Raw genomic sequence first — 115,343 nt, 5'->3', positions numbered from 1 at the left:
AAATCATTTTAAAAAAATCCGCCCAAGATCTGAGTTGGGCACTATATTCAATTTAGTAATAATCGTGGGGAATTTTTATCTGTTTCTTTTTTTTGAGGCTCCATTTTTATACAATGTTCATGGCATAAGCGGTTGAAAATCCATATTTTACTAAAAAAAGAATATGGGGGCAAATACCAATAAAACCATTTTTTCCAGCTATGTCCGAAAAGATGGGCTCTTTGATGAGGTCTTCGGTAACGACGGAAATGTTAAATCGGTGTACAAGAAGCTTTTAGATCTCTATGGATCTAGGTCCATTGAGAACTATGTCACGCTGAACAACAAAGCAAAATCCTCCTTTTTCAACCAGGGGATCACTTTTCAGGTGTATGGTGATAAACAGAGCCAGGAGAAAATTTTTCCCTTTGACCTGTTTCCTAGGATCATCGACACCAAAGAATGGGATGTGATCGAAAAAGGAGCCATCCAACGAAGTCTGGCCCTCAACCATTTTTTATGGGATGTGTACCATGACAAGAAAATTGTCAAGGACAAGGTCGTGCCCATTGAGCTCCTGAGCTCCTCCCCCAACTATTTGCACCAGATGATGGATGTGGACCCGCCGAACAAGATCTACAACCATATTTCGGGAACGGATATCATCAAGCACGCCGATGGCAATTATTACGTGTTGGAGGACAATATCCGCTGCCCATCCGGGGTCAGTTATGTGATCTGTAACCGAACCGCCCTTAAACGAGCACTCTTTGGAGTGTTCAATCATTACCAAACATACACTGTGACTGATTATGCAGAGAATCTGCTCAATTTATTGGAAAGTGTAAAACCACCGGGAGTGGATTCGCCCGTTTGTGTGGTGATCACCCCGGGTATGTTCAATTCCGCTTATTACGAGCATTCCTATCTGGCCAAGGCCATGGGCGTGGAATTGGTGGAAGGCCGGGATCTTTTTGTGGAGAACGATTTTGTCTATATGAAAACTACACAAGGCCCCGTTCGGGTGGATGTGGTGTACCGCCGTATCGATGACCTGTTCATCGACCCCATGGAGTTCAACCCCGATTCCACCTTGGGCGTACCCGGATTGTTCGCCGCTTACCGTAAAGGAAACGTGACCCTTGCCAACGCTCCCGGCACCGGGGTGGCGGACGACAAAGCGATTTACACCTATGTGCCGGACATCATCAAATACTATTTGGATGAGGAGCCCATCTTAAAAAATGTACATACCTATCATTGTAGTAGGCCAGATGAACTGCAATACGTACTGGAACACATTGGTGAACTGGTCATAAAACCTGTGGATGAGGCAGGTGGCTATGGCATTTCCATAGGAAACAAACTCACCAAGGAAGAAATTGAGGAAGTGAAGACCAAAGTAAAGGCCAATCCCAGAAAATTTGTGGCCCAACCGATCATGTCGCTATCAGTGCACCCTACCTACATAGACCAAAATGAATCCTTTGAACAACGACATGTGGACCTCCGAACCTTTACTGTTTTGGGCCAGGACAAACAATTTGTACTGAAAGGCGGTTTGACCAGGGTGGCCCTCAAAGAAGGTAATTTGATCGTAAACTCTTCCCAAGGCGGGGGATCCAAGGACACTTGGGTACTAAAACAATAAGAATATTATGCTAGCAAGAGTGGCCAACAACCTGTTCTGGATGGGCAGGTATATTGAACGGGCGGAACATATTGCCCGGTTTATGAACGTCAATTATTTTTCCTCCTTGGATGCCCCCAACCAGTTGTCGCAATCCAGACAATTTGTATTACGGTCCATGCTGTTCATGGTGGGCGACCCGGTCTATGACGATGCCCTGCAATTGGAAGAAGAGGACGTTCTATTTGATATCGGGCTCAATCCCGAGAAAAACTACTCCATCATAAGCAGCATCAAATATGCGAGGGAGAATGCCAACTGCTCGCGCGATCTGATCTCCACCGAGCTGTATGAGAGCCTCAACAAGTTCTATCACTTTGTGATGAACTATCCCAAAGACCTCTTTGTGAAGACCAATCTCTATGATTTTACCGTAAACGTTACGGAAATGACGGCCGTTCTTCGGGGCAAGATCAGGGGCACCCTATTGCATGATGAGGTGTACGCCATCATCATGCTCGGGGTCAACATAGAAAGGGCCATCCAGATCACGCGCATCATCAACACCAAATCCAACGATGCCATCATGGCCCAAGGCAGCTATGGCGACCCTGTTGGCAACAGTTTTGAATGGACCACGCTACTCAAATGCGCCGAAAGCTATGACATGATGCGCCGTTTGTACAAAAAATCACCGAACAGTACATCCACCCTGGAGTTCTTGATATTGAACGGAAAATGTCCGAGATCGCTTATGAACTGCATCAACCAAGTGTACAAACATATCCAAGAGTTGGACAAGAAAGTGGAGTACGAGAAAAGTTCCACGGCCTTTATGGTAGGAAAAATAAGGGCCGAATTTGAGTTCAAACAGATTGAGGATGTACAAGAGGACATTCAGGGCAATCTGGACCTGATCCTTAATAAAATGTTCAAAATTAGTGAGAACATGGAGAAGGAATTCTTCAACTACTGACTAACTTGGCATGATTGAATTGTCCCACATGTTGTATGAATATGAAATAGATTACGACACCCAGAACTCCTATGAGAAAGGGCTCAGCGAAGCCTTTTGGCAGTTCTTGGTCATCCCAGAGGACAACGACACCCAAGAGGTGAGTTATTGGCATTTTGAAAACAATCTGGGCGAACGGAACAGCGTCTCCGAAAACGGATTGGGCTTCAAAACGGTACAGGTACGATCCAAACGGGAGATAGACCACATCACCTTCAATGCCCATTTCAAACTCACCAAAAAAGAAATCAATCCGTTCGATTTTGAACTCCCCGCCGATTTGGGCGATGAGCTCCGGATATTGAATAGCCTTGACTTTAAGGTGGACCACGAACCCTATCTGCGCAAGACTGAATTGACCACCCTACCCGAAAAACATACAAATATCTTTTTGTTTGATGGAAATAAGTCCATTTTTGAAAACTTGGTCGATTTGAACCAGTGGGCCTTCATGCAATTGTATTTCAAGACCGGTGTCACCGCAGTGGACACTCCTTTGGAGGAAATCATAGACAAACGGCATGGTGTCTGCCAGGATTTCACACATTTGTTCTGTGCCATAGCCAAGCAGAACGGCGTTCCCTGTAGGTACGTTTCCGGCTATCTTCACCAAGGCATTGGTTTTTTTGGCGATTCCCAGATGCATGCATGGGCCGAGGCGTTTGTCCCCAAGGTGGGATGGATCGGGTTTGACCCCACCAACAATCTATTGGTCAACCACAACCATATAAAGGTCTGCCACGGAAAGGATTATACAGATTGTGCCCCATTGAAGGGCGTGGTGTATACCTTGGGCAGTAACGAGACCAAATATTCGGTACTGGTGAAGGCTGCGGAACAACAACAGCAATAGATTATTTTTTGTGCCAAAAGAAACCTATTTTTGTCGAAAATAGATTACATGGTAACTACAGATCAGCAGAAAGATCTTATTGAGCGCCTTGGTGCGTTAAGGAGGTATCTTTGACATCGATGCCAAGCTTATTGAAATAGAGAACGAGGAAGAAAAGACCCTCGCTCCCGGTTTTTGGGACAATCCACAAGAAGCCCAGAAACAGATGCAATCCCTGAAGTTCAAGAAAAAATGGGTGGAGGACTATGAAGAAGCCAAAACCTTGGTCGGTGACCTCGAAGTTTTGTTGGAATTCCAACAGGCAGGCGAAGTTTCTGGGGATGAAGTAGCCCTTCAGTTCAAAAAATCGAAGGAGGCCATCGAGAACCTGGAATTCAAGAACATGCTCTCCGATGAAGGTGACGAGCTCACTGCGGTCCTACAGATAACGGCTGGCGCCGGAGGTACTGAAAGTTGCGACTGGGCATCCATGCTCATGCGGATGTACCTCATGTGGGCCGAGAAAAGTGGCTATACCGTAAAGGAACTGAACTACCAGGAAGGTGATGTGGCAGGCATAAAGACCGTGACCCTAGAGATTGATGGGGAATATGCCTTTGGCTGGCTCAAGGGCGAAAATGGCGTGCACCGATTGGTGCGTATCTCCCCTTTTGACAGCAATGCCAAACGGCACACCTCGTTTGCCTCTGTGTATGTGTATCCGTTGGTGGACGACACCATTGAAATTGAGATCAACCCTTCGGATATCGAGATCACCACGGCACGTTCCAGTGGCGCTGGTGGGCAGAACGTGAACAAGGTGGAGACCAAGGTGCAATTGTTCCACAAACCCACGGGCATACAGATTTCCTGTTCCGACTCCCGTTCGCAGCACGACAACAGGGCAACTGCCCTGAAAATGCTCAAATCCCAGCTCTACGAAATAGAACTGCGGAAAAAGCAAGAGGCCCGGGCGGAAATCGAATCCTCAAAGATGAAGATCGAGTGGGGCTCGCAGATCCGGAACTATGTGATGCACCCTTACAAATTGGTAAAAGATGTGCGGACCGGTGAGGAAACCGGAAACGTGGATGCCGTGATGGATGGTGAAATCAATCCATTTTTAAAGGCCTATCTAATGATGATGGGGCAAAAAGAAGAATAAGAATGTTGAAAATATATCACAACCCTAGATGTGGAAAATCAAGGGAAGGACTTGAAATTTTGGAGAAATCGGGAAAGGATTTTGAGATCGTCAAATATCTGGATGATGTTCCCACGAAAGAAGAGTTGACATCATTAATTGGTTATCTGGGCATTGCCCCCATTGATTTGGTCCGAAAAAATGAAGCCGTTTGGAAAGCAAACTATAAGGGAAAAGAACTGTCGGACGACCAGATCATTCGGGCCATGGTAGAACATCCCAAACTCATTGAACGACCTATTGTGGTAAAGGGCAACAAAGCCGTCATTGGCCGCCCACCGGAAACGATCAAGACTTTACTTTGACCTGATATTCTTTAATTTAACACAAGATGGTCCCAGAAATACGACCAAAATCTTATCTTTAAAATTATGAAACGAATCCAGACCTTATTTTTTCTTGCCTTTCTGTTGGGGCTATTTTCCATAAACGATTTGGTTGCCCAATATGGTTATGGTTCGCCCTATGGGTATGGCAGTAGGTATGGAAGACAACGGAACATGGTTCCACAGGCCGGACCAACAGAGTCCAAAAAAGACGAGACCCCTCCCACGGCGGAGGAAATCGTGGACGATCAAATGCCCTCCATCACCGAGGCGTTAGGTCTTGACCCATTTGAACAGGCAGTGGTCAGGACCTCTTTGGTACAATCCGTACAGCAACGGATAGAACTTCAGATCTTGCAATTGGAGCCTTTGCAAATGAAGGAGGAAATCGAAAAAATCGAGAGAAGACAGAACGAAGAACTAAAGGCCGGATTGCCCGAGGACAAATACAACGCATTCCTGGAACTTCAGGAAAATAGGTTCAACACCAAAAAAGTCAAGAAGAAGAAAAAGAAAAAGGATTAACAAATCTTTAAGGTCATTCGCAGGCCCAAATGCGTTGTTTGGGGACATTAATTTCTTCACCTCTTTTTTTCCAACCACTTTTGCGATCTAAAATCAAACTATGCACAGGATTATTATCCCGTTGTTGCTGTTGGTCTTTCTACCATTTAACGGACAAGCGCAGCAAAACCAGAAATCCATAAAAATTACTGGAAAAATATTGGATTCCGATAGCGGACAGCCCTTGGAGTACGCCACATTTGTACTGCAAAAAGCAGACGACCCCAACCAAGTCACAGGCGGGATCACCGACCCCAGTGGTTCATTTGAGATTGAGACAGCCCCCGGCACATATAATATCCGTGTGGAATACATTTCCTATAAGACTTATGCCCTTAATGGACAGACCTATAATTCGTCCATCGATCTAGGTTCCATAAGGTTGTCACCCGATGTGGCACAGCTACAAGAAGTGGAAGTGATCGGGGAAAAAACCACCGTGGAGGTCCGATTGGACAAAAAAATATATAATATTGGAAAGGACATCACTACCAGTGGTGGCAATGTCAGTGATGCCCTGAACAACATCCCCTCCGTATCTGTGGATGTGGAAGGAGGGATAAGCCTTAGGGGAAATGACAATGTACGAATCTTGATCAATGGGAAACCCTCTGCCCTAGCTGGTTTTGGGTCCACCGATGTCCTACAACAATTGCCCGCGGATGCCATTGAAAAAGTAGAAGTGATCACCAGCCCATCCGCCCGATATGATGCGGAAGGAACGGCAGGTATCCTCAATATCGTTCTTAAAAAGGAAAAGACTTTGGGCATCAACGGTTCTGTCAACGCCACTGTTGGAGTACCTTTCAATGCCAGGACCACCACCAACTTCAATCTAAGGACAGATAAATTCAATATTTTCAACACCTTGGGGTATTTTCGAAGCGAATCTCCAGGAGGTGGCCGTTTTGACAATACCTACCTGAGTGATGCCAGTGAATTTGACAGGATTTTAGAAGATAGGGATATTACTAGAAAGAATGAAGGTTTCAACGTGAACATTGGAATGGAATACTTCCTCACTGAGAAATCATCGGTTACCGGTAGTTTTTTCTATAGATGGTCGGACGAAAACGACCTGACCGAAAACGACAACCAACGTTTTGCTGATGGAAGCCTCAATAGCCGTACGTTCAGGAGTGAGGACCAAAGCGAAAATGACAACAGTTACCAAGTCTCCTTGAACTACACCAACAATTTCAATGACGATGGCCATAAACTGACTGCGGATTTCCAATATTCCTATGATGATGAGTCCGTTTTCACAGAGATCCAAGAAAACAATGTGGTCCCCAATCAAAATTTGTTGGCACTTGAAAATATCAATGAGATCCAGACCCAAGACGATATCCTGGCCCAGATAGATTATGTGTTGCCCATGGGTGAAGCCCAGTTCGAGGCCGGTTATAGAGGAACGTTTGAAAAAGAGATCAACGATTACCAATTGGATACACTGAACCAGGGATCAGGTGAATTTGAGACCAATTTGGACCTCACCAATGTATTTACTTACCATGAAAACGTGAATGCCCTGTACACCCAGTACGGAAACAAATATGGTAAGCTTTCAGTGCTTTTGGGTCTCCGTTTGGAGAACACCCAGATGAAGGGTAGCGTGGATTCCGAAATTGACAGTGAGGCACTGGAAGAAATTTTGGGCGAAGATGTGGATCTGAATTTTGACAAGAACTATCTTGGACTGTTCCCAACAGTGAACCTTATCTATGAAATCTCTGAAACCGCCAATGTTTCCGTTGGCTATAACCGAAGGATCAACAGACCCAGGGGCTGGTTCATCAACCCTTTCCCTTCCCGATCCAGTAGGACCAATGTTTTCCAAGGGAATCCAGATTTGGATCCTGCCTATGCCAATGCATTTGATATTGGATACTTGAAACGATGGAAAGAGCTTACCTTCACGTCATCGGTATATTACCAAAGGGAGACCAATTCCTTCGAGCGTATTCAGGAAGAAACGGGCGAAGTGACCTCTGATGGTATCCAGATCATTCGATCTATACCTATCAACCTCTCCACCAATCAGCGCATCGGTGCGGAAGCAGGTATGATCTATAGCCCTGTAAAATGGTTGCGCTTGAACAGTAGCTTCAACTTTTTCACGTTCAAGACCGACGGATTTTTTAATGGAGTGGATTATGGCACGGAGAATTCCAGCTGGTTTGCCCGATTGAGTTCCAAGTTTACCCTTCCGGCCAAGATAGATTTACAAGCCAATTCTTTCTACATGGGTCCACGTCAGAATGCACAGACCAAGGATAAGGCCATGTTCTCCTTGAACCTCGCCATGAGCAAGGACCTCTTCAAGGATAAGGCCACCCTTTCATTGAATGTAAGTGATGTGTTCAACTCCAGAAAACGCCGATCCTTCACACAAACGCCCACCTTTACTTCGGACAGTGAGTTCCAGTGGAGGCAAAGACAGGTAAACCTTTCCCTGATCTATAGGTTTAACCAAGCCAAGGAACGTAACCGTCAGAATCAAGAGAGACAAGGAGATTTTGAGGAAGGTGAAGGACAGTTCTAAGAAAGAGATCATCCCCAACATAACAAAAAAAGAAGCCAAATTGGCTTCTTTTTTTATTTATTCGATTGGGCCCTTTTGGCCTCTTTCCGTTCTTTATACATTTCCCGTAGGTTGCCTATCAACCAGTAAGGGACCACAAAGGTCAATAAGAAAATCATCAACCAAAAACCGATGGTCAAAATTGTCAAAAAAGCTAAAAAACCTAGATACTGGTCAAATTCAAACATTTTTCTTCCTTTAAGTACAACAAAGATACCTTCTTCTTCCGAAAAAAAACAAATCACAGGTGAAAAAAAAGTGCATTTCCCCCAATCTCCTATCATATAATTGACCTATCCACTACCTTTGTAGTTATAAATTTTATAAAAATGAGTTTTAGGATTGAAAAGGATACGATGGGCGAAGTAAAGGTGCCCGCGGACAAATATTGGGGGGCGCAGACCGAGCGTTCCCGCAACAATTTTAAAATCGGACCATCGGCATCCATGCCCTTGGACATTGTTTACGGCTTTGCCTACCTAAAAAAAGCGGCGGCCTACGCCAACCATGAATTGGGTGTGCTGAACCAAGAAAAAAGGGACCTTATCGCACAAGTATGTGATGAAATCCTTGAGGGCAAGCATAACGATCAATTTCCCCTGGTGATTTGGCAAACGGGCTCGGGTACGCAGAGCAACATGAACGTGAACGAGGTCATCGCCAATAGGGCCCATGAAATTGCGGGCAAAAAAATCGGTGAGGGCGAAAAAACAATCCAGCCCAACGATGATGTGAACAAAAGCCAATCTTCCAACGATACGTTCCCTACTGGCATGCACATTGCAGCCTATAAAAAAATTGTGGAAGTGACCATTCCTGGCGTGGAACAGCTCAAGAATACCTTGGATAAAAAGTCCAAGGAGTTTAAAAATGTGGTGAAAATAGGCCGTACCCACCTTATGGACGCCACTCCCCTGACCTTGGGACAGGAATTTTCGGGCTATGTTTCCCAGCTTGAGCATGGGATAAAGGCACTTAAGAATACCTTGCCGCACTTGGGAGAGCTGGCCCTTGGCGGAACAGCGGTCGGTACTGGCCTGAACACCCCCGAAGGTTATGATGTGCTCGTGGCCAAATATATTGCCGAGTTTACTGGACTTCCTTTTGTCACTGCTGAAAATAAGTTCGAGGCCCTCGCTGCCCATGATGCCATTGTGGAGAGCCATGGCGCCTTGAAACAATTGGCGGTTTCCCTGAACAAAATTGCCAACGATATACGGATGATGGCTTCCGGCCCTAGGTCGGGAATCGGTGAGATCATCATCCCTGCGAATGAACCAGGCAGCTCCATCATGCCCGGAAAAGTGAACCCTACCCAATGCGAGGCCATGACCATGGTCTGTGCACAAGTGATGGGCAACGATGTCGCCATTGCCGTGGGTGGTACACAAGGGCACTATGAACTGAACGTGTTCAAACCCATGATGGCGGCAAATATTCTTCAATCTGCTGAATTATTGGGTGACGCTTCTGTAAGTTTTGATGAGAACTGCGCCGTGGGCATAGAGCCCAACCATGAAGTGATCAAGACCTTATTGAACAACTCTCTGATGTTGGTAACTGCCCTGAACACTAAAATTGGTTATTATAAAGCGGCTGAAATTGCCAATACGGCCCACAAGAACGGGACCACCTTGCGCGAAGAGGCCGTCAACTTGGGATATGTGACCCCAGAAGAATATGACGAATGGGTGCGCCCTGAGGATATGGTGGGCAGCCTGAAATAATTATCCGAAAGTTTTATCCAAGAAAAAGCCCGTCCTAAATTGGACGGGCTTTTTGGCATTTATGGATAGTGTGTAATTATTTCAACTCGAATTTGGAGGTACCCAACAACTTCAATTTGTTGTCATATACATTTACCATATAGTTACCTTTAGGGAACTCATCACCAGGCTTGTTGATGTAATCACATACATCCAAGTTGCTGTTCTCATAGTAGAAATTGGTTCCTTTGCTATAGGTAATGGTAGCACCTTCTTCAGTAGATTTGGTATAGCTATCTCCCAAAACGTTGCCTTGTGGGTCAAGAACCTCAATGTAGAACTCCCTATCTCCAGCTTCGGCAATCACGTTATCAGCTACTGTAAAACAAACTTTGAACTTGTCAGTTGCCCTTGCCCTGGAAGTAGACACCAATTTTCCACTGCTCCTTTCCCTAACTGCATCCACAGAGAAGCTAGATAGGCTAAGTGCTGAACCTCTTTCCACGGCATCGGCCAATTGAGTGTTCTGTACCACTAGGGAATCATTGAAAATAGTCTGTTTTTCAAGTTCGGTGAATGTACTGTCACGCTGCATGGCCAACAAACTGTTGGATTGTGTCAAAGAGTCCACTTGTTTCAACAGTTTTTCCCTTTCGGCCTTTAGGACACTTACTTGTCTTCTGTATCTGGACAAAGAAGCAATGTCAGCCTTCATACTTTGTACTGAGTCAATGTACTTAGCAATGTTGTCACGGGCAGCCACCAATTCCTCGTTGGTTGCGTTGCTCTCCAAAATAGCCTTGTCATACTCAGACTTCAAGTTGTTCAAATCCTCAACAACCAATTCCTTTTCTTGTGTAAGGGCATCGGTAGTCTTCTTTTTATCTTGGTATAGACTCACGGTGTAAATGATAGTTCCCAAAAGAACCACACCCAACAATCCTGCTATTACCTTCAATCCGTTGTTATTCTTTGTTTCAGTCATAACGTTTGTATTAATTGATTTCTCGTTTAAGGTTTTTAATCAATCGTGTTTGGTTTATATACGCTTCAAATTACATTTTGGATTATCAGCTAAAAAAAATGTCAAAAAAATCTTCCTTGTAATCCATATACCTTAACTTTAAAGGAACATCAAGAGCGTAGTACCATGAAGAAAAAAATAATTGTGATGGCCGTCATTCTTGGCCTTGGCTTTGCCTGTAAACAGAATACAACCCAAAAAGATGAATCTGCAGAAATGGAAGCCCCGTTGGAGGTTGAAACAATTCCTGAAGCAAAGATCATCCCTATTGAACACGCCACTGCGGTTTTGGAGTTGGGAGATGTTACCTTATATATAGATCCCGTCGGTGGTAAATCGGTTTTTGAAGGGCAAAAATCCCCTGACCTGATTTTGATCACTGACATCCATGGTGACCATTTTAGTTTGGAAACCCTCCAAGAACTGGATACAAGCGATGTCACTATTGTACTCCCGCAGGCTGTTGCGGACCAAATTCCTGAAGACGCTGGGTTGAACCTAGAAATAATGAGCAATGGCGAGAAAAAAGAATTAGCGGGAATTGGCATAGAGGCCATCCCCATGTACAACCTAAGGGAAGAGGCGTTGGACTTCCATACCAAAGGCAGGGGCAATGGTTATGTAATCAGCTTTGGCGGAGAACGCCTCTATTTTTCTGGGGATACAGAGGATATTCCCGAAATGCGTGCCCTTAAAAATATTGATAAGGCCTTTGTGTGCATGAACCTACCTTATACCATGACTGTGGAAAGTGCGGCCGATGCCGTTCTCGAATTCAAACCCAAAGAGGTATATCCCTATCATTTTAGGGGCAGGCCCGATGTAAGTGATGTCGCAAAGTTCAAAGAGCTCGTCAACCAAGGAAATCCCGACATTAAAGTGGTACAATTGGATTGGTATCCCAACGATGATTTTTGACAGCACGAAATAATCACAACATTTTACCGTTTACATAACAAACTATTAACCAAATCTAATACTTGACCATGGCTCCCAAATCCCGTGTTCTAGTAGCATTGGCCTTCTTTTTGGCCATACAGGCTACTTACCCCAACCAATGTGACAATTTTTATTCCAAGGTGACCTATGCCCTCAACCATTGCAAAAAAGCAATGACGGCCACTAATTTCGAGCATCAGATGTACTATGCCGAAAGGGCCTTGGAAGCATTGGAAAATGCCAAATCCTTTATGGATGAGTGTGATTGTGCCAAAACAGAGGACAAAACCATCGATGCGATGGAAACTCTGGATAAGGCCATTGAGCCTGCTGACTGGGAAGCCGGTCGCTTCTTTACCAAAAAAGGCATGGCCGAAATCAGCGAACTCATCACCTTCATCGATCAGTGTACTTTAGGTGTATCAACCACCACCACAGTTGTTGCGGATGAGTCTAATCCAAGCGTACCGAAAACCGGCAGTGCCAATTCCATGGAGCTCGAAATGATCAAAGTCTTTGAAAAGCACGCGAACGACAAGTTACAATCCGCGGAACAGGCCATTCAAAACCTCGTGGAACTCTCCAAGACCATAGGAACAACCCCCATTGGCGGCAATGACGACCCCAATAGCCTTTCGGCACATCAAAAGGCGTATTTGGAAAAAGCAAAAAAACTATTGGAAACTGGTTTAAAAAACATAGGAGGGGATTAAGCTCCCCTTCCTACCTCGTCAATTTTTTATACTTGATACGCTTGGGCATAATATCCGCGCCTAAGCGTTTCTTTTTGTTTTCCTCATAGTCGGAGAAAGAACCTTCAAAGAAATACACCTGCGAATCTCCTTCAAAGGCAAGGATATGCGTACAGATCCTGTCCAGGAACCACCTATCGTGGGAGATGATCACCGCACAGCCCGCAAAGTTCTCCAGACCTTCTTCCAAAGCCCGAAGGGTGTTCACGTCCAGGTCATTGGTTGGCTCATCCAAAAGCAACACGTTTCCTTCCTCTTTCAAGGTCATCGCCAAATGGAGTCGGTTCCTTTCCCCTCCTGAAAGCATGTTCACCTTCTTGTTCTGCTCACTTCCAGAAAAATTGAAACGGCTGAGATAGGCCCTGGAATTCACCTGTTTCCCTCCCATCATTACCAATTCCTGGCCATCACTGAAATTCTCCCAAATGGATTTCTCCGGATCGATGTTGGAATGGCTCTGGTCCACATAGGCCAACTTGGCAGTATCACCTACAATGAACTCCCCTTTATCAGGTGTTTCCTCGCCCATGATCATCCTAAAAATCGTGGTCTTACCGGCACCGTTCGGACCAATGATCCCTACAATTCCTGCTTGGGGCAGATTAAAGTTCAGGTCTTCATAGAGCAATTTATCACCATACGCTTTGCTTACTCCCTTGGCTTCAATCACATTGGTACCCAATCTTGGTCCATTGGGGATATAGATTTCCAACTTCTCCTCTACCTGTTTTTGGTCTTGGCTGAGCAATTTGTCGTAGTTGCTCAAACGGGCTTTTTGCTTGGCCTGTCTTCCTTTGGCTCCTTGCCGCACCCATTCCAACTCTCTTTCCAAGGTTTTCTGACGTTTGGAAGCTTGCTTGCTCTCTTGGGCCAAACGTTTGGCCTTTTGGTCCAACCATCCCGAATAGTTTCCTTTCCAAGGAATACCTTCTCCCCTGTCCAGTTCCAAGATCCATCCGGCCACATTGTCCAAAAAGTAACGGTCGTGGGTAACAGCGATCACAGTTCCTTTATATTGTGCCAAATGATGCTCCAACCAGTGCACGGATTCCGCATCCAAGTGGTTGGTAGGCTCGTCCAACAGAAGAACATCGGGTTCCTGTAGCAACAAACGGCACAGGGCCACTCTTCTTCTCTCCCCTCCTGACAGAACTCCAATTTTCTTGTCAGATTCGGGCGTACGGAGTGCGTCCATCGCTATTTCCAACTTGGTGTCGAGCTCCCAAGCATTGGAAGCATCGATTTGATCTTGTAACGCGGCCTGCTTGTCCATCAACTTTTGCATCTTGTCCGGATCCTCATAGACCTCGGGCAGACCGAACATATCATTGATCTTATTGTACTCGTCCAAAATGGCGACAGTTTCGGCCACACCTTCCCGGACCACTTCGAGAACGGTCTTTTCCTCATCCAGTTGTGGCTCTTGTTCCAAATAGCCCACAGTATAACCTGGGGAGAAAACCACATCGCCCTGGTAGTTTTTGTCCACTCCGGCGATGATCTTCAGCAAAGTGGACTTACCAGAACCATTGAGACCCAAGATCCCAATTTTGGCTCCGTAGAAAAAGCTCAGATATATATTTTTGAGTACAGGTGTATTGGCCGTTTTATAGGTCTTGGTGACCCCGGACATTGAAAAAATGACCTTTTTATCGTCAGACATTTGGTTGTTTTTTAAATATTATTGAAAAGATGGGATCATACGCGACCCTTGAGGGCATTGAATACCCAAGCAATAGCAAAAAAACCGACACCCACTGCACCAAAACCATATCCAGCTACCTCGTCATATTTGAAGGCACCAAGTGCTATCATTCCCATTCCCACAAAAATCATGATCCATGTGGCCCAAGCGAGCACTGTGTTCTTGTTCATTCCCATTATTAATTGTTCAGAAGAAGCCCAAATATCGTAAAAAATGGAATAATGTAAATACTACTTCCTTGGTTTTATCCTTCAAAAGGAAAGCTTATCCCACATTTCTTACGAATTGTATCAAGCAATTCTGCTATATCCAAGCTGTTTTGATGGGACCATGATCCACTTTCTATGCGTTGCTCCCTAATACATTGGTTCACTTCCATTATTTCATAGAAATAACCTGTGCCACGCACCGGCAGGTCAAACTCCTCTGCCTCTCCATTTTTGACCAATGAAAAACCATTCGTCTCGTGCCATCTTGGGCGAAGGTACACTTCAGCCTCGGTACCAGAAATTTCAGCTTCCATTTTAGATCTTCCCCTAAAACCACTGTACAGTAAAGCTTGGGCTTCGGGATATTGAAAAATCATGGATGTTTGCAGTTCCGTTCCATTCCCATGAAAAGTGGACATGGCTTCAATCCTTTCCGGCATTCCCAAGATGAGATAGGCCAAAAAAACAGGATAGATCCCAATGTCCAACAGTGACCCTGAAGCCAAGTTGGGATTGAGCAAGCGTGAATCCTTGTCCCTGTCCAAGGCATAGAAGGCAAAATCTGCATGCAGATAGGTGATTTGGCCAAGTTCGCCTTCATCCACCAGCTTTTTCACCTGTTGGATGGCAGGATTGAACCTGGACCAAAGAGCCTCCATCATGAACACCTTGTTCTTTTTTGCAGCCTCCACAATCTCGGCCACTTCTTTCCCATTAATACCCAACGGCTTTTCACAGAGCACATGTTTTCCATTTTCCATGGCCCTTATGGCCAATTCTTTGTGAAAATTATGTGGTGTGGCAATGTAGAGCACATCAACTTCACTGGATTGAAACAGTTCTTCATAACTGCCAAAAACATGTGGCACATCAAATTCATCGGCAAACTCCTGTGCTCTTTGTAAACTTCTTGATCCTACGCCTGTGATTATAGCATCTTCAACCAATTGAAGGTCCGACGCAAATTTCCGTGCTATTTTTCCAGGGCCAACTACGCCCCATTTGATCTTGCTTTCCATATAACATCAAAAGTAATGATTATAACTCCTTATCTTTAGCCGACTAAACGAATTTGAGCAATTATGGACATCAACTTCAACAAAAACGAGGACCATAACAAACTGATGCTCTCCGAGCTTAGGCGGCGACTGGCCCAAGTGAAATTGGGGGGAGGCAAAAAACGTATTGAAAGCCATCGTGCCAAAGGCAAGATGACGGCCCGGGAGCGTATCGATTATTTGTTGGACAAAGATGTGTCCGCCATTGAAGTCGGTGCTTTTGCCGGTGAAGGGATGTATGCGGAACACGGTGGCTGTCCATCTGGCGGCGTTGTCGTAAAAATTGGTTATGTACAGGGCAAACAATGCGTGGTAGTGGCCAATGATGCCACAGTAAAAGCCGGGGCATGGTTCCCCATCACAGGAAAGAAAAACCTCAGGGCACAGGAAATTTCCATTGAAAATAGGTTGCCCATTATCTATTTGGTAGACAGTGCAGGGGTTTACCTGCCCATGCAGGATGAAATTTTTCCCGATAAAGAACATTTTGGCCGCATTTTTAGGAACAATGCGGTAATGAGCAGTATGGGCATCACCCAAATTGCTGCAGTCATGGGTAGTTGTGTGGCCGGTGGGGCCTATCTTCCCATTATGAGCGATGAAGCCTTGATTGTGGATAAAACGGGAAGTATTTTCTTGGCAGGGAGTTATTTGGTGAAGGCGGCCATCGGTGAGAGCATTGACAATGAAACATTGGGCGGTGCCACAACACATTCCGAGATCAGTGGTGTTACCGATTACAAGGCCAAGGACGATAAGGATGCCCTGGACAAGATAAAGAACATCGTCGGCAAAATTGGGGATTTTGAAAAGGCCGGCTTCAATCGTGTGGAGGCCAAAAATCCTACGGAAAACCCTGAGGACATTTATGGTATCCTTCCTTCTTCGCGCAGTGACCAATACGACATGTTGGAAATCATCAAGCGACTGGTGGACGATTCCGACTTTGAACAATATAAGGAAGGCTATGGTAAGACCATTTTGACCGGCTACGCCCGCATTGATGGCTGGGCCGTGGGCATTGTGGCCAATCAGCGTAAGGTGGTAAAAACCAAACAAGGTGAAATGCAATTTGGAGGTGTAATCTATTCCGATTCTGCGGACAAGGCCACTCGTTTTATTGCCAATTGCAATCAAAAGAAAATTCCCTTGGTGTTTCTTCAGGATGTCACTGGTTTTATGGTGGGCAGCAAAAGTGAGCACGGAGGCATCATCAAAGATGGCGCAAAAATGGTGAATGCGGTAAGCAATTCCGTAGTACCCAAATTTACCATTGTTATCGGCAACAGTTATGGTGCTGGAAACTATGCCATGTGCGGCAAGGCCTATGACCCCAGATTGATTGTGGCCTGGCCCAGTGCGGAGCTGGCGGTAATGAGCGGTAATTCCGCCGCAAAAGTGCTGATGCAGATAGAGAAGGCCAGCTTGGAGAAAAATGGGGAGCCCTTGGATCCTGAAAAAGAAAAAGCGCTTTTTGACAAGATCAAGCAACGGTATGATGACCAAATCTCACCCTACTATGCCGCTGCCCGATTGTGGACGGATGCCATTATAGATCCTCTGGACACTCGTAAATGGATTTCCATGGGTATTGAGGCTGCCAATCATGCGCCCATTGAGAAGCAATTCAATCTGGGAGTGTTGCAGGTGTGATTCAGCCCTAATTTCCCAGTTGTGGTTTGGGTCGAGGAATCAATAACAACTCGGTCTGTCGTCCATTTACGTAGCGGAACCCTTCCTTACCAAAGAAACCTGCCTCTTCCAACATAATGCGGATGTCACGCTTCCATTCAGGAATGTGTACCGTGGTATTGAGCTCAATGGCATAAACGGTGTTCGGGTTGAGCGGGTAGTTCTCCCCATCGTCCTTCATAACACCCCCTTGCGCATCCCACATACCAATAGTGGTACCCGCGGAATGCCCATAAGTGCCCAACGGATGGGTATAAATAGAAGGTCGAAGCCCTGCATCCTTTGCTTCTTGCAGTGCCCTGGCCAAAATAGCGTTCCCCACCTTGCCTTCTACCATGTTCTGGGTCAAAAAGTCCTGTACCCGGTTGCCATCCTTCAGGGCATCCACTAAAAAAGAAGGGGCTTCTTTTTCACCAGATTTCAACACATAGGCCAACTCTTGGCAATCTGTATTGAGCCGTAGGTAAGTGATTCCAAAATCACAGTGCAATAGGTCCCCTTGTTGGATCACCAAATTGTCCGGTCTCCCAGAAAACGAATAGAGATGGCTGACCAATTCCTCACTTGTCCTTTGGATATCCACTGTGGGATGGAACCAGGTTTCCAAACCCAGGTCGGTTACTTTTTGGCGCATCCACCATTCAACCTCGGTGGTGGTCGTAATCCCGGGCGTAATGACCTTCTCGGAAAACGCTTCCGCAATGATATCGTGGGTAATGTCCACCAATTGGTTATAAATGGTCATTTCCCTTGAAGTTCGGGTCTCGATCCAACGCACTGCCAATTGTTCGGCAGATACCACCTTGGAATGATATTTTTTGGGCAGATTGGCCATGAATTCATCATAATCCGTCTTGTCCAATCCGTCGGCTATATTGTGATCCCTTGAAAAATTGAGGCCTATCTTTTTGGGATTACGTTCCGAAATCAACTGCATCAACCGTTTCCATTGGTCCGGCTCCTTTTCTTTGTCCCAAGCAGAACTAATACTTTCCCCCACATTGTACCGGGCCACAGCCAATTTATCCAAGGTGTTCGTTGCTTTGTTCCGATAAAAAAGAAGGATGGTCCTTCGTCGGGCATTCAGCCAAGTGGCAGGAAGCATGGTCCGTATGACTGGGTCTTCATTGTATTCCCTGGAAATGACGATCCACATATCGATATCCGTCTTGTCCATCAACTCTGGGAGCAAATGGTTGAAACGTTCCTCCAAGATCTCGTCCACTACCTTGGCCCGTTCAGCCTCCGGAAGGATTTGTTGGGATAAAAGAATAGAGGGCAATACTAACAGGATGAATTGGAAAATGCTTCGCATGGTTGATTTTTAGCTGAAAATACAGCTTTTGGCAGAAATAAAAAAAGTGCCCTGAGGCACTTTAGATCATACATTTGCATACTTTTTTATCAACCGTACAATAAGGTCATTGAGCTTTTCAACCTCATACTTGGATGTTGTTGGTTTAAGGTGTGGATTTCCTACGCCACTATCATCTGTCAGAAAAACATAGGTTCCATTGGTTGATATGCTGAAAAATCTCATTAACATTTCAACTGTTTTGTCCGCACCGCTTGCCACTATCGGGATTATTTTAATGCCATCTTTCTGTGCTATCTTAATTTGTTGATGTATGGTTTCAACGTTCTCTTCAGTCAAATGTGGCGGAGCGTCCAAAAGCAAAAACAGCAATCGTGCTCGGGCATTTCCATTCCACGATTTGGACATGGCCATTTTCAGCGCCTTTTCCACGGCTTCTTCATAATCCCCGCCTCCACTGGCATATTGTTTGTTTAAATTGATCTGGGCTTCATTCAAGTTAGAGGTAAAATCAAAATCCTTTACAACATACTCATCACCATGGTCCCTGTAAAAGGTCATCGCAATCCTTTTTTCACCAACAGTATTGTCAATTCTACCAATAATGTCCCTCAGTTCTTCCTTCAGATATTCCATTTCATCTCCCATGGAGCCAGTGGCATCAATGGTGAACATAATGTCCAAATTGTTGTAAGAGGACAAATCCTCTGTTGAGAAGTCTACTTCCTTGACATTGGATTTTATTTTTTTCCCGAATATTTTGTCCTTGTGAATTACTTGGACGTAATAATAATCACTCTTGCCATTGCATTCAACATCTTTGAACAAAACACTTTTACCAAACACATCGGTTTTTGTGGTCATTTCAGGTTTGGTTGCATGTTCATTGGCGGAGTATAGGGAAACCCTTGCATTGTTGATGCCGTCTCCATTTTTGTCCTTCACTGTTATAATCAATTTATTTTCAAGGTGAAAGCCCCAATTCTCCTTGATTATTTGAAATTCTTTATCGCGAATGATATCCTGCCATTCACCAAAATTCTCAATGTCGTTGATTTCCCCGGCCGTCAAAGTTCCCGACCTATAATTTCCATATCCTTTTGGATCCCCTCCTTTTGTAACAGACACACCCGCAACTTTTCCTTCCACCACATCGGCAACTGCATAGCTAAATCCACTTTCACTTTTTTTAGTGCCATAGCCCATGACGACTACTTCTTCCAATACTTCGTGGCTCTCCTCCAATTGAACATTGACTGTTTTGCTATCCCCAATCTTTACTTCCAAGGTTTTGAAACCAATAAAGGAAAAAACCAATATTTGGTCCTTTTGGGCCACAATACTATATTGACCATCAAAATTGGTCTGGGTTCCTTTTGAGGTTCCTTTCACGATCACATTCACTCCGGGAATCGGAGTATTGGTGGCATCCGTCACCACACCTGAAACTAAATTCTCTTGAGCGGTACCCTGTAGGCTAAACACCAGCAGAAAAAGTAAAACTTGATTTTTCATAATTGACACGGTTTTTAGATTTACCACTAACCTATCATGAAAAACCATAAGGGGAAATCCAGAATGAGTTATCCCGAACAATTGTGACGTGAACGCAACTTTTGGGTGAGTTTAGAAAATAATGCTTGCCAGTGTTTTGGAACGATCTATCTTTTTCGTGGATGTTTCAGAAAAAGCGTTTACAACGAAAACTTTCTTGGGCACCTCATATTTGGAAAGGGTTTTCAGGGCTTTGATTTGGTTCAACAGTTGGTCTTCCCCACGGGTTTCAGGTTTGGCTTCCACAACCAGTACCAATTGCCTACCCAAGGTTTCGTCCGGTATGCCGGCAACAAAAAAACGGGTCTTGATGATGGTGGATAACTTTTCCTCAATGGCTTCAGGAACCAGTTTGATACCTCCGGAATTGATGATCGAATCAAATCGTCCCAACCATTTGAACCGGTTCTCTGTGACCAGTTCCACTAAATCATTGGTGATGACTTTCTCCTCGGAAATCTTGGGCGCATTGATCATCAAGCATCCCCTTTCGTCCGTAGTGACACTTATGCCCGGCAGGGTCTCAAAATAATCCTGTGGCTCAGGAGCAATTTCTTTGACAGCGATATGGGTGATGGTCTCCGTCATGCCATAGGTTTCATAGACCTTGGTGGGGAGCAGCCCCAACTGGTTCTTCAGCGTGACATCAACTGGGGCGCCCCCAACAATCAAGGTATTTACCCTGTGCAATTGGTCCAACGATTTTTTGGCCTGCATGGGCACCATCGCCACAAAATCATAATCTTTGCCATTATTGTCCAAAGGTGTGGAAGAGGGTTCCACAACATCCAAATGCAGTCCGAGCACCATGGCACGGACAAGCATCATCTTTCCGGCAATGCCTGTGGAGGGAAGGCATAAAAGGGCCGTCTGTTTCGGACTCAATTGAAAATAAGCCCCTGTGGCCAAGGCCGAATTGACCATCTGTTCCTTTTTGAGAGTGATTTTTTTGGGTTTTCCTGTTGAACCCGAAGTATTGACCTCCAAAGTAGATGTATCCGATGCCCAATCCAACAAAAACTCGCCCAAAGGGGTCTCAAACGGGGCTCCCTCCTTTGTCAAACTATAGCCCAACTCGGAGAGGTCTCCAAAAACCAAAGGAGCTCCGTTGAACTTAAAATTGGGATGGATGTTATGCCAACTTGGATTCTCCATCGGTGAGGGCCACAAATTCTTCTTTGCTCAATACTCTCCCAAAAAGTCTGTCCTTCCAGTTTTTCCATTTGTATACTTTGGAGAAAATCAGCAATAGTATCGGGAAGACAACAAAAACGGGCATGATGGCATCCCAACCCAATGCAGGTTCTGAAACATCCTTGTAAATGGAATTGGTCTGAAATGCGGTCCAATCGGCGGTGACCAAAAGCGCTGTGATCAAATTGTTGGCGGCATGAAAGCCCAGAGCCAGTTCCAATCCCTCGTCCATCAGGGTCAAAATGCCCAAAAAGAATCCCGTGCCAATATAGTAGATGAGCAGGCTGTACCCCAATTTCTCCACTTCTGGATTGGCAATGTGCATCAACCCGAACAAGGTAGAGGTGACCACCAAGGGCAACCATCTGTTCCTGACCGCCAGCCCCAATCCCTGCATCATGTGTCCACGGAACAGGTATTCCTCAAAACTCGTCTGCAATGGAATCAAAAGGATGGCAATGATGGCCAAGGGTATGAATTTCATCAGATCAAAATTCAGTACATAATCCTCAGGGGAAAAATAGATATCGATGCCTGTAAGCACGATCGTGATCACACTCCATAATCCAAAAGCGAAAAAGATCCGCTTCCAGTCAATTCGCTTTCTAGAGGTCGTCAATGAGGTTATCGACTGTTGATGGACCAAGAACGTCCATCCCAAGACCACAAAAAAACCGGCCACCAAAGGTGCCAAAAGGGAAATCAGTACCAAATTTGACCCAAATCGGTCAATGATCTGCTGCATCATCGCCTCAATATCAATGTTGGAATTCACAGTGACAATATAATTGTACACCATAAAACCAATAAAGCCCAGCGGAAGCACCAAGTATTTCCAAAGTCCTTCGTTCCCCTTATACCCTTGTTCTATGTACATATTTCGTTGATTAAATCCATATTCCACTCCTTGGCAGGTCCATACAGCAATTTTCCGCCGGACACCTGCAGGGGGCTTTCTATATTATTCGTATACAAACTCCCCGTTCCCAATCCTTGGGGCATGTTGTTATTTAGGGTGAATGTCCATTGCGCTATAGCATTCAGACCTATATTGCTTTCCAGGGCACTGGTGACCCACCATCCTGTTTGTTGCTTTTCCGCCAGTTGTATCCATTGCTTGCTCCCTGCGAAACCGCCCACCAAACTGGGCTTCAATATAATATATTGTGGCTGTATGGTTTGTAGCAGTTTTTGCTTTTCTGTTACAGAAAAAATACCGATCAATTCCTCATCCAAGGCAATGGGCAAAGGAGTGTTTTCACAAAGTTCTGCCATGGCATCCCACTGTCCTGCCCGTATGGGTTGCTCAATGGAATGGATATCGAACGCTGATAATTTTTCCAACTTCTCCATGGCCTCCTCTACGGAAAAAGCGCCATTGGCATCTACCCTAAGCTCAATTTCATGCGGAGAAAAGTTGTTTCGGATGGATTTCAGGATGGAAACTTCCTTCGAAAATTCAATGGCCCCGATCTTCATTTTGATGCACCGGAACCCATCCTTGAGTTTCTGCTCCAATTGTTGGAGCATGTATGCCTCATCGCCCATCCAAATCAGGCCGTTTATAGAGATAGGCGCCTGTTTTTTGGTAAAATCTGATGGGAAAAGTTCAAAAGGATCGTTGGCCCCCACCGAAAGAAAAGCCTGTTCCAAACCAAATTGGATCGAAGGGTATTCCGTCAATCCGTCCAGCAATGGTTCCAGGCCCAAATGGATGTTCTGGCAGGTCCATGCCAGCTTTTCTTCGTAATCGGGCACATCATCTATACTCAGTCCGCGTAGAATACCACACTCCCCTATCCCGAAACGTCCGTCGTGCCGAAGCACCAAAAACCAGGTTTCCTTTTGGGTCAATACCCCTCTGGAGGTACCGCTGGGGACTTTAAAATGAAGGGTGTACTTCTTGTAGCTTGCTTCCATGGAATGATACCAAATGTAACCATATTTTGAATTTTGGCAGCAATTGTTGAGCCCGTTATTCCTTGAAAAAAGAAAAAGAATTTAACTGAAATTGAACCAGAAACGCACTCCTTCGCTATCCCGGTCAATGTTCAGTTTAGATTGGAGTTGGTTCACCAATCGGTTCATCAAACGGATTCCCATGGAAGAATGTGCCCGCTCCTCAGCATCTTCCGGGAGCCCCACGCCGTTGTCGGTATATTCAAAATAGCCCTGGTCGCCATTCTTTCTTAAATGGATATAGATCTTACCATTGTCGTCATTATCAGGGAAAGCGTATTTGAAGGAATTGGAAACCAACTCGTTCAGGATCAGCCCAAAAGGAATGGCACGATCGATATCCAGCTCGGTGCCCTCTGCATCAATGGTGATACTGATGTTGTGCCCCCCTTTTTTATAGACAGATTGAACGCTGTTGATCAAGCTCTCAATATATCCCTGCATTTCTATCACGGAAAGGTCATCGTTCTGATACAGTTTTTGGTGGATGAGCGCCATGGCCTTCACTCGGCTCTTTCCTTCCTCCAAGGCCTCTATGGCCGCCTTGCTGCGGGTATTCTTGGTCTGGAGGCTCAACAAACTGGAAACCATTTGTAGGTTGTTCTTTACCCTATGGTGGATTTCCTTCAACAAGGAATCCTTCTCCACCAATGCATTCTCGATGATATGCTTTTGCTCGGAGATAAGACGTTGGTTCTTGATACTTTTTAAATAGGCATATACCAATCCAGCAAATCCCAACAATGTGAATATCAATGAAATGAATACCAAATTGATGCGCTCGTCCTTGGCCTTCATCTCACTTCTTGCCAGCTCGTTTATCCGTTTTTGCTCATCAATGAGCCGTTGGGAATTTTGAAGGTCCTCATTGGCCACAATAGTGACCAGCTGCTGTTTGATGAGTGCCGATTGTTTTTGCGCCAACGAATCCTTTATCCTCTCATTGCGCTTGTAGTAGATGGTGGCATTTTTGAAGTTCTCCACCTTGTCATAAAAAGCGGCCAACAAACTATTTCGCTCAATGGTCTGTAGGATGTTGATGTTCTCAAAGTCAATGTCGAGGTATTTTTTTGCCGCATTGAACCGCTCCAATTGAAGATTGGCCTCTGCCAGGTACATCGTGTTGTCGATGACCTCGCTTTTGTGAATGTTCTTTGAAGATGCCTCCAGAGCTTCTATGCTGTCCTCGAGAAGGGGAATGGCGGTTTCATACTCCCCCATCATCACGTGACATTTGGCAATGTTTCCCTCTATTTCGGCTTTGAGGAGTTCACTCTCAAAGATATCCTGTTCACTTTTCTGGGTGGAAATGTCGTTCAGGTACACATCCAAGTAGGCCTTTGCCTTTTTCAGCTCACTGAGCGCCGTTGGGGCCGAATCATCCAATCGCAAGTAGTTGCCCACTTTGCTATGGTATTGGGCCAGTTTGTAGGTTTCGTTGTCCGCAATGGTGGGCTTTACTTCCATGATGTACTGGTCCCTCGCCTTTCTGTACAAGCCCAAGTTGCTGTAGATATCGTAGAAGGATACGTTCTCGGTGATTCCCAGTTCGCGCTTTTCCTTGCGGATCTCTATCTGCTTGTCATACATCTGGAGGTTGGCGTAGTTGTTATCCAGCACATCAAGGATTATTTTGTGCAGGTCCATCTCCAAAGAATCTTTGTCCTCGTGAAGTTCCTTTGCCAAGGCGATACTCTTATCATATTCGCCAAGGTCGTTGTACAACTGGGCCTCCATCACTTTGTAGAGCCTGGCGGCAACCGTGTCATTGGTCTTTTGGGAATTGGCAAGGTATATTTTGACGGTATCCAACCAATCGTAGGCCGAATTTACATTGTACCTATTGACCGAATTGAAGAAAACATTGAACCGTTGCGACGGACTGCTGACATTTTCAAATTCTTTCAGCACACTGCGCTCTCCATCATTGGGACTCTGAGCCGAGGTACTGAAAAGAAAGGCAAAATATATAGCGGTGAATAAAAATCTTACGTAACGTCCCATTAATTTAATTGATACAGTAACCAAAGGATACATCCCATGGCCCGATAATGTTTGTGCCCTTTTTTATCTCTCTTCCCCTTAAAAACCAATGTGATTTCAGAAATGCACTGAGCATAGCCGAAAACTAAGTATGGGGTATATAGAGAACGCTAGTTTAGCTTCAAAATTAAATCCAAACCAAAAGACTTGTCCGGTATTGTTGTGAAATAGCCATTTTCTGTTGTGAAAAGATTCCTTGTGTATGTGAATATGCACTTTACCGATGTTTTGTGCATTTCGTGGAGTTGATCAATGAAATCAATATCTGTAAAATCAAAAAAGGCCCTGCTTTTTACGACAAGACCCTTTTACGAGAACACTATATGAAAATGAAAAAATTACTTTCTTAATTATTACACTGCTAAAGTACGGACGACCTTCCCAAGACCAAAAACATTGTTGTGAACGTCCCAAAAGTTGTGGTCATCTGGTTGAAACGGATAGACGGCATAAAAAAATGCCCCTTTGGGGCATTCCATATGAGTCGTATGTGCTTTGATTGAAAATGGACTAACTGTTCATCGATGAAAGGATGAACTCCTTAAAGTCCTTTGAAATTGGAATCAGGTTATTGTTGATCACCACATCCTTGGAATTGATGGCATCTATGTGGTCCACGTTCACAATATAGGACTTGTGGGCTCTGTAGAACTTGTTTCCGGGCAGTTTTTCCAGATAATCCTTCAATGGGGATCGTACCAGGAATTTTTTGTCAGCCGTATTCACCTCCAGATATACGTTGTCCGCTTTGATGAACTGGATATCACTGAATTGGATCCTATAGTACAGATGCTGTTTTTTCACAAAGATGGAATCCTTTAGGACAGAATTGGAGGTAAAGCTCTCGCCTACATCATCTAGGTCCCTGTTCAAATCCTTCTTGTTGTAGTTGAAATTGGACAACGCTATTTCAATGGAAGTGTAAAGGTCCTGCTGTTCAAAGGGTTTAACCAAATAACCATCCGGTTTCACCGTCTTTGCATTTTCCACTGTGGCCCTATCTGAGTTGGAGGTGACGAATATGAACGGAATGTTGTACGATTCCCTAATGTGTTTGCCTAGATCTATCCCCGTCTTGTCCGATGCCAAGATGATATCGATCAACACCAGATCTACATGGTTGTTCTTTAATACTTCAACCGCCTGTTCATAAACAATTACATTGTCCACGATCTCATAGCCGATTTCCTCAAGCATGGACTGCATGTCATCAGCGATGATGACATTGTCCTCTACGATCAAAATTCTAATTGGATGTTCCAAGTTCCCTAAAGTTTATCTGGTTGTCTATCAAATTTACAAAAAAATATTAATTGCGGAGAAGAAGAGTATAGCAAGTAGAAAAGAACTGAGTGCCAATTTTTTAAGCTCCCCATCAAGCTGTCCTGGATCGTGTGTTTTCAGCACTTTCACAAGGTGTATTAAAATGGGTACAAAGGCCAACATAAAATACCCTTGTTTCCAACTCAATTCCTCAACCAAAACATAGAGAAGAAAGCACACAAAAGAAATCGACATTAGTAGAAAGTGGTATCGCTTTCCATTGTTGAATCCCATCTTCACCACCAAGGTGATCTTTCCATGTTTCTTATCGGATACAACATCCCTGAGGTTGTTCAGGTTGAGCACGCCCACACACAAAAGTCCCAAACCGGTTGCGGGCAGTACCGAATGCCAATCCAACGCTTTAGTGTACAGGAACATACTGCCCAGAACGCCCAACAAGCCAAAAAACAGGAAAACATAGAGGTCTCCCAAGCCCTTGTAACCATAAGGATTGGAGCCCATGGTGTATCTGATGGCGGCCCAAATACTCATGGCTCCCAATATGAAAAAAATGAAGATGTAAACCAGATTTTCCAATCCGAATGCCTTATAAATCAGGATAATGGCCAAAAGCATGGAGGTCGCTATCGAAACAATGATCCCCTTTTTGAGGGCCGTCCTGGAAAGTAGACCACTTTGAAGGACCCTTTGCGGACCTATCCTGTCCTCGTTATCGGTTCCTTTTACTCCATCACCATAGTCATTGGCAAAATTGGAAGTAATCTGAAAACCGACGGTGGTCAATAGGGCGAGCACAAAAATATCGAACTGGAAAAAACCCTGTTTGGCTGCCATTGCAGTACCCACAATAATTCCCGAGAGGGAAAGGGGAAGGGTCCGCAATCTGGCGGCCCGCACCCAAGTCTTCGCTTTTCCCAATATTAAAAAGGTTCTTCTATCTTAATCCTTTTTCCATCTTTGTACGAGGCCACAAATGCATCCTTGAAGCCCATCTGTACCAATTGCGCCCTAAAGGACTGCGCTTCGGAGAGGGTCTCAAAATTCCCAAGGGAATAGGCATAGAAAGGATTGGTCTTCACGAAAAGGGTGTTGGTGAGTGCCTCTGAAGCGAGGGTGACATTGTTGTCCACGAACGATTTCACCTGAACGGAATAGATCTTTTCCTTGTTGAGGAACTCCTTTGCCAAGTAGAACTCCCTCACTAGGCTGAGTTCCTGGTTCTGGACCTTAAGATTGTCTATCCTGTTCTTGATGGCATCCAAACTGTCAATGGACACCAAAAGATTGTTCTGGTTTTCAAAAGACTGCTTGGTGCTCAAGCCTGCCGTAAACGAAGTGATGGCCAATGTACCTATGACGAATAGGCCCACAAAGCCCAAAAGGACGTTCCGTTGCAACTTGAGTTTGCGAAGGTCCTTGTTCTTATATTTTATCTGGTCCAGTAATCTTTCATTGATAATCTGGGCCTTATCTATGTCCTTGTGTAGATCCAACAAATCGCTTTCTTCAATAAAAGGCATATTGTCAAGGGGTTATGAATTATCAGCAAAGCTAATAACGTAGTTGTCAATAAGTTAATTGGTATATCTACAAATGTAAAATTTTTAGGGAAAGAAAAAAACTTAGCGGTATGAAATTAATGTCAAAAAGCGGCAAAAAGAGATAAATGTCAATTTCTTGCCTTTTTATAGCAAGTGGATCCCATCATCCTGAATATTGATCTTGCGTTGTCTGTAGAGAATGCCCACGCCTTTCTTGAATGCCTTTTTACTCAGATGGAGCGTTTTTTGGATCTCTTCTGGTGAGGATTTATCATGAAGTGGCAAAAAACCATTGTTTTCCTGCAACTTGTCATAGATGATCTTTGCAGTGGGTTCCAACATCTTGGCACCGATGGGCTGTAGCGAAACATCTATCTTGTGGTCGTCCCGAACCTTTTTCACAAACCCTTTCAAACGGTCCCCCACTGAAACCGGTTTGAATATATCACTGTCGAAGATGAGCCCCCTGTGTTTGTTGTCCACGATCACTTCCCAACCCAAAGGAGTTTTCCGATACACCAACAGATCTACCTCGGCATTGGTCTCATAATCGGCCCCATCGTTGGTCAAAAACTTTTCTATACGACTGGAACCGGTAAGCCGTATGCTCTCCTCATCCAGATAGCAGTGTACAATATACTTCTTCCCTGCTTCCATTCTTTGGGATTGTTCCCTAAAGGGAACCAGCAAATGCTTCTCCAGCCCCCAATCCATAAAAGCACCATATGCTCCCACTTCCGCAACCTTCAAAAAGGCAAAACCGTCTCGGGTCACGAGGGGTTTCAGTGTAGTGGCCACGGGTCGCTCGCTATTGTCCAAATAGCAGAACACCTCCAATTCCATGTCGATTTCAAAATCCTCGGGGACATATTTGTTCGGTAGAAGGATCTCGGTGCCTTCATCATCTCCCAGAAAAAGGCCCACACTCGTGCTACGGAGCACTTTCAGGGTGTTATGGTTTCCCAATTTTATCATAAGGCAAAGGTAGATGGAATTTGTGGGTATAAAAAAAGCTGCCCATAAAGAGCAGCCAAACTTAAGTTGTTTTGTATCATGCTAATTGTAAGCAGATTGCTTTCCAAAATGCTTCGCCAACATGTAATAGATAACGGCTCGTTGCTTGTTTTTCTCTGATTGGCCGTATGCATCGATTACCTTTTTGATAGCGTCCATGAGGGCCGGACTATCGGCAAGGCCCAATTTCTTGATCAGGAAATTGTTCTTTACGGTTTCCAGCTCCTTGTCATCCGACCCCGAAACCTTGGAAGCATCCAGATTGTATATGGCCGGGCCCAAGCCTACGGTTACCTTGGTCAGCAAATCCATGTCCGGGGTTTCCCCAAATTTGGCCTTGATGTCGTCTGCGTATTTTTCGATGAGTTCGTCTCTTCTGCTCATAATCGATCAGTGTCTTTGTGGATTTATAGTTTATGGTCTAAGATATAAAATCGAAATAGTCGAGCAAAATTTTATTGTTCAGCTCCCGTGGGGTATTGATTTCCAGAATCTTTGGCTTATCGGATTCCCCATACAATTTTTCCAGTCCGCCCAGCAATTGTTTTTTGTCCGAAGCCTGATGGTATTCAAAACCGAACATCTTTGCCAAATGCTCCGCATTGAGTCGGTGCTGGGTTTCAAAAAAGGTGTTGAACTCGTCGGTGTCCTCTTTGCCCGGAAGGATCCTAAAAATGCCCCCTCCCCCATTGTTGACGATAATGATCCTGAAATCGGAACGGATATGGTTGTTCCAAAGGGCATTGCTATCATACAAAAAACTCAAATCCCCAGTGATCAACAAAGTTGGGCTCTCACTGTGAACGGAGGCCCCTACTGCCGTGGACGTACTCCCATCTATGCCACTGGTACCCCTGTTGCAAAACACTTTCAAAGATGGGTGCATGGGGAACAATTGGGCATAACGCACCGTGGAGCTATTGGCCAAATGTACCTGATACCCTTTGGGGATGTGCTTCATTACTTCATCAAAAACCATGAAATCCGAGAAGGGAATCTGTTCCAAATAAGCGGCCCTTCCCTTTTCGTAGGTAGCCTTTGCTTGCTTCCATTTCCTTTTATAGGCACTTTCGGTTTCCGAAGGCGTAAGGATGTGCTTTAGGAAGGTATTGGGTTGTTCCTTCACATGCTGCGTGAGGCAAAAAAACGTATCGTATGCTGTTTTGGGGTCGATATGCCAATGGACCTTGGGCTGGAACTTGCGCAGAAACGCCTTGATCTTTTTGGAAACGATCATCCCACCAAAAGTAAGGAGTACATCGGGCTGAAGTGCTTTGAAAAGTGCCTCCCTGTCCGATGATTTTTCAATCGGGGCGATGATACTGTCAATGCTGGGGAAAAATTCGGGATGGTGCAAGTTGGAGGTCGTTTCGGTGAACACCAACGTATGACCATCCTTTGCCAAAGCTTCCAACACCTCTTGGTCCATGGTATCGGGCTGGTCCACCCCTACCAAGACCATTTTCCGGGCACTGTTGTTCCAAATGGCAGCAAATTTGTCATAATCTTTCACTCCGGAAGCTTCCAACTTGTCTTCTTCAAATACAGAAAGCTGTACTGTAGGCTCTTCCAACAGACCATACAGCGGTTCCTCAAACGGAATATTGATGTGTACTGGCGATTTCTCCACAAATGCTATCCGAAGTGCCTTGGCCAATTCTTTTTCATTGTATGCCTGGACATCTTCCTGTGTATCCGCCAAAAGGTCTTTGCCCAATGTAGAGACCGAACCCGATGCGTGGGAGACATCCTGCTTCAGATTGGCAGCATATCCGATGTGCTTTTCCAGTACATTGGCCTGCCTGATGGTCTGACCGTCCCCGATATCGATCCGGTAACTTGGCCTATCCGCTGTAACAACGACCAAAGGAATATCACTGTAAAAAGCCTCGGCCACCGCCGGATAGTAATTGAGCATGGCACTTCCCGACGTACAGACCACCGCAACGGGTTCCTGCAATTGCTGGGCCATACCAAGGGCAAAAAAGGCGGCACAGCGCTCGTCCACAACACTATAGCACTTAAAAAAAGGGTGCTTGGTGAAACCGATGGTCAACGGTGCGTTCCTTGAGCCTGGGGAAATTACTATATGCTTGATACCCTTGGACTTAAAATACAGGACCAATGTTTGTGCGGCAGGAATATTGGAATACATCATGGAGTACAAAAATACGCTTGAAAATGGGATTCCCCTAAAATCCTGGGCAGCAAATTATAGGATGCCCAGCATGGTCTTGCTTTTGTTCTGGGTCTCAATCCATTCGTCCAACGGATTAGATGCTGAAGTGATGCCCCCGCCCACAAAAATGGTGGCCTTGTCCCCATTCAGTTCCATGCACCTGAGGTTCACGAACAATGAAATATCATTTTGGGCGAAGAGATTGAGTTCTCCCAAAAAACCCGTGTAGAAGGTACGCTCATAATTTTCGTTTCCCATAATGAAATCCATGGCATCTTGGGTGGGGATGCCACACACGGCTGGGGTTGGGTGCAATGTGGTGATCACTTTTTGGATGTCCGTCTCAGGCCTCATCTTTCCCCTCACCTCGGACCTCAAGTGCCAAAGGTTGCCCGCCCTGATGGATTTTGCCTCATCAATTTCCAACCGCTCCATGGAATGGTGCAGTTTTTCACGGATGTAATCGGACACCATGTTCTGTTCCTCAATCTCTTTACTGCCCCATTGCGGGTTTTCATTGCCTTCGTAGGGCAAGGTCGCGGCCAAGGACATGGTCCATAACTCCCCACCTTTGATCTTTACCAAGGTTTCGGGCGTTGCCCCGCACCAAGTGCCCACTTCGGGATGGTGGAACAGGTAGCAAAATGCGTTGGGGTACTGTTGCAAAAGATCATCAAAAATGGCAAGGGGACTTTTGGTCAAAGACACCTCCATTCTTCTGGACAGGACCACTTTTTTCAGGTTTCCTTTTCCAATTTCCTGAATCCCCTTTTCAACTAGCGTCATATGGCCCTTCTTTCCTTCTTCAGAAAGGGCAACTTCCGCTCTGTCCAATTTCTTTAGGAACGAATGGGTCGCCTTTACAGTTTCATCAGGTCGAATCAGGACGGCCCCTTTACTCAGGTCGAACGGAGCAAAAACAAATCCTTTGTCCTTAAAATCGGTAGACCAGAGTTCGTTGTCCGCCTGAAAAACGCCCACAAGTTCTTCCTGTTGCGGTTTTCGATAGATAGCGAACGGAAGGTTTTTTTTCAGCTGGTTTTCGACGTTGTCGAATAGGTGTTGAAGCTCTTTATTTTCTGGGTAATGCAATGGTAGTCAATTTACAGTTGGAAATGAGATCGCCTTCTTCATTGGTGATCTTGATCTCCCAAAGTTGGGTGGTTCGGCCCTTGTGAAGCATGGATGCACGCGCATACACATATCCCTCTTTTACGGATTTCACATGGTTTGCGGCAATCTCTATCCCACGGACAAAAAACTCCTTCCCATCCAAGAAAACATAGGATGCGGCGCTGCCCACGCTCTCGGCCAAGGCCACCGATGCCCCGCCATGCAATACCCCATCGGGCTGGTGCACCCTTGGGGTGACGGGCATACGCGCCAAAAGGAAATTCTCGCCCACATCAATATAGGTGATGTCCAACGTTTCCATCAAAGTTCCCTTGCAGATTGCATTGCAGACGGACAGAATTTTCTCTTTGTGCTCGTTCATCCTCTTATTTTTTGTAAAATTACACAAAGCGATGGCAATATCGAATCAAACCCCTTGATTATGCCCCACAATGAAAAAACGGTCGCCTATACCACGGAAAATTCCTATCTGACCCAAAATACAATCTCCGCCAGCACCAAGAATGTATGGTTGGTGTTCCACGGCATCGGATATCTGAGCCGTTATTTTGTAAAATATTTCAATTCCCTGGACCCAGAGACCAATTACATCATTGTGCCACAGGCCCCTTCCAAATATTATTTGGGGAACGAATACAAATATGTGGGTGCGAGTTGGCTCACCAAAGAAAACACCCGTATGGAAATTGGCAACGTGCTCAACTATATCGATGCGGTGCTAGAGGCGGAAAACCTTCCAAAAGACCTGAATTTTGTCCTCTTTGGTTTCTCACAAGGGGTTTCCATCGCCATACGTTGGCTGGCCCGTAGAAAAATTACCTGCAAAACGGTAGCGCTCTATGCCGGCGGCATTCCCAACGAACTGACCGAGAAAGATTTTGATTTTCTGGATTTCGATGTAACCAACGTCAAGGTCATCTATGGAGATACGGATGAATTTTTGACCCCAGACCGATTGAAGGTCGAAAAAATCAAAATCGATAATCTATTTAGAGGAAAGGCAGAAATCATCACCTTTGTGGGCGGACACGAGATGAAACCTGAGATCATCAAAAGTTTGGTGTAGAACATCAAACCATAGATACTTTGTATCTATCGGTTGACATCAACTTTTTCTGCTTCTTCGGGATAGTATTTGATGACCCTTGTGGTATAGGTGTTGTTCGGGGTCACAATCTGCTTCACCCAGTTTTTGGGTGTATGGCTATCAAATTGAAAAATGTAGTTGCTGATGGATTCCGTTGTCAAGGTCTTGGTGACCACCCGGTCCAACACGCCTTCCTTATAGTGGTATAACTGTTTTTTCTGGGAAACAAATTCCTTCTCTTCCACACTATATAGGAAATCCTCGCTGGTGACCAGTTTCCCTTTGTCATTATACACCTCCTCGGTAGCGCGATTGGGTTCGCCATCGATATACTCCTTGGTGAGCACTGATTTTTGGGTTCCCTTGGGTCCTTTTCGCTGTGAGGTCCTGACCGATTTTTCCAAAATGCCATTGGTGTAGGTGCTCACAGTGACCTCGTCCTTGAAGGGAGTGTATTCAAACGTGGTCTCGTCCACGCCATCTATATTGGAAGAAACCATCTTCTGCAATTTGCCCTCTTCTCCATAGAGATATACCTGTTGTTCCAAGAACTGCTTGTCATAGGATACGATCTTTTCCACCACTTTTCTGTTGGGAACAGTATCTATAGTATAGAAATTGGCCATGGAAGTGGATTCGTCCAAAATGTTGTTCTTATAGCTTTCCATGCGCTTTTCCACCAATTCGCCTTCTTTATACTTATAGTAAGTAATGTCCTGATCCGTATCGTTGTATTGGGTGATGGTCTTGGTCAATGTGCCATTTTTATTGAACTCGAACATTTCCCTGCCATAATCCGTAATGACCAAACACGACTTGACCTTCCCCACAAGATCAAAATCTTCCACGGTGAATATTTGAACATCTTGGGAATGAAGCCCAAAAATATGTAGAAACGAAAAAGATAAAAGGGTGGTGTAGTGCTTGATCATACTACAAAATTACTTCGAATTAAGGCAATTAAAAAATTTATGGCCCATACTCTGCCCAAATTAACCTAAAGAAAATGCGGGTTTTTCTAAAATTTACGATCTGGATCAAAAGGAGCGATGTCCATGGACAGTTTTTGGTCGGAAACCAGTTCGGTGATCAGTTTTCCCGTTGCCGGCCCCAAGCTCCATCCCATCATGGCATGTCCAGTGGCTATGGTGAGGTTATCGAACTTGGTGGGCCGTCCAATGTACGGCAGGCCATCCGGGGTCACGGGGCGCAGACCGCACTGGGCATTGCTCTTGTCCTCTTCGGATATTTGGAGCCCTTTGTAGTAACGCTCCGCTCCTCGGGCAATGGCTTCCACCCGTTCCTTTCTGATGGTATGGTTGATCCCGGAAAATTCCATGGTCCCCGCAAAACGGGTAAAGCCTTCCATAGGGGTCACGGCCATTTTTGCTTCCATCAAGATAGCGGGCATGGTGATGCCGGTCGGGGATTCCACATTGATTCGATATCCCTTGCCTCCTTGTAATGGCAACGGAAGCCCCAATTTCTTTGATAATTGGGAGGTCCATGATCCTGCCGCCAGTACCACTTCATCCGCTTCGTAGCTGGACTGGTTGGTCACCACCTTGGTGATTTCTCTGCCGGATACCGAAATATCCTGTACTTCCTCCCCTTTTTTGATGGTCACTCCACTATGGACCAAATGTTCCAACAACTTTTTCATGATCAATGGAGGTGTGGTATGTCGATCACACTCCCAAAGTATGGCTCCTTCGGCATTAAATTCCACATGAGGTTCAATTTCTCTCAGCTCTTCTTTGGACAAATTTTTGCCAACGAGCCCCATTTCAGCCGCTTTTTCCACAACCTCCATTTCGTGGTCCCTGGCCTGTTCGGTCTGGTACACCATCAGCAGGCCCTTGTCCCCTATCAGAAAATCACCTAGGTCACCAGAAGCCTTCATGCCTTCATACAGTTCCCTGCTCAACAGGTTGATGTCCCTGATGACGGGCATTGCCTTTTCAACCTTGAGCTTGGTGGACGATTTTTTAAAGTACCAGGCCCATTTGATGAACTCCACATCCAACCTGGGCTTCATATAGAATGGGCTGGACGAATTGAACATGTATTTCAATCCCTTGGTGATCATTCCGGGCGAGGCCAGTGGGATGATATGGCTCGGGGTAAGGTACCCCGCATTCACAAAGGAAGCTCCGGAATCAATTTCCGATTTGTCCAAAACGGTCACTTGATGACCTTCTTTCTGTAAAAAATATGCAGTGGAAAGGCCTACGATTCCGCCCCCTACAACAATAACACTTTTACTACTGCCCATATTCCGTGGTTTACGATATATGAAGTTGATATTTTGAGTGCCAAGATAAACAAAGGGCATGAAAAGTTAATCAGCGGTACCCGTTTCTTTCGCCATCTTTTAACTACTTTTGGAAGATTTTGAAAAATAACGAACAAATGAAAAAATTATCCATTTTTGCTCTGGGGCTAGTGTTTGCCTGCAACTCCTCACAAAAGGTAGTATCAGAGCCTGCACAGGTCACAAAAGTGACCGATCCTGTGCCCTATGCGGAATCCATTACCCAAGACGACCTCAAAGAACATCTTTTCACTTACGCTTCCGATGAATTTGAGGGAAGGGAAACAGGACAGCCCGGACAGAAAAAAGCCGTGGAATACCTCAAGGCCCACTACGAATCTTTGGGCATTCCCGCAGCCAAGGCTGATGGCGATTATTTTCAAGAAGTGCCATTGGAAGTATCCAATGTACCGAAAGGGAGTATCTCCATCAACGATACCGTATTTGAATTGGGAGAAAATGTGGTCTCCTTTTCATCTGCCGAAGGGAACTATGACAGTGTGATCTACGCAGGGTACGGCATTGAGGAAGGCGACTATTCTGACTACAAAGACTTGGACGTAACCGGAAAGTTAGTCCTTATCAAGGCCGGAGAACCTATTGATAGTGATGGAAACTACATCATTTCAGGAAGTGCCGAAAAATCCGTTTGGAGCAATATGTCCGAGGGTATGGGGAAAAAAGGCGAACTGGCACAAAGTAAAGGGGCCAAGGGAATATTGTACTATGACTCCCAAAATTACCCAAGGTATAAAGGCTATTTCGGTTTCATGAAGACCAATAACAGCGGAAGGATGCAATTGGCAGAAGACAAATCGGAAACCGTTCTCATCATTCTCGATGAAAATTCCGCTAAGGCCATTTACAGCGACATTGAATCTGAAGATGCACCCAAAACCATTGCAACCGATTTGGCGCTCAACGTTACCAGCACGAACGACAAGATAAGTTCTGAAAATGTGGTCGCCATACTGAAGGGAACTGAAAAACCAGAAGAATATGTGATCATCTCTTCCCATTTGGACCATATTGGGGTAACCGCAGATGGGCAGATCAATAACGGGGCCGATGATGATGGCTCTGGGAGCGTTGCCCTATTGGAGATTGCCCAAGCGTTCAAAAAAGCCGCCGATGCTGGCCATGGACCCAAGCGATCTATTGTGTTCCTGCACGTGACCGGTGAGGAAAAAGGACTTTTGGGATCTCGATACTATACCGATGTGGATCCCATTTTCCCGTTGGATCAAACCGTTGTGGACCTGAACATCGACATGATCGGACGTATTGATCCCAATTACAAAGGGGCCAGAAACTATTTATATTTGATCGGGTCGGACAAATTGAGCACCGAACTCCATAATCTTTCCGAAGAGGTGAACAAAAAGTACACCAATATTGAGTTCGACTACACCTACAACGATGAGAACGACCCCAACCGATTCTACTATAGGAGCGACCATTACAATTTTGCAAAAAACAACATTCCGATCATCTTCTACTTCAACGGTACACATGCGGATTACCACCGCCCCGGCGATACGCCTGACAAGATCAATTATGATCTTTTGGAGAACCGCACAAGGCTTGTTTTCTATACCGCTTGGGAAATAGCCAATAAGGATCAAAGATTGGTGGTTGACAAGGCTCCGTCAGCTACAGAGGAATAAGATTTTACAGCACCAGAAAAGTAAAAGGCCCTTATAAAATAAGGGCCTTTTGTTTACCTTATCAGAACGTATAGCTGTGTCCAAAGGTAAGGGTCAGCTCACTGGTACTTCCCGTGGAAAGGTTCTTGAACAGTTGAATAAGGTTCAGGTGAAAACTATGCCTCTTCTTCAATACATAAGAGGCATTGGCCCTAAGGTTGGTGATCTGGCTCCGTGTCATGTCTGAAGTACTTGTGTTGTACGAGGCCCCAAAATTGGCGTTCAACGTATTGTCCAGAAACTTTTGGTTGATGTTCAAGGTAGGTCCCCATGTGGTAGAATCCTCCACCCCGATGGTGTTCAAAGTGCCATTCAGGGCAGCGGTAAGGTTCATGCCCCTGTTCGGAAGTCCCAACGTGTAGGAAACATTCCCGTTGTGGAACGTGGACGCATTCCCTATCCTCACTACGCCATCCTCTTCGTTGGACACATCGGCCAAGGCATAGTTAAGGTTCAAGTTCTGTTGGACCTGTTCGTTTTTGGAAAACAGGTAATTGATGTTCACGTTGGCATTCCGGGAAAGTTGCCTATAGTTCAATGTCTTGGCTGTATCATCCAACAAATTGTCGTCGTTGATTACCTCAAACTGATCCAATCTGGAATTGGTAAAGGTGGTGAAATTGGAATATGAAGCAGTTATGGCCAATCTTTCCGAGGCATTATAGGCTACGTTCACCGCTCCCACAGTTCTGTTGCTGGCCTGTTGCTTTTGGTTCTCCAGATTATCCTGTTGGTAGCCGATGTTGAAAGCGAGATTCAATGTATTGTCAAACACGGTGGTGCTTCCGTTCAACGTGATGTTCTCAAAGTCGTTGTTGAAAAAATAGGCCCCCAAGGTTTCGTACCCTGGATCGATGCGCTCATAGCCCACCCCAAGACCGGACTTACCAAACGTATAATCCACATCGGTTCGTAGAGCATTATAATATTCGGTGGAAGCCCTGTTCCTGAGAAAGAGGCCGGCAAGGCCACTGCCCGTGTCCAATACATCGGCACGAAGATCCTTGGTAATGGCCGAAGAAGCATATTCCGCCCTTACCTGAAGATCTTCCATGAGCTTGTACGATCCTTCGACGCTTACTACCATATTCTCCTTGGGTGTCACTCCTTTTTCCTCTGGAACTATGGCAATCGAGTTGCTATTGTCCTTGGCGTAAAAAGTGGTCACTGCCATGGCGTATTGTTCTTTTTCGTAACCCAATTTCAGACCATAACCCATACGTTGGAAAGCAGGGACGGTCTGCTCGTTCCCATCATCTTCGGTGGCCTTCAGCAATCGACCTGCCATAAGACTAACCTTCCAAGGCCCGTTGGGGGTAAGTTCCACTCCTCCTCCCGTAAATTGATGTCCGTTCAATGTGTAGGGTGAAAAAGTCATGGCCACATCCCCGATGTGCCCCTGTACCCATTTGTATTTGGGATGCAGGCTCAATCGGTTGAAGTTGAAGGGCAAATTATAGCTCAACTGTTCCCCTTGGTTGGACCAACTGTAGCTGATGGGCATACCGAACTGATAGAACGAAATGTTCAGATTGCCCTGCAAAAAGTACGTGAACGGTTCCCTGCCCGAGGCTTGGCCGGAGCTGTAAAAAACGCCGTTGGAAGAAATGCCGCCGCCCAATTTGAAGGCCTTGCCCTTGCCCAAAGTCTCGAGGTCAACAGTTTGGGCAAATGTGACAGTGACAAAAAAGAGAAAAGACAGCATAAGCCAAGATTTGGCCGCTTTTAAAATTGGCATAAGTAGGTTAGGATTTGGTCTTGATTTTGAATTATGTTTTCATAGTTTTTATTTTTGAGGTTGATGGATTTTTTATTGTCTCTCTTTTAGATATAGGTATGACACTCCGGCAAGCTCAGTGCAGGTACTCGCGTTAGAATAAAGCAATCAATAAAAAAGATATTAGAACAATCATTGATTTATTCTTTAAATTTTTCATTGAGTTCCTTCAGTTTATTGTTGTAAAATCCCCACTCCCATTCGCACTTCTCTTTAATTTTTTCTTCTTCTGAATGGAGGGTCTTCCTGTCAATCTCTACCCATTTGTCCGACCCTGCTTTTTGCTCATATAATATTACTGTATGTGGATAGGTTGGATGATACGAAGTATAAACAACGTCCTTTTCACCTCCTCCTGAAGTCTCTGCCTTCAAATACTTTTTATCAATGTAGAACGCCCATTTGTGATAGTCATTCAACTTTGTTAAATCTTGATTTTTGTACAAATCTTCCACAAACCAATCTTCAGGATAGGTCATCTCGGGGTATTCTTTTTTGGCTTGTTTCATCCACCAATTTCCTCCATTTTTATGTATCATATAAACTCTGGCGTTTCCATAAGGGTTTTCTGAACCATCAGAATAGCCATGATAGCACCTAAAATATACAATGCCGTCACCACTACTTCCTGAGAAACTTAAATCTCCATTATACTCCATAAAATCCATTGGAGCATAGTTTTCTATCTTTTCTTTTGTAGAATGTAAACAAGCATTTGTACAAAAGACAATAAATGATAAAATCAAAACTTTCCTTATCATTTATTACTTTCTTTAATTTTCTCTTCTATGAAATTAATCTCCCATTCTGAAGACAAATAATAGCTTCCTTTCTTATCTCTGGTCTCTACTTCATTTCCATTACTATCGGTATTGTATGTAACGCTATCAATAGCCACCCACTCTGTGTCTCCTGCTTTTTGTTCAAACAGAACTACTGTTATTTCAGAATTCTTTTTTGGGTAATGAGAAGTGAATTCCCCTCCCTCTGCAGATTCCGATTTAGTTTCAAGATATTTTTTATCAATAAAGAATGCCCATTTATTATAATCATTAAGGGCTTTAGAATCTTGAGCAATTATTTGTTTGGCATATCTATTTCTTGAAACAATGCTTTTAGGAAAATTCTTTTTTGCTTGCTCAATCCACCAGTCACCTCCTTTCTTATGGATCAAATAAATATCGGCGTTACCCGTTTTATTGTTTTTTACAGAGTATTCAGCATCCAGATGAATTATTCCCTTAGTATTTGCCGAAATATTACCTGCACTATTTAAAAAATTATTTGGAAGTTTTTTGATTTCAATACTAGCTTTTTTGTTTTGCCCACATGAAGTTAGTACGCCAAAAAAAAATATAATCACTATGTTTTTAATCTTTCTCATTGTTTCTATTTTAATCTACCAAGGGACGAAAGTATCCAATCCATCCTTCATGTCCGTTTAATGTATTACTATTGTATTTATAAGTTGATAATCTTGTGCAATTTTTACAGATATCATCGTTTTTTCCACCACTCCATACTAATGCCTCTAAAATCTCAACATTTCCCGTAACAGAATCAAAAGATTTGACCACACCTGTATGACCTGCTGGTGGATCCCTTTTATTATCACGCCATAAAAAGATGTCTCCAGCTTGAATTTCTTTAAATGTAGGACTGGCACTCCCTTCAACAAATACTAACTTTTCATGAAACTCGTCCTGAAAATCATCTGAAGCCATTTGTCCTGTATGAAAATAAGGCACTTCATCAAACAATCCCAAAGCCTTTAAATAGCGGCTAACAAACTCACTACAGTCCATCTTTGCCAAGGCTTCATCTGTTTCAGCGGTCCTCATATAATCGGGTGGGTTATTGCTTTCCTGTTCATAGGGTATATGGGCCTCGGCAATAATAAGCATTTCATTTAAAGCCAAAGCAATTATATCCTCTTCCTTTTTTAAATTATAATCCCAAGGGTTGGTCACCACATTAATATGGTCCTGGGTTCTATCTTGATCATCACAAACGAGTGCAAAACGTTCTTCAATAAGAAAAGGATTCAACCTCATTTCTTTTTCCTTAATATCATCAATGATGGCTTGTACTTTATCGGGGAAGTAGATTCCAAATTCCGCAAAATGCAGTATGTAGTAAAATTTTCCCGCCGAAATGTTCTCCGTAACTTTTTTGGCACTACGCCCCACATAATTTACCTGCATGGGACGACGTGCATCCAATTTGATCAGGTTTATCCGAACATCGTGCCACGTGGGAGCATCTTGGGCACTTAAAAAAACGGTTTCGGTATTTTCAAGTTTGTGGTAGGCTTCCTCTATGGCAGATGATAATCTCGCGTTGTATTGAGTCTTTAAATCGCCCAACACATCACTTATCATTTTTTCATATTCAATAAATACATCATTGTATTCTTTATCTTTTTGGTCTTTTTGCAATTCTTTCTGTTTAATAATTCCCTGTATGGAATCAATAGACTTGGTATCCCATTTGAGGCTATCTCCCTTTTTTAGGTTTTTAATTTCAGCTTTTAAAACATTTACTTCATTGTTCACACTTTTCCACGCATCCAGCTTCACCTTAAATTCAGCAAATTTTTTCATAGGCGCTTCCAAACTCTTTTCTTTTAATTCCACAAGTTTTTTTAAGTCCAATGCGCTGGATTTATAGAGGGGTATCTCCGCGTCCATCTTTTTTAGGTCCACCCGTACCTTTACCTCTTTGTCGTCCCCGTCCTTCAGTACTAAATAGTAGGTCGCTGTCTGCCTGTGGGTGGTTCTCACTTCTTTCATGAATGATTCAACATTGGTATATATGGTGTCCTTGGGTTTTGGGAACGCATGGCACAAAAATCCTGCGCATACAACAATAAGTGTGGTCAAGTTCTTCATTTTCAAAAGAGTTTGGTGGATAGGGCAATCTTTTCGGTTATGGTTTGGATGATCAGTTCTTTTATTTCGGTGACGAGGTCTCCTTTTTTTGCTCCATCTTCCAATCGGTCATAGATGTACACCCCCAGCTTTTTTCCTTCATTTTCCAACAAGTTGCCCAGTTCTTGGGTACCTTCGTCCGTTTGCAGGTTTGTGGCGATGTGGTTCAGCATTTTCCAGCGTTCATATTCAAAATGCCCTGTAAGTTCCTGCTCGGTTGTTGTGGATGCTTCGGGTTGCAATACATTTGAAAGTTGGTCTAAACTGGAACTTGTCAATTCAAGATTTCCGTCTGTCTCCTTTACAACAATGTCTTCTTCTCCATATTTATTCAGCCCATTGTTCAAACTATCATCACTTTCCTTCACAATCTCTTTCAAAGCTTCTTTGATGATTGAAGCATAGGCCTTTAAAAAGTCATTTCGTTCTTTTTCTGCATCTTTAAGTTCCTTTTGTGCCGCTTTAAAATCATTTTTTGCCTGACTGACCAGCTCTTGATTTCCGCTTTCCATTGCTGAATCATATTGTTCCTTGGCTGAATTCATTTTGTCAGTAGCTGCTTGTATTTTTCCGGTAATGGGTTGTGGAAGTTCTGCTTGGGCTTGTTGCACCAGCATTTCGGTCAGCTTTTTGATATTCTCCCCCGTGGCACTGTCGATTCCTATGTTGGACAGTAGTTCAACCAATTGCTCCAAAGTCATTTTTATATCCGCAATCGCCTGATCCACATCCACAACACCCGACCAATTGGGGTCGTAGCTGGTCTGTATCATGCCCTCCACCAGTTGGTAATCGGTATTGATCTTGATGTTGTCGAATTCCACCCGTATGTTGGTATCGGCCAAATAAGGTACCGTAATAGTGCCCCAACCACTGAACCTGCCCTCACTCAAATAGTCCACATATTTTACAATTATGGGAAAGTCGCCCGCCGTGAACACCTCGTTCACCCCAAGGTTCTGCAACGGCTCTTGGTTCTTGATCTCGATCTCGGGCGGGATGCCACAGTTATAATAGGCCATCTCGTCCTCGCTCGGAGTGGTAAATTCGTGTATCGAAGAAAAAGCAAGTCCTTCTTCCCCTTTGGGCCCGCCTGCCGTAGGTAGGGAGACCAAGAGGGGGGCACAGTCCCCACCCACCCTGAACTCGTAAACGGTGCCTGCCTCCATGTTGCGGATGGTGGCCTCGTTCCCTTGCGACCACAGCCCGAACCAGTCGCTGTCCCCATGGCCCTTTTTACGGTACTGCACCCTGTAGCGCACATGCTCGCCCATCTGCCAACCGATCTTCACCGTTTGGGAGTTCTGTGCCTCGGACAGTACAAACCGGGGCGGATGGCAATCGGCACGGTAGGCAAAATGGTAGACCTCGCTCAGCCCGTTGTTGCGGAACAAAGAGGTGTCGGTGATGCCATCGCCCACAAAGGCCCTGACCTGCCAACCGTAGGTCTTTCCTTCCAACAACTGCATCTGCGCGGGACCGTAATGCAGCGTGTTGGCAAAGGTGGTGGTCTGGTACAGCGGTGGACTGGCCAAAAAGGCGGCCTGTGGGTCCATGCCCGTGTCCCAGAGTTCCTTCAGGGTGAACTCGTACTGTACCGCCCCTGCGTTGAAATGCCTGGGCGTCCAGTTGAAGACAAGGTTCTGTGGGTCCGTGGCCGTGACCAGATCGCCACGGAAGGGAACGTTGAGCAGGGGCGGGTCGTTGAGCACCAGAAAGATGTTGGCACAGCTGCGGTTGGAGATGCGCTGGCCCGAGAATTGGTCATAGACCTCAAAGCAGAAACGGTATTGCCCTTCGGGCAACTGTTGTCCGTACTGTTTGGGCGTTATCCCCACCAGGTTGTTCAGGTTAAAATAGGGTTGCAGGTCGAGATTGGTCAAGCGTTGGTTCACCCCACCATCCAGTATGATGGGCAGCATGCCGGAAACAAAGTCCAGTGTCTGGAACTTCATCCCGGGGCCTTCCACGAACATTTTCAGGCGTACCTGCCGTCCGGATTCACGCGCGTCTGTGAGCAACAGGTTGACGAACAGTTTTTCCTGGGTCGTGGTGGCATAGTCGGAGAGTTTGAAACTGTACGGTGGGACCAATTGCGGGGTCACCTGTACGGGGTAGATTTGGGCGGTTGCCCATACAGGGTGCAATAAACAATATACAATGAGCAGTCCTTTTAAAAGTGATGCGTAGATCCTATAATTGGTTTGAGACCATAAGAGATTCTTCACTACGTTCAGAATGACACTTCCCAGATTGATTGACATTGTTTGGTTGTTCATTGATTATTGTCCTTTGATTACTGTTTCTGCACTTTTATGTCCACCACGATATGCGAATTGGTTCCAGCTTGTACAAATTCCTTTATTTTGATGGCCCCTTTTCGACCGTCCCACGTTTCAAAAAGCACGATGCGGGGTACCACGGTGTGGTCAAAATCTTGAATACCACCCATGGTTTCATCGATACCCAATGCTATCAAAAGGGAATCATCTTCCATGGTATCGAACTCCTCAACAGAAAGTGATGCGCCGCACTCACAGGACTCCTGTAGGTTGATGAACTTGGTGTGCTTTGCATTGGGAATAGGGTCAAATGTGTAGTCCTGGATAGCATTAGGAGACACAAACTTGTTGAAGTTGAAGTCTTGGTTGAGCGCAAAAAAAGCAATATCGATAATGCTGCCATCATCCAAAGGAACACTGGCAGCATCATATACTTGCCGTGTAATTGTTGAATACAGGGCGCCTTTTAGGTTGGAATTGTGGGACGAACTTATACCCAATTCCACATTTTCCAAAATCTTCAAATTGGTGTTCCCAAAAACGGTCACCTCCTTGATGATGGTATGGCTACGCTTGCTGTTGAAAGCCCTGAGTTTAAGCTGATGTTGTCCAGGTTCGGTTATTATGATGGTCGGGTCGGTTTCTGTGCTGAAAGCCGGTTCAGCTGTTTGAAAAGTCCATTCAAAGTCCGTTGCACTTTTGCTTTTGTTCACTAAGTTCAACGTGACCGGGACCTGAAAATCGTCGTCTTCAAAAACAGGTTCAATGGCAAAATCTGCAAAAACATCAGAAGCTACCGTGACCGTGTCCGTAAAAATGTGTGTTTCCCTCCCATTGCCTGCTTCCAATTTTATCACATGGTCTCCAGGCTCTTGAAAAACAATTTTGCCAGGTGTCCGTGCATCCGATTTTGATGGTACACCTTCAGTAAAAGTCCAATTGTAGGTCGTTGCACCTCTTGTGGTGTTCTGAATGCTTATGCTCACCGGCACATATTCATCCCCTTCCAAATTGATAATGAAACCAGGAACGATCGCCTCATCAATAAATAAATCAAAACGCTTCACTTCCTGAACACCATCCCTGTTGGAGGCTTTCATCGAAATGGCATACTCCCCTGCACGGGCATACATGATCGTTCCTGGATTTCTATCAGTGGAAGTGGCCGGCTTTCCCCCTTCAAAGGTCCATTGGAATGTATCGGCACCTTCGGCCTTGTTGTGGATCATTACACGTACGGGCACAGAATAATCGTTGTCCAACACTTCAACCTCAAAATCTGCCTTGATGGGCAGGGCAATTTCTTTGGCGCAGGATAGTACTAAAACTGTTAACAAACCAAAAACCATGTATTTAACCCCTTGACCCATTATAAAATCACGATTTTTATGATTTGTCTTCCTCTCGGGGTTTCCAATAGCAAAAGGTAGACCCCAGAAGGTAGAACAATGGAATAAGGTACTTCATAGAGGGCAAGCCCGGACAATTGCCTTTCATCGTGAACATGGTTCGTGGTAAGCCCGAACAACCGCAATGCGACGGACGATGCCTCCTGAAGCGATACCAATACACTGAACGAGCCCGAGGAAGGATTGGGAAAGACCTTGAACTCCTTGATGAACGGGGATAGGGCTTCCCCAACGTCGGGAAGCTCCCTTGCCTCTGCCACAATGATGGTCTTGGCCACATCTTGATAGCAATCGTCCTGATAGTTCCTGAGAATCACTTCGTAGGCTCCAGGTTCATCAAAACGGACAATGGCCATCCTCTTGTCTTTCTCCACCACAACTGCATCATCGGTAAAAATCCAAGCCCCATTGGTGCCCATGGGGTTACTGGTATTCACCAAGACCACCTCTTCGCCAGCAAAGGCCTGCGATGTAATCAAAAATTGCGCATCTATCTCTATTTCGGTAGTCGTTATTTGTATGGTATCGCTTCCAGAGCAGCCCAAACTGTTGGTCACCGTGGCGGTATAGATTCCGGCCTCGGATAGGGTGACCTGGGGCGAGTTGCTGTAAAATCCGTTGTTGGAAGTCCATTCATACACTGCAGACGGGTCATCCACAGTAATGTCCAATGCATGTTCCTGTCCGTTGCAGAGCGTCCGGTCTTCCCCGAGATCCACCTGGGTCGGGTAAGGTGCATCCAAACCGATTTCCTTTGTGGCGGTGCACCCAATGGCATCCATCACTTCGAAGGTATAGGCGCCTTGACCAAGATTGCCAAGTGACAACGAGTTTTCCCCTGTATCCCATATATAGGTGTAAGGGGCCACTCCACCCGAAATCTCAACTTTCAAGCTACCGTTGTTGGCATCGTAACAGGTGGGAACAACGGTGTCAACTATGTTGATCTTCAATTCTTCGGGTTGTGTTATGGCTATTTGACCACTTACCTCGCAACCGTAGAAATCCTTGACATAGACAAAATAGGTACCTGCCGCCAAGTTTTCCGCTACATCTCCAAAAGCTCCAGATGACCATGAAATATTGTAAGGGGGCATTCCGCCCTCGATGGATACCGATGCAAAACCATCATTGCCATCAAAACAACTGACATCTATCTTTTCGATTTGGAGCACAATGGGGTCCGTTTCCTGAACGGGATAGAGATAGTCTGTGGGTACATCCAACATATTGTTCACATAAATCCCCAAAATAATCCCGTTCGCATCTTCGATGTTCACGGCGTATTCCCCTACTCCCACATTATCCAACACATTTCCTGTAACGTTGGGTATGATTTGCCAAATGTTCTGTTCATCTTTCTTTTTCCAAGTGTATATATAAGCGTACTGACCGTCAATCAATGGGTCAAAGGACACCCCGCCTGTTGCGATTGCCTCGAGTTGACCGTCATCGGATGGATTGTTGAACTGGTTACCTCCATTACACGATATGGGAATCGTCTGTCCCACCCTTACCTCCAAAGCGGGTGGCTCTTCCAGATTGAACTCTGCGACATGGGCACACCCTTGTTTCTGGGTCGCATTTACGTAATTGGCATCGGTCACGGTAATGGTATAGGCCCCAGCAGGGATATCGTGTACTTGTATGACATAGCCATCGGGCGTATTCTGTGCCGAAGTGGTATTGATAATGTTGTTCTGCTCGTCCCGCCATTCGTAATTATAGCTATCATTGTTAAAAGGCGTGCCACCATTTACCTGTACCGTGATGCTGCCATTGGTAAAACCGTACGCTGTGGGTTGCAAATATTGCGGGTTTAAAATGGAAACGGGTGCATCGGGTTGCCCAATGGTAACTTCCGCCTCGGCCTCGCAACCCCTTGCATCCACCACATAAACAGAATGGTTGCCCAACCAGAGACCTTCGGCCGTTTCTGTCGTTGCTGCGGTTGACCATATATATTCATAGGGCGGTGTCCCTCCACTGACGATGGCCGTTGCAGTCCCATCAGTACCCCCAAAGCAGTTGATGTCCGTTTTTTCGATTTGGACAGTGAGCAGTTCAGGTTCTTCCAAAACGTAAACCACGTCATTGGCCTGTTGCAGTTGGTTGTTCACGTAAGTTCCAATGACAATTCCGTGGGCGTCCTCAACATTGACGGCATATTCGCCCGATTCCAGATTGCTAAGTATATTGGTACCGTTGTTGGGAATATCCTGCCAAGTGTTAGGCCCTATTTTTTTCTTCCATGTATAGATGTACGCATATTGGCCATCGATCAAGGGGTCAAAAGGCACTCCGCCAGAAGCAACTGCCGTTAATTGCCCATCGTTGGACGGATTGTTGTAGTTGTTGGCACTATTGCAGGATATAGGAATGGTTTCCTCGATGCTCAATTGCAGCTCAGGAGGACCTGTCAACTCAAATTCCTCGATGAGGATACAACCTCCTTTATCATCTGCTTGGTTGTAATTGGCATCCCTGATGGTCAAAATATAGGTTCCCGCCGCAACGTCTTGCAAAGTGATACGGTACAAATCATTTTCATATATCGCGGAGGTGGTGTTGATAATGTTATTGTTTCCATCACGCCACGTATAATTGTAGCTGTTGTTTTGATGGGGCGTGCCGCCCGAAAGGCCCACAGTGATGCTTCCATCGGTGAAATTGTAGCCTGTGGGTTCCACGAATTCCACGGCGTCATCAATGGTCAATGGTTCGGAAGGTTGATCAATGGTCTCTAAATTATCCTGGCTCGTACCTTCACATTCGTTGCCATCCCTGACCCCGATTTCGTAATTACCTGCCGGCAAACCCTCCAAAACATGGGTGTCCCCATTACTGAAATCATGCCAGTCCACTTCATTATTGACCCGGTATTGATAATCCGTCCCTGTACCTCCGGTAGCTTCGATTTCGATTCGGCCATCGCTACCGCCGTGGCAACGGACATCGTTGAGCTTTTGAAGGGTGAAGGTTACCTCTGGTGGGGGTTGGATTTGGAATGGATTTGAATATTCCAGACTGTTCCACGACTCATCTTCAATGTCTTCACCTGTGGGATGGGTCTGATATTTTACTACATAATTACCTTCTGGTAAATTATTGGGCCATTGAAATGAATAAGTGGTATCTCCATTATCGATAAGTGAAGTAGTATCTTCTTGATCCAAAGATTCTCCATTCAAATTATTGACATTGTAAATTGAGACCACTAACTCTTCCCCATCTTCCAAATTCCTATCCAATGTCATGGTGAAACTGCCATCATTGGCTCCCGGGCAGGTGGTTTGGTGAGGGGTTAGGTCAAGGAGTTCGGGGGAACTCGGTTCTATTGTGAATGACAAAATATCAGAACTGATTTGAGGAATAATACTGTTAGGTATATCCATAAATATCTTTACCCTTAAGTGTTGGATAGAATTGATATTAGGTTCGTTTGCCAATATTTCTCCAACGGTAGCTTGTAATGGAAATTGGTGTAGGAATTCAGCAGGAAAATTTTTAAAACTATAGTCGTTGTCAACACTATATTTCCATTTAACTCCTGAAACATCCACAGGCTGGTCTTGAAAATTATTCTGATTAGTCTTAAATAATAAATCGTCATGGGTTCTATTGTTATCATTGGGTTGTACATAATTTGGGAGTACCACCGCATATTGCCACACGGTTTGATAATCAGAAGGTTCATTAGAAATTACATCATGACATATAAGTATTTGACCATCATGTCCAAAAACAAATTGTTCATATTTATCAATAATTTCTGACCCCCCCCCCATTGCATAAAACCTGAGGTAGATTCAAAACAAGGTAATACTGTATCTCATTTGCTCGTGCACGAATAGGAAGTTCTGGGATATTTGTGTAGATGCCTGGGTTCGGGTTAGGTAATGACCAATTATCTTCTATCTTACTATAAGAAGCACTGTAATGATAACCCCCATAAATTGATTGATACGGTTTTGTTGATGTCCATAAAGCATAATCCTGTCCAAAAGAGTCGTTAGTTAGGCACAAAAAAAATAAAGCAATAAATATTAGTTTTTTATTCATATTTATTAATATTTTATGTTTAGCTCAGTAACTCCACCTACCCTTCCATCTCCAAAGACAGGCTGTAACAGATATACATACTCATTGTTAGGGCTTACCTTATGGTCCACAATACCTTTGGTATCGGGTGCAACTTCACGGAGCAAGTTCATGTTCCCTCCTTTTTTTCCCTTGTAAATGGCTATTTTGGTGGCATTGGTTTCGTTATATGCTTTCCATCGAATGGTGATGCTGCCCTTTTCCCTGTCCGCCTCTCCGTACAGGCCTTCCAGAGGTGGGTATAATGTGGTTTTGGGAATAATAACTGCCAAAGGTGGCGCAGGGTCAGACCCCAACGCACTGTCATCAATGGCCACTAGAGTGTAGCTGTATTGCTGTCCTTCTTTTACATCCCTATCCGTCCACTGCCCACTACTTACTGCATACTGATCACTATCAATTGCATAAACAAGTTTCCAATCCAGACTATCCAGCTCCTTCCTATACACCTCGTGCCGTACCACATCCGCACTGGAACTGTTCGCCCAAGTAAGATGTACTTTTCCTTCTTTGATTTCGTACGATTTGAATACGGGTTGGGTGGGCTTTATAAAATCCGGTTTCTTGATTTCCAACACCTCGGAGGGTTCGGACATGTTGAACCGTTGGTCAACGGCAATGAGTTGGTAGTATACCTTGCTGTTCAGGTTCTTTACCGAAACACTGTCATAATAAATACTCGCTTGGTGTGGGGAGACTGTAATCTGGGAGTATTCCTCATCTTTGTTGTAGCCCTTAAAAATCCGATACCCAAGAATATCCTTGTCACTATTGGATTCCCATGTCAAGGTCACCACCCCCAAACTGTCCACGACTCCATTAAACCCTTTGGGTTTATGGGGCGGCACGGAATCCACGGGCTGCACCAAAACAGGAAATGAGGTTCTGCTGCTTCCATTTTTGCCCAAAGCGGTGATGGTCATATAGTTGGTGGGCATCAGGCTGTCATAACGTACCTTTCTAGCATCGGGTGGAATGTTCCTTACCGCTACTTTGTAGGTACCATCCACATTATCACTTCGGTTGAGCTGAAAACCGGTGATCAGGTCATTGCCCTCTTCCATAAACTCCCATTCCAACAAAACCGTTTTATCATCCTCGTAATATTTGGAAGTAATGTGGGGTACAAAGGCGAGGGTCTTTTCTCCTTTTCCTGATACTGTCTCCGAAACAGGACTGACCTCGCCAAACGGGGTTTTCCCTCTAATGCGATAGTGGTACGTATTTCCGTTGGTGATGGAATCGGTGTAGAACATCCGCAATGGATCTGTTTTTTCACTGTTGTTGAGGGTGGTGAGGGGCAAATCGTTCAACCGTTTAAAACTGACCCCATCGATGGACCTTTCAATGTAGTAACTGTTGTATATCTGGTTATGGATGGCATAGTTCCAACTCAACATGGATTTGCCATCAAAGAAAACGACGGCCAAATCCAAAGGTTTTGGTAAATCCTCATAATCTTGGAGCCCAACAAACACACCCCCTTCTTGAATGGTCAACACATCTTCGGGAACCAGCGAGGTGATTTTGTAAAGGTATTTTTCGTTGGGGTACGCCTCCATGTCCACAAAGGCCAATCCCGCCATTTGCGCCACTTCGTAATCTTGGTCAGCAGCATACAGGCCCCAAGTGAACCGCTGTTCCTGCTCTTCCGCCAAATTGACAATGACCGAAAGCTGATCCATACCTTCCACATCAAAACTTTCCCCGTAAAGAGATTGGGCCATCACTGCGGCATTGTCATTTTGCTCCACGAAAGGCATCCATTCCTCCAATGGGAGGGGCCTAAAAATACCCATAGATTTTTCAATGGGTCGGGGAAGCGTGGTGTTGTTACGGGTTATGGTGTAGCGTTTCAATTCGTACCCATGTTCATTGAGTTTTCGCCATGCCTGAGGTGTGGTGACCGCCCATCTTAGCATCATCCTGCCATCTTGTTGTGGTCGGGCCATCGCAACAATTTGTGGCTCTGCCACCACCAATGAATCATATTGGGAATACGATTTTACCACACACAAACAACCCAATACAATAGCGAAGAGAAAACTTCGTGAAATTGAAGGTCTTTTCATTGATCTTGCCATTAATAAGGATTGTTATACATGAAGATTTGGGAAGTCCCGGGAATATTGCCCGGAAGTATATATTGGAACATTACTTTGTAATCCCCCTTACGGATGGGTGGCATTGTTCCATTTATAATGTAATTGTACCTATTGATCTGGGATTGGTATTTTTCAGGCTCGTGTAGGTATGCGTTCACCACTTTGTATTGAATATCAATAAAATCCTGCTTGTAATAAAAAGGAAGGTTGTAGCGATAGGGAACCCTTTTGTCCAGTAAGGTGTAATTGGGGTTGGATTCCAGATACGAGATGTACCATGTCATAATATCCACTCCTTTTTTTGGAGGCAGACCAAGTACCCTTATATCCCTATCGACAGTGAAGCGGGATTCCAGGGGATATCCTTCATAAATGAGGGGATTGATGACTTCGTGGTAATAGCTATCACTCAGAACTGCCTCTCTAGTAATCATCGGTTGACCTGCCGTGTATTTATCTCCCAACATCTCTTCGTTACCAAAACGCTCGGAGGGGATTACATCCACTTGCAATGCATGTACATTGGAATGAATGGGATCCAATAGGTATTTGTCTACTTTTTTGTCCGATACTTTTTCTTTGAAGGTATTGTATTGGCTAGTGGAAAACCCATATGCCAAAACCTGTGTTTCGGCCACTTTTTTGGCAGTTGTCGCAACCTGACGGTTTCGGACTTCGACGGAATTCCCTTCCTGTCCAGTGTTTTGGGCCGTATAGCTTTCATCTACCCTTCCTAATGTGGCTTTTTCAGGTGAACTGCTCAGTAGCTGGAACCTATAGTTTTTTTGGTTTCCTAGGGTAGGAAAATCAAACCGGACCATCTTCTCTGCCCGATTGTATGACACCTCTTTGGCCTGTACTTCCCCAGTTTCCGTAGTGAACCGGGTATATTGCACCCAATCGGTTTCCGGTGCGAACAAATAGGGCTGGCCCCTTTCCAATTTCACATACCCTGACCTTCTCTCATTTTGATAGAAATACTGCTGATCGATCACAGGATAGCTATACACAATATTGGTGAGTGGTATATAATCCGGTGCCTCGCTCGTAGTGAAACTGCGCTCCTCAATTTCCTTGGCCGATTTGCCGTTCTCCGTCAAGGTAATCCATCTATTGCTCCGCCATTCTTGAAAGCTTACGGCTACTTTTACATGGATTGGGGAATTGGGCGGTAAAATATCGTGTGACACAAAGTTGGCCAAATCGTTGTTCTCATTCCATTGCAATTCCCCTGTAATGGTATTGCCATCGCTAGTGACGCTATATTCATCCAAAAGAATCCGATACGTTTTCACGCCATCATCATCCTCCAGTTCAAAGGGATGGTTGATACGCATGTTGAAAGCGGCCTGGGGAACGGTAAAGACATCCATTTCGCCGGACCCGTTCCGTGGGGTCACATCGGAAATGACCTTTAACCCGCCCAACGGTGCTCCCCCGATCACTTCGCATTCCTCGCCCAATTCTATCTTGAATCGGAACTTGCCCTTGACCAATCCGCCCAATAGATTGAAATGTCCTCCCAAATATCCCTTGAACCAAGCCGGATTTGGCAGCTTTGCCTGCAACAGTACTGCGGCACCTGCTTTGATAATGGGTATTTTTTTCCGTACAAAAAACAGTTTGATGTTGATGCCGAGTTCCCCTTGGAGATAGGCATAGGCTTGGCCGTTCGCATACCAGCCGTCAATACCGATCTGTCCAATCCCCTTACAGGCTGTCTCCCCGTAATCCTTTATCATAATGTCAAAGCCCAATCCAGCTTGAAAACGGGCATAGAATATCAAAAAGGTCATATCCCCTGTATCGATACTGAAATCGGAACCAAAAGCAAAGCCCATCCCACTTTCCAGAGCGTTCAGGTCGCGCATATAGTCCAGACTCGACAGTTCGACCCCCAATATATCGGCAACAATCGCAGGTGGTGGTGGACTTCCGGGGAGATTGTCCCCAATCATCAAATAGGAGGTGCTTTTTAGATTGGAATTGCCCAATCCAAGTTTTAGACCAATGCGATCTTCGGGGGTACCTACATGGAGATACCACTCATCTGGTTCAATGTGAAAAACGGCCCATCCGGATCTTCCTTTGGGGCCGACTCCCTGAAAAAATCCGCCTGGGGTGTTCACATAAATTTCCAGCTCGGCATGGAACGTACTGTGCTGAAAATCCATCTCCATGGCAAAATGGGCATCGATGCCCACATCAAAGGTCAATCCATCCTGCGGGAAACTAACTTTGCTGTAATCCACTAGATTGGTTTCCTTCAAACGATCCATAGTTGGGTTGTTTTCTCCAAAAGAATTGATCTTCTCCTCCATCCTCTTCAGCTTTTGCTTGAACTTATCGCCGAACTCAAAGTCCAATGCTTTGACAATGTGTCCCTCGCCAAAGAACATCACACGGTTCAATCCGTAATGGTCATTGAAATCCATTTCAAAACCTACCTTTCCATTGAAGGCCTTCTCATTGGTAAGCGCAAAGCCAAGAAGGGCCCTGAAACCCAATCCATTGTTAGGGTTTGGTACATAGGATTGCCCTGATGGGATCAATGCAGAATAGGCGCCTGGTTTTTTGGACATTTTGTAATATGCGCCACCACCTATTCCATTTACTTTGGCCGGGCCTATATAGGATGGGGTCAAAGAATTGGAAAGGTCCACATAAGTGTCCACAAACCAGTATCTAAAGTCCGTTCTTCCAAACCATGCCGAGGCATCCACGGCTATCCCGTTAAAGGTAGCTCCCAATTCCCCATAGAATCCATTTCCGTAAATGGGGTCGTCCCTTTTGATGTTCACCATTCCACTGATCTGGATGGTTCCCAAATCAGCCTCCAAGTAGATTTGATCAAGTTCGACTTTTTGGAAGCGCCAACGATGCAATCCTTCATCTTCATTGAATCCTCCCACAATCGAAAGGGTAGTGTTTCCCGCAAACCCTTTTTCCATCATATTTACATCGAGATTGAAGGAGAGTGCTGCCATGGAACCATTGGACGTAAACCCGATATCAGAAAGGGTCACCGGAAAATCTGCAAATTTCACTTCTCCGTCATACCCGAGATAACCCACTTGGAAATAAGGGCCTTCCGTTTGCAATTGGAGGTTTTGAAAGGTTATCCCTTTGAAATCGATCAGCGGATTGTTGGTTTCCGATTCGGAATTGTCCCCTAATATTTCCAAACTTCCATGGAGGATTGCCTTGGGTTTGAACTTTTTTTCCTTGACCTTGAGTTCCACATAAGAGTTCTCCGTGAGTGTGGCGGTTGCCTTGAATACATTGAACGATAAAGCTTCGTTGGCCGAAGCCGATAGAATATATTCATCGCTGATAGGATCTATAAGAGCTTGATAGGCCAGCGTTTTCCGTTGTATGGTTTCTGTGTTTTTATCCGATAGCTCAGTAACTGTCACCTCTTTGGAAACGGGAAGTACAATTTTTCCATTAAAGCCTGCCCCTACTATGTTGTTTGTCACAAATTCTGCCTCAATATGGTCTACGGAAAACTGCCATTTGGACGCACTACCTTCATAAAGGGGCAAAATGTTGTCCACGGAAAAACTTCCCGAAACACCCATTCCATCCACCAGGAAATGGGAAGCCTGAAATTGAACACGCTCCTCTCCGTTTCTTTTATTGAACTGCTCGGGCAAGACGACCGTGAACGTATCCACATAGACCCCTCTCCACAATTGTTCATTTCCAGAAATCAAATACTGCTGATAACCTTCAGGAAACACAACATTGGGGGAGTTCCTAAGATCGCTGAAATCAAATACGGCCTTGTTCAGTTCAAAAACCAATCCTGCTTTCCCTTTTCCATCAGTACTTCCCTGTTTGGTCAATTGAAACGGTGGCAGATCCACTTCCACAAGAATGTCGTTCCAATCACTGACAATGGTCTGGAAATGTCCCTCAACTTTTACATTTTCATTTTGAATAACTTCATAATTGGAATCCACCGGTTCCAACATACTTCTGGGAAACAACAAGTCGGCTGCAATCCCCAATTCCTTGAATCCGCCACAATCAATGGTCACATAGGTAAGATTATCCACGTTTCCTATTCCCATATCAAATCCTCCTCGAAGGGCAACAAGACCATTTCCGCCGTTGATGGGGATACCGATATCTCCCAATAATACCAAATTGGCATCGCCATAGATACCCCCCTTATGTGAAATCTTGATTCCCCCAGCACCAAAAAAAAGTTCAATTGGGTTTCCCTTGGAATCGGATTGTGGAATGTTTATGTGGACAAAGGCCGTGATTTCCGTGTGCTCCGGAAAAATTTTGGCCTTGCTTATTGCCAACGTATAGGTAATGGTCCCAATTTCCTTCTTTACTCCAATGGGAAGCGTGACCATTTCTTTTGGGGAGATCAGGTTTACATAATTTTGGGAAACTTTAAGCTCTTCAAAGACTGACCTTGCACTTTGGACGATTTGTGCTGTGGTGGTGTCCATTGCAAAATTTCGTTGGAAGTAAGCATCATCAAACTCGCTTTGAAGAATTTGGGGCAGGGAGACGTTCGAGAAATCATTTTCCAACCCTTTGAAGTCCCTATTAGTATTTCCTTGTTCCGCGCCAGGTTGCTTAGTGGACAATGAATCCTTTCCTGTAACGTTTTTGGCCGAGATGGATTGATGTACAAATAGCCAAACCAAACACAGCCATAACACTCGTTTTACCATAAACCCCAACTTCCTTTTAAAAAATGATGAAATGAATAATGTAGAGGTTGGAAGGGAAAGTAAGGTAAACAGACAAGCCATTGGTGCTAGAATTGATGGATGCACCTTTTGAATTGACGGATGAGCATTCCGAGTGGATGCTTTGAAAAAAAAAGGGAGAATTTAAAAACAAAAAAAATCCCAAACCTTACGGCTTGGGATCTGTTCAACGCTTGGGTGGAAGACCGGGCTCGAACCGGCGACCTCTGGAACCACAATCCAGCGCTCTAACCAACTGAGCTACAACCACCATTTAAAGCGGATGCAAAAATACTTTTTTGTATTGATCCTGCCAAAATATTTTAGGGATTACATCCACAAAAAATCGCAAGAGGTGTTCTTTCTTTTAATAGCCCCACATAAAGACCTGGAGATCTGTTTTTTGTGATTAATTGCAAATCATCGATGAAATACATCTTTTTTCAGACCAAACACACTTATTTTAGCGTTTCACAACATTTAATTCCGCTAAATCAGTTCCAAAATTATTTTAGCGCTATAATAGATATTGTCTTTGCTGTCTAAAAAAACCTCTATATCCGACTACAGGAACCTGCTTGCCAGGGTAACTTTTTATGCCTTGTTTTTTCTTTTGTCCTTGCCACTGCTGGCACAGTCGAGCAAAAAAGATAGCTTATCCTTTAAGTTGCAACGCTTGGAGTCCACCAATAGATTCAATCCCAAGGACACTACCCATATCAATCTGTTGATCAGGCTTGCATTTTCCTATAGATATCTGGACAGTGACAGCCTATATTCCATAGCAGAGAGAGCACTCAAGTACAGTGAGGCCATAGATTATGGATATGGCAGGGTAAAAGGCCTGGATGCATTGGGCAACTATTATTATGACAAGGGGGACAGAAAAAAATCAATGCCCCTATTTGAAGAAGCCCTTCAATTGGCCAAAGAAATGGGCGATGTCCGTTGTGAGGTTTCCATTATCAATACCATGGCGCAAAACTATAGCTTTGAGGGGAACTATGCGGATGCTCTCAACCTGAACCTCAAGGGCATAGACCTCGCCAAAAAAATAGATGACCAGCAAATGCTCTCCATATTGAACGAGAACATCGCGGGGCTCTATGCTGATCAAAAGGACTTTAAAAATGCACTGATGTTCTATGATACGGTGCAAAAAATCAATAAAAAATTAGGGGACGAAGTCATCGACGCGGAAACCCAGAGCAATATGGCCTCCTTATATATGGATGCCAAGGACTTCAAGCACGCCATGTTCAATATCAATAGAAGTATTATCACTTTTGAAAAAAATAAGATATATGACTGGCTTGCCTATGCCTACGAAGTGAAGGGTAACATTTATCTGGAACAGCAAAAATACCAATGGGCCCTCTATTGGTTCGATCAGAGCAATATGCTCTTCAAACACCAGATCGAGGATGACCGAATAAAGATCCAACTGATGAACGGCATGGCCAAGGTATACTTTGGTCTGGAAAAGGATAGCCTATCGCTCACACATGCCCAAGAAGGGTTGGAACTGTCCAGAAAAATAAAATCGTTGCAAGGACAGATCGATTGCTCCGAAACCTTGTACAAACTCTATAAAAAGCAAGGGGATAATACAGCGGCCCTTGATTATCTGGAAACTTTCAAATCCCTTTCGGATTCGTTGTTCAGGGACAAGAACAAGCAAAGTCTGTCACTTCTTGAGACCAAATTGCACTATGAACAGGAGAAAAAGGAACTCATTGAATCCAATGAGGTAGCCTTGGCCAAGCAACGGAACTATATCTACTTTTCAATCATCGTACTGCTCATCTTGAGTATCATCATCCTCGTGGTAAGACGCAGTGAGAAGATCCAGAAAAAACTGAACAAAGAGCTCAAGGAAAAATCCATAGCGGTCACCGAACGCGAGTCGGAACTCAACGAAATCAATAGGACCAAGACCAAGCTGTTCTCCATTATCGGCCACGACCTTCGTGGACCCATCGGGGCTTTGCAGGAATTGCTCAAGCTATTTATGGAAGGGGAAATCGGTAAAGATGAATTTATTTCGTTCATCCCCAAACTCAAGAGCGATGTGGAGAACATCTCTTTCACCCTCAATAACCTATTGTCTTGGGGGCAAAACCAACTCAACGGCGCAGTGACCCGACCCAAACGAATCTCTTTGGAAAAAATAGTGGTGAACAACATCCAATTGCTGTCCGAACTGGCCAAGAGCAAGTCCATCAAGATCATCAACCAACTTCCTGACAACCCGCAAATATGGGCCGATCAGAACCAAATCGATATTGTGATCCGTAACCTGCTGAGCAATGCCATCAAGTTTACCCCCAATGACGGTTTGATTACCATAGAAGCAGAAGAAAAACCCACTTCATGGCAAATTTCGGTACGCGATACCGGGATTGGGATGAACAAGGAGATGCAACGAAAGGTCTTTGAAGATTCCACCAACATTACCACTTATGGCACCAATAACGAGAAGGGAACCGGTCTTGGATTGTCCCTATGCAAGGAAATGGTGTTGAAGAACAAAGGTTCCATTTGGGTGGAAAGTACACTTCGCAAGGGAACTACTTTTTACTTTACCCTTCCAAAGGCGGAAAAAAGGTACCAGAAGGCCAGTTGATCAGATAAGGTCACCCAGATTGTCCACAGCCACATAACGCTCCACGGTAAAACCTTCGGCATATTCCACACCGACAATCCTACCCAAATCCCTAGCCCTGTAGATCACACTATCGGTAAAGTTTTTGCTGCTGATAGGAGTTTCAGGTTCTTTGCTTTTTGGGTCGTAAAACTGTGAACTGTACGCCATGATAGCTTCGGTCTTTTTGTCGATAAATCCTGAGACATCCACTACGAAGTCGGGCTCCAAATTTTTCCATTGGATGTAATGGTACACTACTTTTGGTCGCCATGGCATCTGCCACTCGTCGTCCCCATCCATCTTGGTGTCAATTTTTACAAGTCCACTCAAGAAACAGGCGTCACTCACCAATTTGCTTCCCTTTGCGTGATCAATGTGCCTATCGTCCACTGCATTGCAGAGCACTATTTCCGGCCTATACTTTCGGATGACCTTGATCAGCTCCAGCTGGTGTTCCCTGTCATTGGTGAAAAATCCATCGGCAAATTCCATGTTCTCCCGAACGGACAGGCCCAATATTTTGGCTGCATTGGCGGCTTCTTGATCTCTGATCTCCGCCGTGCCCCGCGTTCCAAGTTCACCTCGGGTCAAGTCAACGACCCCTACCTTTTTTCCTTTGGAAACTTCCTTGGCCATAGTGGCCCCTGCGCCCAATTCAGCATCATCTGGGTGGGCACCGAATACTAAAATATCTAATTTCATGTTGGTCATGCGGTGACAGCCATTGATTTTACCTTGGCTATAGCCTGTTCAATGTCTGCTGTTAAATCTTCTATTTCTTCTATGCCCAACGAAAGACGGATCAAGGAATCTTTGATTCCCTGCTTTTCCCTATCCTCCGGGCTCATGAGCGCATGCGATGTCATGACCGGGGAAACCAAGGTACTTTCAATCCCTGCAAGGCTCATTGATGGTTTGATGAGTTTCAAATGTTTGAAAAACAAGGATACATCTATGCTTGGATCCATTTCAAAGGAAAGCATGCCCCCAAATCCGTGCATCTGCGTTTTGGCCAACGCATGGTCAGGGTGCTCTTCCAAACCGGGGTAATAAACGTTTTCCACATTCTCGTTGTCTTTTAGGTAGAGTGCCATCTGCATGGCGTTGTCATTTTGTGCCCTCACCCGTATGGCCATGGTCTTGATACTTCGTTCCAGCAACCATACCGTATAATCGCTCAAACTTCCTCCAAAGCAAATGGCGGTCTGGAACACCTTGTCCATATGCTCTTTGGAAGCAGCGACCACACCTGCACAGATATCGGAATGCCCCCCCATATATTTTGTAGCACTATGTAGCACCACATCAATTCCAAAATCGATGGGAGTTTGGTTGATGGGGCTGGCAAAAGTGTTATCGATCATGGAAAGGATGCCATGCTTTTTGGCCAATTGGGCTACTCCAGCAACATCCGTAATCGTTAGCAAAGGGTTGGATGGCGTTTCAATGTAGATTACTTTGGTATTCGATTTGATCTCTTTCTCAAAATCCGCTACCGACCATCCGTCGGTGAACGAATACTGGATCCCAAACTTTTCAAACTGGGTCACGGCAAAGTGATACGTTCCGCCATATATGGTCTGTTGCAAAACGATATGGTCCCCTGCCTTAAGGAAAGACATCAAGGCCGTGCTTATGGCGGCCATGCCACTACCAAATATCAATGCGGCCTCGGCATGTTCCAAAACTGCCATTTTTTTGCACAATGCTTCCTGGTTGGGGGTGTTAAAATATCTGGGGTACCGTTTTACATCCACATCCTCGAACTCATAGGAAGTGCTCATATATAAGGGAGAAACCGCTCCCTTGAACTGATTGTCCACAAGTTCCCCTTCATGGGTACACACCGTGTTGATGCCTTTTTTTGCTTTGTCCATTATAGTCTATCTAGTCTTTTAGTTTTAATTTTTCAGGATTCTGCCTATTGGAGAACAAAGAAAGTATTTCCACTGAGTCTGGTTTCAGCCGATAATATAGATTGGTATGTTTTAAAATTACAGCTCTCCTAATGTCCTTTTTTAGGGCAGAATCTTGAAACAGTAAAGGATTCTTTGAAATCAATTCAATGGTATGGTCCAACTCATGGGAAAAATTTCTCAATTCCCTTTCTGTCCAATTTTCTTCCAAGTATTCAATGATTCCCTGCAATTCTGAAAGTGCATGTTCCGTCCAAAGAATCTTATAGCCATTTCCCATATAGCTTCTTCGCTTCTGAATGGGGTTTCATTCTTCCCGAGGCTGCATCTTCCATTCCCTGCTCAATGGATTTCTTCTCTTGATTGGATATATTTTCCCACCAATCCACTTTCTCACTTTCCCGAAGTTTCATTATTTTTTCAATGATACTTTTATCGTCCAAAGTTGACAGCCATTGAATCAATTCAATTTTCTTGTCTTGAATATCCATGTCCATAAGCCCAATTTTAAGATTTTGGACCGACTTTTATCCTGAGTGATTTTTCAGAAAAACCTGTGGTCACTATCCAAAGATACGAAACCCATCATACTTGTACCTGCTTCCATTTTCCTTTTTTGAACCACACCATGGCAATAATCGCCAATAGGACTTCTGCAAATGTGATGGCCACAAAGACGCCCATGGCCCCCCAACCAAGCACAAGAGCAGCCACATAGGCCAAGGGCAATTGTATGAACCAAAATGAAACCAAATTGATCTTCGTCGGGGTACGGGTATCCCCTGCCCCATTGAATGCTTGGCTTACCACCATCCCATAGGCGTAGAACACATAGCCCAAGGCAATGACCTGGAGACATAGTGCCCCATTTTGGACCACGGCAGGTGTGGTATTGAACCATGAGACAATACTTTTGGCAAAAATGAGATAGATCAAGGAAACCGTTCCCATAAAAATGGCATTGTACTTCCCTGTTTTCCACACTGATGTTTCGGCCCTGTCCGGTTGCTTGGCCCCAAGGTTCTGCCCTACCAAAGTGGCCGCAGCATTGCTCATTCCCCATGAGGGCATCAAGGTAAACATCATCACCCGGATGGCGATGGTATAACCTGCAAGCACTTCGCTACCGAACTCGGACATGATGCGCATCAAGAAAATCCAGCTCGATGTGCCGATCAGGAACTGCGCAATACCGCCTAAGGAAACTTTGATCAAATTGACCATCACCTTGAAGTTGAGTACCAAATCCTGAAGGGCCAGCTTGATCTTCCCCCAACCAAAGAACAGAACGGCCAATTGGAAAATAACAGCCGTTCCCCGACCAATATTGGTGGCAATGGCAGCTCCCATCACCCCAAATTCGGGAATGGGTCCGAATCCGAAAATGAACATGGGGTCCAAAATGATGTTGAGTCCGTTGGAAAGTACCAAGGTCCACATGGCAATGGAAGCATTCCCCGCGCCCCTGAAGATGGCGTTGATCAGGAAAAGCAATACCACTGTTATATTGCCTCCTATCATGACCTGGGTATAGCCATATCCTTCGGCTATCAGGTCCGGTTCGCCACCCATCAGGGCCAAAATCTCTTTGGCATAGATCATTCCGATCACACCGATGACTATGGAGATCAAGATGCCCAGACTGATGGCCTGCACAGCGGCAATGCGTGCACCTTGCACGTCCTTTTCGCCTATTCGTCGTGCCACAACAGCGGTAGCGGCCATACTTAAGCCAATCGCCAGGGCATAGACCAATGTGATTACGGATTCTGTAAGACCTATGGTCGCAACGGCATTCACACTTACTTTGGATACGTAGGCGATATCGACCAAGGCAAAAATGGATTCCATGAGCATTTCCAAGATCATGGGGATGGAAAGCATGAAAATAGCCTTTCGGATGCTTCCCGATGTGAATTCCGTTTCTTTTCCGGATACGGCAATCCAGAAATATTGAATGAATTTTTTGAAAGTAAGCGTATTATTGGATGGTGTCATTGTTATCAAGAATTATGTTTGGAAAAAAGAGAAAATGTCAACTGGACCGAAAAGTCTTCGGTTACTTTTTTGGCGTAAAGCCAAACGTGACATCTATAGCGTACATAATTCTTATAGCTTCATGATGAAGCAAATATGCAACTTTTTTTAAAAATAAAATAAAAGTTGTAAAATTTCTTTTCTCCTACCCATTAATGCAGATGGGGCAAATGCCCCCATTATTTGGCGTAGTGCACCCGATACCGCCAAAAACTGATACCTCCCAAGACAAATACGCCCAGAACCGTGTACCATACAAAACTTGGTGTGATGACCTGGTCCCCACTGGCATAACTATGAAGGCCCACAAGGTAAAAATTCACACCGAAATAGGTCATCATAATGCTGGCATAGGCCACAATGCTGGCAAAATTGTAGATCCATTTGCTTCGAAGTCCCGGAACCAATCGCATGTGCAAAACAAAAGCATAGATCATGATGGAGACCAATGCCCAGGTTTCCTTGGGATCCCAGCCCCAATAACGGCCCCAACTTTCGTTGGCCCATTGGCCGCCCAAAAAATTACCAATGGTCAACATGACCAAACCTGCAGTAAGTGCAAGTTCGTTGATCACGGTGAGCTCCTTTATATTGATGTCCATTCGCTTCTTGTTCTTTTTGGTGGTGAGTACCATCAACAACAAGGCGACCACCCCTAAAATCATCCCAACGGTCAATGGACCATAACTACCTACGATGACGGCCACGTGGATCATCAACCAATAGCTGTCCAATACCGGTTGCAGGTTGGCAATGGACGGGTCCACCCAACTTTGATGTGCTACCCACAATAACATGCAGGTCACAAAAGCACTGGAGGCTATGGTCAATTCGCTTTTTCGGCCCAAGGCCAAACCTATACCCATGGTGGCCCATGCCACGTAGAGTATACTTTCATAGGCATCGCTCCAAGGTGCGTGCCCGGATATATACCAGCGTAATATCAACCCAATCGTATGCCATATAAAAAATAAAATGATGGTCCCTTTCAATCCATACGCAATGGCCTCAAGAATTTTTCGCTCCTTAAAAATCTTGGCTATCAGCACAAAGAACAGCAACAAACCGACCATGGCGTAGTACTTGTACAACCGGTTGAAAATATCCAGTTTGTTGTAGATAATCTCTGTCTTGACCTTTTGGTCGGAGGGGAGTACCTCTGCCCCATGGTTGAGTTGGTTCTGTTTGAAGGCCTCCAACAATCGGTCTGGCTGGGAATAGTCCCCGGAAGCGATGGATTGTTGCAAGGAACTCAGGTAATAGGGCATCGCATTCCTGATAAAATTGGAATACAGTGAATCCTGTACTTGGAATTGACCTCCTCGGTATTCCACGGCAGAGATCCATTTGTTGTTCTCATCGTCCAGCAAGGGAAATATTTTCACAATACTTCCACTCAAAGCCATATTGAGCAAGCTCAATCGCTCCCCTACTTTTTTGAAGTCCTTTTCAAATTTATTGGGGTTGGTCGTGGACGTTGCCCTCTCCAAAAAAGGCCTAAGCTTATATTCTCCCTTGGCATCAAAAAAATCGGTTGCCTTGACAAACTTTGTACCTTCGGGAACACCTATAACCTTACGAATACTGTCATTCCCTTTATCTCCCAAAGCAACAATGTCCGTAGTGTACCAGACCCCTGGGTTCAACATCATGGAAAGGAATACTTGATTGGCGGAAAGGTCTTTGTATTTGTCAGCGCCACTCAGTTTTCGCAATAATTCGGAGGCGAAGGTGTTGACGGGTTTCATACGACCGCTTTCATCTTGTAGGACCAATGCTCCAAACTTTTCGGCGTGTTCCTTTGCTACCGTAGTCGCTTGGATCACGGAGTCTATTTGTGCTTGGGTAGGCACCACGGAATGTCCATGTGCATCTTCTTGTGCATTTGCGGATACCAATGCAAAGAACAGTGCAATGGTGGTCATTGCTGCTTTCTTTTCCTTTATTTTTTGGAGCATGGTCTGTAGGTCCCTAAAACGGGTCTTGCCAAAGAACATAATGCCCATCAGGCCAATGTAAAGTAGAAAATAACCAATGTAGGTGATCCACGTGCCCCAAAAATCATGGTTCACGGAAAGTCCTGTGCCTTTTTCGTCCGGATCAAAATTGGCCTGGAAAAAACGATATCCTTTATGGTCCAACACGTGGTTCATATAGATGTCATAATCGAATGGGCGTTCGTCGTGTACGGTCACTTTACTCATGAACGATGCATAACCGGTTTCCGTACCGGGGTATTTTTCAGCAATAAAGTCGTTCAATTCTATGGAAAAAGGAAGTTCATAGACCTTGGAGCCGTAACTGAGCGAAAAGTCCAATCCCCCAACTTGTATCTTGTCCGAAAAATTGGTCGTGCCCTTGCCACCCAGCAATTTTACTTCCTGGGTCTCCCCATTTGCGGAGATGGCAACGACCAAGGCATCTTGTGCCATTTCGGTGGGCTCCCCATCAGGAATCTTCACGATGCCATATTTTCCTTTGACAATGGGTTCGGGGACAACGAATTGCATCCCGGCCATGGAATAAAGCGATCGTAATTGCAAGGGCTGTATACTGTCCACGGCCACTTGGTCCTGAAATTGGTCCGCCATCCGCATAAAATTTCCTTCGAAAGGGGTCTTGATCTGGTAACCGCCCTCTTCTGAGTAGTAAATATTGATGGCCCCTTCGGTATCGTTGTTCAGGGCAAAAAGTACATTGTGTATGTTGGCAATCTTTCCATTCTCGAGATAATGCTCGTGACGTTGGCCATCACCCGCTTCGACAATCTGGAGGTATTCCTGTCCGTTTTCATCGGGGATCAATCCTTTTTCGGCCCCTTTGATGAAATCCACATAAGAAATAGTAAACGGTTGTCCGTTGAAATCGGATTTCCAAGGCAGGCTGGTACGTTTTCCTTCGGGGGTCACAAGGATGTCATCCTCCAAAATGCGTCGCTTGGTCTCCCCGTCGATATCACCATCCACATAGGCAATCAAATAGGTCTTGTCCGAATAGAACTGGTTCTCGGTGGCCCCTTCTCGAATGGGCATCATTCCCTCATAACTAATATATCGGGTCACAAAGGCTCCGAAAATGATCAGGATCCAAGACAGGTGGAGTACCAACACTGGCCATTTTTTCCACTGTAGCAGTTTGTATCGAAATATGTTTCCGAAGAAGTTGATCACAAAAAAGACCATGATCACCTCAAACCAAGTAGTATTGTAAATATAAATTCGTGCGGTTTCGGTACTGTACCAGGTTTCCACAAAGGTTCCCATGGCCAATGCCGCTGCAAAGACCAAAAATAGAACAGCCATAAGTCTTGTGGAGAATAAGGTTTTCTTAAGAATATCGATCATGGAAATTCGGTCTACTTTCGGCTTGCAAAAATACGGCCTTTTTACAACTTAGTCGTTTTTTATCGATAATAAAAGATCAAATGGGATTGTTAATTGTCGGTGTGATGCATCTCCCTTAAATTTGTAATTTTGAACATGCTCAGCGTCGTTATTTTGGGAACCGGAAACCTGGCCATGCACCTGTTCAGGGCTTTTTCAAAATCCACTGGAGTGCAGGTGGTTCAAGTGGTGGGCAGAAATCCCGAAAGTCTGCACTCTTTTTCGGCGCATGTAGCCACTACTACAGACCATACTTCGATCAAGGATGCCAATGTGTACATCATAGCCGTAAAAGATGATGCCATAACCGAAGTCTCACACCACCTTAATGGAAAAAAGGGCGTGGTGGTGCATACTTCCGGGGCCGTCGGGATGGATGCTTTGGAACCTGAAAATCGTGGTGTACTCTATCCGTTACAGACCTTTACCAAAGGTAAGGACATCGATTTGAAAAAAGTACCCATCTGTATCGAGGCCAATGAAGGGCAATCATTGATCCTGTTGCGATCGTTGGCCCATACCCTATCGCAAAATGTCCATGAGGTCAATTCAGAACAGCGAAAAAAATTGCATCTTGCGGCGGTTTTCGTGAACAATTTCACCAACTATCTGTACGGGATAGGCGAAGAAATCTGCATGAAGGAAGGCCTTTCGTTCGATCTATTGAAACCCTTGATCCAGGAAACCGCGGAGAAAATCCAATCCATGTCCCCAAAAGAGGCACAGACCGGTCCTGCCCGAAGGAATGACCAAAAAAGCATGCAGGGCCACTTGAAACTTTTGGACAACGACAAACATATAGCGCTCTACAATTTGATGAGCGAAGCCATAAAACAAGTCTATGAAGAAAAATTATAAAGAGCTTTTGAGCAACATCACCACTTTTGTCTTTGATGTGGACGGAGTGTTCACCGATGGGTCCGTCCTGATCACTTCCGATGGGCAACTGCTCCGAAAAATGAGCGTCAAGGACGGTTATGCCGTAAAGACCGCCATTCAAAAGGGATACAATGTCTGCATCATCACTGGCGGTACCAATGAAGGGGTCAAGGAGCGGCTAAAAGGTCTTGGCGTGACCGATTTTTATATGGGCGCACACCACAAGGAAGAGCCCCTGAAAGAATACCTGGACATCTATAACATTGATCCCCAGACTGTGGTCTACATGGGTGACGACCTTCCAGACATCCCTCCCATGAAATTGGTGGCGCTTGCCACCTCCCCCCAGAATGCCGTGCCGGAGGTAAAGACCATTTCCGACTATGTTTCCCATAAAAATGGTGGGGACGGCTGTGTACGGGACATCATTGAGCAAGTATTGAAGGTCCGAGGGGACTGGAACGATAATTTCAGTGCAAAAAATGACTAAAAACCCTTTGCAGGAAAGCCTGAAAGACCACAAACTCATTTTGGGTTCCGGTTCACCACGGCGAAAGCGGTTTTTGGAAGAAATGGGCCTAGACTTTGAGGTTAGGACAAAATCAGTGGATGAAGTCTATCCCAAAAAACTACGCGGAAAGAAAATATCCGAATATTTGGCCCGATTGAAGGCCACCCCTTTCAAAGAAGAACTCCAGCAAAATGAAATCGTGATCACTTCCGATACGGTGGTCTGGCATAAGGGAGCCTCATTGGCCAAAGCGGAAAACAAGGAAGAGGCAATCGAAATGCTACGCACCCTGTCCGGGGATTGGCACAAGGTCATCACTTCGGTCTGTTTTACCACAAAGGATTCCCAAAAAACCGTGAGTGCCGTCACCAAGGTCAAGCTCAAGAAGCTTTCCGAGGATGAGATCCAATATTATGTGGATAAATACCTTCCTTTTGATAAAGCTGGGGCCTATGGCATACAGGAATGGATCGGGATGGTCGGAATCTCCAAGATAAAAGGTTCCTACACCAATGTTGTGGGGCTACCTACCCATCTGGTATATAAGACCTTAATGAACATGGTTTCTTAAATTTTCTATGATTAACTTTGAGGGAATCAATCCCTGTTCCCATGAAAGAAAAACGGTTTTTAAAAATAGTAGGCACAGCTCTTCTGTTTGTTCTGGGCGCTTCTTGCATCGAAAAGAAAGATGCCAACAATCGCATGCCCCCTCCCACAACAAAAGTGGAATCGGAAAGCGTACATCCCAAGAAACCCCTTTCCGATGAATTTAAGCAATATTGGTATGCAGGTAACGCCGAAATCACTTCGTATGTATTGGAACAGGCCCGCTATGGGGATCTCAGGGACGGGCATGCGGTACTGATCTATGTCACCGAACCCTTTTTGCCCGGAAAACAAGTTAAGGCAGATGGAAAAGACCCCGATAACATTTCTGTGCTGAAGCTGAACCTGACCAAGAAGTTCTTGACCGGAATTTACCCCTATTCCATCATGGGCAGTACCTTTTACCCAGTCCATGATAACCAACATGCCATAAAGACCAGTTTGTCTGTACAGGAATGGTGCGGTCATGTCTATTCACAGATCAACAACAGAAACAATTTTGAATTTACTTCACACTCCTATTTTGAAAATGAGGCAGACCAAAAGATGGAGATGGAAAAAAACATCTTGGAAAATGAAATCTGGACCAAGATCCGGATAAACCCAGAAAGTTTGCCCTTGGGTCAACTAAAAATCATCCCTTCACTAGAGTTCCTGCGTCTCTACCATAAGGAGCCAAAAGCATATGATGCTGAGGCCTCTATGTCCACTAAGGACGGGATAACCACCTACTCCTTAGCCTATCCCGAACTGGAACGCACCTTGCGTATCAATTTCGCCGACGCCTTTCCGCATTCCATTGAAAGTTGGACCGAGGAGACTCGAGATGGTTTCGGGACAAATGCCAAACAATTGATCACTTCCGCGAAAAAAATCAGGACCCTAAAAACAGCTTATTGGGGCCAACATGGAAACAATGATCTATTTTTAAGGGATAGTTTGGGGTTGTGAACCCTCTTAAACCGTACAGTATGGGCCTTGTTAAAACTCTTCTAAATAGCGTAAACACTGATAACAATCTTTCTATATTTGGCAACGCCACTAAAAAACCAACTATGCGATACCTTTGGGCTTGTTTTGTAGCCACAACTCTGTTTTTTCCAAAAACCTTTGCCCAAAAACCTGCAAAACCTACCTCTGCCGAGATCCATCATGATCTGCAAAAACTCAATTTTTTGGGAACGGCGCTCTATGTTGCTGCCCATCCCGATGATGAAAATACCAGTTTGATTTCTTACCTGTCCAATCACGAAAAAGCCAGGACCATATATCTTTCCATGACCCGAGGGGATGGGGGCCAAAACCTGATCGGTTCCGAGCTCCAAGAACTTCTTGGGGTGCTGCGCACGCAAGAGCTATTAGCTGCAAGAGGTGTTGATGGTGGGGAGCAACGGTTCACCCGTGCCAATGACTTTGGCTTTTCCAAGCATCCGATCGAAACCCTCAAAATATGGGACAAGGAAAAGGTACTGGGAGACGTGGTATGGGCCATTCGCACACTTAAACCGGACATCATCATCAACCGTTTTGACCACAGGACGCCAGGCTCCACCCATGGTCACCATACTTCTTCAGCCATTCTGAGCATGGAAGCCTTTGATCTTGCCAATGATGCCAATGCCTACCCGGAACAATTGGGGCTCACATCCACTTGGCAGCCCAAAAAATCGTTCTACAACACATCTTGGTGGCAGTACGGTAGCCGTGAAGAATTTGAAAAAGCGGACAAGTCCAACATGTTGCATGTGGACATCGGTGTCTATTACCCTGAACTTGGTCTATCCAACAACGAAATTGCAGCCCTGGCGCGTAGCCAGCACCTATGCCAAGGATTTGGTAGATTGACGGAGCGAGGGGCTTCAGAGGAATATTTGGAACTCCTCAAGGGGGATATTCCCAAAGGGAACGATTTATTTGATGGCATCGACACCACATGGTCCCGAGTGGAAGGTGGTGAAGCCGTTGGGGCCATCCTGTATGATATAGAAAAAAACTTCGATTTTAGGAATCCCTCAAAGCATATCCCAGAACTGGTGCAGGCCTATCAACTTTTACAAAAGGTCAAAGATGAACACTGGAAACGGATAAAGTCGGAAGAATTGAAATCCATCATCCTGGCCTGTGCAGGGCTATACCTCGAGGCAAGTTCCGATGGTGCCTCCACTACCCCGGGCAGTATGGCAAAAGTCAACATTGAGGCCTTGAACAGGAGCTCACAGAACATCATTCTGAAAGAGGTGCAGATTGTGGGGGCCGATGCTAAATCATCCCCGAACAAAATGTTGACAGACAATGGTAAACAGGAATTCGGCATCAGCTTCACAGTTCCCAAAAATACTCCATACACCACTCCTTACTGGTTGAATGACCCCGGTACTTTGGGCACCTACACGGTCAATGACCAAAAACTGATAGGGCAACCGGAAACAGCCAGTGCATTCAAGGCCAAGTTTATCCTGGATTTCAACGGAACGGAAATCGCTTTTGAAAAACCCGTGGTCCACCGTTTCTCCAGACCCGAGAAAGGAGAATTGTACGAGCCGTTCGCCGTACTACCTGAAGCCACTTCAAAAATTGACGAAAAGGTTTTGATATTCGCCGATGGGAAGACCAAGGCCATCCAAGTAAAAATAAAGGCAGGTAAGGACAATGTCAATGGAAATGTGGCATTGAACCATCCAACGGGTTGGACGGTGACGCCCTCAACCATTCCTTTTTCCATAGTCCAAAAAGGTCAGGAACTTTCTGTGACCTTTATGGTCACTCCCCCCGGCACTGAGAGCGAAGGTGAAATTTCACCCATCATTACCATAGGGAACAACACCTATGGCAAGGAACTTGTGGAGATTAATTACGATCATGTCCCAAAACAGTCCATTTTGTTGCCTTCCAAGGCCAAAGTGGTCCGTATGGACATCAGAAAATCCGGTGAACATATCGGTTACATTATAGGAGCCGGGGACATGGTCCCTGAAAGTTTGGAACAAATAGGCTATCAAGTGCACATCATCGACCCAGATAAAATTGAAAAAGGTTCCTTGGACAAGTACGATGCCATCGTTGTCGGTATCCGTGCCTACAATGTGGTGGAATCGCTCAAATTCAAGCAGCCTATTCTGTTCGATTATGTGAAAAATGGCGGGAACATGATCGTGCAGTACAACACGGCAGGCAGATGGGCCAAACAATTTGAGAACATTGCCCCTTATGACCTGACACTTTCCAGTGACCGTGTCACCGATGAAAACTCAAAAGTGGATATAGTAGCACCAAAAAACTCCCTTGTCAACTTCCCCAACACCATTTCCGAAAAGGATTTTGATGGTTGGATCCAGGAAAGGGGACTTTATTTTCCGACGCAGTGGAGCCAGGAATTCACTCCCGTCCTTTCCATGGGAGATGAAGGGGAGCCCCAGTCAAAAGGCAGCCTCTTGGTAGCACCATATGGCAAAGGTCATTATATTTACACCGGATTGAGTTTCTTCAGGGAATTGCCCGCTGGCGTGTCCGGCGCCTATAAGCTGTTTGCAAACATGCTTTCGGTTGGAAAAGATGAAGTAAAAAAGGAAAGTAATGTCAAAGGATAAAATGATTGAAAAAATGGAATGGAAAAAGGAGTACTCCATCGTGATACTCCTGAACGCCATTTATATTTTGATTTTTTACCTCATCATGATTTTTAATAACTGAAACCTTTAATGGCCTATCTGGATTGGATCATTCTCGGCAGTACCTTGATCTTCATTGTTGTATATGGGGTCTGGAAAACCCGTGGCAGCAAAAATGTGGACGACTATGTGCGCGGTGGTGGAAATGATGTGAAATGGTGGACCATCGGCCTTTCCGTAATGGCTACCCAAGCTAGCGCCATTACCTTCCTGTCCACGCCCGGTCAAGCGTTCCACGATGGAATGGGCTTCGTTCAGTTTTATTTTGGACTGCCCTTGGCCATGATCGTCATCTGCTTGGTCTTTATCCCTATCTACAAAAAACTCAAGGTATTTACCGCCTACGAAATGCTGGAAGGCAGGTTTGACCTGAAAACACGAACCCTTACCGCCCTCCTCTTCTTGGTGCAAAGGGGACTTGCAGCGGGTATTACCATTTTTGCCCCCTCCATCATCCTTTCAGCAGTTTTGGGATGGGATTTGAGGACGCTGAATGTCATCATCGGGATCTTGGTCATCATCTACACCGTTTCTGGTGGGACCAAGGCCGTAAGCGTTACCCAAAAGCAGCAAATGTTCATCATCATGCTGGGCATGTTCTTCGCCTTTTTCTTCATCCTCGGTGCCCTGCCCTCAGATGTTTCCTTTGGAAAGGCATTGAAAATTGCAGGGGCGAACAACAAACTCAACATCCTCGACTTTACCTTCGACACCGATAACCGTTATACCTTTTGGAGCGGCATCACTGGCGGATTTTTCTTGGCCCTGGCCTATTTTGGCACTGACCAAAGCCAAGTTCAACGATATCTTTCTGGAAAATCGATACGCGAAAGCCAATTGGGGCTTGTGTTCAATGGTATCTTCAAGATCCCCATGCAGTTTTTCATTCTTCTGGTGGGTGCCATGGTCTTTGTTTTCTATCAATACAATACATCCCCACTCAATTTTAATCCAGCGGCCACCGAAGCCGTGATGAGATCGGAATATGCGGACGAATACAAGGCACTGGAAGAAGACCACAAAAAACTGGAGATGGAGAAAAGAATGGCCCAACATTCCTTTTCCGCTGCCTTGGAGCTCAAGGAGTACAATGCCATACAACAGGCGGAGCAGAACATCATCAACATCAACCAGAAGGAAAATGCCAACAGGGATGCCGCCAAAGCATTGATAAACAAAGCAAATACCAAGGTTGAAACCAACGACAAGGATTATGTGTTCATCCATTTTATCCTCCACAACCTACCCGTTGGTCTCATAGGGCTGCTCTTGGCCGTGATCCTATCGGCTGCCATGTCATCCACCGCTTCCGAACTGAACGCTTTGGGAACAATTACGGCACTAGACCTCTACAAAAGGAACGTCAAAAAGGACCACGATGAAAAACACTACCTTTTTGCGACCAAAGGATTTACACTACTTTGGGGCATAGTGGCCATTGCCATTGCCAATGTGGCCAGCCTCTTTGACAATCTTATCCAATTGGTGAACATCATAGGGTCCATTTTCTATGGCAATGTGCTAGGAATCTTCCTATTGGCCTTCTTTTTTAAGTTTGTGAAAGGAAATGCCGTCTTTGTGGCCGCAATAGCCACGCAGATCATTGTCATCATAGGCTACAACTTGGATTGGATGTCCTACCTATGGCTGAATGCTTTTGGCTGTGTATTGGTCATCGCATTGTCCATCATCACTCAACTTTTTGACAATTTCTTAGGAAACTCGGTCGAAGAGGTATAAAAAAACCCACTATAAAAGTGGGTCCTTTTTTCTTTTTCATCAAATGGAAACTATAGTCCCGCCCATTCTTTCAGGGAGTCCTTGTTCATTTTTACATAATCTTGGTTTCCGGCAGCTTGTGCTGCAGCCAAGGATTTTTTGGCCACTTCAATGGCTCCTTCCTTATCTCCCAATTTAGCATAGATCAGGGATTGGGTACGCATCATCCAAAATTCGGTTCCATTTCCCATAGAAACAGCTTTGTCCACCCATTCCTTAGCTTGCTCCATATTTATACCCTCACTATAGTAGTAGGATGCGGCAGAAAAATAATCGTTGGCGGAAAGATCGGGTTTCGACATCGTCTCTTGGATGCTCTTGATGGCTTTGTCCACCGTTGGGACAACGAATTTTACGCCTACATACGTTTTCTCCCATAGCAGTCCCATAGTAGCTCCGTTATTGTGGAGATCGTCAAAATTGATGGTAAAAGTTTCAATGGATTCGGAAATCGGGTAAGCTTCCACCTTCACCGTGGCAGCAACCTTGGAAGCATCCCACTCCTGTGGTAGTCCACCATTATTGGTGTCTGTGTAAAAAAAGACTTCCCAAACAGCCTCGTTTGGTTTGGTGTAGACAGCATAAGTTCCCGCTTTGAGTTCTTTGCCCTCTACCACAACATCATCACTAAAAGTGATCTTTGTGTTCATGTTGGCACCTGTTCTCCAAATGGCATCGAAAGGAACCAAATCCCCAAATACCTTCCTTCCTCTCATGGAAGGTCTGGAATACTCCAAAACCACATCGGTAAGTCCAACCTTTTGCTCCAATTTTGAGAAAGGGCTGGGCGCCGGTGTCTGGACTTGCGCCTCTAAAGAGATGGACAGTAATGCAACGAAAAGTAATAGTGAAATTTTCTTCATAGGAATAGTGTTTAATTGTTTAGCACAACAAAGCTATACCAAAAGAAATCGGTCAATTGTTAAGAAATTCTTAAAAGAAATTTACTTTGGGAGATGTAACCGATAGGATAGTGCACACTTTTTTGTTTAATTAAAAACATATTTCTTTAAACAAAATTGTATCTTTGGTGAAAAGTGTTTGATGAAACTATATCAGCTCCGTTCAAAGCAATTTCTTCCGATATCCATGGATGAAGCTTGGAAATTCTTATCCGATCCAACTAACCTTCAGGTCATCACCCCTACCCATATGGGGTTCCACATTCTCTCGGGTGCCGAGAAAAGCATGTATGCCGGCCAGATCATACAATACATTGTGAAACCATTTCCGTTCATGACAACGCGTTGGGTCACGGAAATTACACATGTGCATGAAGGTAGTTATTTTGTGGACGAACAACGTTTCGGGCCATATGCCCTTTGGCACCACAAACATTTTTTGAGACCGGTTGACAATGGTGTGGAGATGGAGGATGTGATAGACTATAAGCTGCCCTTTGGAATCTTGGGAAGATGGGGACATTCCATTTTGGTCAAAAAAGAATTATTGAAAATTTTCAAATATCGCGAGCAAAAACTCTCCAGTATTTTCGGGGCGGTTCCCTCAACTAATAGCACATTGGAATTCAAGACAGTTTAAGATGCGAAAAAATATACTACTGATAGGGGGTTCCTACGGTATTGGTTTGGAGGTTGCAAAACAATTATCCACCAAATACGATATATATGTAGCCTCAAGAACAGTTGGCGATTTGGACGGAATCGATGCCAAGCATATCCAGTTCGATGTCCTAAGGGACGATATTTCCAAGATCAGCATTCCAGATGAGCTCCATGGTTTTGCCTTCTGCCCCGGGAGTATTACTCTGAAACCATTGAAAATGATGGATATCGGCAACTTTAGGGAGGATATGGAAATCAATTTTTTTTCCATGGTAAAAGTGGTCAAAGGAATCATGTCCAAAATGACGGAAAACTCCAGTATGGTATTTTTCAGCACGGTAGCCGTTGGAACCGGCATGCCATTCCACACCAGTGTTGCCGCTGCCAAAGGTGCCATAGAGGGCTTTGCACTGTCACTTGCCGCAGAATATGCCCCAAGGGTTCGGGTAAACGTCATTGCTCCGTCACTGGTGGATACCCCCTTGGCCGGAAGACTGTTGAACAATGATAAAAAGAAGACCATGATGGCTGAACGTCATCCTCTGAAACGGGTAGGCGTTGCCAAGGATATAGCCCATATGACCGCTTTTTTGTTGGATTCCGACAATTCCTGGATCACTGGACAAGTGTTCGCTGTTGATGGAGGGATGTCAAGACTAAACACAAACCCATGAGTGATAGGATTTCCATTTTTTGGTTCAGACGGGACCTGCGATTGGACGATAATGTGGGCCTATATCAGGCCCTGCAAAGTGATTTTCCTGTTTTGCCCATATTCATTTTTGACAAAGAGATCTTAAGCTCCCTTCCAAATAAGGACCCCCGGGTATCCTTCATACACCTACAGCTCCAAAAACTGCGCAACCAGCTCCAGGACAATCATCAAAGTGGTATAGCCCTCTACCATGGGGAACCATTGTCCATTTTCAAAAAGTTGATGGACCAATATGAAGTTCAATGTGTGTACACCAACCACGATTATGAACCCTACGCCCTCGAACGGGATACCAAGGTAAAGGCACATCTTAAAGAAAATGGAGTTGGCTTCCAAACCTTCAAAGATCAGCTCATATTCGAAAAAAACGATGTGGTGAAAGATGACGGTGACCCATATGTGGTCTACACACCATATATGAAACGTTGGAAGGAAACATTCAACCCATCCATCCATTTGGTGGATTATGACACCCATTCGCTCATGGGCAAAAATCTGTACAAAGCTTCCTCCTTCGCCAACCTTAGCCTCAAGGACATCGGCTTTGAACCCGCTGACATCAAAGTGCCAGATTATAAGGTTTCCCCCGATTTGATTCAGGACTACAAACAGACCAGGGATTATCCAGGAATTCATCAAGGCACATCCAGATTGGGTCCGCACCTCCGGTTTGGGACCGTATCCATTCGCAAAATGATACAAAAGGCCATTGCCGAAAAGGACAGTACCTTCCAAAACGAACTGATCTGGAGGGAATTCTTCATGCAGATCCTATGGCATTTCCCAAAAACAGTGAACCATGCCTTCAAACCCAAGTATGACCGCATCAAATGGCGCAACAATGAAGCTGAGTTTGAACGTTGGAAAGCAGGGAACACAGGCTATGCCCTTGTGGATGCTGGGATGCGGGAACTCAATGCCACAGGTTATATGCACAACCGGGTCCGCATGTTGGTGGCCAGCTTTCTTTGCAAACACTTATTGATAGATTGGCGCTGGGGAGAGTCCTATTTTGCCGAAAAACTATTGGATTATGAACTCGCCAGCAATGTGGGCAATTGGCAATGGGCGGCCGGCAGCGGAGTGGATGCTGCACCCTATTTCAGGATATTCAACCCCATGACCCAAGCGGAGAAATTTGACAAGCAATTGAAATATATCCACAAGTGGGTCCCTGAATTTCAAGAACTTACCTACCCTACCCCGATGGTAGACCACAAAATGGCCAGGGAACGCTGTCTAAAAGTGTACAAAGAGGCTGTTGGTTGATGCATTTTTAAGTATTTTTAGTACCCATTTGTCCGTGTCGTCCAATTTTCGGACTGAACTTACAATGTCCAACTAACTCAAACTTTTTCCAATGAAAAAAATTCCAACCTTGCTTCTTTTGAGCCTGATAACATGGAACCTATCTGCCCAAAAAATGACCAAACACAAAAAAGAGATTGTTGCCTCCATTGAAAAACACAAGGAAAACCTCATACAGATCAGTGATTCCATTTGGGCCTTGGCCGAGACTGCTTTTGAGGAATCCATTTCTGCCGAGCTCTTGGCCGATTACGCAGAAAAAAACGGGCTACAGGTAACGCGAGGCGTGGCGAACATTCCTACTGCATTTACTGCCACATATGGCTCCGGCAAACCGGTAATAAGTGTCTTAGGTGAATTCGATGCGTTGCCTGGACTTTCCCAAAATACCGTCCCCAGCAAAGATCCAAGAATCGAAGGGGCGCCCGGTCATGGCTGTGGCCACAATATGTTCGGTGCGGCCAGTCTTGGTGCTGCCATTGCCATTAAGGAACAAATCGAGGCCGGAAACATCAAAGGCACCGTAAAATTTTTGGGGACTCCAGCCGAGGAAAAATTCTTTGGCAAGATATGGATGGTGGAAGCTGGGCTTTGGGACGATGTGGATGTGAATGTGAGTTGGCATCCTTCCGCCGAAATCGAGGCCGATGTGCAAAGTGGACTTTCTTTGATCGATTTCATTGTTGAATTCCATGGGCAAGCTGCCCATGCCTCCGCCGATCCATGGAACGGTCGCAGTGCCTCCGATGCCTTGGAGCTTTACACAACAGGAATCAACTACTACAGGGAACACATAAGGCCAACCTCTCGTATCCACTATCACATCCAAGATGGTGGGCAAGTGGTGAACGTGGTGCCCGATTACGCCAAAATTTGGGTGAGGGTGAGAGACCCTAAACGAAAAGTGATGCTTCCCACTTACGAGCAAGTTAAAAAAATGGCCGAAGGGGCTGCCATCATGGCCAATGTAGACTACAAAATATCCTTGGTCTCCGGTATTTATGAGACCTTGGTGAACCGTGCAGGCGGTGAGGTCATGCAGGGCAATTTGGAACTATTGGGCCCCATCAGCTACACCGAAGAAGAGATTGCCTATGGCAAAGCCATCCAAAAGGCCACAGGAAAACCAGAAGTGGGTATGGATGCAGAAATTAAGCCGCTTAAGGAAACCGAAGAACTGCCCGGCGGTGGCTCCACGGATGTCGGTGACGTAAGTTGGAATGTGCCCAATATCAATCTCGGCGTTACAGTGGCCCCAAAAGATACCCCTTGGCACTCATGGGCCGTGGTGGCCTGTGGCGGTATGAGCATTGGCCATAAAGGGATGGTGTACGCGGCCAAAGCGATGGGTATGACCATGCTGGACCTTTTTGAGGACCCTAAATTAGTAGAAAAGGTAAAAGAAGAATACAAGACCCGAAAAGGGGATGAACAATACGAGGCCATGATTGATGGTCCCCCTCCTATTCCCGGAAATTAATTTTGGGAAATGAAATACATCCTATTGAATACTGCCATGTTCATCGGCAAACTTCAAAATCAACAAAAATCCATATCCAAGATCCCTAAGGGTATTGGATTGAAATCAATACTGCAAAACACTAAAAAATGAGCACACCCATCATACAGACTTTTCCATTGGGCACCCCATGGCAGACCATAGATCCCTTTCTGTTCAGCGTATATCATTTGGATCATTTTCCCAAGGGAAATGGCGAAATGGGACCCGACCCTTCATTGCTGAAAGGGCGAAATTTGGGAAACGACTTTGATCCAAGGGAAAAATGGCGGATGTACCACGGGCAGACCATCCCTGGCTTTCCCTATCACCCACACAGTGGGTTTGAGACCATCACCATTGTGAACAAAGGATTTTGCGATCATTCAGATTCATTGGGTGCTGCCGGCAGGTTTGGAGAAGGAGATGTACAGTGGATGACCGCCGGAAGGGGTGTTCAGCATTCCGAGATGTTTCCCTTGCTTCACGATGACAAGGAAAACCCCTTGGAACTGTTCCAAATTTGGTTGAACCTACCCCGAGCAGGAAAATTTGCGGAACCTCATTTTAAAATGTTGTGGCACGAGGACATTCCTGTGGTCCAGGAGAAAAATGCTCGGATAAAGGTTGTTGCTGGCAACTACAAGGGGACACATGCCATTGACCCGGCTCCAGATTCATGGGCCGCAAATCCCGATAATGATGTGGCTATTTGGAACATCCATGCAGAGGCCAATTCGGAATACATTCTGCCAAAAGGAAGTCCAGACGCAAACCGGGTCCTCTATTTTTATAAAGGTTCCGAGATCTATTTGGAAGACAGGAAAATCAATCCCAACTTTGGGATTGTTCTGGACCCCTCAGAGGACGTTACCATTCAAATTGGGGATGAAACAGCCCATTTGATGCTGCTTCAGGGAAAACCCATTGGGGAACCTGTGGCCAAATACGGTCCCTTTGTAATGAATACCGATGAGGAAATCCAACAGGCCATGGAAGAATACCGGCTCACCCAATTTGGCGGTTGGCCATGGCCCTATCCAGACCATGTTCACGACAAGGACAAGGGACGTTTTGCGCTTTATCCTGATGGGAAATTGGTGGAAAAAAGTTGATTTTTCAACACGGTTTCAGAAAAGTAACACATTTCATGCTTTTCAATTCTTATAAAGAATTGATTTTGTTATAAAAATAATCGCCTAAACCTCAATATATCAAGCAAAAAGAATAAATTGGTTTATCATCCGCCAAACCAATGAAGCCGTTCCAATCCATACTTTGCATTATAGCAGTGCTTTGCTATACCGAATTCTGTAATGGACAATCCAAAGAAATTGACAGTATACAAGAGCTGCTGAAAACGGCAAGGGATACTACCGAGGTCAATTTGTTGCGACAACAGGGAGTTCTTTTAAGGTCCTATGACAAAAACAAAGCCCTGGAGCTTCTTTTGGAGAGTATCGAAAAATCCAAAAAAATAAATTATCTGGATGGGGAAATTAATGGCCTTTATTCACTTGGTCTTACACATGGCATGACAGGTAGTTATGCCGAATCGCTGGAGTACCTGAATAAATGTCTTTCCTTGGCCACTCAGCATCAGGATTTCGAAAGGATGAACTATGTCTACAATTCCATGGGCATTGTTTATAGAAGGATCGGGGACTATCCAAAAAGCCAAAGTTATTACCTCAAGCGCATCAAGTTGATAGATTCGTTGCAATTGGACCAAGACACCTCGTCACCTTACCTCAATATAGGGGTTCTGTACGGTTCTATGGGTCAATATGATAAAGCAGTGGAAAGTTTAAATAAATCCTTGGTTGTTTTTAAAGGAAATGAAAGTGATCGTGCGTCACTGGAAAATGTGGTATTGGCCAATTTGGCCGGAATTGATTTTGAAAAGAAGGATTATAAAGCCGCCGTGGAAAAGTTTTTGAAGGTAATAGATTACGATAAAAAACAGAATGACAATATTGAATTGTGCGCCCATTATTCCAACATTGCCAGTTGCTATGTCGAGTTAGAGCAATGGCAAATGGCAAATGATTACTATCTAAGGGCCCTGGAGCTAGCCGAACAGTTATCCATCAAACAAGAAATTGCAATTGCGCAATACAAACTCGCCGATCTTATGTTCCTTCAAAAAAAATTCAATGAAGCCTTGGACTATTCCACCAAAAGCTTGCGCACATTGGACAGTTTAGATGGGTATATGGAAAAGCGGGAAGCCAATGAAATAGCCTATAAGATACACGAGGCCATGGGAAAGCCCACACAGGCCATTTATCACCTGAACCAGACCATGGCCTATGGAGACAGTATGTACAACGAGACCAAGGTCAAGGAAATCCAAAACCTCCAAGTGCAGCATGAGGTTTACTTAAAGGACAAAGAAATCAAGGAAGGGGAACTGCAAATGGCCCTACTCAATACCGAGGTGTCCCTGAACAACAAGCGGTTGGAGTATATGACCATCATCACCCTATTATTGCTCTTTTCTGCCAGTCTACTCTATTTTCGGTTTTTGGCCAAGAAAAAATCGAACGCTGAACTATTGGATAAAAACAGGGTAATCTCCCATCAGAATGAAGTGATTGAGTCCATGAACACCCAATTGGAGAAACGGATGTTGCGCGCACAAATGAACCCACACTTCATTTTTAACTCCCTGAATTCCATCAAACATCTGATCAACTCCAATGATAAGGAAAATGCCCTGAAATACTTGTCCAAGTTTTCAAAATTGCTCCGACAGGTATTGGAAAGCTCCGTGAACGTCAACTTGGTGCTCAAGGAAGAAATAGAACTGCTCAAAATTTACGTGGAACTCGAAGCTCTACGCTTCGACAACTCCTTCAATTATAGTTTCAACATTGATGAGAACCTGGACCTATACCAAAATGAAGTCCCCATGTTGTTGGTGCAACCCTATATTGAAAATGCCATAATCCATGGGTTGCTGCCCCTTGAAGGGCCAAAACACCTACAGATTTCATTCAATGACAAATCCGACCATATTGAATGTATCATAGAGGACAACGGCGTTGGTTTCAATCCAAAACCCAGTGAAGGCAAGGAAAAAAGGACTTCAAGGGGAATGTCCATCACGGAAAAAAGAATCAATGCACTACGAAAATTCTCGGATCAGGAACTGATCAAAATCGAGAACTTGGGCAATGGTGACGAAACTGGCACAAGAGTGACCATCAGTATTCCCAAAGACCAATCCACAAATCAAAAGGTCAGTTAACTCCATTTAATTCACTTCCTTTTTGAAAGAATGAACCAATTCGGATAGGGGGATTTATGCTAGTAGAAAAAGCTGCACTAGACCCTTACGATATGGGCACCAATGGCCCTTAACCGCTCGTCGATATTCTCATACCCGCGATCGATTTGCTCAATATTATGGATAGTGGATGTTCCCTTGGCCGAAAGGGCCGCTATCAACAAGGAAATCCCTGCCCTGATATCCGGTGAGGTCATGGTGGTGGCCTTCAATGTCGATTTAAAATCATGTCCTATGACCGTGGCGCGGTGCGGGTCGCAAAGAATGATTTTGGCTCCCATATCAATGAGTTTGTCCACAAAGAAAAGTCGGCTCTCGAACATTTTTTGATGGATGAGCACTTCCCCTTTGGCCTGAGTTGCCACCACAAGAACGATACTCAACAAATCCGGAGTAAATCCTGGCCATGGTGCATCGGCGATGGTCAATATGGAACCGTCTATAAAATTCTGTATCTGATAGCCCTTTTCATGTTTTGGAATGAAGATGTCATCGTTCTTGCGCTCGATGGTAATCCCCAATTTTCGGAACACGGCGGGAATCTGGCCCAAATCGTCCCAGCTCACATTTTTGATGGTGAGCTCGCTACGGGTCATGGCTGCCAGTCCTATCCAGCTACCGATCTCGATCATATCGGGCAGCATGGTGTGCTCGGTACCGCCCAGAACCTTCACCCCCTCAATGGTGAGCAGGTTGGAGCCGATTCCTGAAATCTTGGCACCCATACGGTTCAGCATTTTGCACAATTGCTGCAAATAGGGCTCGCAAGCAGCGTTATAGATGGTGGTAATGCCCTCGGCCATTACAGCGGCCATCACAATGTTGGCCGTGCCCGTCACCGAGGCCTCGTCCAACAGCATGTGGGTTCCGGTAAGTTTTTCCGCTTCCACCCCATAGAAATATTCTTCCTTGTTATATCGGAACTTCGCCCCCAGTTTGATAAAGCCTTCGAAGTGGGTATCCAATCTGCGCCTTCCAATTTTGTCCCCTCCAGGTTTTGGAATATATCCCTTGCCAAACCTGGCCAACAGAGGCCCGACCAACATGATGGAACCTCTAAGGCCCCTTCCATCTTCCTTGAACTGGGTCGATTGTAGATATTCCAAATTGATATCGTCCGCCTTGAAGGTGTAGGAACCCTTCCCCTTCTTCTGGATTTTGACGCCTAAATCTTCCAAAAGGGCAATCAATTTATTGACATCTACAATGTCAGGTATGTTGTTGATGGTAATTTTTTCTTCGGAAAGCAATACGGCACAAAGAATCTGCAATGCCTCGTTCTTTGCACCTTGGGGCGTAATTTCACCTTGCAACTGGTGGCCACCCTCAATTCGAAATGTACCCATGGACCGTCTAGAGTTTAGTATCTTTTCTTTCGGCTACGCTGCTGATTCTTTTTTGCTCCACCGTTGTTGTTCCTATTGGACTTGGCAGGGCGATTTTTGAGGAACTGTCCACTCTCGGTCAAGTTCTCCCCGTCTCTGGCCAAATCTATTTGTCCATCGCTCATTTCTTTCAAATGTACGAAGATGGCAGAATCCTCAACAGTGTCCTTGTTCCAGTTCAGATAACACTTCTTCATGTGGTTGGCAATGGCATATTCCAGACCGGAACGCATGTCACCTTTTTCCCATTTTACGGCTACATCGATCATTCGCTTGATGTTGTTGCCATAAAAACGGTATTTGGGGTGGTTCTGTGGGTATTCCAATGGCTCTGGACGCTGTTGCAAAACTTCCTTGGAAGTAATGGGAAATGGGGAGTCCACATCCAATTTAAAATCGGACATGATGAACAATTGGTCCCACAACTTATGCTGAAAGTCGGGTACGTCCCTTAAATGGGGCTGCAAATTGCCCATTACGCTGATGATGGCCTTGGCCTCTTTATTGCGTTCGTCCCTGTCCGCTATGGAAACGGCATGATCCACCATTTTCTGAAAATGACGGCCATATTCCGGTATAAAAAGCTTTGGGCGTTCGGTGTTGTATTCTAAATTTTCTACTAGGTTCAAATCAAAGGATTTAATGAAGTTATGTTATGGCGAAGTATCTATCCGATAACGTCCGCAAAATAGTAAAATTATGGCAATCTTTGTACTTACAAGGAAATAACGCCCTCTACGACGGCCACTTCCTTATATTTTTTGATGACCTCGTCCGGATCTTTCAAGTTCACGGTAATGGAAAGACTGGTATAGTTGCCGTTTTTTGATTTTTTGGACTCAATGACCGCACCCGTATTATCAAAAATATCTTGGATCTGCGCGATGCGTTCTTCGTCCGTGGGTACTATGAACTTGTACAGGTAGTTGGAAGGCCAACTGGTATTCTCCAACAATTGCTCTTTGAGCCTGGCATAAAACTCATCCGTGTTCTCCTTCTCCATCTTGTATTTTTTACAAATATATGGCTTAACCGACAATTTTTTTTCCTTCGGGCGATTTCATTACTTTGTAAAGATAAAATAGTGCGTTTGGGCAAGAACAAAACAGTCATTACCGGAGCTCCTGGAACAGGGAAAACATCTATCATCAAAGGTCTGGAAAACAAGGGGTTCCATTGTTTCCATGAAATCATAAGGGATATGACCTCCAAGGCGAAAGAAGGGGGACAATCCAATGTCTTCGTTTCCAACCCGTTGGTTTTTGTTGATGATGCCCTGCAGTTCAACAAAGATCTACTGGAAGGTCGTACCGCACATTACAAGGAATCGCTTAAGATAGATGCGCCCATCAGTTTTTTCGACCGTGGCATCCCCGATGTCCTTGCCTATATGGATTTCTTTGGACAGGACTATGATGAGGAGTTTGTGAAATACATTAATGACCATCGGTACGATTCCGTTTTCATTGTACCGCCATGGGAAGAAATATATGTCTCGGACAATGAGCGCCTAGAGACCTTTGAAGAGGCGGAAAAAATACACCATGCCTTGATGAACACCTATTCCCAGTACGGCTACGAGCCCATTGAAGTGCCCAAAGACATTGTCCCCGAGCGTATTTCCTTCATTCTGGAAACCCTTAAAAAAATGTAGTGCAAAAGGAGACCACTGCCATTCTAAAAGAATTCTGGGGCCATGATGCTTTTCGGGGATCCCAAAAAGCCATTATAGATGCCGTGCTTTCAGGAAGGGACGTCCTGGCCCTAATGCCTACTGGGGGGGGGAAATCCATCTGCTATCAGGTACCCGCACTGGCCCAAGAAGGCCTCTGCATCGTGGTGTCACCTTTGGTGGCCCTAATCCAAGACCAGGTGGCCCAACTGAAAAAAAGAGGGGTCAAAGCGATTGCGTTGACAGGTGGTATCCCATTTGATGAACTCAACGACCTTCTGGACAATTGCCTTTATGGCAACTATAAATTCCTGTACCTCTCCCCCGAACGCTTACAGCAGAGCATCGTCCAGGAACGTATCCAAGAGATGAACGTAAACCTTATTGCCATTGACGAGGCACACTGCATCTCACAATGGGGAAACGATTTCAGGCCTGCCTATTTGGGCTGTGCCATCCTAAGGGAACTGGCCCCAGGTATTCCCATGATGGCCTTGACCGCAACAGCCACGCCCCAGGTGGTGGAAGACATCTTGGAAAACCTTGGAATGGATAAGGCAGAGGTCTTCAAGGATTCTTTCACCAGGGCCAATATTGCGTTCAAGGTAAAACATACCGAGGACAAGCTGTACCAGCTCAACAAGTATATGGGCAAGATACCCGGAAGCTCCATTGTCTACGTCCGATCCCGGAAAATGTGTGTGTCCCTGTCCAACTTTTTGATCAAACAAGGATTTACATCCGCTTTTTTTCATGGCGGCATCACCAAATCCGAAAAAGAGCAAAAACTTAACCTTTGGTTAAGTGGTGAAATTCGGGTGATGGTGGCCACGAATGCCTTTGGTATGGGCGTGGACAAACCCGATGTACGCTTGGTGATCCATTATCAAGTGCCGGACAGTCTGGAAAGCTATTTTCAAGAAGCTGGAAGGGCAGGCAGGGACGGCAAGCCATCCACAGCCATCATCCTCACCTCCAACGAGGACAAGGAACGGGCCAAAGAGCAATTTTTGTCGTCCTTGCCCGATGTGGATTTTGTAAAAAAAGTATATTCCAAACTGAACAACCATTTTCAGGTTTCCTACGGGGAGTTGGTCCCCGAACCCCTGTCCTTTAAGTTCAATGAGTTTTGTAGCCGTTATGGGTTCAATCCCAACATGGCCTTCCATGCATTTCGTATCCTGGACCAAAACTCGGTACTTTCGCTTTCCGAAAATTTCAGCGAAAAGAACACATTGAGGTTCATTGCATCCAAAGACGCCATCTTTGACTATTTAGGGAAAAACCGTGGCACGGCCCCTGTGGTCCAGACCATTTTGCGGACCTATGGTGGTATCACGGAATACGACACCAAGATTGACCTGTACCTGCTCTCCAAAAAAACCAATGAAAAAGAGGCCAGACTCAAAAAAATACTGCATCAGCTTGCTGAAGATGGCATGGTGGAATACCAAAACACGACCAGTGATCTCGAAATCACCTTTTTGGTCCCTAGGGAAGATGACCACACCATCAATCCCTTCGCAAAAAAAATCCGGGATTTCAACAGGGTAAAACAAAACAACATGATGGCCATGCTGGGCTATATTGACAACAGGGAGGAATGTCGGAGCAGTTATCTTTTGAAATATTTTGGTGAAAGCACCAAGGAAAAGTGTGGCACTTGCGATATTTGTACCAGAAAGGAAAAGAAAGAATCGCTACCTAACCTCGAAGAACGGGTATTGGCCCTATTGCAGATCGCGCCAAGCACTTCAAGGCAGTTGGAAAAAGCTACGGGTGCCGATGAGAAAGCACTTTTGAAGACCTTACAGCAGTTACTTGAGGACGAAATAGTCCTACTAAACACAAGAAATGAGTACACTATCAAAAAATAAGGACCTACGCATCGTGTTCATGGGCACGCCCGACTTTGCCGTTGGGAGCCTTGCACGCATCTTGGATGCCGGACTGAACGTGGTCGGCGTTGTCACCGCACCGGACAGGGCCGCTGGACGTGGCCGCAAAGTGCAACAATCTGCTGTCAAAGAGTTTGCAGTACAGCACCAATTGAGGGTGTTGCAGCCTGTCAATTTAAAGGATGGGGGCTTTTTGGAAGAACTCAAAAGCCTTAATGCCAATCTGCAAGTGGTCGTGGCCTTTAGGATGCTGCCCAAAGCGGTCTGGCACATGCCGGAACATGGCACCTTTAACCTTCATGCTTCTCTCCTGCCCCAATACCGCGGAGCGGCACCCATCAACTGGGCCATCATAAACGGGGAAACGGAAACCGGGGTCACTACCTTTTTTATTGATGAAGAGATAGATACGGGAAACATCATACTTCAAGCCAAGGAAAAAATAAGCCTTGAGGACACTGCTGGGAGCCTGCACGACCGATTGATGCAAATTGGTGCCGACCTGGTCGTGGACACCTGCAAACAGATTGCAGCCGGGACAGTCACCGTAAGCGAACAGAAAGAAAGCGGCGCGCTAAAGCCCGCTCCCAAGATCCATAAGGAAACCTGCCTCATCGATTGGAACGCTACCCTAGAAGATATCCATAACCATATCAGGGGACTTAGCCCCTATCCCGGGGCATGGACCACCATCGTCAATAATGGCGTGGAAGAGCCCTTGAAAATTTATGCGACACAAATGGAGCCAGCAAAACATGAACTTATGGTTGGAAAGTTGATTGCAGATAAAAAATCCATGAAAGTGGCTGTTGAGGGCGGTTATCTAAATTTGTTGGAACTTCAATTTTCTGGAAAGCGTCGGATGAAGGTCAACGAGGTTTTGAACGGATTGAATCTGGATGGGGATGCACATCTCCGCTAATCCCTTGCTATGATTGGGCTGGCAAAAAAGTGTCAATTTTTTCCCACTTTATCAACAAACGTTTGAAGTTATCAACAAAAACCTGTATTTCCCTTGGTTTTACTTGTGTTACTGCCAAATCCGTATAAATTTGTTCAGCATTAAAATTATTTTAACAACAATTAATTTAATTCCATTATGAACAAAACAGAATTAATCGATGCTATGGCAGCTGATGCTGGCATCACTAAGGCAGCAGCAAAAAAGGCATTGGAATCTTTCTTGGGAAATGTAGAGGGATCACTTAAAAAAGGAAACAGAGTTTCCTTGGTAGGTTTTGGTTCTTGGTCAGTTTCCAAAAGAAGTGCCAGAGAAGGTAGAAACCCTCAGACTGGTAAGACCATCAAGATTGCTGCCAAGAACGTTGTAAAGTTCAAAGCAGGTGCTGAATTGAGCGGTGCAGTTAACTAATCAATTATTGTTTTAATATATAAAAGCACTTCCTTGAGGAAGTGCTTTTTTAATTCATAGGGTTTCCAGTTTTCATAAATGTTGTATATTATACAACAAATAAGAAGTTTGACTCCTATGAAAATGGTGGGCCATAAACCAAAAAAAGGGAAATTGCTTGTTGCGGAACCTTCGCTTACCGGGGATGTATCCTTTAACAGGTCCGTGGTGCTTCTGGCAGAGCATAATCAGGAGGGCTCAGTCGGTTTTATCCTGAACAAACCCTTGGACTATACCATTTGTGATCTCATTTCTGATATTACCATTCCCTTTCAAGTGTTCAACGGAGGACCTGTCGAGCAGGACAATCTATACTTCATCCACAAAGTACCCCATCTCATTGAGGGCAGTGTGGAGATTTCCGACGGTATTTTTTGGGGCGGTAATTTTGAAAAGACCGTGGAACTCATCAACAATCGGGTCATTAGCGAACAGGATATCCGTTTCTTTTTGGGATATTCGGGGTGGGGTTCCAGCCAATTGGACCAAGAACTTTCCTCAAAATCTTGGATCGTGGTACAGAACGAATACCAAAGTGGTATCCTCGAAAAATCGTCCATAGCGTTCTGGAAGGAAAAAATGGTCGAATTGGGCGGTGATTACCTCCTTTGGTCCAACGCACCGGAGAATCCGTCCCTTAATTAGTCTGGGACATCCTAGCCCTAGCATTCAGTTTGCCCACCAAACTTTTACTGACAGTGTTCCCAAATTGCTTTTTTCGATACTTGCTTATGGGCTGTATCCCCACAATGCTGTTGGTCAAAAACATCTCGTCCGATTTTTGAAGCTCAAATGGTGATATGGATTCTTCCAACAATTCCAAATCTTCGGCGGCTGAAGCAATCTCTATGATTTTTTTTCTGATGATGCCGTCCAAGCACCCGTCTGCCAACGGAGGGGTCTTTACCACATTGCCCTGGACCAAAAAAAGATTTCCGTTGATACCTTCCACCACTTGCTTGTCCGTGTTCACCAAAAGACAATTGGCGTACCCATTTTCCTTGGCATAGACACTGGCCACCACGTGCAGCAGTTTGTTCGTGGTCTTTAGATTGGACAGCATATCCTTGTTCACATAATAGTCCTTGAAGATCTCCACTTCATAGTCCCCTTCATTCAATAAATAGAACGGGGAGTCCATGGTTTTGGTTTCAATAAGGTAGGATATATTGTTCGTCTCAGGGCCATAGAGTCCTTCCCCTTTTCTGAAAATTGTCAGCCTCACCCTTACTGGGGCATTCTGCTGTTGGTTACCCTCAATGGTCTTCTGTATTTCTTTTTCCAAAAACTCCAAGGTGAACTCCATGGGAATCTCCATTCTGAGGATACGCATGGAGGCCATCAGCCTAAAATAGTGTTCCTCCCAGAAAAAGAGGGTGCCGTGGACACATCTGAGCGTCTCAAAAAGCGCATCACCATATTTCAGCCCCCTGTTGGTATGGGAGAGTACATGGGTATCGTCAGAAAAAAGTTTACCGTTATAATTGAACATGAAAAAAGTCCCTTTTTTATCGGGACCAAAGATACGGTATCATGGAGAAACGTTCTATTTGGAACCCAGAACTTGTTTCAGGTCGGATATTTGGTTTTCCCAGAGCATTTTGGCCTCGTCCACTTCATCGTCTTCCGCAAAATCTGTTATGAAAAGAGAAACATCCTTGGTGATCTCATCCACAATGATGCGCATTTCAAAAAAGGAACTGTCCTCATTCTCCACCCATGAAAATTTTACAAATTCCTCACTTTTCCGTTTGAGCATTTTGGCCTTCTCCTCTGCCCCATCCCAGATAAAGGTGAACATTTCACCACGGGAATTCACATTGTCCGCATACCATTCGGATAGGCCCGAAGGCGTGGATATATATTGGTAAAGCAACTGTGGGGATGCTTGTATGACAAATTCAATTTCAAATTTAACCTTATCGCTCATTATAATGTCCTGATTAATCCTTTTCAACATTTGATATAGTTTGGGAAGATAAAAAAATAAATGTCAAATAATAAATTAATCCCGAATTTTGATTCAGCAAAAATTAAACTATATATTTGCACCCGCTTAACAGAATCACGGCGAGGTAGCTCAGGTGGTTAGAGCGCAGGATTCATAACCCTGAGGTCGGGAGTTCAAGTCTCCCTCTCGCTACAAAAAGTCATTTAACTGGTCTTCAGTTGGATGGCTTTTTTTTATTTCTTCCATATCCTTTTTTTCCTAACTTGAAGACTTTAAACCAACCTTCGAATGAACTACTTCAAAAAGCTGGGAACTGCCAATTTGCTCATGCTCATCTTATGCGCCTTGATCATCCTTGTCGCAGAATATTTATTCCTCAACGGAAGCCCGGAACATGGACTTTTTGTAGGTCTATGGGCGCCAACGCTCTTGGGTGTTATGATTTACCTAAAACTTGTGGACAATGACGGCAAATGAAATCGTCCTTTGGTTTTCCATCGCAGTCATTGTTCTGGTGGCCGTCTGGTCCATACTTATGATACGGGCCTACAATAAGACAAACGATGGAAAATAATCAGCATGGCTACTGTGGACAGAGTTGATTTCTTTGGCTCTGGTCGTTTCTTTATATTGGCCACCGCCAATTCTATTACGCTATTCAAATTGAAAACGATGAAAATTTTCATTTTTTCCCTAGCAAATGAAATGAATGCACAGATGTAGAATTCCTTTTTGGGCGACCTCCAAAAATAGAATCCAAGGCTTACTTTTGTAGTATGAAAAACACCATTTCCGAACGTGTCGCGGATTTTCTTAAGAACTATCCTCCGTTCAGTGCATTGGAAAGCGGTCAGCTCGCAGCCCTTTCCTATGAAGTGACCATTGTGCACAAGGAAAGCAACAGCATCGTATTCTCGGAGAAGGAGGCCCCGCACGATTGTTTTTATGTGGTCCATAAAGGCGCCGTCGCCCTCACCAAAAAAGGTTCCACCCAAATCCTGGACATTTGTGATGAGGGCGACGTTTTTGGCCTGCGTCCCTTGCTGGCCCATGAGAACTATAAACTGGAGGCCAAGGCACATGAGGAGACCATACTCTATGCCATCCCCATCAAGGAGTTCAAGCCCCTTGCCCTGCAGAACCATCAGGTCGGTGACTTTTTGATCGAAAGTTTTGCCTCCAACACCCGAAATCCCTACTCCCAAAAACATCGGGGAAAATTATATGGGATCAGCAACGAACCGGGCAATGGCCAAGAGACCAAATTGCTGGACCTTCAGCCCGTGCGGTATTCCTCGGATTTGGTCACCTGTACCGAGGGCACCCAGATAAAGACCATCGCCAACACCATGGGTAAGCAAAATGTAAGCTGTATCTTGGTAGTAAAGGACGGTTTGCCCATGGGAATCATCACCGATAAGGATTTGAGGGAAAAAGTGGCGACCGGGCTATTTCCCATTACAGGCAGTGCCAAATCCATCATGACCACACCCGCCATCACCTATCCGAAGGAACTGACGGTGACACAGGCCCAAATGGCCATGATGAAGAGCAACATCAGCCATCTTGTGCTCACAGAGGATGGAACCACTGACACGCCTGCAGTAGGGATACTTTCAAACCACGATATCATGGTGGCCATGGGGAACAATCCCGCCGTACTGCTACGGGCCATAAAAAGGGCTAAGGACTCCAAGCGTCTGAGGGGTATCAGGCAAGGCATCATGAGCTTGTTGCAAGGATATTTGGAGGAGAACATCCCCATTGGGCTGGTCTCAAAGATCATATCCGAACTCAATGATGCCACCATCAAACAGATCATCGACATCTGCATCAAAAAAATGGAAACGGAACCGCCTGCCAAGTTTACATGGCTCACCATGGGTAGCCAAGGCAGGGGCGAGCAATTACTGAACACCGATCAGGACAATGCCATACTTTATGAAAATGTACCTGAAGAGGAGTCCGAGACAACGCGCAACTATTTCCTAAAGCTCGGGAGTATCATATCCACTGAACTGAACACCATCGGGTTTGAATATTGCCCGGCGGAAATGATGGCCTCCAATCCATTGTGGTGCCATAGTCTGGATGAATGGAAAGAAGTGACCACCCACTGGATGGGCAATCCTGGACCAGAAGAAGTGCTGCTGTCCTCCATCTTTTTTGATTTCAATGTCACCTTTGGTGAAAAGGCACTGGCCGATCAGCTTTCGCTGCACATTTTTGACAACGTGAAGAAATTTCCACAGTTCCTTGCCCATTTGGCGAGCGGCGCATTGCAGAATCCTTCCCCATCAGGGTTTTTTAGGGATTTTTTGGTGGAACAGGATGGTGCGCACAAAGATTTCTTCGACCTAAAACTACGTGCTTTGATGCCCATGGTAGATGCAGCTCGGGTACTTATCCTCTCGCACTCCGTGAAGTCCATCAACAATACGTCCGAGCGTTATGAAAAACTGGCAGAACTGGAGCCCCAGAACCGTGAACTCTACCTCGCCTGTTCCTATGCCAGCAAAGCGCTTTTGAAGTTCAGGACCAAACATGGGTTGTTGCACAACGATTCGGGCAGGTTCATCGCTTTGGACAAATTGAACAAAGAAGAAAAAATCAAACTGAAAAGGACGTTCAAAACCATCAAAGAGATCCAATCGTTGATCGAGATACGGTTCCAAGTCAAAAATCTGTTACGGTGATGTGGCCTTTCTCCCCTAAAAAACAACTGGAGCTCCCTTCCTTTTGGCGGGAATATGAGGATGTTTTCCAGCAAAAACTTCCCGAGAAGGTGCACGATAACACCTTTATTGTCTGGGATACCGAGACCACAGGATTCCGTTTGGACAGGGACAGAATGTTATGCATTGGTGCAGTGAAATTGTTGAACGGCAGCATAGCCGTGAAGGACAGTTTTGAAGTCTATATCCATCAAGAGCATTACGATGCCGAAAGCGCTGGAATCCACGGTATACTCAGGAATGGCAAAAGAGAACGCATTTCCGAACTGGATGCCCTTAAATTGTTCCTCCACTACATCAAAAACCATGTGCTGGTTGGCCACCATGTAATGTTCGATGTAAATATGGTCAATGCAGCACTCAGAAGGAACGGGCTTCCCAAGCTAAAAAACAAAACCCTGGACACAGGGCTACTCTACAAACGGACCCTACTCACCTCAAATGTGCTCCATAAGAAAGAAAAATATGCCTTGGATGAGTTGGCCGAAAAGTTCAGCATCTCCAAAAAAGATAGGCATACTGCCCTTGGTGATGCACTCATTACCGCAATTGCGTTTTTACGGATTGTAGAAAAGTTGACCCCAAGAAACTTAAAGGATCTCATTAAAAAACAAGATCCTCCAAGATTCAGTCTTTAGGTTATTTGCTTTCCTTTATAATGTCCTCTACTACTTCTGGGTTCAATAAAGTTGAAGTGTCACCCAAACTATCGGTGTCCTTAGAGGCTATTTTCCGTAGGATACGCCTCATGATCTTCCCACTACGGGTCTTGGGAAGGCCAGCCACAAACTGGATCTTGTCCAATTTGGCAATGGGGCCGATATGCTCCGTAATGAGTTGATTGATCTCCTTTTCAAGGTTTTCCCGGTTCCGTCCTTCGCCGGTCTCCTTCAGGATGACAAAGCCATATAACGCATTGCCTTTGATATCATGTGGGAAGCCAACAATGGCCGACTCCGCGACCGCTGGGTGTTCGTTAATGGCATCCTCGATAGGTGCCGTGCCCAAATTGTGCCCGGAAACAATGATCACATCATCGACCCTTCCGGTGATACGGTAATAGCCCACTTCATCCCTCAAAGCACCATCACCAGTGAAATACATCCCTTCAAACGCAGAAAAATACGTATCCCTGTACCGTTGGTGGTCTCCCCAAATGGTCCTTGCTATGGAGGGCCACGGGAATTTAATGCACAGTCGGCCGTCCACCTGATTGCCTTTGATCTCCTTGCCATTTTCGTCCATCAGTGCGGGCTGTACCCCTGGCATGGGCAAGGTGGCATAGGTGGGTTTTGTGGGGGTTGAAAACGGGATGGGTGAAATCAGGATGCCCCCTGTTTCGGTTTGCCACCAGGTGTCCACAATGGGACATTTTTTGTTCCCCACATGGTCGTTGTACCAGTGCCATGCTTCCTCATTGATGGGTTCTCCCACAGTTCCCAGCACCTTAAGACTGGAGAGTTCATGTTTGGTGACAAAATCCAAGTCTTTTTTGGCCAAGGCCCTGATTGCTGTTGGAGCGGTGTAAAATTGGGTCACCTTATGTTTCTCTACGACTTCCCAGAACCTTCCGTGATCGGGATAGGAAGGAACCCCTTCAAACATGACCGTGGTGGCGCCATTGGCCAATGGACCATACACAATATAGGAGTGCCCGGTTATCCACCCAATATCGGCAGTACACCAATAGACATCCTCTTCCCTGTATTGGAACACATTTTTGAAGGTATAGGCCGTGTACACCATATATCCACCGGTAGTGTGGACCATCCCTTTAGGGCGACCCGTTGAGCCAGAGGTGTATAAAATGAACAACGGGTGCTCAGCGTCCACAATTTCAGGAACGCAGTCCGAATAGGCCTTGTCCAACAAGGGCTCTATCCACTGGTCACGACCCGCTTTCATTTCCACTTTTTCTCCGGTGCGCTTTTTCACCAAAACCGTTCCTACGTCCGGACATTGTTCCAATGCGTCGTTCACAATGCCCTTTAGGTCGATGGTCTTGTTCCCTCTGTAGGAACCATCAGAAGTCAAAACGATCTTGGCCCCACAATCATTGATTCGTGTAGCCAAAGCCGTTGATGAAAATCCCGCAAAGACTACGGAATGGACCGCTCCGATACGGGCGCAGGCCAATATGGATATGGCCAGTTCCGGAATCATGGGCAAATAGACCACGACCCTATCCCCTTTCTTCACCCCTTGGTCCTTGAGCACGTTCGCAAACTTACACACGCGCTCGTGCAGTTGGGTGTAGGTAATATGCTCGGCGGCCTCTTTGGGGTCATTGGGTTCAAAAATGATGGCGGTCTTGTCCCCACGAATACGCAAATGACGATCGATACAATTCTCCGTAATGTTGAGCTCGGCCCCATCAAACCATTTGATTTCCGGTTTTGTAAAATCCCACTCCAAGACAGAGTTCCACCGCTTTCTCCAATGAAAATGTTCTTCTGCGACTTCTTCCCAAAAACTTTCAGGGTTTCTGACAGATTTACGATAGACCTGAAAATATTCCTCCAAATGTTTGATGTGGTAATTACTCATGCTGCTTATTAAATTTATGTGCTTAAAAATACGAAAAAAGAGAGCAATCCTAGTCCAGTCCTAATGCTCAATTGCCTCTCCCACCCCACTGGGAATGCGGATGTTCTCCACAATTTCCTGTACGTCTTCCGGAGGGGCCGGGGTAAATCGGGATACCAGTATGGCAATCAAGAAATTGACGAGCATGCCCACCGTGCCAAAGCCTTCCGGGGAAATGCCCCACCACCAATTTGCTTCAGTGGCCGTTTCGGGATTTCCTATCCAGCCCAGCTTGAAACGGGCAATATAATAACAGGTGATGGAGAGTCCTGCCACCATTCCGGAAATGGCTCCTTCCCTGTTCATCCGCTTGCTGAAAATACCCATCACGATGGCCGGAAAAAAGGAAGAAGCGGCCAGCCCAAAAGCAAGGGCCACTACAGAGGCGACAAATCCGGGAGGATGGATGCCAAAATATCCAGCTACGATCACGGCCAACAAGGCCGAAAAACGGGCAATCCATAATTCTTTCTTGTCTGAAATATCTGGAGCTATCTGCTTTTTGATCAAATCGTGGGAAATTGAAGTGGAAATCACCAATAAAAGACCTGCTGCTGTGGACAATGCCGCTGCCAGACCGCCTGCCGCCACTAAGGCAATGACCCAGTTGGGCAAATTGGCAATTTCTGGGTTGGCCAGCACAGTGATGTCCCTGTCCACATAAAGTTCATTGAGTGATGTGCTCGCATTGGAGATCATACGTTGGCCCGAACTGCCCCTACTTTCCACAAATTGGGGCTGACTACCATCGATGGCAGAACCGGGAAGATACTGGATCTTTCCATCCCCGTTTTTGTCGGTCCACGCAATAAGTCCCGTATTTTCCCATTTGGTGAACCATGCCGGGATTTCCTGATAGGGCGTATCCTGAACGGTCTCCATCAAGTTGGTCCGGGCAAAGACTGCTATAGCCGGTGCCGTGGTATACAAAATAGCAATGAACAGCAGGGCATAACCTGCCGATTTTCGGGCATCGCACACTTTTGGCACTGTAAAGAACCGGATAATCACGTGGGGCAAACCTGCGGTACCCATCATCAGGGCGGCGGTGATAAAGAAAATATCCATGGTGGATTTGGTTCCATCAGTGTAGGCCGTGAAGCCCAAATCGGTCATCAATCCATCCAATTTATCCAAAAGATAGACCCCATCTTCTCCTGCGGAACCAAAACCGATCTGCGGAATCGGGTTTCCTGTTGCCATGAGCGAGATAAAGATTGCTGGGACCATGAAGGCAAAGATGAGTACACAATATTGTGCCACTTGGGTATAAGTGATTCCCTTCATCCCGCCCAAAAAGGCATAGAAAAGCACCACGGCCATTCCAATATAGACCCCGGTGTTCACTTCCACATCCAAAAAACGGGAAAAAACCACCCCAACGCCCCGCATCTGTCCGGCAACGTAGGTGAAGGAAACAAAAAGCGCAGCGATCACGGCTACTGTTCGGGCCACATTACTGTAATAACGGTCCCCAATAAAATCGGGAACGGTGAACTTACCGAACTTACGGAGATAGGGGGCCAATAAGAGGGCGAGCAATACATATCCACCCGTCCAGCCCATTAGGTACACCGAGCCATCATAGCCCGAAAAGGCAATGATACCGGCCATGCCCAAAAAGGAGGCTGCCGACATCCAATCGGCACCTGTGGCCAATCCATTGGCCAATGGGGAAACACCTCCCCCGGCCACATAAAAATCCTTTGTCGATTTGGCCCGGGACCAAATAGCGATACCTATATATAATGCGAAAGTGAGGCCGACGATGAGAAACGTCCAAGTTTGTATGTCCATTATTCGTCGAGCTTATATTTTTTGTCCAATTTGTTCATCAAGCGGACATAGACAAAGATGAGGATGACGAAAACGTAGATGGAACCCTGCTGGGCAAACCAAAAACCAAGCTTAAAACCTCCCATTCGGATGGTGTTCAGTTCATCCACGAAAAGGATTCCGAAGCCATAGGAGACCACGAACCAGATGAAGATTAGGATGGTAAGGTATTTCAGGTTTTCTTTCCAATATTTTTTTCGATGCTGGCTATCCATTTGTCAAGATTGATGCGGGAAATATATAACATTCACACAAAAGACATCAAAAAAATAGAAGAATACAAAGTATTTACTGAAAATTGTTCAAATAATTGAAAATGTTCCGCTCGATACGTTCACCAATGTGTGAAACATCTGCTTTCACAAATGTATCCCCTGTGATACTCTCATACAGTTCAATATACCTTTCGGACACAGAATCGATATAGGCGTCATCCATCTCCGGAACGGTCTGTCCTTCCAATCCCTGAAAGTGGTTGGCGATGAGCCATTGCCTCACAAATTCCTTGGACAACTGCTTTTGAGGTTCGCCCTTGGCCTGTCTTTCCTCATATCCTGCGGTGTAGAAATACCTTGATGAATCTGGGGTGTGGATCTCATCGATCAGCACGATCTCCCCATCCTTGGTCTTTCCGAATTCATATTTGGTGTCCACAAGAATCAATCCCCGCTTTGCGGCAATTTCAGTTCCGCGTTGGAAGAGAGCGCGGGTATATTTTTCCAATACCTCGTAGTCGGCTTGGGAAACAATGCCACGTTTTAGAATGTCTTCCCGGGAAATGTCCTCATCATGATCGCCTTTTTCAGCCTTTGTGGCCGGAGTGATGATGGGTTCCGGGAACTTGTCGTTCTCTTTCATCCCTTCGGGCATGGGAACGCCACAGAGCATTCTTTTGCCCGCTTTGTATTCCCTGGCCGCATGTCCGGAAAGATATCCCCTGATCACCATTTCCACCTTGAAAGGTTCGCAGGCCTTCCCCACAGCCACATTGGGATCAGGGGTGGCCAACAACCAATTGGGCACGATATCTTCCGTGTCCTTCATCATCTTGGTGGCAATTTGGTTCAAGATCTGTCCTTTGTAGGGGATGCCCTTGGGCATGACCACGTCAAATGCCGAGAGGCGATCGGTGGCGACCATGACCAATAGGTCGTTTTGTAATGTATAGACTTCCCTTACCTTACCTTTATAAACGGATTTTTGTCCCGGAAAGTTAAAATCCGTGGACATCAATGTATTCTGCCCCATGTCAAAATTGGTTTTGGTGCTCTATGTTTTTGTAGGCATCTATGACCTTTTTGACCAATTTATGCCGGATAACGTCTTTTTCGTCCAAATAGATGATGCTGATGCCATCGATGTTCTTCAAGATCAAGAGTGCTTCTTTCAGCCCTGAAATTACCCTTCTGGGCAGGTCTATTTGTCCAGGGTCACCTGTCAGCAGGAACTTGGCGTTCTTGCCCATACGGGTCAGGAACATCTTCATTTGGGCATGGGTGGTGTTCTGTGCCTCGTCCAAGATCACGAAGGCATTGTCCAAGGTACGTCCACGCATGAAGGCCATAGGTGCGATCTGGATAGTACCGTCCTCTATGTACTTGGCCAGTTTTTCGGTAGGGATCATGTCCCTAAGTGCATCATACAACGGCTGCATGTAGGGATCTAGCTTTTCCTTGAGGTCACCTGGAAGAAACCCGAGGTTCTCCCCTGCTTCCACGGCTGGTCGGGTAAGTATAATACGCCTGACCTGTTTTTCTTTGAGGGCTTTCACTGCCAAAGCAACACCGGTATAGGTTTTTCCTGTTCCCGCCGGGCCGATGGCAAAGACCATGTCATCCTTTTTGCAAGCATCCACCAATCTTCGTTGGTTGGCGGTCTGTGCCTTGATCAATCTGCCGCTGACGCCATGTACCAAAACATCGCCACTGCTGCTGGATGATGTATATTCTTCTTGCCCATTGCTGGTGAGTACACGCTCGATCATGTTCTCGTCCAACTTGTTGTACTTGGCAAACTGGCTGGTGAGCATATCGAATCGCTTGTCAAACTCCTCCAAGAGTTCCTCATCGCCATACACCTTAATCTTGTTGCCCCTGGCAACAATCTTGAGTTTGGGGAAATATTTTTTAAGGAGCTCTATGTTCTCGTTCTGCTGCCCAAAAAAATCCTGTGGGCTGATGTCCGTAAGTTCTATTATAAGTTCGTTCAAAAAAAGTGAGGTGTTACGGTTGTTTTTGAAGAATCGTATTCGTTCTTTTTTAATTAATTTTACACACAAACTTAACCAAAAATCAATTTGAGGACAGAAAAACATATCAACAGTATTGCATGGCAATCATAACCTTAACCACAGATTTCGGCCATAAGGACCACTTTGTCGGTGCTGTAAAAGGGACCATACTGACAAATCTTCCCGATGTACATATTGTTGATATTTCGCATGCCATAAGCCCTTTCAACATTCAGGAATGTGCTTATATCCTCAAGAACGCCTATACATCCTTCCCAAAGGGAACCGTGCACATTGTTGGGGTGGATTCTGAACTTTCACCTGAAAACCAGCATCTTGTGGTGCAAGTGGACGGGCATTATTTTGTGAGTTCCAACAATGGGGTCATGTCGTTGATCACCTCGGAGATATCCCCTGAAAAAATAGTGGAGATCCGCCTCCCCAATGCCAATCCCGGTTCGTTTCCCGTGCTGAATGTCTTTGTCCAAGTAGCCTGCCATATTGCCCGTGGAGGAAAACTGGAGGTTGTTGGTAAACCGTTCGATGAGCTTCGGGAACTGCGTGAATTTGAGCCAAGGATCCTCAATGAGGGAAGGAGTATTTCTGGAAATGTCATCTACATCGACAATTATGGGAACGTGGTCACCAACATTCAAAAGAGCCTCTTTGAAGCCTACCGAAATGGGCGGAGTTTTGAGATCAATGCACGTACCACCAAAATAAAAGAGGTGCACCATAGCTATAACGGCATCATCAACTACGACCTGGACAGAAGCCAGCGCAAAGGTCCTGGTGATGCCCTCGCATTGTTCAATTCGGCGGGATATATGGAACTGGCCATTTTTAAAAGTGATCTGAACTCGGTGGGTGGGGCCTCGTCACTGCTTGGGTTGAATTACAGGGACACTGTAACCGTAAATTTCCTTTAAATGTTGATACGCATCGTCAAACTCACCTTTAAACCCGAAAATATTCCTAGTTTTGAGCAAATCTTTGATGAATCCAAAAACAGGATTTTGGCATTTGAGGGCTGCAATAGGGTCGATTTATATCGGGATATCGATAACCCCAACATTTTTTTCACCTATAGCCTATGGGAAAAGGAAGGGGATCTGGAAAGCTATCGAAATTCCGATTTTTTCAAGGAAGTCTGGGCGCATACCAAAAAACTGTTCTCGGACAGGGCCGAGGCTTGGAGTGTCAACAAAGTCCAATCAACAACCCCATATTGATGTTCGCAATTTTTAAGAGAGAGGTCAGGTCCTTTTTTACATCGCCCATCGGTTATTTGATCGTGGGGTCGTTCCTTCTGCTCAATGGGCTTTTCCTATGGGTGTTCAAGGGCGATTACAATATTTTTGATTATGGCTTTGCCGATCTGGGCAATTTTTTCCTGTTGGCCCCGTGGATCTTTGTCTTCTTGGTGCCCGCCATCACCATGAAAAGTTTTTCCGAAGAACGCAAGATGGGCACTTTGGAACTTTTGCTCATCAAGCCTATTTCTATTGGAAAATTGGTGTCGGGCAAGTTCTTGGGAGCTTTTCTGCTCTGCATCATTGCCATTGTTCCAACGGTGGTTTACGTTTTTGCCATTTCCAACCTTGGGGTGATCGAAGGAAATTATGACTTGGGAGTGGTGTTGGGGTCCTATTTTGGTTTGCTTTTTTTGATTGCGGCCTATACTTCCATCGGCGTTTTTGCCTCCACCCTTTCCGATAACCAGATCATTGCGTTCATTGTGGGCATCCTGCTCTGCTTTTTGATCTTTAATGGATTTGATGCCGTTTCCTCCTTGTTCACCAATGGAGAGACCCAACAAATGGTTCAGGGATTTGGCGCCAAGTCCCATTTTGACAGTATTGCCCGAGGTGTGATGGATACCCGGGACCTTGTCTATTTTATATCACTGACCGCTTTGTTCCTGTACCTCACCTTTCAACGTCTAAAACAGTTGCCCCGATGAAAAAATTGCTCATTTCAGCGCTTGTGGCCATTGTTGCGGTGGTCGTCCTGAACATTTTGGCCCGTTTCGTCTACACCCGTTTTGATCTTACGGAGGACAAACGCTACACGCTTTCGCAACCCGCCGTGGATGTGGCCCAAAAATTCGATTCCCCTGTGATCATCGATATACTGTTGGATGGCAATATCCCACCGGAATTTTCCCGACTGAAAACAGAGACCATCCAATTGCTGGAATCCTTCGCTTCAAAGAATACGAACATCAAATACAACTTGGTTGACCCACTGGAAGATGAGGAGCGGGCACAACAGACCATTGCAGAGCTTCAAGGTCTTGGCCTGCAACCTGCCAATGTTACCGTGGAAGAAAATGGAAAGGTCTCCAACGAACTGGTCTTTCCTTGGGCCATGGTCAATTATAATGATCAGACCGTGAAAGTACCATTGTTGAAGAACAAATTGGGTTCGACTTCTGAGGAGCGCATCAACAATTCGGTACAGCAATTGGAATATGCCTTCGCCGATGCGTTCACCAAATTGAACATCACCGAGAAAAAAAGTATTGCCGTCATCAAGGGCAATGGGGAACTCCGGGATGTGGAAATGGCCGATTACCTGACCACGATTCGGGATTATTACAACATTGGGGCCATCACTTTGGATTCGGTGGCCAACAATCCGCAAAAGGTGTTGGACCAATTAAAAGGCTTTGACCTAGCGGTGATTGCCAAGCCAACCGAGGCATTCACGGATCAGGAAAAATTTGTGATGGACCAATTTATGGTGCAGGGCGGTAAATCCATTTGGTTGATGGATCAAGTGGCCATGGAAATGGACAGCATCTATGCCGGAGGTGGCAGTGCCTTTGCACTTCCCCGCGAGCTGAACCTGAAGGACCTTTTCTTTTCCTATGGCATTAGGATAGACCCCGTTCTGGTCAATGATCTGTATTTCACCCAGATTGTTCTGGCGACAGGCGAAGGCAACGAATCCCAGTACAATCCGTTACCATGGTATTATTATCCCATGGTCTTTTCCAGAAACGACCATCCTATCAACACCAATATCGAGGCGGTTCGGTTCCAATTTGCCAACACCATCGACCTGTTGGAGAATGATTACGCTAAAACGGTACTGTTGAGAAGCTCTCCCCTCTCAAAAACAGATGGTGTACCCAGACAGGTCAGTTTGGACATTCTCAATAGCCCGCCCAATAAAGAGCTGTACAACAATGGCAATCTTCCCTTGGCCGTTTTGGTTGAAGGTAATTTTTCTTCCATGTACAAGAACAGGGTGAAGCCTTTGGACCTCCAGAATACTTTGGATGATGGACCTGCCAATCAAATGCTGGTGATTTCCGACGGTGATCTTATCAAAAACCAATTACGGAACGGAAGGCCCTTGGAGCTGGGTTATGACAAATGGACCAATAGCTTTTATGGCAACAAGGAATTCCTGGTCAACAGTACCAACTACCTCTTGGACGATACCGGACTTATAAACATTAGGAACCGAAAAGTGTCAATTCCCCTGCTGGATGTTGAAAAAATTGCGGCCCAAAAAACAAAATGGCAGTTGATAAACATTGGATTTCCAGTGGTTTTGGCCTTGATTTTTGGTGTGTTCTTCAGCTTTTACCGAAAGCGGAAATTCAGCGCTTAATGTTAATAATTTTGTTTCTTTACTAATCCCTTTTGGGATATATTTGCTTTTATCTATTTTATAAGGCCTGTTCAGGGAAATATCGACCTGATGGCCAACAATACTAAAGAATTTCTTTGATGAAGTTTATCGTATCCAGTACATATTTATTGAAACAATTACAGGTTTTGGGAGGAGTTATCAACAATAGCAACACCCTACCCATACTCGACAATTTTTTGTTCGACCTGAAGAAGAACCAATTGACCGTTTCCGCTTCGGACCTTGAAACCACCATAAGCTCTGTGCTGGAAGTGGATTCCGATGCCGAAGGTGCCATTGCCGTACCCGCACGACTGTTGCTGGATACCTTGAAAACCTTTCCCGAACAGCCCCTTACCTTTGTGGTCGAGGACAACAATACAGTGGAGATCAGCTCCAACCATGGTAAATATGCCTTGGCCTATGCCGATGGTGCCGAGTTCCCCAAAGCAGTGGAAGTAGGTAATCCAAGCTCCACCACGCTTTTGGGCGATATTTTGGCAACAGCCATCAACAAGACCATTTTTGCCGCTGGGAACGATGACCTTCGTCCCGTGATGAGCGGGGTATTTTTCCAGTTTTCCCCGGAGAACCTTACGTTTGTGGCCACTGATGCGCATAAATTGGTGAAATACCAACGCCAGGATGTCAGTGCTTCCCAGGTGGCCGAGTTCATCATGCCCAAGAAGCCATTGAACCTTTTGAAAGGCATATTGGCCGGTTCGGAATCCGAAGTGACCATAGAGTACAACGACAGCAACGCCAAGTTCATTTTTGATAACACGGTACTCATCTGTAGGCTGATCGATGGCAAATATCCCAATTACGAAGCTGTGATTCCTAAGGAAAACCCGAACAAGCTCACCATTTCCAGAAACCAGTTCTTGAGCTCGGTACGTAGGGTTTCCATTTTTTCCAATAAGACTACCCACCAAATCCGTTTAAAGATTGCTGGAGCAGAGCTCAATATTTCTGCGGAGGATGTGGATTACAGCAACAAGGCCGAGGAAAGACTCTCTTGTTCCTACCAAGGGGATGATATGCAGATAGGCTTCAACTCTAGGTTTTTGTTGGAAATGCTCAACAACCTCTCCTCGGACGATGTTTCCTTGGAAATGAGTTTGCCTAACAGAGCTGGAATCCTCACCCCAATCGATGGGCTTGATGAAGGTGAGCATGTGACCATGCTTGTAATGCCTGTAATGCTCAATAGTTAGGGGTATTCCTACATGTTTTAGTGGCTGATTTTTGACTTTCATTGCTCCAATGTCATTAATCGATAATTGTCAACGTTCATCGTCTTAAATGTTCAATAGGTACAATTTCATATAATTTTAACAAATTATTGAATTAAACCTTAAACTATTGAACATGAAAAAATTAACACTGACCTTATTTGCTATATCAGCATTTACATTTTTCTCTTGTGAGGTAGAGCCTGCAGGGGAAGATACTCTAAAAAGCGTAGGACTGACAGCTGAAGACTGCAGTGTCTCCGTTCTTCCCGAATTGCCTTCCGTGGTGAATGCATGCACCACAGCAAAAGGACCTGATGCCAATGGCACTTATTTTGACCTAACTGTTAATGATTCCAATCTCGCAGGAAACTATGGAGCTTGGTGTGCGGACGTTGATTTGGGTCTAGATGCAAATGAATGTTTTGAGGCACTTGTTTTCTCAAGCTATGATGTATTACCAGAAGGCGCATTTGAAAACCCAGACAACTTTGACTTGGTCAATTGGATCCTAAACCAAAATTTTGTTGGAAAGGCTAGCCCCAGTGGAGGTGTATATACCTTTGGGGATGTACAATGGGCCATTTGGGAACTTATCGATAACCAAAACTGTATTGCTTGCTCCTTTTTAGGGAGTGATTGGAGTACAATAAAAGGCCAAGAAATTGTTGATGAGGCCATTGCAAATGGTGAAGGTTATATGCCTGGTGCTGGTGAATCTTTGGGCATTGTATTGTTGCCAAAAAATAGAAGGCAGCCTGTCATAATCACCATTCCATTGGAGTGTGAGCCAGAGCCAGTTTGTGAAACAGCTTTTGCAAGAACAGATGATGGCAGCAATTGCTTCATCGGAAACGGTTTTAACCGTTGGGGCTGGTCCATTGGTCCATTGGCCGAGGGCACTGAAGAAACTTATGAAATCTATGCGGGAGCTGGTCAGTGTGACATCTCCAAGGGCACTTTGGTAGGTACAGTCGATGTAAGCTATGTAGGTGGAAATGTAACTGTCACATACAACATTGATGAAGCCTTCACTGTTTCTGAAACCCACACCTATGCCGGTAATGCAATGTTCCCAGTGGACAAAAAAGGAAAACCAACCGTAGCTCCTGGACAATTTAGCATTCAGACAAATCTTTCCGGTGAAATTTACGTAATCGCCCACGCCGATGTGTGCGGACAGTTTTAAAGATTATTGAACAAAACAATTCAAAAAGGCTAGAACAAATGTTCTAGCCTTTTTTGTTTTCATTCACTATTTTCTTTCTTTTACCAGACGACAATAAAGGAATTTCTTCCACATACTCAAAGGAGATTATGGCCCCACTTCCCAAGTAGGGTCTAAAATAGTTTATGATTCTATCCTCTTGTACCTTTTCCTTTTTGGCATTAAGCCTGAAAACATAACTCTTGTCCCCAACCTGTACAAACTGGAACTGGCTGATTTCACCAAAATCCAATACCATGTAAAAATAATGGGGGGAAACCATTTTTCCATTGGTATCATAAACGGTATCCATGCGCCTACCTTGAATTGTCGACAGAAAAGGATATCCTGCACCATCCTCTTCATACACTGCCATGTCCCCTGTATCATAACGAATCATGGGCATGGAATAATTAAACAAATCGGTGACCACCACTCGTCCAAGTTCCCCATGGGCTACATGCTCATCTGAATCCATTTTTAAGATCTCGAAATAATAACTGGCCCAATTGAGCATATACGTGTCGGGAGCCTCTTGGCTCTGTTGTGCCAAAATTCCATTCTCTTGGTTGGAATAACGCTCGTATACTTTGGTGTCGAAATACTTGGCCATCCTGCTGCGTTCGGCATTTTTGAGGCTCTCAGCAAAAGAGATCACTGTATTGACCCCTTTAATTTTAGGTTGCTGTGTCAGTTGATCGAGATGGTTGCACAATTCTTCAAAAAAAGATGGATACCCCAATATGTTCTTGGGTGACATATCCCTCTCCAAATCAGAAATCAGTCGGTCCATATCTTTCGGCAAGGTATCGGTCACATTATGGGCATAAATATTCTGCATAAAGGATAACAAACTGCCTTTTCTATTCTTGTGGTCCCACAATTTGATGATCACAAACTTATCTCCAAAGACTCCACCTGCCCTTTCCGAAAAATAAATCACATCGGCCGTGTTCCTACTTTTCTTGTTCTTATCTTGAAAAACCCCAAAAGGAACACCTGTGGAACCGCTGCTGGATACTTTATAAAGTTTCGAATCCTTGTAACGCATGGATTTAAAATCTTCATAGTTCCCCAAAATCCTGTTTTTGTCAATGACCGGAAAATCTTTTAAACTTTGAAAGTCCCTATATTTCGCATAAAAAGGAGTGGTGGCGGTTGAATGCCTTAAGAGCCTTTCCAAATTATCATTTCTGATCTTTGCGTTCTCATCAGTAAACGGGGGTTCAAGAAGCTTCTTGATTTCCTTGTAATGGTTTCTGATTGGAGATCCTTTTAAAAAATCCAATCCCCAAAAGACATTCCTCCTTAGAAGGGTCATTAATTTCATGCAATATTATTGTTCAGTTGAAAGAGAAAAGTGCTCATGCCCTATATATATCCGTTTGTAAGGCATGAGCAGTTTTCCTTTTTCCATATGGCCTGGTAAACTTGGCAGGCACTTCCTAATAAACGGAAAAAACAACAACATCTTTTACCAACCTACCTCAAACGCTCTCCTTTTTAAAATAGTATGATTTAGAAAAAGTGCCTGCCATCCATTTCTTTGATCGGCTGTAAAGCTGCTGAATTCACCAAAAAAATCCATGGCCAACACTTTATTTTGTATTGACCATGGATTTACTGGAAATTATATAAAAAAACCTTGACTGGGTTTGAATATTATTATCTCCTCCAATTTACTTCCAACGGATTTATATATGTGAAAGTACAGATTAGTTTCTGTAGAATAAAATATTCTTATAGTCCTTCAAACTAGGACAAAAACTTAATTGTTAGAAAATATGAAGGTGATTCTCCATTGGCCGCTTTCACCGCATTGACAATGGGAAGCACAAAGCCCATGATGCCCACAGCAATTAGCCCTAGTATACCAAGTCCCAGCAACAATATGGCAGGAATGCTCAGTATGATATAGAGCAACAAGCTCAATTGCAGGTTGATGATGGCCTTTCCATGCTCATCCATCCCCTCGACACTTTTTCTGGATGCCAGCCAAATAATGAGCGGAACAATGAATCCCCCAAAGCCTGTTACATAGTGCAATAGTTGGGTAAGATGCGCAACGGACAACAAAGTGGTGTCCTTCCTGACGGTGGTTTGATTGATGACTTCCATTTTTTGATTGTTTTGATGATTCAACTAATCAGTGTGTTAAATACCAAAAATGTTACAGCTTTCTACTAATTCGTACTTTTGTGCCCATGTCATACGCAGATAACATAGTGGCCTTGGCAACTCCTTCGGGCACAGGGGCCATTGCCGTGATCAGGGTGTCCGGATTAGATGCCATTACTTTGGTAGACAATATTTTCCAGTCCATCAAAGGAAAAAAACTGAAAGACCAGAAGACCCATACCATCCATTTGGGACATATAGCGGATGGAAAAAAGATTTTGGATGAGGCACTGGTGTCCATTTTCAAGGGACCCCATTCCTATACGGGCGAAAACGTGGTGGAAATTTCCTGCCATGGCTCTCCTTTTATACAACAACAGATCATTCAGCTTTTACTTCGAAGCGGTTGCAGAAGTGCCTCTGCAGGGGAATTTACCTTACGTGCCTTTCTCAACGGAAAAATGGATTTGAGCCAGGCCGAGGCCGTTGCGGACCTTATTGCCAGTGATAGTGAGGCGGCCCATGACATTGCCATGCAGCAGATGCGGGGCGGTTTCAGCAACGAAATCCAAAAACTGCGGGAAGAGCTGCTCAACTTTGCATCTCTCATTGAACTGGAGCTCGATTTTTCCCAAGAGGATGTCGAATTTGCAGACCGTACACAGTTCGCCGAGCTCTTGAACCGGATAAGCGAGGTACTCAAAAAATTGATTGATTCCTTTGCCTTGGGCAATGTGATCAAAAATGGCATCCCTGTGGCCATCGTTGGCCAACCCAATGTGGGGAAATCTACACTCCTCAATGTACTGCTCAATGAAGAAAGGGCCATTGTGAGCGACATTGCAGGCACTACAAGGGATACCGTGGAAGACCACATCAGTATCAAGGGCATCAATTTTAGGTTTATCGATACCGCAGGAATCAGGGAAACCCAGGACGTGGTCGAAAAAATTGGCATTGAACGTACTTTTGACAAAATTGAAAAGGCCCGATTGATCATCTATCTCTTTGACCGTCTCGATTTTGACAGGCAAGAACTGGAACGTATCCAAAACCGATATCCCAACAAGCAGTTGTTGCCCATTTGCAATAAAATGGACCTCTTGGACGATGATCAGATCCAGCTATTGAAAACGCAGATTCCCAATGTGCTCTTTCTTTCTGCAAAACATAAAATAGGTATCGGTGAGCTTGAAAAGAAGTTACTTGACCTTGTAGATTCCGGAGCATTGAGTGGCGATAGCACCATCATTACCAATAGCAGGCACTACGATGCCCTGCTGAAGGCATTGGAAGAAATCCAAAAAGTAAAAGAAGGCATGGACATGGATGTTTCCAGTGATTTTTTGTCCATCGACATCCGTCAAGCCCTATTTCACCTTGGGGAGATTACAGGAAGCGTGACCACCGATGATCTTTTGGGAAATATCTTCTCCAATTTTTGCATCGGAAAATAGGCTTTTTCAATCGATAGACTTGTCTTCTCTCATTTCCACAAAACGGTACAGGTCATCCGTGGCCTGCAACAGTTTTCCTTGGAGTGATTCGTTCAGATTCGGATTTTCTGCCAAATAACGTTCCACTATGGAATAAGCATCCTGGGATTGGTATTGACCAACCGTGTTGCTGAGCCATCCTTTAGGAAAGAAGATGTCCCCTGTTTTCTGGATCTCTTCGAGCAGTTCCAAAGCCAAGGGCAAATGCTTGATTGCAGATTCCTGTCGCAGTGGGTGATGGACATATCCACAAGCGGTGAGCACCCACGACTCCTTTTCTCGGTTACTTGCATCACTCAAGGATACAAAAAAAGCATCCCGTTCCGATTCATTGGAAGAGAGTGCAGGCCTCAAAAAGTCAAAACGCTTCAACTTGTCGGGATTGGTCAGTTGTGCTCTGGCATTATCCAAGATGTTATCGGCATCCTTGTGCCCAAAAAGTGCCAAGGTCATTGCCATATCGGTAAAATCATCCTCGTTCAACTTTAAATCCCGGATGGTCACTGCCTTGTTCCAAATACTGAACAGTTTTGCTTTGGCCTCATCCGAATAAGCCAATCCTTTCCATAGACCAAAAAGATTTTTCTTGATATTGGGTGCATGTTGCCCATCAGTCAGCTCTTTCCAGAGCATTTTTTCCAACAAAGGCTGCTCTTTATTGCGTTCTTCCACTGTAAGATAGCTCCAGAAAATACCACTGGCCTGACCGCATAGCATGCCATGTATCAATTCATTGCGCTCTGCTTGTATCCCCTTGGCAAAAAAGTCCAGTCCTTTCTTTGGGGAAATAGCACCTGAAAGGATATTTTCATAGGTGTTCAAATAGGCATGTCCTCTCGCAACTTCATCTTCCAATCGCTGTATGATCGGAAAATCCAAAGTCCCCATCGGAAAAATTCCATAGCCAAAAGCATTGGAATTGTAGAGAATGGCCTCTGGTTTGGGTTTTCCGGCAGCTTTGGCCACGATGGCCATACTGTCCGATATGGAAACCGGTAGCACAAGCACGCTGTCCGGGTACACTAAGGCAATCTCAAAGGATTGGGGCCACAGTTTGCCACTGCCATCTTCGGCTCGCTGTGAAATGGAAAGCTGCTTTATTTTTTCGTTTTCATAACTTATATCCTCATCGAAAATGGGCCTTCCCGATTGGTTCACCCATACCTCGCTCCATTTTTTCAGGTCATTGGGCGTTTTATCATCCAATATTTCTACCAAATCTTTCCATGTGGCATTGCCATAGGCAAATCGGGAAATATATTCCCGAATGCCTTCCCGAAACCCTGTCTCACCTATGGCAGCTTCCAGTTGACGCATCATGATAGGGGCCTTGTTATAGATGATGCCGCCATACAAACTGCCCGCATTCTTCAGGTTGTCCAATTGCTGGCGGATGGGATTGGTGCCACGGGTTCTGTCCTCCGCATAGGCTCCCCGGTAGTGTGCCGTCATGAACTGTAATTGGTGGTTGACATCGGGAAAGGTCGGGTTGATGATCTTATCTGCCATAAAATTGGCAAACACCTCTTTCATCCAGACATCGTTGAACCAGTCCATGGTGACCAGGTCGCCAAACCACATATGCGCTGTTTCGTGTGCAATGAGCTTTGCCCTGCCCAGATGTTGTCGTTCGGTAGCACTTGCGTCCAAAAACAGGGAAGATTCCCGATACTGGATGGCCCCCACATGCTCCATGCCCCCGTACTGGAATCCGGGAATAGCGGCAAAATCCAACTTTTGGAAAGGAAATTCATATTCCGTATAACCCTGCAAGAAATCAATGGACCGTTGGTGCAGGTCATACACGATGGGCAAACTGGGTCTTACCTTGGCCGTATCGCTCTCCCGATAAAGGAAGGTCATATCGAAGATGCCCGGGTTCTCTGTGAACGACTCAAACTTGCCCGCTACCATCGAAAAAAGATAGGTGCTCATGGGGTCGCTCTTCGCAAACTGATAGTGTACCTTGCCTGCCTGCTCAGTCTTATTTTCCAAGGTAGCACCGCAAAGCACTTTCCACTCCTTTGGAGCCGTTACGTCCAAAATATAGTTTGCCTTGATATTGGGCTGATCAAAACAAGGGAAAAGGGTACTCGCCCGTTCCGGCACCAGCAAGGTATAGAGGTAATCCTCATTTCGGTTCAGGGACTGTTCGCCCGCACTGAATAAAACTTCTATCACGTTGTTGCCTTTTTGGAGACCTTCCGAGATGATCAAATGTTCTTTTTGATGATGGATCTCCTGCTGGCTGCCATTGACCATAACCTGTTTCAACAGCGAGGCATCTGCATTAAAATCGAGGTACAAGGGTCGGGAAAGGTCATGGACCTGCAGTTCCAGTTTCAGCTTTGAAGGAATTGGCTGCGTTTTATCTTCTGGAATGTCAAAAGAAAGACCATAGACCACATCGGAAACCTGTTCCTTGCGGTACTCGGCCATGGTAAGGGGTATGCCAACATCCAATAGATCAATACGTTTGGGTTGGCACGAAAGGAAGAAAAGGGAAATCCCAAGAAACAGGAGAATAGTCTTTTTCATCTGGTTGTTTTCATTGTTTTTTAAAAGTCGGAAAAATGACCCATCAAATCAATCGGTCAACACATAATTGACCTTGTCCACTCCAGTATTGCCTGTGGTGGGGTCGTATGCATAGACCGTCACTTCATAATATCCTGCCTCAGCAATCTCCATCCGTCCTTCAAAAACATTTCGCGAAGGGTTGTTCAAGGGTATCGTGGCCAGCGTAGTTCCGTCCTTTTTCAGGATGGCCACCACTTCCATAGGTGTTGAGTCCCAAGTGCCCCCTTTTTCTATGGGACAACCACACATCATCACCATGTTGGCACGGATATCCAAACCATTACCGATGGATTGCTTCGAAATGTACTGGTGCGTGTTGGGCGTGAGGATATCGATGATAAAACCTGGGATTTCTACCACAACACCATCTCCCAAAATGTCCTTTCCTGGGATAAGCCACAGTTCGGTGCTGGCATGTACCTGTGCGTTTTTCTTGTTGTAAGGGGATAACACCTCCACAAGCACAAAAGTGGGCTCGTCTATGTCCACCACCGCCAAAAACCCTGCAGTCTTATCATCCGTGAGTTGGGTGTTGCGGCCAATGGGAGTCTTCATGATGAGATCCGTGTTCCCCGTACTGCCCGTGGTGATCCCTTCGGCCAGTATTTTGTTATTTGTGCTGTTTCTGACAATAACATAGGCCCCACCAATGGAACTGCCAATAAATTTGGCATCCTTGGCCTTGGCCCTGACCATCAGTTTGGTCTCGGTGGCGGAAACGGTGAAACTCAAGGCCAACAATAGCGTCAGTAGAATTGATTTTTTCATGGGTTGGTGCTGATTTTATGGAACGGGAAGTGTGTACTGCTTTCCCTTTTTAAACTTAGTGTTTTTTATTGATTTTATGGTAAATTGGTGGAATGGATGGATTTTATAATTTACATGGACATGAACAAGATTCATAAAAGTTTTTCATTTTTCCCGCCCACACCCATAAATCGCCAACAACTATTTCAATGAACAACATGATAACCAGTCGATAAAATGAAGCAAATACTTCCCATTCCCGGTTTGCTGCTTTTCATTTTTACCACATGTAATCCCTCAAAAACAGAACCCCAAAAAATGGAACCCACTGCAACAGAAGAACTGGCCTTTGCCAGCGGATATTCCGAAGTGAACGGCCTAAAAATGTATTATGAGATCCACGGACAGGGAAAACCCCTCGTCCTAATCCACGGGGGCGGTTCCACTATTCCCTCCAATTTTGGGAAAGTTATCCCATTATTTGCCAAAAACAGACAAGTGATAGCCGTGGAGCTTCAGGCGCATGGGCGCACGAACGACAGGGGCACGGACTCTTCCTTTGAGCAGGATGCCGACGATGTTGCAACACTCCTCCACAACCTGAAGGTGGACAAAGCCGATTTTTTCGGTTTCAGCAATGGCGGGACAACAACCTTGCAGATTGCCATCCGCCATCCGGAATTGGTCACCAAAATGGTTTTGGGTTCTGCACTTGCCAAACGCAATGGGGTTCCCGAATGGTTTTGGGACTTTATGCAGCAGTCAAAACTGGAAAACATGCCCGAGCAACTCCAAACTGCATACAAAGAAGTGGCTGCAGATACTTCTGGTTTGCAATTGATGCATGACAGGGATGCCAAACGAATGGTAAACTTCAAGGACATCCCCGACGAGCATATCGAGGCCATTCAAGCACCCACACTGATCATTATCGGCGACAAGGACATTATCAGCCCTGAACACGCCATGGAACTCCACCGACAGATTACCCATTCGGAACTGGCCATCATCCCAGGCGGACATGGGGAATATATCGGGGAAATAACCACGATTCAACCTGATTTTAAAGAAAGTCAACTCGTTGTCCCCATGATTGAAAAGTTTTTGGACAAAGAATAAATGGACATTTAGATGAGTAGAAAAATTGTAGAAAACATCATCGTTCAGTTAAGGGATATCCAAAATGGAAAGACCTGGTACGATGACAATTTGGAGAACAAAATTGAGCCGATATCGGAAACACAGGCCTTTGAAAGACCTATTCCCGAAGTCCATAGCGCGGCGGAGCTGATTTATCACATTTGGGTCTGGCGTATGCACGCCATAAAGCTGCTTCGTGGGCAGGAATCCAAGCTGGGCATTGAAAGTCCTGAAAACTGGAAAAGGAATGAGGCGTTGAAAAAAATGGGGTGGAAAAAGCTAAAGGCAAACCTGCGGGAGAGCCAAGCCGAATTGATAGCGTTTCTCTCCGACAAGAATGATGATTATCTGGAGAACAACACCTACAAACCAAATCATACCCTGAAATATTTGGTCGAGGGAATCATCCATCACGATTTATACCATTTGGGACAAATCGGGATTACAATCAAACTATTGGATATGGACAGGTGAAATCAATTCACCTTTCGCATCAGGTTGGTGCCCAAGAGGACCATGTAGAGGAGCACGACACCGTTGACAATCAAAAAAGCCAGTTCCATTTTGGATAAAAATGCGTTCATGCCCAAGGAGCGGTTGGAGTTTTGGGTCATTTGACCACCTTCCGTGAACTGTACGCTTTCCAGATCGTCCAAATTTTTCCGGATTTCCTGCAATTCCCGTCTAATGTCCTGCTGTATGGCCATAGTAGGGCCTTTCGGTCCATTGGACAGCACAGTTTCAAGGGACATCAATTCCCCATGGTTCTTTTGGAGATCGAAAAAAAAACCGGCCTCAC

The 115,343-nt window shown here is 45.1% G+C and carries 94 protein-coding genes and 2 tRNA genes (1 of these 96 cut by a window edge); 44 read left to right on the top strand and 52 right to left on the bottom strand.

The window, feature by feature from the left end; all coding sequences use genetic code 11:
• Positions 1-163: 163 nt before the first annotated feature.
• From D2V93_RS09550 to fumC, 8 genes are all read left to right on the top strand, one after another.
• Positions 164-1,630, top strand: coding sequence for a circularly permuted type 2 ATP-grasp protein (locus D2V93_RS09550; RefSeq protein WP_119619308.1), 1,467 nt, complete (start codon positions 164-166; stop codon positions 1,628-1,630).
• 7 nt (positions 1,631-1,637) lie between these two features.
• Complete coding sequence (locus D2V93_RS09545; protein ID WP_072879275.1) at positions 1,638-2,585, top strand: alpha-E domain-containing protein; 948 nt, start codon at positions 1,638-1,640, stop codon at positions 2,583-2,585.
• Positions 2,586-2,613: 28 nt separating this feature from the next.
• Positions 2,614-3,477, top strand: coding sequence for a transglutaminase-like domain-containing protein (locus D2V93_RS09540; RefSeq protein ID WP_119619359.1), 864 nt, complete (start codon positions 2,614-2,616; stop codon positions 3,475-3,477).
• A gap of 48 nt (positions 3,478-3,525) precedes the next feature.
• A protein-coding gene (gene prfB / locus D2V93_RS09535) for a peptide chain release factor 2 (protein WP_119619307.1) occupies positions 3,526-4,621 on the top strand; the annotation gives its coding sequence in 2 pieces (ribosomal slippage) (positions 3,526-3,588 and positions 3,590-4,621; 1,095 coding nt in all).
• Positions 4,622-4,623: 2 nt separating this feature from the next.
• Positions 4,624-4,965, top strand: a complete 342-nt coding sequence (arsC, locus tag D2V93_RS09530; RefSeq protein ID WP_072879273.1) for an arsenate reductase (glutaredoxin) — start codon at positions 4,624-4,626, stop codon at positions 4,963-4,965.
• Between the two features lie 66 nt (positions 4,966-5,031).
• Entirely contained in the window at positions 5,032-5,511 is a 480-nt protein-coding gene (locus tag D2V93_RS09525) for a hypothetical protein (RefSeq protein ID WP_072879271.1), read from the top strand.
• Positions 5,512-5,611: 100 nt separating this feature from the next.
• Positions 5,612-8,095: a TonB-dependent receptor gene (locus D2V93_RS09520; protein ID WP_119619306.1), complete on the top strand. Its 2,484-nt coding sequence runs from the start codon at positions 5,612-5,614 to the stop codon at positions 8,093-8,095.
• A 368-nt stretch (positions 8,096-8,463) separates the two neighbouring features.
• Positions 8,464-9,861 carry a class II fumarate hydratase gene (fumC, locus tag D2V93_RS09510; protein WP_119619305.1) on the top strand — a complete coding sequence of 466 codons (1,398 nt, stop codon included), beginning with the start codon at positions 8,464-8,466 and terminating at the stop codon, positions 9,859-9,861.
• A gap of 76 nt (positions 9,862-9,937) precedes the next feature.
• On the opposite strand, the gene D2V93_RS09505 is transcribed toward fumC, so the two are convergent.
• On the bottom strand, positions 9,938-10,825 hold the full coding sequence (locus tag D2V93_RS09505; RefSeq protein WP_072879263.1) for a hypothetical protein: 888 nt from the start codon (positions 10,823-10,825) through the stop codon (positions 9,938-9,940).
• A gap of 165 nt (positions 10,826-10,990) precedes the next feature.
• Between D2V93_RS09505 and D2V93_RS09500 the strand changes: the two genes are divergently transcribed.
• Together D2V93_RS09500 and D2V93_RS09495 are read left to right on the top strand one after the other, a co-directional pair.
• A complete protein-coding gene (locus tag D2V93_RS09500) occupies positions 10,991-11,782 on the top strand; it encodes an MBL fold metallo-hydrolase (protein WP_119619304.1) in 792 nt (263 codons plus the stop codon).
• 68 nt (positions 11,783-11,850) lie between these two features.
• The gene (locus D2V93_RS09495; protein WP_119619303.1) at positions 11,851-12,516 is read left to right on the top strand and encodes a hypothetical protein; all 666 of its coding nucleotides are present in this window, start codon (positions 11,851-11,853) and stop codon (positions 12,514-12,516) included.
• 10 nt (positions 12,517-12,526) lie between these two features.
• On the opposite strand, the gene ettA is transcribed toward D2V93_RS09495, so the two are convergent.
• From ettA to D2V93_RS09480, 3 genes are all read right to left on the bottom strand, one after another.
• On the bottom strand, positions 12,527-14,218 hold the full coding sequence (gene ettA / locus D2V93_RS09490) for an energy-dependent translational throttle protein EttA (RefSeq protein WP_072879257.1): 1,692 nt from the start codon (positions 14,216-14,218) through the stop codon (positions 12,527-12,529).
• Between the two features lie 35 nt (positions 14,219-14,253).
• Positions 14,254-14,430, bottom strand: a complete 177-nt coding sequence (locus D2V93_RS09485; RefSeq protein WP_245750692.1) for a CAL67264 family membrane protein — start codon at positions 14,428-14,430, stop codon at positions 14,254-14,256.
• Between the two features lie 74 nt (positions 14,431-14,504).
• Entirely contained in the window at positions 14,505-15,488 is a 984-nt protein-coding gene (locus D2V93_RS09480) for a Gfo/Idh/MocA family protein (RefSeq protein WP_119619302.1), read from the bottom strand.
• Between the two features lie 63 nt (positions 15,489-15,551).
• On the opposite strand from D2V93_RS09480, the gene D2V93_RS09475 reads away from it, so the two are divergent.
• Entirely contained in the window at positions 15,552-17,180 is a 1,629-nt protein-coding gene (locus tag D2V93_RS09475; RefSeq protein WP_119619301.1) for an acyl-CoA carboxylase subunit beta, read from the top strand.
• Between the two features lie 7 nt (positions 17,181-17,187).
• Here the strand turns inward: D2V93_RS09475 and D2V93_RS09470 are convergent, their stop codons facing one another.
• The 14 genes from D2V93_RS09470 to D2V93_RS09405 all read right to left on the bottom strand — a co-directional run bounded on the left by D2V93_RS09470 (position 17,188) and on the right by D2V93_RS09405 (position 32,800).
• On the bottom strand, positions 17,188-18,534 hold the full coding sequence (locus tag D2V93_RS09470; protein WP_119619300.1) for a M24 family metallopeptidase: 1,347 nt from the start codon (positions 18,532-18,534) through the stop codon (positions 17,188-17,190).
• Between the two features lie 66 nt (positions 18,535-18,600).
• Positions 18,601-20,049 (bottom strand): vWA domain-containing protein, encoded by a 1,449-nt coding sequence (locus D2V93_RS09465; protein WP_182849980.1) that lies wholly within the window; start codon positions 20,047-20,049, stop codon positions 18,601-18,603.
• Between the two features lie 111 nt (positions 20,050-20,160).
• A complete protein-coding gene (locus D2V93_RS09460; protein ID WP_119619298.1) occupies positions 20,161-21,243 on the bottom strand; it encodes an AMP-binding protein in 1,083 nt (360 codons plus the stop codon).
• Complete coding sequence (locus tag D2V93_RS09455) at positions 21,221-22,159, bottom strand: CPBP family intramembrane glutamic endopeptidase (protein ID WP_072879247.1); 939 nt, start codon at positions 22,157-22,159, stop codon at positions 21,221-21,223. Before D2V93_RS09455 ends, D2V93_RS09460 begins: the two co-directional genes overlap by 23 nt.
• Positions 22,150-23,202: an o-succinylbenzoate synthase gene (locus D2V93_RS09450; RefSeq protein ID WP_119619297.1), complete on the bottom strand. Its 1,053-nt coding sequence runs from the start codon at positions 23,200-23,202 to the stop codon at positions 22,150-22,152. The genes D2V93_RS09455 and D2V93_RS09450 overlap by 10 nt, the downstream gene beginning before the upstream one ends.
• A gap of 81 nt (positions 23,203-23,283) precedes the next feature.
• A complete protein-coding gene (locus tag D2V93_RS09445) occupies positions 23,284-25,245 on the bottom strand; it encodes a sensor histidine kinase (RefSeq protein ID WP_119619296.1) in 1,962 nt (653 codons plus the stop codon).
• Positions 25,246-25,794: 549 nt separating this feature from the next.
• Positions 25,795-26,547, bottom strand: coding sequence for a LytR/AlgR family response regulator transcription factor (locus D2V93_RS09440; protein ID WP_072879244.1), 753 nt, complete (start codon positions 26,545-26,547; stop codon positions 25,795-25,797).
• A gap of 33 nt (positions 26,548-26,580) precedes the next feature.
• Positions 26,581-27,489, bottom strand: a complete 909-nt coding sequence (gene menA, locus D2V93_RS09435) for a 1,4-dihydroxy-2-naphthoate octaprenyltransferase (RefSeq protein ID WP_119619295.1) — start codon at positions 27,487-27,489, stop codon at positions 26,581-26,583.
• Positions 27,490-27,491: 2 nt separating this feature from the next.
• Entirely contained in the window at positions 27,492-28,091 is a 600-nt protein-coding gene (locus tag D2V93_RS09430) for an SPOR domain-containing protein (RefSeq protein WP_072879242.1), read from the bottom strand.
• Positions 28,092-28,256: 165 nt separating this feature from the next.
• On the bottom strand, positions 28,257-29,087 hold the full coding sequence (locus tag D2V93_RS09425) for a CvfB family protein (RefSeq protein WP_119619294.1): 831 nt from the start codon (positions 29,085-29,087) through the stop codon (positions 28,257-28,259).
• Positions 29,088-29,168: 81 nt separating this feature from the next.
• Complete coding sequence (locus tag D2V93_RS09420; RefSeq protein ID WP_119619293.1) at positions 29,169-29,510, bottom strand: DUF2853 family protein; 342 nt, start codon at positions 29,508-29,510, stop codon at positions 29,169-29,171.
• A 37-nt stretch (positions 29,511-29,547) separates the two neighbouring features.
• Positions 29,548-31,284, bottom strand: a complete 1,737-nt coding sequence (gene menD, locus D2V93_RS09415; protein ID WP_119619292.1) for a 2-succinyl-5-enolpyruvyl-6-hydroxy-3-cyclohexene-1-carboxylic-acid synthase — start codon at positions 31,282-31,284, stop codon at positions 29,548-29,550.
• Between the two features lie 54 nt (positions 31,285-31,338).
• Positions 31,339-32,397 carry a chorismate-binding protein gene (locus D2V93_RS09410; protein ID WP_119619291.1) on the bottom strand — a complete coding sequence of 353 codons (1,059 nt, stop codon included), beginning with the start codon at positions 32,395-32,397 and terminating at the stop codon, positions 31,339-31,341.
• On the bottom strand, positions 32,378-32,800 hold the full coding sequence (locus tag D2V93_RS09405) for a PaaI family thioesterase (protein ID WP_072879235.1): 423 nt from the start codon (positions 32,798-32,800) through the stop codon (positions 32,378-32,380). Before D2V93_RS09405 ends, D2V93_RS09410 begins: the two co-directional genes overlap by 20 nt.
• A 60-nt stretch (positions 32,801-32,860) precedes the next feature.
• Between D2V93_RS09405 and D2V93_RS09400 the strand changes: the two genes are divergently transcribed.
• A complete protein-coding gene (locus D2V93_RS09400; RefSeq protein ID WP_119619358.1) occupies positions 32,861-33,505 on the top strand; it encodes an alpha/beta hydrolase in 645 nt (214 codons plus the stop codon).
• A gap of 26 nt (positions 33,506-33,531) precedes the next feature.
• Here D2V93_RS09400 and D2V93_RS09395 read toward each other — a convergent pair whose 3' ends face one another.
• The gene (locus D2V93_RS09395; RefSeq protein WP_119619290.1) at positions 33,532-34,458 is read right to left on the bottom strand and encodes a hypothetical protein; all 927 of its coding nucleotides are present in this window, start codon (positions 34,456-34,458) and stop codon (positions 33,532-33,534) included.
• 86 nt (positions 34,459-34,544) lie between these two features.
• Entirely contained in the window at positions 34,545-35,801 is a 1,257-nt protein-coding gene (locus D2V93_RS09390) for an NAD(P)/FAD-dependent oxidoreductase (RefSeq protein WP_119619357.1), read from the bottom strand.
• Between the two features lie 137 nt (positions 35,802-35,938).
• Between D2V93_RS09390 and D2V93_RS09385 the strand changes: the two genes are divergently transcribed.
• The gene (locus D2V93_RS09385) at positions 35,939-37,507 is read left to right on the top strand and encodes a M28 family peptidase (RefSeq protein WP_119619289.1); all 1,569 of its coding nucleotides are present in this window, start codon (positions 35,939-35,941) and stop codon (positions 37,505-37,507) included.
• A 61-nt stretch (positions 37,508-37,568) separates the two neighbouring features.
• Here D2V93_RS09385 and D2V93_RS09380 read toward each other — a convergent pair whose 3' ends face one another.
• From D2V93_RS09380 to D2V93_RS09335, 10 genes are all read right to left on the bottom strand, one after another.
• A complete protein-coding gene (locus D2V93_RS09380; RefSeq protein WP_119619288.1) occupies positions 37,569-39,251 on the bottom strand; it encodes a porin family protein in 1,683 nt (560 codons plus the stop codon).
• Between the two features lie 212 nt (positions 39,252-39,463).
• On the bottom strand, positions 39,464-40,084 hold the full coding sequence (locus D2V93_RS09375; RefSeq protein WP_119619287.1) for a hypothetical protein: 621 nt from the start codon (positions 40,082-40,084) through the stop codon (positions 39,464-39,466).
• Positions 40,081-40,707, bottom strand: a complete 627-nt coding sequence (locus tag D2V93_RS09370; RefSeq protein ID WP_119619286.1) for a hypothetical protein — start codon at positions 40,705-40,707, stop codon at positions 40,081-40,083. The genes D2V93_RS09375 and D2V93_RS09370 overlap by 4 nt, the downstream gene beginning before the upstream one ends.
• Positions 40,708-40,717: 10 nt before the next feature.
• Positions 40,718-42,214, bottom strand: a complete 1,497-nt coding sequence (locus D2V93_RS09365; protein WP_119619285.1) for a CHAP domain-containing protein — start codon at positions 42,212-42,214, stop codon at positions 40,718-40,720.
• A gap of 2 nt (positions 42,215-42,216) precedes the next feature.
• Positions 42,217-44,517 (bottom strand): fibronectin type III domain-containing protein, encoded by a 2,301-nt coding sequence (locus D2V93_RS09360; protein ID WP_147377398.1) that lies wholly within the window; start codon positions 44,515-44,517, stop codon positions 42,217-42,219.
• 32 nt (positions 44,518-44,549) lie between these two features.
• The gene (locus tag D2V93_RS09355; RefSeq protein ID WP_182849979.1) at positions 44,550-45,872 is read right to left on the bottom strand and encodes a PKD domain-containing protein; all 1,323 of its coding nucleotides are present in this window, start codon (positions 45,870-45,872) and stop codon (positions 44,550-44,552) included.
• Between the two features lie 32 nt (positions 45,873-45,904).
• The gene (locus D2V93_RS09350; RefSeq protein ID WP_182849978.1) at positions 45,905-49,294 is read right to left on the bottom strand and encodes a SprB repeat-containing protein; all 3,390 of its coding nucleotides are present in this window, start codon (positions 49,292-49,294) and stop codon (positions 45,905-45,907) included.
• Positions 49,295-50,011: 717 nt separating this feature from the next.
• Entirely contained in the window at positions 50,012-52,117 is a 2,106-nt protein-coding gene (locus D2V93_RS09345; protein ID WP_182849977.1) for a fibronectin type III domain-containing protein, read from the bottom strand.
• An 11-nt stretch (positions 52,118-52,128) separates the two neighbouring features.
• Complete coding sequence (locus D2V93_RS09340) at positions 52,129-56,847, bottom strand: hypothetical protein (RefSeq protein ID WP_119619280.1); 4,719 nt, start codon at positions 56,845-56,847, stop codon at positions 52,129-52,131.
• Positions 56,848-57,061: 214 nt separating this feature from the next.
• A tRNA-His gene (locus D2V93_RS09335) sits at positions 57,062-57,137 on the bottom strand.
• A gap of 263 nt (positions 57,138-57,400) precedes the next feature.
• On the opposite strand from D2V93_RS09335, the gene D2V93_RS09330 reads away from it, so the two are divergent.
• A complete protein-coding gene (locus D2V93_RS09330; RefSeq protein WP_119619279.1) occupies positions 57,401-59,491 on the top strand; it encodes a tetratricopeptide repeat-containing sensor histidine kinase in 2,091 nt (696 codons plus the stop codon).
• Here D2V93_RS09330 and bshB1 read toward each other — a convergent pair whose 3' ends face one another.
• The 6 genes from bshB1 to D2V93_RS09300 form a co-directional block, all read right to left on the bottom strand.
• The gene (gene bshB1, locus D2V93_RS09325) at positions 59,492-60,214 is read right to left on the bottom strand and encodes a bacillithiol biosynthesis deacetylase BshB1 (protein ID WP_119619356.1); all 723 of its coding nucleotides are present in this window, start codon (positions 60,212-60,214) and stop codon (positions 59,492-59,494) included.
• Positions 60,215-60,219: 5 nt separating this feature from the next.
• Positions 60,220-61,389 carry a trans-sulfuration enzyme family protein gene (locus tag D2V93_RS09320; protein WP_119619278.1) on the bottom strand — a complete coding sequence of 390 codons (1,170 nt, stop codon included), beginning with the start codon at positions 61,387-61,389 and terminating at the stop codon, positions 60,220-60,222.
• Between the two features lie 10 nt (positions 61,390-61,399).
• Complete coding sequence (locus tag D2V93_RS09315; protein ID WP_119619277.1) at positions 61,400-61,708, bottom strand: type II toxin-antitoxin system RelE/ParE family toxin; 309 nt, start codon at positions 61,706-61,708, stop codon at positions 61,400-61,402.
• On the bottom strand, positions 61,692-61,925 hold the full coding sequence (locus D2V93_RS09310; RefSeq protein ID WP_072879226.1) for a hypothetical protein: 234 nt from the start codon (positions 61,923-61,925) through the stop codon (positions 61,692-61,694). The genes D2V93_RS09315 and D2V93_RS09310 overlap by 17 nt, the downstream gene beginning before the upstream one ends.
• Before the next feature lie 88 nt (positions 61,926-62,013).
• Positions 62,014-63,426 (bottom strand): MATE family efflux transporter, encoded by a 1,413-nt coding sequence (locus D2V93_RS09305; protein ID WP_072879224.1) that lies wholly within the window; start codon positions 63,424-63,426, stop codon positions 62,014-62,016.
• A 218-nt stretch (positions 63,427-63,644) separates the two neighbouring features.
• Complete coding sequence (locus D2V93_RS09300; RefSeq protein ID WP_119619276.1) at positions 63,645-66,809, bottom strand: cytochrome c biogenesis protein; 3,165 nt, start codon at positions 66,807-66,809, stop codon at positions 63,645-63,647.
• A gap of 135 nt (positions 66,810-66,944) precedes the next feature.
• On the opposite strand from D2V93_RS09300, the gene D2V93_RS09295 reads away from it, so the two are divergent.
• The 6 genes from D2V93_RS09295 (at position 66,945) to D2V93_RS09270 (ending at position 74,255) form a co-directional block, all read left to right on the top strand.
• On the top strand, positions 66,945-67,706 hold the full coding sequence (locus D2V93_RS09295; protein ID WP_119619275.1) for a Rossmann-like and DUF2520 domain-containing protein: 762 nt from the start codon (positions 66,945-66,947) through the stop codon (positions 67,704-67,706).
• Complete coding sequence (locus D2V93_RS09290) at positions 67,690-68,217, top strand: KdsC family phosphatase (protein ID WP_072879218.1); 528 nt, start codon at positions 67,690-67,692, stop codon at positions 68,215-68,217. Before D2V93_RS09295 ends, D2V93_RS09290 begins: the two co-directional genes overlap by 17 nt.
• On the top strand, positions 68,210-68,809 hold the full coding sequence (locus D2V93_RS09285; RefSeq protein WP_119619274.1) for a Maf family nucleotide pyrophosphatase: 600 nt from the start codon (positions 68,210-68,212) through the stop codon (positions 68,807-68,809). The genes D2V93_RS09290 and D2V93_RS09285 overlap by 8 nt, the downstream gene beginning before the upstream one ends.
• 41 nt (positions 68,810-68,850) lie before the next feature.
• Positions 68,851-69,798 carry a septum formation inhibitor Maf gene (locus D2V93_RS09280; protein WP_119619273.1) on the top strand — a complete coding sequence of 316 codons (948 nt, stop codon included), beginning with the start codon at positions 68,851-68,853 and terminating at the stop codon, positions 69,796-69,798.
• A gap of 104 nt (positions 69,799-69,902) precedes the next feature.
• A complete protein-coding gene (locus D2V93_RS09275) occupies positions 69,903-72,434 on the top strand; it encodes a PIG-L family deacetylase (RefSeq protein WP_119619272.1) in 2,532 nt (843 codons plus the stop codon).
• A gap of 111 nt (positions 72,435-72,545) precedes the next feature.
• Positions 72,546-74,255, top strand: a complete 1,710-nt coding sequence (locus D2V93_RS09270) for a sodium:solute symporter family protein (protein ID WP_072879211.1) — start codon at positions 72,546-72,548, stop codon at positions 74,253-74,255.
• A 50-nt stretch (positions 74,256-74,305) separates the two neighbouring features.
• Here the strand turns inward: D2V93_RS09270 and D2V93_RS09265 are convergent, their stop codons facing one another.
• The gene (locus tag D2V93_RS09265) at positions 74,306-75,157 is read right to left on the bottom strand and encodes a DUF2911 domain-containing protein (RefSeq protein WP_119619271.1); all 852 of its coding nucleotides are present in this window, start codon (positions 75,155-75,157) and stop codon (positions 74,306-74,308) included.
• A 181-nt stretch (positions 75,158-75,338) separates the two neighbouring features.
• On the opposite strand from D2V93_RS09265, the gene D2V93_RS09260 reads away from it, so the two are divergent.
• The 6 genes from D2V93_RS09260 to D2V93_RS09235 all read left to right on the top strand — a co-directional run bounded on the left by D2V93_RS09260 (position 75,339) and on the right by D2V93_RS09235 (position 82,633).
• The gene (locus tag D2V93_RS09260) at positions 75,339-75,836 is read left to right on the top strand and encodes an SRPBCC family protein (RefSeq protein ID WP_072879209.1); all 498 of its coding nucleotides are present in this window, start codon (positions 75,339-75,341) and stop codon (positions 75,834-75,836) included.
• A gap of 1 nt (position 75,837) precedes the next feature.
• Entirely contained in the window at positions 75,838-76,533 is a 696-nt protein-coding gene (locus D2V93_RS09255; RefSeq protein WP_119619270.1) for an SDR family NAD(P)-dependent oxidoreductase, read from the top strand.
• Positions 76,530-77,843: a cryptochrome/photolyase family protein gene (locus tag D2V93_RS09250; protein ID WP_119619269.1), complete on the top strand. Its 1,314-nt coding sequence runs from the start codon at positions 76,530-76,532 to the stop codon at positions 77,841-77,843. The genes D2V93_RS09255 and D2V93_RS09250 overlap by 4 nt, the downstream gene beginning before the upstream one ends.
• 91 nt (positions 77,844-77,934) lie before the next feature.
• A complete protein-coding gene (locus tag D2V93_RS09245; protein ID WP_119619268.1) occupies positions 77,935-79,362 on the top strand; it encodes an amidohydrolase in 1,428 nt (475 codons plus the stop codon).
• A gap of 128 nt (positions 79,363-79,490) precedes the next feature.
• Positions 79,491-80,495: a pirin family protein gene (locus D2V93_RS09240; RefSeq protein ID WP_119619267.1), complete on the top strand. Its 1,005-nt coding sequence runs from the start codon at positions 79,491-79,493 to the stop codon at positions 80,493-80,495.
• A 140-nt stretch (positions 80,496-80,635) separates the two neighbouring features.
• Positions 80,636-82,633: a tetratricopeptide repeat-containing sensor histidine kinase gene (locus D2V93_RS09235; RefSeq protein WP_119619266.1), complete on the top strand. Its 1,998-nt coding sequence runs from the start codon at positions 80,636-80,638 to the stop codon at positions 82,631-82,633.
• A gap of 77 nt (positions 82,634-82,710) precedes the next feature.
• Here D2V93_RS09235 and murA read toward each other — a convergent pair whose 3' ends face one another.
• From murA to D2V93_RS09220, 3 genes are all read right to left on the bottom strand, one after another.
• Positions 82,711-84,018 (bottom strand): UDP-N-acetylglucosamine 1-carboxyvinyltransferase, encoded by a 1,308-nt coding sequence (gene murA, locus D2V93_RS09230; RefSeq protein WP_119619265.1) that lies wholly within the window; start codon positions 84,016-84,018, stop codon positions 82,711-82,713.
• Between the two features lie 14 nt (positions 84,019-84,032).
• Positions 84,033-84,686 carry a DUF4290 domain-containing protein gene (locus D2V93_RS09225; protein ID WP_072879194.1) on the bottom strand — a complete coding sequence of 218 codons (654 nt, stop codon included), beginning with the start codon at positions 84,684-84,686 and terminating at the stop codon, positions 84,033-84,035.
• An 86-nt stretch (positions 84,687-84,772) separates the two neighbouring features.
• A complete protein-coding gene (locus D2V93_RS09220) occupies positions 84,773-85,060 on the bottom strand; it encodes a DUF493 family protein (RefSeq protein ID WP_119619264.1) in 288 nt (95 codons plus the stop codon).
• Positions 85,061-85,147: 87 nt separating this feature from the next.
• Here D2V93_RS09220 and D2V93_RS09215 point away from each other — a divergent pair, with 87 nt between their 5' ends.
• The 5 genes from D2V93_RS09215 (at position 85,148) to D2V93_RS09195 (ending at position 89,683) form a co-directional block, all read left to right on the top strand.
• Entirely contained in the window at positions 85,148-85,711 is a 564-nt protein-coding gene (locus tag D2V93_RS09215) for an AAA family ATPase (RefSeq protein ID WP_072879190.1), read from the top strand.
• Positions 85,711-87,606 carry a RecQ family ATP-dependent DNA helicase gene (locus D2V93_RS09210; RefSeq protein ID WP_072879188.1) on the top strand — a complete coding sequence of 632 codons (1,896 nt, stop codon included), beginning with the start codon at positions 85,711-85,713 and terminating at the stop codon, positions 87,604-87,606. Before D2V93_RS09215 ends, D2V93_RS09210 begins: the two co-directional genes overlap by 1 nt.
• On the top strand, positions 87,584-88,549 hold the full coding sequence (gene fmt / locus D2V93_RS09205; RefSeq protein ID WP_119619263.1) for a methionyl-tRNA formyltransferase: 966 nt from the start codon (positions 87,584-87,586) through the stop codon (positions 88,547-88,549). Before D2V93_RS09210 ends, fmt begins: the two co-directional genes overlap by 23 nt.
• A 177-nt stretch (positions 88,550-88,726) precedes the next feature.
• Complete coding sequence (locus D2V93_RS09200) at positions 88,727-88,999, top strand: HU family DNA-binding protein (RefSeq protein WP_072879184.1); 273 nt, start codon at positions 88,727-88,729, stop codon at positions 88,997-88,999.
• A gap of 123 nt (positions 89,000-89,122) precedes the next feature.
• Positions 89,123-89,683, top strand: coding sequence for a YqgE/AlgH family protein (locus tag D2V93_RS09195; RefSeq protein WP_072879412.1), 561 nt, complete (start codon positions 89,123-89,125; stop codon positions 89,681-89,683).
• Here the strand turns inward: D2V93_RS09195 and D2V93_RS09190 are convergent.
• Complete coding sequence (locus tag D2V93_RS09190; protein ID WP_072879182.1) at positions 89,676-90,530, bottom strand: aminotransferase class IV; 855 nt, start codon at positions 90,528-90,530, stop codon at positions 89,676-89,678. The genes D2V93_RS09195 and D2V93_RS09190 overlap by 8 nt on opposite strands.
• Before the next feature lie 54 nt (positions 90,531-90,584).
• Positions 90,585-90,968, bottom strand: coding sequence for an START-like domain-containing protein (locus tag D2V93_RS09185; protein WP_072879410.1), 384 nt, complete (start codon positions 90,966-90,968; stop codon positions 90,585-90,587).
• A 139-nt stretch (positions 90,969-91,107) separates the two neighbouring features.
• Here D2V93_RS09185 and D2V93_RS09180 point away from each other — a divergent pair.
• The 4 genes from D2V93_RS09180 (at position 91,108) to D2V93_RS09165 (ending at position 94,362) form a co-directional block, all read left to right on the top strand.
• Positions 91,108-91,181, top strand: a tRNA-Met gene (locus D2V93_RS09180).
• Between the two features lie 96 nt (positions 91,182-91,277).
• Positions 91,278-91,466 carry a hypothetical protein gene (locus D2V93_RS09175; protein WP_072879180.1) on the top strand — a complete coding sequence of 63 codons (189 nt, stop codon included), beginning with the start codon at positions 91,278-91,280 and terminating at the stop codon, positions 91,464-91,466.
• Between the two features lie 299 nt (positions 91,467-91,765).
• Positions 91,766-93,685, top strand: coding sequence for a DUF294 nucleotidyltransferase-like domain-containing protein (locus D2V93_RS09170; protein WP_119619262.1), 1,920 nt, complete (start codon positions 91,766-91,768; stop codon positions 93,683-93,685).
• On the top strand, positions 93,685-94,362 hold the full coding sequence (locus D2V93_RS09165; protein WP_119619261.1) for a 3'-5' exonuclease: 678 nt from the start codon (positions 93,685-93,687) through the stop codon (positions 94,360-94,362). Before D2V93_RS09170 ends, D2V93_RS09165 begins: the two co-directional genes overlap by 1 nt.
• 1 nt (position 94,363) lies before the next feature.
• Here the strand turns inward: D2V93_RS09165 and acs are convergent, their stop codons facing one another.
• The 5 genes from acs to D2V93_RS09140 form a co-directional block, all read right to left on the bottom strand.
• Entirely contained in the window at positions 94,364-96,271 is a 1,908-nt protein-coding gene (gene acs, locus D2V93_RS09160) for an acetate--CoA ligase (RefSeq protein ID WP_119619260.1), read from the bottom strand.
• Positions 96,272-96,331: 60 nt separating this feature from the next.
• Positions 96,332-98,107 carry a sodium:solute symporter family protein gene (locus D2V93_RS09155; RefSeq protein WP_119619259.1) on the bottom strand — a complete coding sequence of 592 codons (1,776 nt, stop codon included), beginning with the start codon at positions 98,105-98,107 and terminating at the stop codon, positions 96,332-96,334.
• The gene (locus D2V93_RS09150) at positions 98,107-98,361 is read right to left on the bottom strand and encodes a DUF4212 domain-containing protein (protein ID WP_072879170.1); all 255 of its coding nucleotides are present in this window, start codon (positions 98,359-98,361) and stop codon (positions 98,107-98,109) included. The genes D2V93_RS09155 and D2V93_RS09150 overlap by 1 nt, the downstream gene beginning before the upstream one ends.
• Positions 98,362-98,434: 73 nt before the next feature.
• Positions 98,435-99,394, bottom strand: a complete 960-nt coding sequence (locus tag D2V93_RS09145; RefSeq protein WP_072879169.1) for a phosphoribosylaminoimidazolesuccinocarboxamide synthase — start codon at positions 99,392-99,394, stop codon at positions 98,435-98,437.
• Position 99,395: 1 nt separating this feature from the next.
• On the bottom strand, positions 99,396-100,355 hold the full coding sequence (locus tag D2V93_RS09140; protein WP_072879408.1) for a PhoH family protein: 960 nt from the start codon (positions 100,353-100,355) through the stop codon (positions 99,396-99,398).
• A 119-nt stretch (positions 100,356-100,474) separates the two neighbouring features.
• Between D2V93_RS09140 and D2V93_RS09135 the strand changes: the two genes are divergently transcribed.
• The 6 genes from D2V93_RS09135 (at position 100,475) to D2V93_RS09110 (ending at position 106,445) form a co-directional block, all read left to right on the top strand.
• Positions 100,475-101,305 (top strand): SAM hydrolase/SAM-dependent halogenase family protein, encoded by an 831-nt coding sequence (locus D2V93_RS09135; protein ID WP_119619258.1) that lies wholly within the window; start codon positions 100,475-100,477, stop codon positions 101,303-101,305.
• Positions 101,306-101,608 carry a putative quinol monooxygenase gene (locus D2V93_RS09130; RefSeq protein ID WP_119619257.1) on the top strand — a complete coding sequence of 101 codons (303 nt, stop codon included), beginning with the start codon at positions 101,306-101,308 and terminating at the stop codon, positions 101,606-101,608.
• The gene (gldF, locus tag D2V93_RS09125) at positions 101,608-102,339 is read left to right on the top strand and encodes a gliding motility-associated ABC transporter permease subunit GldF (RefSeq protein ID WP_072879166.1); all 732 of its coding nucleotides are present in this window, start codon (positions 101,608-101,610) and stop codon (positions 102,337-102,339) included. The genes D2V93_RS09130 and gldF overlap by 1 nt, the downstream gene beginning before the upstream one ends.
• Entirely contained in the window at positions 102,336-104,000 is a 1,665-nt protein-coding gene (gene gldG / locus D2V93_RS09120) for a gliding motility-associated ABC transporter substrate-binding protein GldG (RefSeq protein WP_119619256.1), read from the top strand. Before gldF ends, gldG begins: the two co-directional genes overlap by 4 nt.
• Positions 104,001-104,119: 119 nt before the next feature.
• Entirely contained in the window at positions 104,120-105,238 is a 1,119-nt protein-coding gene (gene dnaN, locus D2V93_RS09115) for a DNA polymerase III subunit beta (protein ID WP_072879164.1), read from the top strand.
• A 154-nt stretch (positions 105,239-105,392) separates the two neighbouring features.
• Positions 105,393-106,445, top strand: a complete 1,053-nt coding sequence (locus tag D2V93_RS09110; protein WP_119619255.1) for a hypothetical protein — start codon at positions 105,393-105,395, stop codon at positions 106,443-106,445.
• 43 nt (positions 106,446-106,488) lie between these two features.
• On the opposite strand, the gene D2V93_RS09105 is transcribed toward D2V93_RS09110, so the two are convergent.
• The gene (locus D2V93_RS09105) at positions 106,489-107,793 is read right to left on the bottom strand and encodes a phenylacetate--CoA ligase family protein (RefSeq protein WP_147377396.1); all 1,305 of its coding nucleotides are present in this window, start codon (positions 107,791-107,793) and stop codon (positions 106,489-106,491) included.
• A 425-nt stretch (positions 107,794-108,218) separates the two neighbouring features.
• Positions 108,219-108,581 carry a DUF4870 domain-containing protein gene (locus D2V93_RS09100; RefSeq protein WP_119619355.1) on the bottom strand — a complete coding sequence of 121 codons (363 nt, stop codon included), beginning with the start codon at positions 108,579-108,581 and terminating at the stop codon, positions 108,219-108,221.
• Between the two features lie 86 nt (positions 108,582-108,667).
• Here D2V93_RS09100 and mnmE point away from each other — a divergent pair, with 86 nt between their 5' ends.
• A complete protein-coding gene (gene mnmE / locus D2V93_RS09095; protein ID WP_119619253.1) occupies positions 108,668-110,038 on the top strand; it encodes a tRNA uridine-5-carboxymethylaminomethyl(34) synthesis GTPase MnmE in 1,371 nt (456 codons plus the stop codon).
• Positions 110,039-110,044: 6 nt separating this feature from the next.
• Here the strand turns inward: mnmE and D2V93_RS09090 are convergent, their stop codons facing one another.
• Together D2V93_RS09090 and D2V93_RS09085 are read right to left on the bottom strand one after the other, a co-directional pair.
• A complete protein-coding gene (locus D2V93_RS09090) occupies positions 110,045-112,615 on the bottom strand; it encodes a M1 family metallopeptidase (RefSeq protein ID WP_119619252.1) in 2,571 nt (856 codons plus the stop codon).
• Positions 112,616-112,663: 48 nt separating this feature from the next.
• Entirely contained in the window at positions 112,664-113,425 is a 762-nt protein-coding gene (locus D2V93_RS09085) for a hypothetical protein (RefSeq protein WP_119619251.1), read from the bottom strand.
• 297 nt (positions 113,426-113,722) lie between these two features.
• Here D2V93_RS09085 and D2V93_RS09080 point away from each other — a divergent pair, with 297 nt between their 5' ends.
• Both D2V93_RS09080 and D2V93_RS09075 read left to right on the top strand, forming a co-directional pair.
• Complete coding sequence (locus tag D2V93_RS09080; protein ID WP_220473634.1) at positions 113,723-114,523, top strand: alpha/beta fold hydrolase; 801 nt, start codon at positions 113,723-113,725, stop codon at positions 114,521-114,523.
• A gap of 12 nt (positions 114,524-114,535) precedes the next feature.
• Positions 114,536-115,018: a DinB family protein gene (locus tag D2V93_RS09075; protein WP_119619249.1), complete on the top strand. Its 483-nt coding sequence runs from the start codon at positions 114,536-114,538 to the stop codon at positions 115,016-115,018.
• Between the two features lie 2 nt (positions 115,019-115,020).
• Here the strand turns inward: D2V93_RS09075 and D2V93_RS09070 are convergent, their stop codons facing one another.
• Positions 115,021-115,343, bottom strand: partial view of a hypothetical protein gene (locus tag D2V93_RS09070; RefSeq protein WP_119619248.1) — the 3' portion only. 316 nt of this gene lie beyond the right edge of the window; only the last 323 of its 639 coding nucleotides appear in the window; its start codon lies off the right edge, out of view; the stop codon is at positions 115,021-115,023.

The sequence above is a fragment of the Flagellimonas taeanensis genome (genome assembly GCF_003584105.1).
Taxonomy (GTDB): domain Bacteria; phylum Bacteroidota; class Bacteroidia; order Flavobacteriales; family Flavobacteriaceae; genus Flagellimonas; species Flagellimonas taeanensis.
This window is presented reverse-complemented; position numbering and strand designations above follow the sequence as displayed.

Excerpts from the sequence above, each read along its gene's own strand:
- D2V93_RS09550 (WP_119619308.1), top strand. The coding sequence starts at position 164 with ATGGGGGCAAATACCAATAAAACCATTTTTTCCAGCTATGTCCGAAAA.
- D2V93_RS09545 (WP_072879275.1), top strand. The coding sequence starts at position 1,638 with ATGCTAGCAAGAGTGGCCAACAACCTGTTCTGGATGGGCAGGTATATT.
- D2V93_RS09540 (WP_119619359.1), top strand. The coding sequence starts at position 2,614 with ATGTTGTATGAATATGAAATAGATTACGACACCCAGAACTCCTATGAG.
- arsC (WP_072879273.1), top strand. The coding sequence starts at position 4,624 with ATGTTGAAAATATATCACAACCCTAGATGTGGAAAATCAAGGGAAGGA.
- D2V93_RS09525 (WP_072879271.1), top strand. The coding sequence starts at position 5,032 with ATGAAACGAATCCAGACCTTATTTTTTCTTGCCTTTCTGTTGGGGCTA.
- D2V93_RS09520 (WP_119619306.1), top strand. The coding sequence starts at position 5,612 with ATGCACAGGATTATTATCCCGTTGTTGCTGTTGGTCTTTCTACCATTT.
- fumC (WP_119619305.1), top strand. The coding sequence starts at position 8,464 with ATGAGTTTTAGGATTGAAAAGGATACGATGGGCGAAGTAAAGGTGCCC.
- D2V93_RS09505 (WP_072879263.1), bottom strand. The coding sequence starts at position 10,825 with ATGACTGAAACAAAGAATAACAACGGATTGAAGGTAATAGCAGGATTG.
- D2V93_RS09500 (WP_119619304.1), top strand. The coding sequence starts at position 10,991 with ATGAAGAAAAAAATAATTGTGATGGCCGTCATTCTTGGCCTTGGCTTT.
- D2V93_RS09495 (WP_119619303.1), top strand. The coding sequence starts at position 11,851 with ATGGCTCCCAAATCCCGTGTTCTAGTAGCATTGGCCTTCTTTTTGGCC.
- ettA (WP_072879257.1), bottom strand. The coding sequence starts at position 14,218 with ATGTCTGACGATAAAAAGGTCATTTTTTCAATGTCCGGGGTCACCAAG.
- D2V93_RS09485 (WP_245750692.1), bottom strand. The coding sequence starts at position 14,430 with ATGAACAAGAACACAGTGCTCGCTTGGGCCACATGGATCATGATTTTT.
- D2V93_RS09480 (WP_119619302.1), bottom strand. The coding sequence starts at position 15,488 with ATGGAAAGCAAGATCAAATGGGGCGTAGTTGGCCCTGGAAAAATAGCA.
- D2V93_RS09475 (WP_119619301.1), top strand. The coding sequence starts at position 15,552 with ATGGACATCAACTTCAACAAAAACGAGGACCATAACAAACTGATGCTC.
- D2V93_RS09470 (WP_119619300.1), bottom strand. The coding sequence starts at position 18,534 with ATGCGAAGCATTTTCCAATTCATCCTGTTAGTATTGCCCTCTATTCTT.
- D2V93_RS09465 (WP_182849980.1), bottom strand. The coding sequence starts at position 20,049 with ATGAAAAATCAAGTTTTACTTTTTCTGCTGGTGTTTAGCCTACAGGGT.
- D2V93_RS09460 (WP_119619298.1), bottom strand. The coding sequence starts at position 21,243 with ATGGAGAATCCAAGTTGGCATAACATCCATCCCAATTTTAAGTTCAAC.
- D2V93_RS09455 (WP_072879247.1), bottom strand. The coding sequence starts at position 22,159 with ATGTACATAGAACAAGGGTATAAGGGGAACGAAGGACTTTGGAAATAC.
- D2V93_RS09450 (WP_119619297.1), bottom strand. The coding sequence starts at position 23,202 with ATGGAAGCAAGCTACAAGAAGTACACCCTTCATTTTAAAGTCCCCAGC.
- D2V93_RS09445 (WP_119619296.1), bottom strand. The coding sequence starts at position 25,245 with ATGGGACGTTACGTAAGATTTTTATTCACCGCTATATATTTTGCCTTT.
- D2V93_RS09430 (WP_072879242.1), bottom strand. The coding sequence starts at position 28,091 with ATGCCTTTTATTGAAGAAAGCGATTTGTTGGATCTACACAAGGACATA.
- D2V93_RS09425 (WP_119619294.1), bottom strand. The coding sequence starts at position 29,087 with ATGATAAAATTGGGAAACCATAACACCCTGAAAGTGCTCCGTAGCACG.
- D2V93_RS09420 (WP_119619293.1), bottom strand. The coding sequence starts at position 29,510 with ATGAGCAGAAGAGACGAACTCATCGAAAAATACGCAGACGACATCAAG.
- menD (WP_119619292.1), bottom strand. The coding sequence starts at position 31,284 with ATGATGTATTCCAATATTCCTGCCGCACAAACATTGGTCCTGTATTTT.
- D2V93_RS09405 (WP_072879235.1), bottom strand. The coding sequence starts at position 32,800 with ATGAACGAGCACAAAGAGAAAATTCTGTCCGTCTGCAATGCAATCTGC.
- D2V93_RS09400 (WP_119619358.1), top strand. The coding sequence starts at position 32,861 with ATGCCCCACAATGAAAAAACGGTCGCCTATACCACGGAAAATTCCTAT.
- D2V93_RS09395 (WP_119619290.1), bottom strand. The coding sequence starts at position 34,458 with ATGATCAAGCACTACACCACCCTTTTATCTTTTTCGTTTCTACATATT.
- D2V93_RS09390 (WP_119619357.1), bottom strand. The coding sequence starts at position 35,801 with ATGGGCAGTAGTAAAAGTGTTATTGTTGTAGGGGGCGGAATCGTAGGC.
- D2V93_RS09385 (WP_119619289.1), top strand. The coding sequence starts at position 35,939 with ATGAAAAAATTATCCATTTTTGCTCTGGGGCTAGTGTTTGCCTGCAAC.
- D2V93_RS09380 (WP_119619288.1), bottom strand. The coding sequence starts at position 39,251 with ATGCTGTCTTTTCTCTTTTTTGTCACTGTCACATTTGCCCAAACTGTT.
- D2V93_RS09375 (WP_119619287.1), bottom strand. The coding sequence starts at position 40,084 with ATGATAAGGAAAGTTTTGATTTTATCATTTATTGTCTTTTGTACAAAT.
- D2V93_RS09370 (WP_119619286.1), bottom strand. The coding sequence starts at position 40,707 with ATGAGAAAGATTAAAAACATAGTGATTATATTTTTTTTTGGCGTACTA.
- D2V93_RS09365 (WP_119619285.1), bottom strand. The coding sequence starts at position 42,214 with ATGAAGAACTTGACCACACTTATTGTTGTATGCGCAGGATTTTTGTGC.
- D2V93_RS09360 (WP_147377398.1), bottom strand. The coding sequence starts at position 44,517 with ATGTCAATCAATCTGGGAAGTGTCATTCTGAACGTAGTGAAGAATCTC.
- D2V93_RS09345 (WP_182849977.1), bottom strand. The coding sequence starts at position 52,117 with ATGAAAAGACCTTCAATTTCACGAAGTTTTCTCTTCGCTATTGTATTG.
- D2V93_RS09340 (WP_119619280.1), bottom strand. The coding sequence starts at position 56,847 with ATGGTAAAACGAGTGTTATGGCTGTGTTTGGTTTGGCTATTTGTACAT.
- bshB1 (WP_119619356.1), bottom strand. The coding sequence starts at position 60,214 with ATGAAATTAGATATTTTAGTATTCGGTGCCCACCCAGATGATGCTGAA.
- D2V93_RS09320 (WP_119619278.1), bottom strand. The coding sequence starts at position 61,389 with ATGGACAAAGCAAAAAAAGGCATCAACACGGTGTGTACCCATGAAGGG.
- D2V93_RS09315 (WP_119619277.1), bottom strand. The coding sequence starts at position 61,708 with ATGGGAAATGGCTATAAGATTCTTTGGACGGAACATGCACTTTCAGAA.
- D2V93_RS09310 (WP_072879226.1), bottom strand. The coding sequence starts at position 61,925 with ATGGACATGGATATTCAAGACAAGAAAATTGAATTGATTCAATGGCTG.
- D2V93_RS09305 (WP_072879224.1), bottom strand. The coding sequence starts at position 63,426 with ATGACACCATCCAATAATACGCTTACTTTCAAAAAATTCATTCAATAT.
- D2V93_RS09300 (WP_119619276.1), bottom strand. The coding sequence starts at position 66,809 with ATGATCGATATTCTTAAGAAAACCTTATTCTCCACAAGACTTATGGCT.
- D2V93_RS09295 (WP_119619275.1), top strand. The coding sequence starts at position 66,945 with ATGCTCAGCGTCGTTATTTTGGGAACCGGAAACCTGGCCATGCACCTG.
- D2V93_RS09290 (WP_072879218.1), top strand. The coding sequence starts at position 67,690 with ATGAAGAAAAATTATAAAGAGCTTTTGAGCAACATCACCACTTTTGTC.
- D2V93_RS09285 (WP_119619274.1), top strand. The coding sequence starts at position 68,210 with ATGACTAAAAACCCTTTGCAGGAAAGCCTGAAAGACCACAAACTCATT.
- D2V93_RS09280 (WP_119619273.1), top strand. The coding sequence starts at position 68,851 with ATGAAAGAAAAACGGTTTTTAAAAATAGTAGGCACAGCTCTTCTGTTT.
- D2V93_RS09275 (WP_119619272.1), top strand. The coding sequence starts at position 69,903 with ATGCGATACCTTTGGGCTTGTTTTGTAGCCACAACTCTGTTTTTTCCA.
- D2V93_RS09270 (WP_072879211.1), top strand. The coding sequence starts at position 72,546 with ATGGCCTATCTGGATTGGATCATTCTCGGCAGTACCTTGATCTTCATT.
- D2V93_RS09265 (WP_119619271.1), bottom strand. The coding sequence starts at position 75,157 with ATGAAGAAAATTTCACTATTACTTTTCGTTGCATTACTGTCCATCTCT.
- D2V93_RS09260 (WP_072879209.1), top strand. The coding sequence starts at position 75,339 with ATGAAACTATATCAGCTCCGTTCAAAGCAATTTCTTCCGATATCCATG.
- D2V93_RS09255 (WP_119619270.1), top strand. The coding sequence starts at position 75,838 with ATGCGAAAAAATATACTACTGATAGGGGGTTCCTACGGTATTGGTTTG.
- D2V93_RS09250 (WP_119619269.1), top strand. The coding sequence starts at position 76,530 with ATGAGTGATAGGATTTCCATTTTTTGGTTCAGACGGGACCTGCGATTG.
- D2V93_RS09245 (WP_119619268.1), top strand. The coding sequence starts at position 77,935 with ATGAAAAAAATTCCAACCTTGCTTCTTTTGAGCCTGATAACATGGAAC.
- D2V93_RS09240 (WP_119619267.1), top strand. The coding sequence starts at position 79,491 with ATGAGCACACCCATCATACAGACTTTTCCATTGGGCACCCCATGGCAG.
- D2V93_RS09235 (WP_119619266.1), top strand. The coding sequence starts at position 80,636 with ATGAAGCCGTTCCAATCCATACTTTGCATTATAGCAGTGCTTTGCTAT.
- murA (WP_119619265.1), bottom strand. The coding sequence starts at position 84,018 with ATGGGTACATTTCGAATTGAGGGTGGCCACCAGTTGCAAGGTGAAATT.
- D2V93_RS09220 (WP_119619264.1), bottom strand. The coding sequence starts at position 85,060 with ATGGAGAAGGAGAACACGGATGAGTTTTATGCCAGGCTCAAAGAGCAA.
- fmt (WP_119619263.1), top strand. The coding sequence starts at position 87,584 with ATGAGTACACTATCAAAAAATAAGGACCTACGCATCGTGTTCATGGGC.
- D2V93_RS09200 (WP_072879184.1), top strand. The coding sequence starts at position 88,727 with ATGAACAAAACAGAATTAATCGATGCTATGGCAGCTGATGCTGGCATC.
- D2V93_RS09195 (WP_072879412.1), top strand. The coding sequence starts at position 89,123 with ATGGTGGGCCATAAACCAAAAAAAGGGAAATTGCTTGTTGCGGAACCT.
- D2V93_RS09190 (WP_072879182.1), bottom strand. The coding sequence starts at position 90,530 with ATGTTCAATTATAACGGTAAACTTTTTTCTGACGATACCCATGTACTC.
- D2V93_RS09185 (WP_072879410.1), bottom strand. The coding sequence starts at position 90,968 with ATGAGCGATAAGGTTAAATTTGAAATTGAATTTGTCATACAAGCATCC.
- D2V93_RS09175 (WP_072879180.1), top strand. The coding sequence starts at position 91,278 with ATGAACTACTTCAAAAAGCTGGGAACTGCCAATTTGCTCATGCTCATC.
- D2V93_RS09170 (WP_119619262.1), top strand. The coding sequence starts at position 91,766 with ATGAAAAACACCATTTCCGAACGTGTCGCGGATTTTCTTAAGAACTAT.
- D2V93_RS09165 (WP_119619261.1), top strand. The coding sequence starts at position 93,685 with ATGTGGCCTTTCTCCCCTAAAAAACAACTGGAGCTCCCTTCCTTTTGG.
- acs (WP_119619260.1), bottom strand. The coding sequence starts at position 96,271 with ATGAGTAATTACCACATCAAACATTTGGAGGAATATTTTCAGGTCTAT.
- D2V93_RS09155 (WP_119619259.1), bottom strand. The coding sequence starts at position 98,107 with ATGGACATACAAACTTGGACGTTTCTCATCGTCGGCCTCACTTTCGCA.
- D2V93_RS09150 (WP_072879170.1), bottom strand. The coding sequence starts at position 98,361 with ATGGATAGCCAGCATCGAAAAAAATATTGGAAAGAAAACCTGAAATAC.
- D2V93_RS09145 (WP_072879169.1), bottom strand. The coding sequence starts at position 99,394 with ATGGGGCAGAATACATTGATGTCCACGGATTTTAACTTTCCGGGACAA.
- D2V93_RS09135 (WP_119619258.1), top strand. The coding sequence starts at position 100,475 with ATGGCAATCATAACCTTAACCACAGATTTCGGCCATAAGGACCACTTT.
- D2V93_RS09130 (WP_119619257.1), top strand. The coding sequence starts at position 101,306 with ATGTTGATACGCATCGTCAAACTCACCTTTAAACCCGAAAATATTCCT.
- gldF (WP_072879166.1), top strand. The coding sequence starts at position 101,608 with ATGTTCGCAATTTTTAAGAGAGAGGTCAGGTCCTTTTTTACATCGCCC.
- gldG (WP_119619256.1), top strand. The coding sequence starts at position 102,336 with ATGAAAAAATTGCTCATTTCAGCGCTTGTGGCCATTGTTGCGGTGGTC.
- dnaN (WP_072879164.1), top strand. The coding sequence starts at position 104,120 with ATGAAGTTTATCGTATCCAGTACATATTTATTGAAACAATTACAGGTT.
- D2V93_RS09110 (WP_119619255.1), top strand. The coding sequence starts at position 105,393 with ATGAAAAAATTAACACTGACCTTATTTGCTATATCAGCATTTACATTT.
- D2V93_RS09105 (WP_147377396.1), bottom strand. The coding sequence starts at position 107,793 with ATGAAATTAATGACCCTTCTAAGGAGGAATGTCTTTTGGGGATTGGAT.
- D2V93_RS09100 (WP_119619355.1), bottom strand. The coding sequence starts at position 108,581 with ATGGAAGTCATCAATCAAACCACCGTCAGGAAGGACACCACTTTGTTG.
- mnmE (WP_119619253.1), top strand. The coding sequence starts at position 108,668 with ATGTCATACGCAGATAACATAGTGGCCTTGGCAACTCCTTCGGGCACA.
- D2V93_RS09090 (WP_119619252.1), bottom strand. The coding sequence starts at position 112,615 with ATGAAAAAGACTATTCTCCTGTTTCTTGGGATTTCCCTTTTCTTCCTT.
- D2V93_RS09085 (WP_119619251.1), bottom strand. The coding sequence starts at position 113,425 with ATGAAAAAATCAATTCTACTGACGCTATTGTTGGCCTTGAGTTTCACC.
- D2V93_RS09080 (WP_220473634.1), top strand. The coding sequence starts at position 113,723 with ATGGAACCCACTGCAACAGAAGAACTGGCCTTTGCCAGCGGATATTCC.
- D2V93_RS09075 (WP_119619249.1), top strand. The coding sequence starts at position 114,536 with ATGAGTAGAAAAATTGTAGAAAACATCATCGTTCAGTTAAGGGATATC.